Below are 114243 nucleotides of genomic sequence, written 5' to 3'. Positions count from 1 at the left end.
CCCGCGGAGCGGGTACCTGAGCGCTGCGCGCTCAGGAGAGATCGGCCTCGCTGCGCTCGGCCGAAGGCGCCTTTGGCGCCTGCCTCCTCCGCTTCGCTCCGGAGCAATGAACCGCCTCGCTGCGCTCGGCGGGGCTCGGCTTCGCCGAGCCATGGCCGGCCCTTCGGGCCGGAGTCCTGCGCTGCGCTCCGGACTGTTCATGGTTCCGCTGCGCTCCACCATGAACTGCCTGCTTCGCAGGCTTGGGGTGACCCCGTTTCACGGGGTCCGGGGCTCCGCCCCGTTGGGGTGTCCGCTTCGCTCCCACCCGGCCTTCCGGCTTCGCCTCCAGCCATGGACCCGCTTCGCAGGCCTGGCTGGCCGCGGATCAGGTCCGGTAGTGGCCAATCATCCATTCACTCGGATGCATGGAGTCCCACATATCCCCGGTCCACTCCTTCGCGAGGAAGATCGGACGGGTCAGGAGGATGTCGCCCGCCCTCTGCACGCGAACGAACACCCCAAGCTCAGCTGACACCAAGCCCCCATCAGGGGAGAACCTGTCCTCGTAGCCATGTTCCCCGTTGTAGTCCCCCAGCCACTGCTCAACCACGGAAGGAACCCGGCCCACGAGCGGCATACCGGCCACCTTCACCTGCGGACCCCTCAACGCGTCCACCGCGACCGCCGCAAGGCTACCCGTATCCGTGCCGTAGAGCGTCACACCCAGCTCGGGGAACGACTCCTCGGTATCCACAATCCAGTCGCCGACCCTGGGCGGCGACTGGGGACGGCCGTTCAGCAGTGAAACCGCTTCAGGCAACGGCATGCCAAACTCCAGCAGACCGACACCGACCAGCGGCTCATACAGCCACTCTCCGCGGTCCTCATCCCTCTTGACTTCCCAGGTCACCGTTCCTGCCCTATCAGCGAAGCAGTGCTTCCTGCACTGTTTCAATCCACCAGCCCACCACACCACTGCACGGCCGCCGACTCGCCACACTATCCGACCACGATCCGGATGACTCAATCTGGAACCCGGATGAACTCGGGAATCAGGACCGGGCACCGCGCGGCAGACCGACGCCGTTTTTTGCGGTATCGCAAGCGCGAGCAGCACCTGGAGTTCGGACTGTCTGGGGCGCTGCGCTCGTGGTCGCCGGCTTATGGTCACGCGGGCGGGCAAGGCGAAAGCTGAACCGTTTCCGGGTTCGGTAGAGATCTCAGATGTTGGTTGTGAACTGGGCTTTCGTGGTGCTCAGGTAGTGGTTGGCTTCGTATTCGGCGGGCGGGATGTGCCCTATCTCACCGTGGAGCCGGGTGTGGTCTTACCAGTCGGTCCATTCGGCGGTGGCCAGCTCGACCTGGGCGAGGGATCGCCAGGGCCGCTGCGGCTTGATCACGTCTGTCTTGAAGAGGCCGATCGTGGACTCCATCAGCGCGTTGTCGTATGCGTCGCCGACCGATCCGATCGAGGCGGCGACGCCGGCCTTCTCCAGGTGCTCGGCCAGCGTGAAGGACGTATATTGCGATCCCGTGTCCGAGTGATGCACCAACTCACCTGGAAGAGGCGGATGTTGGTCACCGTCGCGTTGCCAAAGTCCCATGTCCAGGGCGTCCGGGATGAGCCTGGTCTGTTTCGTGGTCGAGGCGGACCAGCCGACGATCCGGCGGGAGAAGGTGTCCACGACGAAGGCGACGTAGACGACGCCAGCGAACGTGGTGACATGGGTGAAGTCGGCGACCCAGCAGCAGTTCGGCGCGCTGGCGACGAAGTCGCGGTCGACCAGGTCCGGCGCCCTTGGCGCAGAGGGGTGCGGGATCGTGGTGATCACTCTCTTGCCGCGGACGGCGCCGGTGATGCCGAGCTCGCGCATGAGGCGTTCGACGGTGCAGCGGGCCACGGTCCGGCCCCGGCGATTCAGTGCCGCCAGATCTTCCTCGCGCCGTAGACACGGTAGTTGGCGTCGTATGCCTCCTGGATCAGGATCTTCAGTCAGCCGCGGCGCCGCAGCCACGGTGAGCTGCTTGATGTCGAGTTCGTCGGCAAGAGTGAGCAGCCGTGTGGAGCGCAAGACCCGCGGGAGGAGGCCGACCGGTGCGAGGCTGTCTCGGATGTGGGCCGCGTCGGCGGGGCGGGTAGTAACTCTGGTGAGCCGGGTGACCAGCACGTGCGGGTTGTCGGTGCGCAGGGCGCGGCGGTGGCTGAGGCAGGCTTCCAGGGCTCGCCATGTGGCATCATCGAGAGCGAGGTCGACGCTGCGCCCGGGGAAGCCCGGCGTGCAGGGCATCCTGCGGGCCCAGCCTGCCGCGCGAGTTCTGACCGTATGCGGCGAGTACTCGTAGCAGCGCTTGCACATGCCCCGCGCCCACTGGGACGCCACGCCGCATCCCGTGCAGGCCACAGACGGCTTAGCCCTCGCCGGATCGGAGCACGGACGGCACCACTGGGTCGCCGCGTCCAGAATCCGCCGGCGCCCGCACCGCCGACATAGGCCGAGCGCCGGCCTTCCCGCGGCCCGGCGCCGACAGGCCGCGCACATCTCCTCCGCAGGGCGTCTGCCACCCCGCCGCGCAGGCGGCCCCACCCCTCACGACGCCCTCCCTCTCCTCGGCTCCCTCCTCGCCCGAGCAGAGACCGACGCGCTCCACCGTGCCCCCACCGACCAGGACCCGCCCGCCTCCCTCACACGCCTCCTGGCCGGATACCAGGCCAGCACCAACCCCACCCCAGGCCACCTGCCCCTCCTGGCCCACCGGCTGACCCACACCGCCCTCGAGACCAGCCTCGAAAACCCCGCCACCCCCCTCACCCAAGCCGCCCAGCACGCAGCACAGGCAGCGGCCCACCTACTCCAAGCCCACTACCACCTCAGCGACCCCGACCCCCTCGCCTCCCGCACCCATCTCCACCAAGCCCGCCACCACCTGACACAGGCACAGAAAACCCTCAGCCGCCCCCACCGATAGCCATCAACCCACACCCCGTGTATGACCGGCAAACGGCAAAACACCAGCAACCTCAACTACACACAGACCGCACCCACTGACACCACCAAGACCGCACCCACGCCACAACCACGACCGCACAAACATCAGCCTGGCTGCGTAGGTGAAAACGAAGAACGAATGTCGGCCAGTGCTGGCAACGCTTCTGGCTTGAAGTGCCTGGAGATGTCGGTCAGAACAAGGAACGGTTGGAGGTTCAGACACCTATTCGACGCATCCACCAGGGGAGGTCTTGGGGTGCGAAGGGGTTGTTGAGCGTGCGGTCAAGCACGCGTTCGTCTGCGGGACCGATCACTGCGCTCAGCTCGCGTCGCGCCTTGGACCTCAGAGCATGGAGGGTGAGCTCCAGCAGCGTGCGGACGTGATACTCGCCGTTGCAGAGGTCGGTGTCATCGCGTTCGTAGAACAGCTCGTGGTCTCCGCGTGACCGGCGGATAGACGTGTTCCAGCGGCGGAACGAGTGTGCGACTTCGCCCGCGGGGAGGCCGTGGCCTCGTTCGAAGTCGGCGATCTGCCTGTTCGCCGAGGCAGACAATCCGCGGATCACGGGTGCCCGCCGATGTTGCGTTCGGCGTTGCGTGAGCTGCGTCCTGATCTCGCCCGGTGACCGGCGAGGCATGAACACTTCCAGTGGGAAGACGTTGGGTGGACCGACCCTAGAACTCGTTCGCGACAGAGATCAAGTCCTCAGAGGCGGTTCAGCTGACCGGCTGTTCAGCGCGAGCACGGGTGGTCGCCAGCCGGTAGGTCGGTGCCGGTCTCGATGATGTTGCCCCCGAAGGTGAGGCGGTCGACGATGGCCGCGCAGAGGCGAGGGTCGGTGAACGTCTTCGTCCAGCCAGAGAAGGACTCGTTCGAAGCGATCGCCACGCTGTTCTTCTCCTCTCGCTCGGTCAAAACCTGGAAGAGGAGTTCGGCGCCGCGTCGGTCGAGTTCCATGTAGCCGAGTTCGTCGATGCAGAGGAGATCGACGCGGCCGTAGCGGGCGATGGTCTTGGTCAGTTGCTTCTCGTCGGCGGCTTCGACGAGCTCGTTGACCAGCTTGGTCGCCAGGACGTACTTGACCCGGTAGCCGGCCATTGCGGCCTCTGTGCCGAGCCCGATCAGCAGGTGGGACTTGCCGGTGCCCGAGTCGCCGATCAGGCAGGGCGGCAGGCCCTTCTTGATCCATTCGCACTTGGCGAGGGTGTGGATCATGGCCGGGTCGAGGTTGGGGTTGGCGTCGAAGTCGAACTTGCGGAGCGATTTGTCGCGGGGGAACCCGGCGGCCTTGATGCGGCGCTCGGAGCGGCGGCGGGCCCGGTCGTCGCACTCGGCGAGGAGGAGTTCGGCGAGGAATCCGAGGTAGGACATCTGCTCGCGTTCGGCCTGGTCGGCGAGCTCGGGGAATTGGGACCGGATAGTAGGCAGCCGTAGCATCCGGCAGGCTTGGTCGACGGCGGTGGTGGCGGCCTGTTCGGTGAGTCCTCGCTGGCGGGGAAGGGACACGGCGTTCTCCTCTTCAGGGGGTGGTGCGGTCGGGTCGGCGGAGTCGCAGGAGCTCGTCGTAGTGGGCGACGGAGGACAGTGGGCGTCTGTCAGGTGGCAGATGGGCCCGGATGGCGGCCGGCAGCGGAGCGAAACCGGGCTGGCCCCCGGAGACGACCGGCTGTGGCAGATCCTCGGGCTGGGCGTCGGCGTCAGCTGCCTTGCGCGCCTCCAGGGCGACGGCGTCCGCGGTCAACGCGCCGGTCTTCAGCGCGGAGGCAAGGCCGGTGATCAGGTGCTCGTGGGGCAGGTGGCGGCTCAGGAGGAGGACTTCGATGAGGGCCCGAGTGCCCTCGCGCTCTCCGTGAGCCTTCACGGCGGCTTGCCACCACGCGTCATGGATGGGAGTGAACCGGCCGGCGGCGCGAGCCTGATCGAGGGCGGTAGCGCCGGGCAGAGCACCCGGTTTCCGGACCAGAGCCTCAAGGTAGTGGTCGAGTTCGAGGCGGGTGGCGCCGCGGGCGATGAGCCGTTCGTGCCGGGCGACTTCCTCGCGGCCGTCGTAGACCACCAGATCGGAGGCATGCAGCATGACCCGAACGGTCCGCCCGATCAGGCGGACCGGCACCGAGTAGCGGTTCATCCGGACACAGATCTGGCTGTAGCGGTCGACCCGCGGGGTGGAGAGCCTGCCTGTCTCGAACGGCTCCTCCGGCAGGGGCACCAGCAGCGGCTGCTCGGCCGCGAAGTACTCGCCGATGGTGCGGGGACGGGACCGGATGCGGCGGGTGTCGTCCTCCTGGTCCCACCGGTCGATCATCACGTTGAGCTCGGCGAGCGTGTCGACTTCAGGGACGGGGACGAGGTGATTGCGGCGGAACCAGCCGATCTGGCCCTCGACTCCGCCCTTCTCATGGGCGCCGCGGCTCCGGGCTGGCAGTAGAAGGCTTCGAGGCCGTAGTGCGACTGGAAGGCAGTCCAGCGTTCGGCTTCCACCCGGCGGCGTGAAAGGCCCAGGACCTGGGCGACGGCGGCCCTAAGGTTGTCGTAGCGGACATTCCCCGTCGGCACTCCGCCCAGCACGTTGAGAGCGTGGACGTGGCCTTCGAAGAACGCCTCCTAACCCGCCGAGGCGAAGATGCGGTGGACGGCCTTGCCCGAGTAGGACAGCCGGAACGCGAACAAATAGCAGGTCACCAGCTCACCGGCCAGCTTCACCGTGACGTCGCCGAAGTCGACTTCGGCCTCGACGCCGGGCTTGTGGGTCTGCGGGACGAAGGCGTCCACGACGCCCTTGCCGGCCTGCAGTCGGATCTCGTCACGGCGGGCAGCGACGTATCCGCGGACCATCTGGTAGGAGATGTCGACGGCGTCGTGCTCGTCCAGCAGCCGGTCGTAGATCCGCTTGACGGTGTGCCGCTGCTTCCGCGGCGCGGTCAGATCCGCCGTGAGGATGGCATCGATCACCGGCTTGTAGGGGTCCAGCCGCGTCTCCCGCGGCCTCATCTTCTTCCGCGGTTCCGGCAACGAGGAGGCCAAAGCCCTCTGCACGGTCTCGTAGCCGACGCCGTACTTCCGCTTGAGCGCACGCACCGACATGCCGGTCCTGGCGTCACGGCGGATCGCCGCGTACAGATCGACCTTGGACTTCGGCAGCACCCCGGCCCCCTCGTCGTGCAGAGCACAACCATGGTCCCGAAGCAAGCACCGAGGTGTTCCCAGAACTCGGCGACATCACTCTCCCGTGGAACCGCGCGTTCCCGCCGCTGAGCATCAGACGTTCCTGAAACTCACCTACAAAGCCAATCAGCCCCAACACCCCAACAACCAGGCAAAACAACAACTGACACCCACGCAGCCCCCACTGACACACCCCCACTACGCATCAACGTGTGGATCCACCCGCCCGGGGAGATGAGCAGGGCCCCTGTTATCGTGCGCCGATGTCAACGATCAAGCAGTTCCAAGTGACCTTCGACTGCGCGGAACCTGCGCGCCTCGCCGCCTTCTGGTGCGAGGTGCTGGGGTACGTCGTACCGACAGTCCCGGAGGGCTTTGCCACGTGGGAGGAGTACCACCACTCGCTGCCGCCTGAGGACGAGGTCTACTTCGCGTGCGCTGATCCCTCGGGTGTGGGCCCGCGCGTGCTCTTCCAGCGAGTTCCCGAAGGCAAGGTCGTCAAGAACCGGGTGCATCTTGATGTGCGGGTCGGCACAGGGCTCGTGGGTGACGAGCGCCTGGCCACACTCGAGGCCGAATGCGCACGGCTGATGGCGCTCGGCGCGAAACACGTGCTGACGCAGCGCGCCGATGGCGTCAACGAGTCGTGCATCACGATGCAGGACATCGAGGGCAACGAGTTCTGCCTCGCCTGATTCCCCTCCGAGACGGCGAGGGGGAGCCGTCTCCCGGGGACCTCTCAGAGGGCGGTTCGCGAGCTGATGTCCATTCCCGGCTGAGGCCGGGAATGGCTGCTGTCGCTGAGCGCTTTGCTTGGCCAGTCGAGCGCCGGCAACGGCGGCTCCAGCGCTTCCCGGCCGACAGCGTGATCACTTGGCGCTACACGATGAGATCGCCTTGTCGGTGGGGCTGCATGGGGTGCACCCGAGGATCAATGGCTACAGGTGAGAGGCGAAGGCATGCGCGACGGGATTCGGTGGCTTGTCGATCTGGAGTACTGGATGTCCAGCGTGGTGTTCGCACGCGGGATATCCGCGCAGGAACTGGCGGTGCGCATGGGAGGTGACCGGGACGGCGCTACCGAGCCGATCACCGACGCCGAAGCGTGGGATCTCGGCCAGTGGTACCGACCCGGCGAGGAAGGCGATGGTGTCGTACGGGTCGGAGAGCATGAAGACTGGTCCTTCGCTCTGGAGTACGGGGACTCGACCGGCGGGGACCGTCTGGCAGAAATCTCCAGAGACGGGGTCGAAGCCGTCCACTACGTGCCGATGCAAGAGCGCCCGCCGGCCACAGTCTTCTACGCTCGGGACGGCGTGGAGCTGTGTGGCTTTGGGCTGGGCGAGGAAGTGTGGCGCTGGGGCCAGGAGCCTGACCTGCTGCTTCCCGAGCTCGTTAGCGGGTACGTGCTGCAGCCCGACGGGAGAACGCTCATCGCCCCCGAAGGCGAGCACTACACGGATACCTACCGGCGCACCCTCGGCGTCATCGAGCAGCGGTTCGGCCTCTCGCTCTCCCCGGCCTATCTGAAGGAAGCCCGTCTGCCCGCGTATGCAGTTCGCGGCACCCCGGACATGCATATCTGAGCGATCGCGGCGGTCACCAACCCATGTGTTCACTCGTCAGCTGAAGCGTCAGTCACAACTGCTGGTCGCGGTGCTCGGTGGGTGAGGACACCGAGCTTGTCCTCCAATCGGCGGGCCCGTTCACGGACCTGGCAGCGCAGGAGTTCGTGGATGACCTGGTCGGTCCCGAACGCCGATCGCCCTGGGTGACCTCGTAACGGACCATCAGACCTCATGTGGAAAACTGAGCCATCCCGGTGTACGCATGCGCTTGTCCGGCGACAGAGAGGTCCCCATGCCCACGATCACGACCGACCACGGCCAGCAGGTGCAGTACACGGATCACGGGAGTGACGGGCGGCCTGCCGTCCTCCTCCTGCACAGCTTCTTCATGGACGGCGGGATGTTTGCCGCCCAAGTTGCCGACTTCGGCGACGAGTTCAGGCTGATAACGATGGACGAACGGGCCCACGGCGGCACCCCGGCCGACGCACCCTTCGACTACTGGGACGTCGCCCGTGATGCACTCACCCTCCTCGACCACCTCGGCATCGCCCGCGCGGCGGTCATCGGTACCAGCCAGGGCGGATTCATCGGCATGCGGATGGCGCTCCTCGCCCCGGAGCGCGTCGCCGCGCTCGCGCTGCTCGGCACCTCGGCCGCGGCGGAGGCACCCGAGGTAGCCGCCGCCTACCGGCAGTCCGCCGCCGTCTGGGCCGAGCAGGGCCCCGTCGACGCGCTCATCGAGCAGACAGCCGCGATCTGCCTGGGCGGGGCCCGCCACCCGGAGTGGGAGCGGAAGTGGCGCGCCTACCCCACCGAGCAGGTCCTGCTGGCCATCGAGGCGCTGGCCGGCCGGGACGACATCGTGGCCCGCCTGCCCGAGATCACCTGCCCGGCGCTCGTCCTTCACGGCACGGACGACGCCGCGTACCCGGTGGCGGCCGCCGAGCAGATCACGGCAGGCATCCCGAAGTCGGAACCCCTCATCACCGTCGAGGGCGGCAAGCACTTCCTCAGCTTCACCGACGCCGAGGCGGTCAATCCCCACCTGAGGACGTTCCTCCACTCCCAGCTGTGAGTGGCCCGCCCGCCCACTTCAAGGACGATCACCCGTGGCGAGGCATCCGGCACGTCAGCTTCAGCGCGAGCTCGCGCAGCGATGCGTTCGGCGGTAGCCGTCAGATGTCACTCCTCGCTGCCCGAACCGGGCCGGGTATCGGCACTGCCGGCGGCCCGGAGCAGCCCGCGGTCGTGGTGGCGGTGTAGTGGGTACGGCGCAGCTTCTCGGCCGCCTTCACATCCGCCTTCAGCGCTCGGGCCCTGCTCTCCACGGACCCCGGACAAGGCCCGGCGCTGACCGACGCGGCGGCATCGGCGTGATGGGCACTGCCCGGTGCCGGCCCCAGCCCTCAGTGTGGAGAACACCTCAGCTTGCCGTTTAACCTTCGGTCTCCGCCGGAGCAGGTTCGGCTCCGGCGGCGAGGGTGACTTGAGCGGTCCATGACCAGGGCTCCTGAGGGGGATCCCAGCTCACCTCGACGTCGGTGTCGTGGAAGTCGCGCGCGAGTTCCGTCACCATCTGGGCCGCCGCGGCTCGCGCGTCTTGTGGGTCGGTGTTGACCGGCACGTCCAGACGCCCGCAGAGCATGCCGCCTTCCATGGTGAGGACGCTGTGGCGCCAGCCCTCTGGCGTGGCCAACAGCACGATCCCCTTCGGGATGCCCCAGTCGGGCCGCTTCTTCTTCTCCTTCTTGCGTCTCACCATGCGGCTATCCAACACCGTCGGGGTCGTGGCGATGAGGTTGGCTGACAGCTCAGCTTGCCGGTTGCCCGGTTCTCCGGGGTTTGGTACCGATCTTGTGGTGTGCCGGTCGGGTGTAGGACTCGCCGGTGGCGAGGACGCGTCCGACGTCCATACCCTTTTGGGCAGTCCGGCTTTCGAACCGAGGAGTCGATTGCTCTGTCAGCGCCGGGCGGACCTCCGGACTCCTGGGCCGTCGCTGGTACTAACGAAAGCTCAGAGACAATCACCGTGAGAACTGAAGCAGTCTGCGTCAACGGTACCCAGTAAGCCCCTGTACGACGTCTCAGGACAGGAGCGTGAACGCCCCGACGCATGCGGGTGGCCCGGGTTCGGGTCCCCGCAGTCGGCGGTGGCATGCGCGGCACGGGCGGCCTCTAGCCTGCGTGCTAGGTGGCCCGCCTAGTTGCCCGCCGCCGATCGGCCTCAAAGACGTACGCAGCCACCCCACACACCCAACGACAACAGCCTTCGCCGGCACAACGACATCCCAGTACCGCCGCACCCCAGTGACGCACACCCAGTGCGCACCACACGACGCCCATCACCCAGGGCCACGCTGTCAGGGAGTCCTGGGCGCCTCCGCCGCCGCCCGGCCGTGCGTGCGCCGGGCGAGGAGCAACAGGACCACCGGGACCAAGCCGAGGGGGAAGCCGGACGGTGCGAGGATCCAGCCGCAGACGAGCACCCATGCCCCCAGGGTCCAGCCCACGTAGCCGGGTATCTCCTGCCCTGTGCGGGTCATGCGGACCACGAGCAGGCCGAGCAGAACCAGCGGCACGGCGAAACTCCCCGGCATCGCCCAGAACAGGCTCAGCGACTCGGCGTTGGCCGGGTCCTCGATGGCGCTCGGGCCGTGGAGCGTGCCGCCGAGCCAGTCCCCCCACCGTGGCCAGGTCGGGGCAACGAAGTACGCGAGGTGCAGCAGGCCGATGGCCACGGTGCTGCGCCCGGCCCAGAGGGTCAGGGTACGCGCGCGGGGCGCAGTGCCGTCGCCGTCGGCGGGAGGAGTTACGAGACTTTCAGTTCCGATACTCATAGTTCCGTATGATGGCCTGGTGCAGCCGTCGAAGCAACCCCCCGGACGCCCGCGGGACAGCCGCGTGGACGACGCGATCCGCGAAGCCGTACGCGCGCTGGTGCCGGACGTCGGGTACGCCGCCCTGACCATGGACGCCGTGGCCGCCAAGGCGCGCGTGGGCAAGGCAGCCATCTACCGCCGCTACGCCTCCCGCGGCGAACTCGTCTTCTCCGCGCTCGTCCACGGCCGGGAACCGCGGCCCCTTCCCGACACGGGCACCCTGCTCGGAGACCTCACCGAGCTCGTGAACGTGATACTCGCCGTCTTCCGCGACCCGGTCGTCGCCACCGCCACCCCCGGTCTCCTCGCGGACCTGAAACAGCAGCCGGACATCGCCGCACGCTTCCAGGAGACGTTCATCGCCCAGGAGCGCCGGCAGGTGACGGAACTGCTGAACCGGGCCGTCGCCCGCGGCGAGCTCACCGGGCCGACGGACCCCGCCCTGGTCCACGCCGCAGTGCTCGGCACCGTCTTCGCCCGGGTGTTCCTCCTGTCCGAACCCCCGGACCCGGACCTCGCCCCGCGCATCGCAGCCATGGCCACCGCAGCGGCGACCGTCCAGCCCCCGCCCGAGACCCGCCGTCATACGTGAATCCGGGAGGGGCAGGCATTCAGCTTTCATGATCAGCATGCGGTCCGTAGCCTGAACCGACACCGGACGTGAATCGAACAACGAGGGGGACCAGGTGGGACGCATGGGCGACCAGCAGGCAACGGAGTACTACAACTTGGCGTACAGGCACCGCAAGAGCGCCGACGAAGCCTTCCAGACCTGGACGCTCCGCAAGGAGCAGGAACATCACGACGCAGCGATGCTCCACGCCCAGATGGCCACCATGTACGCGGGCATGACGGCCGCAGCCAAAGCCCTCTACACCTCCTAGCGGAGGTGCGCACCGCCGGCATCCTGGCAGCCGCCGCCGGACGCGACGTCGCTGTCACCCGGGCGCGGCCGCCGGCCTCCCGCCGAACAACGAAGCGTCCCCGGCAACGGCAGCATCGCGCTCTTCGACGCCGGAGAACCGTGATTCGAAACGTCATGGAGGAAAACTCTCCGAGGCGCCTGTCACTGTCAGTCCAACGGTGTGGCCCTGTTATTGGATGCTCCATCGGTGGGGGTGTGCGGGCTCGGTGGGGCAGGCGAAGATGTTCAGCAGGCCGTCTCGGCCGATCGTGAGTTCCGTGGGGCGCCTGTTCCGGAGGTGTTCGGCGACGGCCCACTCTTCGGTGGGCATCCAGCTGCCGTGGGCGCCGTCCCACTCGTCGCTGTCGAGCGTCAGCAGGAGGGCCATCGGTGCGGCACAGGTTTCGCAGTTCATCGGGGAGGGGTCGGTCGTGTGCCAGGAGGGGAATCCGCCCACCCGGCAGCCCTGGGGGATCGACAGGTCGTGGTGGTAGGTGACCGGCTCGTCCTCCAGGCCGCGCTTCTCCGCCTTGCGTTCCTCCGCGTCCTCCCAGGCGTCGATCCTCCTCCACAGCCGGACGGGGAGTGATCCGGCGTACGGGTAGGTGACGACCTGCTCGGGGTGCAGTACGCACGGCTCGGCGACCGCGCCCTCGAAACCGACCAGCGTCGGCTGCGGTGGGGCGTCCAGCGGGACGGCGACCTGGTCGGAACGGCGCCAGCGTACGTGCGGGGCCAGGCCGTGGCGGCTCGGGCCGTGGGCCTCGAACGGGCACCACAGGAGCTGGAGCAGGTCGCAGCCGTCCGGGCCGGGCGGGAGGCCGGGTACGTCACGGCGGTACAGCTGGGCCAGGCCGACCAGGGGGGTCGGATCGGTGGCGGCGACGTCCCGGTCGCGGTGCCTGCGGCCGAGTTCCTTGAGCAGGACCCGTTCCTCGTCGCTGGGCCGGTCACGGGCCCAGGCGTCCGCGAGCACCTGGCGCCGGCGGTGGATGTCCGCGACGCGGTACCCGCTGCCGCGCTTGTGCGGCTCGGTGCAGACCGGCCACGGTTCGTCGGCCGGCCACAGCAGCGGACCGCCGATCGAGCTGACCGACGCGTCCGGATGCCCCGGCCTCGGGTGCAGGCGCGTCGTCACACCTCGAAACGCCCGCAGCTTCGGGAAGAGTTCCTCGACGTGCACGGGGCGGGGTGGTGTGGTTCTGGTCATGCGGAAACCCTATGCCACCGGGTCGGGCCCGTCGTGATCGGCCGTGCAATGCGGGAATGCGGACCGGTGGATATTCCGTATGGCCGGGCGTTGTTGACGGGGCATGGGGTGGTGGGCAAGTCAAGGCTTATCTTCCGGGGAACTCGACCGTATGGTGTCGTGCGAATCGAAGGAGCAATTGGTTGTCCAGGAATGAAGATGCCGCTGTGCGTGCCGTTGCGCTGGAGCGGGATTGTGTGTCCTCTTTATATGAACTGCTCTCCGAGCGGATTTCCGAGGCGCGTGCACAGCGGGCGAGGGTGCTGAAGGCCCCGGCGGGCAGTGCCGGTGAGGCGTACGAGAGGGACGTGGCCGCCGAGCGGCTGGCCCGGGAGATCGGGCGGCTGGAAGGGGCCGAGAAGGGGCTGGTGTTCGGGCGCATCGACCTGGCGGACGGCACCGCCCTGCGCATCGGGCGGATCGGGCTGCACAGGGAGGAGAACGAGCTGCCGCTCCTCGTGGACTGGCGCGCGAACGCGGCGCGGCCCTTCTACGAGGCGACACCGGTCCATCCCATGGGCCTGCGGCGGCGCCGGCACCTGCGCCTTGAGGGGCGCAGCGTCGTATCGGTGAGCGACGAGCTGCTGGACGGGACGGCCGCCACCGACGAGGACGTGGTGGGGGACGGCCCGTTGGCCGAGGCCCTGTCGGCACGGCGTACGGGCAGGATGCAGACGGCCGTCGCGACGCTGCGGGCCGAGCAGGACGAGATCGTCCGGTCCGCGCACCGCGGGGTGACCGTGGTGCAGGGCGGGCCCGGGACCGGCAAGACGGTGGTCGCCCTGCACCGGGCGGCCTATGTGCTGTACGCGTTCCCGCGCGCCGCGGGTGAGGGTGTGCTGGTGGTGGGCCCGAACACCCGGTTCCTCGACTACATCTCCCAGGTCCTTCCCTCGCTCGGGGAGAGTGACGTCGTTCTGGCGACCTGCGGGGAACTGGCCGGAGTGTCCGCGGACAGGGTGGAGCCGTTCGACGCGGCGCGCCTCAAGGGCGGTGCCGGTCTCGCCGACGCCCTGGCCGGGCTGCTGCGCGCCCATCAGGCCCCCGCCGGGGACTTCGCCGTGCGGGTCGGGCAGGAGGTGGTGCGTCTGTCCGGCGGGGAAGTCGCCGCGGCACGCGATGCCGCCGTGGCGGCCGCACCGGGGCACAACCCCGCGCGTGAGGTGTTCAAGGAGCTCTTGGCCGACGCCGTCACCGACGCGGTGCGACGGGACCTGGGCGACCTCATGGAGCAGATCGACGCCGATGCCGCCCGGATGACGGGCCTGGACCTCGACCGGTTCACCGGAGCGGCGGGGCGTCGTGAGGAGGGCGCGGGCGACCCGGGTCCGGCGCACGAGCTGGACCTGGACGCCATCCGGGCCGGTCTCCTCGACGACGCCGGCGTCGAGCGGGCGGTCGAGGTGTTGTGGCCGCGGCTGGTGCCCGGTGACCTCGTGAACGCGCTCCTGACGGATCCCGGCGCCCTCGCCGAGCACCTGCCCCGGCTGACCGCGCGGGAGCGGTCCGTGCTGCTGCGCGGCCGGGACGACCCGTGGACCGACGCCGACGCCCCGTTGCTGGACGAGGCGGCGAGCCTGGTCGATGGGCCGCCCGAGCGGACGTACGGGCACGTCGTCGTCGACGAGGCGCAGGAACTGACCGCCATGCAGTGGCGGATGATCGTCCGCCGCTGCCCGGCGAAGGCGATGACGCTGGTGGGTGACTTCGCCCAGGCGGGCCCGGTCGCGGCGGCACGCGACTGGAAGGAGGCGCTGGGCCCGCACGTCGGACCGCGGTTCAGGCTGCACGACCTGACGGTCAGCTACCGCACCACGCAGGAGATCCTGGAGAGCGTCCGGGACCTGCTGGCGCGGATCGCTCCGGAGCAGCGTCCGGCGCGGTCGCTGAGGAGCGGGGAGAGTCCGCGTACCGTGACCGCGTGTCCGGACGGGCTGGCCGCCGCCGTCGTCCGGGAACTCCGCGGCCAGAGCGCGGCGCACCCGGGCGAGCTCCTGGGGGTGATCTGCGCGGACGCCAGGGTGGGCGAGCTGACGGCCGGGGGCGTCGGCGGCCACGCGCGCGTCGTGCCGGCGTCCGAGGCACGCGGGCTGGAGTTCGACGGGGTCGTCGTCGTGAACCCCGAGGAGATCGTCACGGCCCGCCCCGGTGGGGAGAGGGACTTGTACGTGGCCCTGACGCGGGCGACGAAGCGGCTGTGCACGGTCGACGCCGCCCGGTCCGGCGTACGGCCATGACGCCGGCCGGGCCGGTTCCGGTACCGCCGGGCGGGTGGCGGCTCAGCGGTGGTGCGGGTGTGACGGGGCGTTGAATTCCACGCCGACCCGGCAGGGCACCCGGGTCTGTGGTGGGAGGGTGCGGGTGGTGTGGCCGAGGAGGGTGCGGGCGTGTTCGGGGTCGAGGGTGAGCTCGATGCGGTCGCATTCGCAGGGCCGGTCGGGCGGGCCGACCAGCAGGTGGAAGGCGAGGGCTCCGTCCGCGTCACGGGACGTGCTGACCACCGCGTCCACGATTCCGGATATGGGCCGGGGGGTGTGCGTCGGCACGGTCGGCGCTCCTTCCTGTTCGGTTCAGGCGCTCAGTGCGGCCGGGTCGTCCTCGGCCGCCGACGCCAGTTCGTCGGCGAGCTGGGTCCACAGGTGGGCGTAGCCCTGGGCGAGCTGGGCCACCGGCTGCTTGCAGTGGGCCGGCAGGGTGGCGGTGATCCGCCGGCGGTCCTGGGCCATCACGGTGCAGGCGCTGAGGAGGCGCAGGACGTTGCGGCCGGATTCGCTGAGCCTGAGGGTGGGGTCCCGGCGCAGCGCGTCGAAGATGCGCAGCAGCCGGTCGGGGGAGGGGGTACGGGCGGCCGCGGTGGTGGCCGGGCGGCACGGGGCGAGCGGGGTCGGGGCGAGGGCGGGTGCGGGTGCGGGGGTCGGGGCGGTGCCGGGGGCGGTGACGGGGGCCGGTTCTGCGGGAGGGGGTGGGAGGGGGTCGCGGCCGGGGACGGGGTGTTCGCCGCGCCGCAGCCGGTCGCGTACGTCGGCCACGGTGGCCGGCGCCAGCCCGGCCTCGGCGGCGATCTGGCGCAGCGAGGCGCCGGGGTTGGCCCGTAGCAGGGCACTGGCGTGTTCCCGGCTCGCGGAGGCGTCCACGGGCCGGATCCGGCCGTCGCGGCCGATCCTGCGGTCGGCGCGGGCGCCGCTTCCCTTGCGCAGCCGGGCGACCCGGCGGGCGGAGAGCCCGGTGAGGGTGGCCACCGCGCGGTCCGACCAGAGGGGGTGGGCGGCGAGGACGCGGGCGGCCGCGGCGTCGCGGTCGGCCGGTGTGAGGGGGCGGCCGTGCGCCGTGTTGGTGGCGACGGCCAGCAGCCGGGCCTCGGTCTGGGGTCCGTCGAAGAACCGGACCCGGATGTCGGTGCGGCCCTGGGCGGCGGCGGCGCGCAGCCGGTGGACGCCGTCGACCACGGTCATGGTGGGACGGTGGACGAGGATGGGCGGGAGTTCGGCCTCGGTCTCGGCGAGGGTGCGGATCCAGTCGGCGTCCTCGCCGTCGACGCGGGGGGTGAAGCCGACGGATATCTCGTGGAGCGGGATCCGTTCGACGGGGAGGTCGCGGAGCCCTCGGTCCCTGAGTTCGATCAGCCGGTCCGCCAGGTCGAGGGGCCGCCGGTCCACGGGGGTCACTGCCAGCCGAGGTCGTCGTGGCTCGTGCCCGGTGCCGGGGTGGTGTCCCCGGCGGCGGCGGGCGGGGGTGTCGCGGTGTCGGCGTGGGCGGTGCCGGCCGTGAGAGTGGCGAGGACCAGGGACGCGGCCACGACTGCACTGCGGATCAGGCTGCGGGAGATCTCCGACGACATGTGCTTCCTGCCCTTCGTGGGGAGGGGTTGGTGATGCACATGAGTCTGCTCACTGCACCGAGCCGCGCAGAAGGGGGTGCGGGCTGGGCAAACCGGCCTTGGCATACTCAGTCCAGCTCCGCTCGCGTACCGGCGGATCCGCGGCAAAGTCTTCGTCAAGTCGTGCACTCGGGGGGCCAGTTCGTGCGAGGGGGTGGCGGTTCCGGGGGCGGCGGCAGCAGCGGTACCTCGGCCCGGACCAGGTCCCAGCCGGCCAGCGACGGCACCGTGGTCCGTGTCAGCCGCCACAGTCGTACGGCCGCCGCTTCCGCCTCCGCCAGTGACGCGGCCCGGAGGTAGACCCCGATGACCGGCCGGTCCTCGGGGTCGGGGTGCACGCTCACGTGCTGCAGGCCCTCGCGGCCCTCCGCGCACGCGGAGATCTCCGCCGCGGCGCTGCCGGGAAGCCTGCGGACGGTCAGCAGGGCCCGGAGATGCATGTGGACGAGGTACATCGGGTGCAGCAAACCCTTTGCTTCCGGATGCCGGCGACCGGTTGACTTATTCCGGACGCATTTGCGAACGCTGTATTGAGCGGAGCCAGACCCACCGGTATGTTCGATGGAATCACGCATCTTGTTTCCTGTCTGGAGCGGCCCTCGATGCTTGACTTGCTCGGACTCGACACGGTGACCGAAGCCGTGTACCGCGGAATCCTGGACGGGCCGCAGGAGGTGTCCGGGCTGTGCGAGCAGCTCGGGCTGTCCGAGGAGCAGGTACGGGACGCCCTCGACCGGCTCAGCGCGATGGCGCTGGTCCGCCCGTCGACCGGGGACTCCGGCCAGCTGCACGCGGTCAGCCCGCACGTCGGCATGGAGATCCTGCTGGCCCGTCAGAAAGCCGAGCTCGCCCGGCAGCAGCAGCGTCTGGAGGCCGGCCGGGCCGCGGCCGCGCAGCTGATCCTGGAGTACGACGGGCGGCGCGACGGCCGCGGCGCGCCGGACGCGGGGGTGCGCTACCTCGACGGGATCGACTCCATCCGCGACCATCTGACCGTCCTGCGGGGCGAGGTGGCCCATGAACTGCTCACCTTCGCCCCGGGTGGTCCGCAGACCCGGGCCAACATGGAGGCCTCCCGGCCGCTGAACCGGCAGCTGCTCGAACGCGGGGTGCAGATGCGCACCGTCTACCTGGACTCCATCCGCAGCTGTCCGGACACCATGGAGTACGCGCGCTGGCTGTCGGAGCAGGGGTGCCAGGTTCGTACCGCGCCCTCGTTGCCCAACCGGCTGATCATCTACGACCGCCGGGCGGCGGTGATCGCCGAGGACACCGGCAACACGGCGGCCGGGGCGGTGCAGGTCACGTCGCAGGGCATGGTGGCCACGCTGCACGCGCTGTTCGAGAGCGTGTGGCAGGCGGCCGAGCCACTGGAGTCGGCCGGCCCGGCGGTGCCCGGTACCCTCAACCGGCAGCAGGCCGAGGCCCTGCGGCTGCTCGCCCAGGGCCACACCGACGAAGCGATCGCGAGCCGGCTCGGCGTCTCGCCCCGTACCGCCCGGCGGATCGCCTCCGGTCTGATGGACGTGCTCGGTGCGGCCAGCCGGTTCCAGGCCGGGGTGCACGCCGTGCAGCTCGGCCACCTGCCCGCGACCCCCGGCTGACCGGCCCGGTCCGGCCGCCGGGCCCCGCGCCGGATCCGGTTCCGTACGGGGCTCCGTGCGCCCGGGGCCGGTTCTCACGCCGGGGCCGGTTCTCACGCCGGGGCCGGTTCTCACGCCGGGGCCGGTTCTCACGCGGGGGTCAGTACGGCCGCGCCCGGTGCGGCCAGCAGGTCCAGGGCTTCGTCGGCGGTCTCAGCGCTGTGCACGAGGCGGCGTTCCCCCGCGCTCAGGAAGCCCTCGGCCACCAGGTGGTCGAGCATGCCCAGCACCGGGTCGTAGAAGCCGCGGTGGTTGACCACCACGACCGGCTTCTCCATCAGGGAGAGCTGGTTCCAGGTGGCCACCTCCATCAGCTCGTCCATGGTGCCGATCCCGCCGGGCAGTACCGCGAAGCCGGCGGAGAGCCGGTACATCAGCGCCTTCCGGTGATGCATCGAGCGGACCACGAAGATCTCGCCGCGTGCCCGGTCGCCGCGCTCGCGCTCGTACAGGCTGCGCGGCAGCACCCCGGTGACGGAGCCGCCGCCCGCCAGCACGCCGTCGGCGACCGCGCCCATCACGCCCACTCCCCCGGCCCCGTACACCAGGTCCCGGCCGCGGCGGGCGAGTTCGTACCCGAAGGAGCGGGCGAACGCGAGGTGGTCCGGGTGGACTCCCGGGCGGGCGCCGCAGAACACCGCGATCCGCTCGTTCGTGGTGACCAGTGTCCGCATGGCTGCCCGCTCCCCGGTGTCCCCGGCGCGCGCGGTGGTCTCGTTCCCCCGGTTCACAGCACGGCCCCCCGGGCGACGCGCACGGCCGTGCGCAGCAGCACCCGGGCTCCGGCCACCAGGTCCTCGGGGCGGCTGTCCTCCTCGGGCACGTGGCTGATCCCGCCCAGGCTGGGCACGAAGATCATCCCGATGGGGGCGAGGTCGGCGACGACCTGGGCGTCGTGGCCCGCGCCGCTGGGCAGGACCTCGTGTGCCAGGCCCAGGCCGTCCGCGCTGCGCTCGATCTCCGCGCGCAGCCGCAGGTCCGCGGAGACCGGGTCCGAGCGGGTCTCGGCCACCACCTGGATGTCGGTGCCCGTGGAGCGTTCGATGTGCCGGAGCATCCGGCGCAGCACTTGTTCGGCGCCGGCCATCCGCCACGTGTCGGTGTCACGCAGGTCCACGGTCAGCCGGACGGTCCCGGCGATGGTGTTGGGCGTGTTGGGGTGCGGGTCGAGCCGGCCCACCGTGGCCACCCGGCACAGCCGCCGCTCGGCGGCCAGGTGCTCGGCCGCGAGCACCACGCGGGCCGCGGCCGCCATCGCGTCGCTTCGTCCTGCCATCGGGCTCGTCCCGCAGTGCCCGGCGGTGCCGCGCACCTCCAGGGTGAGCACGGTGCGGCCGGTGATGGCCTCGACCACCCCGATGCGGCTGCCGCTGCGTTCCAGTACCGGCCCCTGCTCCACGTGGAGTTCCAGGTAGGCGGCGATCGAGCCGGCCGGCCAGCAGGCGCTGCCCAGCGCGTCCAGGTCGCCGCCGGCCAGCCGGAGCGCCTCGCGCAGCGGCCGGCCGTGGTGGTCGGCGGGTTCCCGGGGAAGGGAGGCCAGCCGGCCGGCGACGGCCATCGAACCCCAGAACGGCTGCGGGAACAGGGCTCCCTCCTCGTTCGCGAAGGCCACCGCGACCGGCTCGCAGACGGTGTCCAGGCCGGCGTCGGCGAGGGTCTGGAGCACCTCCAGGGCGGCCAGCACCCCGTACGCGCCGTCCAGCCGGCCGCCGTTGACCACGGTGTCCAGGTGTGAGCCCATCATCAGCACCTGCCGCTCGTCGGCCTCCCCGTCCGGGTCCTCCCCGGCGGGACCGCCCGCGGCGGCGCGCATCACGATGTTCCCGGCCGCGTCCACCGAGGGGGTCAGCCCGGCCGCCCGGGCCTGGGCCATGAGGTAGTCCCGGGCCTCGCGGTCGGCGGCGCTGAAGCCCTCGCGGGTGATGCCGCCCGTCGCCGGGTCGGTGCCGATCCGCGCCAGCTCGGCGACCCGCCGCAGCAGCCGGTCCGGGTCGATGTCCAGCGTGAGCTGTCCGCCCCGCTCCAGTACCTGGTCGCTCATCTCACTCGCTCCTCGGCGCCATCAGCGTGAACCGGTCCGCCGGCCGGATGTACATGCCGTCGCCCTCGCGGACCCCGAACGCCTCGTAGAAGGCGGGGACGTGGCCGAGGACGCCGTTGCAGCGGAACCGGGGTGGTGCGTGCGTGTCGTTCTCCAGGCGCTCGCGCATCCGCTCCGGGGTGCGCTTGCCGCGCCACATCGACGCCCACAGCACGAAGAACCGGCGCAGTTCTCGGCGGCGGGAGGCGCCGGTCACGCCGAGGGCGGCGAGGTGGCCGTCGAAGGCGGCCTGGGCCACGGTCAGGCCGGCGATGTCGGCGACGTTCTCGGCGAGCGTGCGGGTGCCGCTGACGTGGTGGCCGCGGGGGCCGTGGGGCGCGTAGCGGTCGTACTGGGCGACCAGCGGGGCGGTGGCCCGCTCGAACGCGGCCCGGTCGGGGCCGGTGTGCCAGGCGCGGACGAAGGCGTGTGCCATCTCGTGGCAGACGATCGCGCCGAGCACCGCGAGGTCGCGGGCCGGGTCCGCGCCGGAGGTGAACACCGGTGGCCGCAGCAGCCCGGCCGGGACCACCACGTGGTTGAGCCCGTGCCGGTAGTAGGCGGTGACGGCCTGCGGCAGTACCCGCCATTCGTCCGGGTCCAGGGGGGTGCCGAGCCGGTCCAGCTGGTGGGCGAGCAGCCGTGCCCGGCTGCGCTTGACGTTGCCGGCCAGGTCGGCGGGGTCGGTGACCAGCGGGCCGGGCGGTGTGGTGGGCGCGGGCCGGCCGGCGGGGTGCGCGGTGCGCGGGCCGCCGAGTTCGAAGCGCATGGTGTCCAGCAGCGTCAGGTCCGCGGCCCGGCCCGCCGGGCTCTGCCAGCCGGCCCCGGCGAGCCGGTCCCGGAAGACGGCCGTCAGCTGCTCCACCAGGGCGGTCGCGGTCTGGAGTGCCTGCGGGTCCAGGTGGGTGCGTACGTAGCGGGCGCCGACGAGGTCGCCTGCGGCGGTCTGTACGAAGGCGGTGGCCCGCAGCCGGCGCGGCCAGGGGCGGCGGACGCCGGTCAGGTGCCGCCAGTAGAAGCTGAAGTGCTCGGCGAACACCCGGCGGGGGCCGAAGGGGGCCATCTCGTGGACGTGGCGCCAGGCCAGCCAGAGCCGCAGTGACTCCAGCGGGGTGGTGGCCCACCAGTGTTCGAGGGCGGTGAGGAAGCCCGCGGGCCGGATCCGGACCCGGGCGGTGCCGGGAACGGGGCCGAGTTCCTTCAGCCACGCCGACCAGGGGAACCCGCGGTCGCGGCCCGCCAGTCCGGCGGCCGTGGCGGGCGGCGGGGAGGCGTCCGGGGTGGCACCCGTGCTGTCCGGCGGGACGTGCCCGCCGGACAGCAGGGTCTCCGCGTGCAGGACGCGGGCCGCGGCCGAATCGGCGTCGGGCAGCCCGGCGAGGGAGAGCATCGCCGCCACGTGGACGGCGTACCGCTCGCGCAGGCGCTCGCTGCGCGCCTCGCGGTACAGCGAGGCGGCGGGCAGGCCGAGGCCGGAGGGGGTGAGGTCGAGTACGTACTCCCGCGCGCCGGCGGTGACGGCGGGGGCGGCGGCGCCGGTGACGCCCTGTGCCTGGAGCCGTCCCAGGACCTGGGCGAGGGCCCGCCGGTCGGGGGCGGCGTGGATCTCGGCGAGGTCGGCGGCGAGGGCGCCGGCACCGAGTTCCTCGATCTTCGCCTCGTCCATGAAGCTCGTGTACAGGTCTGCGATGCGGCGGCCGTCCGGGTCGGTGCCGGGGGTGCGGACCAGGGTGGCTACCTCCTCCTGCACCTGTTCGGCGAGGAGGGACAGCATGGTGGCCTCGGCCCGGTGCTCGGGCAGCACGAACCCGTCGGACCAGCGGCCCGCCGCGTACCGGTGGAAGTCGTCCTGCGGGCGGACCGACAGGTCGAGCAGCTCTGCCTCGGTGCCGTGGTCGTGGGCTTCGGCGGCGGCACGTACGGGGGTGGTGGTGCGGACGGCGGCGGTGGTCATCGGGCCGCGCTCCCCGGGCCGGCGGTGGCCGGCTCCAGCACGCCGAGCCGGGTCAGGGACTCGGCGGCCCGGACCGAGCGCGGGGCGGGGGCGCCCTGGAGCAGCTCGCCGGCCGGGACCGTGCCGCCCTGTTCGAGCAGGCGCAGGACGGCGGCCACCGAGTCCGGGACGGCGAGGGTGTGGCCGTTGACGGTCAGCCGGGTGCGGCTGCCGTCGCTGGGGCCGATCCGTACCGGGACGGGGCTGCGCCGGAGCGGGTCCTGCGGGCCGAGCCCGGAGAGGGAGGCCAGCCGTTCGAACTCCCGGGCCGGGCCGGCGCCGGTCCGTTCCCGGCTCGCCGCGGTGAGCCGGGACGTCTCTGCGGCGGGGGACAGCCGGGCCAGCCGTTCGGCGAGCAGGCCGAGCTTCGCGGCGAGCGCCGCGGGGGCCGGGCCGCCGTCCGCGCCGGTGCCGCCCGGGGGCGGGACGGCGGCGAACTCCTCGCCCTCGGTCAGGGCGTGCACCGTCTCGCGCAGCAGGTCGCGCCAGCGGCGCGGGGTGACGGTGACCGACACGTGCAGGGACACCCGGTCACCGGCGGCGGCGGCGTGCGGTGTGCCGTACGGCAGGTAGAGCACGTCGCCGGGGTGCAGGGTGGTCTCCAGGGCGGGCTCGCCGAGCGTGCCGTCGGGGTAGGTGACGGGTTCGGTGCGGCCTTCGGCCGCGGGCTCCCAGACCCGCCAGTGTTTGGTGCCCTCGGTCTGGACGACGAACACGTCCACCGGGTCGTGGTGCGGGGCGTATCCGTCGTGGCCGGCCGGGGTGAGGAAGGCGACCGCCTCGGCCGGGGCGTCGAAGGCGCGGGTGAACGCCTGGACCAGGCGACGGGCGGAGGGCAGGAAGTGGTGGAGGTAGTTCCAGGTGACCGTGCCGCCGGAGCGGAACAGTTCGTAGACCTGCTCGGGCACGACGGCCTCGGTGAGCGCGGCGCCGTGCTCGGCGGCCACCCTGGTGTAGGCCTTGGCGGCGACGCCCTGGCCGCCGCGGGCGACGCGGAGGTAGGCGGGGTGCACGGTTTCCATGGCGACGAGGTCGTCGAGCCGGTTCACCGACACCAGCTCCCGGGCGCGGGCCGTCTCCAGCGCCCCGCGGCGCAGCAGCGGCCGTTCGCCGAAGTGCCGGGAGAAGAACTCCCCGGTGTCCCCGACCAGTTCCTCGAAGGTCCAGTCCGTCACGATCCCGCCTCCCACTCGCGTCACTGCGTCCTTGCGGCCGTGCGGGCCAAAGGGGCGGCCGGAGCCGCCCCTTATGCCGCTGCCGGCAATTACTGGATGTTCACGTGGTACGCGGTGGCGAGCAGCTCGGCGGAGGTCTCGATGAACTCGATGTCGTCGTAGGTGTTCTCCATGACAATCAACTCCTTTTTCTTGTGGCCGGTCGTTTCCGGCGTTGATGAAATGATGTCCCGGCGCGGGTATTCGGGTCAACGGAGGTCTGTGGTGTTCAACCTGTTCAACCGGGGTCGTGTGCGCACTTGAACGGCTCGCGCGGGAAAGGGGGGCGGACATGCGGAAAGGGCTGTGCCCGGCTTCCGGTAAGGGGAGCCGGGCACAGCCCTGAGGTGTTTCCTGGGGTGTTTCCGGGGTGTTTCCTGGTTTCCGGGAATTCAGACCCCGGTGGTGCCGTCGATTCCCTCGCGGAGGAAATCTGCGTGCCCGTTGTGGCGGGCGTATTCGTGGATCATGTGGAGCATCACCCAGCGGAGCGAGACGTCGAGGCCGCGCCGGCGTTCGTGGACCACCAGGTCCAGGGACGCGGCCTCCTTCTCGATGCGCCGGGCATGCTCCGTCTCGTCCCGCCAGGCGGCGAAGGCCGTGGGCGCGTCCGCGTCGGCGGCCTCGTAGGCGGTCTGGAAGTCGAAGTCCTGCGACCACACCAGGGGGATGTCCTCGCCGCCGACCACGCGCCGGAACCAGGAGCGTTCCACCTCGGCCATGTGCCGGACGAGGCCCAGCAGGCTGAGGGTGGAGGGCGGCATGGAGCGGGTGCGGAGCTGGTCGTCGGTCAGGCCGGCGCACTTCAGTTCCAGGGTCTGCCGGTGGAACTCCAGGTGGGCGCGGAGCATTTCGCGTTCGTCGGCGATGGTGGGCGGTGAGGTGCGTTCGATGGTCACGGCCGGATCCTCTCATCCGGGCGGCGGGGCCGCCTCAGGCCGCGATCTCCAGCAGGCCGATCCTGGCCAGTCCCCGTGCGGTGCGGGTGGCGCGCTCGGCGGGGACCCCGGGGAAGACGTCGGCGGCGGCCACCCGCTCGCCCGCCGCCAGGCCGGCGATGGTGAGGGCCACGGGCTCCGGGACGGCGATCCGGTGTCCGTTGACGGTGAGTTCGACCCGCCCTCCGTCGGGGCTGGCGAACTCGACGGCGGCGGTGGTGCGGCGCATGGGGGCGTCCGGTTCGAGGGCGTCGAGACGGGCGGTGGTGCGGAAGGTGTTCCCGGCGGAGTTGCCGGGCATCCGGCGGCCGAGCTCGGCCAGCCGGTCCAGTTCCGGTCCGGGGTCGAGGGCGGTCAGGCGTTCGGCGACGGCCCGCAGCTTCTCGGTGAACAGCGCCTCGGTGCCGGCCGTGCGGTCGGCACCGATGAACGGGAACTCGTTGAACTCCGGGGCTCCGACCAGTTCCTCGAAGGTCTGCTTGAGCAGGTCCTTCCACATCCGCGGGCGGATCATGATGGAGAGGTGGACGGAGGCCAGCTCCTCGGCGGCGGCCGCGTGCGGGGTGTCGTACGGGAGGTAGAGCACGTCGCCGGGCTCCAGCAGGACGTCGATGACCGGCTCGCCCAGCTGCTCGGCCGTGTACGAGGCGGCTTCGCCGCGGCGTACCTCCGCCGGGTTCCACAGCCGCCACCGCTTGGTGCCCTCGGTCTGCACGATGAACAGGTCGACCGGGTCGTGGTGCGGGGAGAAGCCCTGCTTGCCGGCGGGGGTCAGGAAGGCCACGCAGTCGGTCTTGGCGCCGAAGCGGTCGCTGATGACGCGGGTGAAGTCGCGCAGCGAGGTGTCGAGGTGGTTCAGGGAGCTCCACACGATGGTGGCGCCGGCCCGGAACAGCTCGTAGACCTTCTCGGGGACGATGGCGTCGGTGAGGTCGGTGCCCTGGACGGTGATGGTCCGGGTGAACCCCTGGTCGGGGACGCCGGCGCCCTTGAGGTTGGCGCGCAGGTAGGGCGGCCGGATGATCTCCAGCTGGACCAGCTCGTCGAGCCGGCGCAGCGAGAGGACGTCCTGGGGGTCCTTCAGCGCGCCCTTGCGCAGCAGCGGCTTCTTGTTGAAGTACTCGGCGAAGAATTCCTTCTCGTCGCCGACCAGGTCGGCGAAGGTGTAGTGCGTCATGCCGGTAGTCCGTTCCGAGTGTCCCGGATGCCTCCGGGGGTGGGTGTCAGTGGCGGAGGGCGGGGGCGTCCCCGAAGGCCGTGCCGGGGCCGTGGTCGCGGCGGAACTGTTCGAGGTTCCGTGCGAAGTCGGGGTCCTTCGAGGCGATCCGTTCGGCGAGGAGCCGGACCCGGTTGGGGGTCCAGGTGTCCGGGTCGGCGAGGAGCTGCGGGGTGCCGGTGAGCAGCAGCAGGCCCGCCTCGGTGTGGCCGCGGTCGAGCCAGGACTGCCAGATCGCGTCGCGGTCGGCTTCCTGTCCGGCGAAGAAGGCGGTGGCCCGGGGGTGTGGTCCGGCCGGCGGGACGGCGTCGGCGGTGCCGGGTTCGCGCAGCAGCACGCGGCGGCCGGCGAGGTAGACGATCCGGATGTGCTTGCGGACTGCGAAGTTCAGCGCCTGGGCGGCGGTGTCGACGATGGGCTCTCCCTTGTCGTTGAGGGAGGTGTTGCAGACGATCGGCACTCCGGTGGCGTCGTGGAACGCCTCGATCGCCCGGTGCAGCAGCGGGTTGTCGGCGGCGGTGAGGGTCTGGTGGCGGGCGGTGCCGTCCAGGTGGAGGACCGCCGGTACGCGCTCGCGGACTTCGGGGCGGACCCGGGCGGCCTCCAGCATGTACGGGGAGGGGCGGTCCTGCTCGAACCAGTCGCCGGCGTGCTCGGCGAGGACGATCGGGGCGACCGGGCGCCACCACTGGCGCTGCTTGCACTCGTTGAGGAGGTCCTTGACCTTCTCCGAGCGGGGGTCGCCGAGCAGGCTGCGGTGGCCGAGGGCGCGCGGTCCCATCTCGGCGGCGCCGTCCGCCCAGACGACGACCGAGTCGGTGAGGTCCTCGGCGAACCGCCGCGGGTCGAAGTCGGTGACGTCCTCGACGAACGGGGCGAACGCGGCCAGAGCCTCGTCGGTCTCTTCGGTGCGCAGGTCGTTGCCCTGGTAGGCGGTGGGGATCTCCAGGTCGGCGGTGTCGAGGGCGCCGCTGGTCCACAGCCCGAGCAGGCCGAGGCCCAGGGCGACGCCGGAGTCGTTGGCGCAGGGCGGGGTGAGCAGGCCGCGGAACCGGTAGCGGTCCAGCATCCGGGTGTTGGTCTGCACGTTGAGGGCGAAGCCGCCGCTGATGGAGAGGTAGCAGTCCTCGGGGCGTACGCCGCCCAGTGCGGCGAGTTTCTCCACGGTGCGGGCGGTGATCAGCTCGCAGCATTCCTGCACCACCTTCATGACGGCGCTGTGCAGGTTCTCCTCGGCGGTGAAGCGGGGGTCGGGGCGGGTGCCGTCCAGTTGGCGTGCGGCCTTGGCGAGGACGCTCTTGACCAGGCCGAAGGCCGCGGACCAGGGCTGTACGTGGCCGCCGGGGAAGGTGAGGTCGCCCAGTTCCGCGGCGGCGTCGAGGCCGACCGCGGTGTCGCAGGCGGAGGCGAGCGCCATGAGGGTGCCCGGTTCCTTGCCCAGGACCCGGTCGGCGGCGTGGTAGAGCGGGGCGGGGGACTCGACGGGGGCGAAGGTGATGTCGCCGCGGACCGAGACGCAGCCCGCGTAGTAGGCGGGCGGCAGCTCCCGTTCGAGGACCAGGTCGGGGGCGGCGTCCACGGCCAGCCCTATGATCACCGACTCCTTGAACAGCCGGGTGTCCAGCAGCAGTCCGCTGAACAGGTGGCCCAGGCTGTGCAGCGGCAGTCCCTCGGCGCCCGCGGGCAGCGGCAGGGGCTGGTATCCGGGCAGGCCGGGGGTGCCCCAGCTGACGGTGACGTCGGCCGGGGACAGGCCCTCGCCGGCGAGCAGGTGGGCCAGGAAGGCGTCGGTCCGTTCGGTGGTGTAGAGCGGCCAGGAGTGGTGCTTCTGGCCGCTGATCCGCTCCAGCTCCCAGTGCCGGACCAGTTCGACGCGGTCGGAGGTCCGCCGCCACAGGGAGAGGTTGTGGTCGTGGCGCGGGGAGATGACGGCCCGTTCGCCGGGCGGGGTGAGGTAGGCGGAGAGGATGTACTCGGCGGGCTGGTCAGCGTGCGGGGGCACGGTCGTCCTCCTCGGGCATCTGGCGGGACCACCAGTCGAGGATCGCCTCGTAGCGGGCGACCCGGTGGCTGGGCAGACCGGTGCGGGACATGTCGTGCCCCTCGCCGGGGAACAGCAGCAGTTCGACCGGCACCCCCCGCGTCTTGAGCGCGACGAACATCCGCTGCGCCTGCTCCATGGGGGTGTGGCGGTCCTCTTCGGACTGGATGAACATCATCGGGATGTCGATCCGGTCGGCGTGGCTGATCGGGCTGAGCTCCGCCCAGCGTTCGGTGTCGGCGCCGTACAGGGCGATGGAGTTGTTGACGCCGTCGTCGGCGGAGCCGAAGTGGCTGTCGATGGCGTAGCAGCCGCGCTCGCCCATCGCCGCCCGGAACCGCTTGCCGTGGTGGGCGGCGAGCCAGGCGGACATGTAGCCGCCGAAGGAGCCGCCCTGGACGCCGACCCGGCCGGCGTCGAGGGTTTCGTCGCGCAGTGCGTGGTCCAGGAGGGCCAGCAGGTCGGGGGCGGTGCGGCGGGCCAGGTCGTCGGCGGCCCAGCGGCCGTGCGCCTGTCCGTATCCGGAGGTGCCGCGGGGGTTGCCGAGTACCACCGCGTAGCCGGCGCGGGCGTAGACCTGGGCCTCCTCGAAGGAGGCGGGTCCGTTGAGGGTGTAGCCCCACTGGGTGTAGGGACCGCCCTTGATCTGGAGCAGGACCGGATGCGGGCCGGGGCCCTGCGGGCGGACCAGCCAGCCCTGGAGGGGGTAGCCGTCGTCGGCGTGGGCGGTGAACTCCTCGGCCGGGCGCAGCCGGGCGCGGGCGCGCAGTGCGGCGCCGAACGAGGTCAGTTCGCGTTCGGTGCCGTCGCGCAGGACGGTGAGGTCGCCGGCGCTGCCGACGCCGGAGAGGACGGCGGCCACGGTGGTGGTGCCGTCGGGGGGTTCGGCCACCGCGAAGCCGTTGACCTGGCGGCGGCCGGTGATGACGGGGCGGGGTTCGCCGCCGTCGTAGGGCACCAGGAGCAGGTGGACCTCGCCGTGCCAGTCGTTGGGGAAGTACACCCCGTCCCGGCCGGGCTGGATCATCAGGGAGGAGAAGCTCAGGTGGTAGGGCTCGGGGTCGGTGAGGCGGACCGGTTCGGCGGAGCCGTCGGTGAGGACCGACCAGAGGCCGTAGCTGCTGGCTCCGCGGGCCCGGTTGTCCTCGGTGAGGGTTTCGGCGGCGAAGCAGACCCGGGTGCCGTCCGGGGAGAACTTCGGGCAGCTCATCTCCAGTCCGCCCCGGGTGAGGGGGCGCTGGCCGCTGCCGTCGGGGGCGCACAGCCACACGTCGCGGCGCAGGTCGTCGGCGTGGCCGGGGTGCCGGCCGGAGACGAAGGTGAGCAGCGAGCCGTCGGGGCTCCAGGAGACCTCGTCGTGGTCGAAGGGGCCCGAGGTGAGCTGGGCGGCGGCCGGGGCCGCGGCGAAGGCGCCCGTGGCGAACGGGTCGGTGACGAACACGTGGCGCGGCCGGTCGAAGGTGAACCCGAGCCCGTCCGCCATGAAGCGCAGGGCGGTGATCCGGCGCGGCCGTTCCTTGCCGGGCGGTACGCCGGGCAGGTAGCGGCCCGGTTCGGGCACCCGGGCGGTGAAGGCGAGGCGGGTTCCGTCCGGGTTCCACACGGGCTGGCCGGCGCCGAGCGGCAGGTCCGTCACGGGGAACGGGTCACCGCCGTCGAGCGGGAGCAGGTGGATCTGGGCGGGGCCGCCGCCGGGCAGCGGGCGCAGGAAGGCGAGCCAGCGTCCGTCCGGGGAGAAGGCCGGGGCGCCGTCGGACGGGCCCCGGGTGAGCCGGCGGGCCGGCGCGGACCCGTCGGTCGCGGCCACCCACAGCTCGGTCGCGTTGGCATCGGCGGCCAGGTCGGGTCCCGTCACGCTGACGGCGGCCAGACGTCCGTCGCCGGACAGGGTGGGCCGTCCCAGAATTCGCAGCAGATCGATATCCGTAGGGAGCATGGACGGAAAGGTAGGAGCGGCGTCCGGATGCCCTCAACCTCGTTCAACCGGGACGTTCAACTGCGACCGTCCGCCGGGGTGCCGGGGGTCCGCGGGGTGTCCAACCGCGGCGGTGCGGGGGTTGGACGGGGTGGTTGAGGAGATCGCGGGGGCTGCGGCATCATCGTGCGCTCCTGGCCGCCGACCGCAGAGTTGAGGTTTCCGCATGGCCCGAGCGAAGGGTCTCCCGAAGGGGCCGTTGAAGGGTCCGCTGGCGCATCCGGGTTTCCGGCGGCTGTGGACCGCGGGGTTCGTCTCGGAGACCGGCGACTGGATGTTCATGATCGCCATGCCGGTCTTCGTGTACCGGCTCACCGGTTCGGTGTCGGCGACCGCGACGAACTTCATCCTGGAACTGCTTCCCGGTCTGCTGCTGTCGCCGCTGGCCGGGGTGCTCGCGGACCGGTGGGACCGGCGCCGGCTGATGATCGGGGTGAGTCTGCTCCAGGTGCTGGCGCTGCTGCCGCTGCTGGCCGTCGACGGGCCCGGTGAGCTGTACCTGGTCAACATCGTCACCTGTGCGCAGGCCACGCTGGCCACCGTCTTCCAGCCCGCCAAGTACGCGCTGCTGCCGTCTCTGGTCTCCTCCGCCGACGTGCCCGCCGCCAACGCGCTGGCCAGCCTGGGCGGCAACCTGGCGCGGCTGCTGGGTGCCTCCAGCGGGGGTTTCCTGCTGGCCGGGGCGGGGCTGCCGGGCGTCCTGGTGATCGACGCGGCTTCGTTCCTGCTGGCGGTGGGCCTGCTGGCCCGCCCGTTCGGTGTGCCGCGGCCGGAGACGGTCCGTGAGCCGGTGTGGCGGGCCTGGGTGGCCGGGCTTCGGGAGATCCGGGAGCGGCGCGGGCTGCGGCTGATGGTGCTGCCGGTGGGCCTGATCGGCCTGGCCCAGGGCCTGTTCGCGGTGCTGTTCGTGGTCTTCGTGACCGAGCGGCTGGGCGGCGGCGAGGGGGAGACCGGGCTGTTGCGCGGGGTCCAGGCGATCGGCGGCATGGCGGGCGGGGCGCTGATCGGCACGCTGGCCCGTCGTACGGAGCCGGGCCGGCTGCTGGGGTGGGCGCTGCTGGTGTTCTCCGCGATGACCGCCGTGACCTGGAACAGCGCTTACGTGACGACCGCGATCTGGTTCCAGGCGTCGCTGTTCGCGGTGCTGGGGGCTCCCGGCATCGGGGTGTTCGCGGGCCGGATGGCGATCGTCCAGCTGCACACCTCGGACGCCACCCGGGGGCGGGTGCTGGCCTCCTTCCAGAGCGTGTTCGACGGTTTCACCGCCCTGGGCATGGCGCTGGCGGGCGCGCTGGCCGGGCTGCTCGGGCTGCCGCTCGCGCTCGACGTGCAGGCCGCTCTGCTGGGTGTGGCGGGGCTGCTGGCGCTGTGGCACTTCCGGCCGGGGGTGCGGTCGGGCGGGGCCGGAGCCGGAGCGGTGGGGGCCGGGCAGGGCCCGGGGGAGGACGCGGCCGCCGCGGAGCCGACGGCTGACGCCGGCGGGTCGGGCGCCGGCCCCGCCGGCCGGACACCCGCGCCGACGTCCTCGTAACGGCGGGCGGGCGGGTGGGCGGGAGGCCGGCGGAAACGGTTCCCGCCCACCCGTTCGCGCGGGGGGCGGGAACCGTCCGGGCATCCGCCTCAGGAGGAGACGGCGGTGACCTGCCAGGCGATCATTCCTGTGGCTCCGGATGCCGGGGTGATGTCGATCGGCAGTGCTTCCGGGGAGTCCTGGATGCGCTGGTCCGCCGGTACTCCGTCGCACGGGACGGGCTGCGGGGCCCTGTCGCCGAGGGTCATCCGCACGGTGCCGGTGCCGACGCAGGCCACGGAGACCTTGTACGTCCCGCCCTTCGTGAGGGAGGAGCGGGCGTGTACGCCGTCCGAGACCTTCTCGACCCCGGACTCCACGAACTCCGGGGCGTCGGGCGGGATCTTCTCCAGCAGGCCCTTGGCGCGTACGCCCTGGGCCTCCTCGTCCGCCGGTGCGGTCCCGCCGCCGCAGCCGGCCGCCAGGAGGGATGCGAGAGCGAGCGCCACGGCCGTGGTCAGCGGCCCGCGGCGTCCTCTCACGAGGCGGTCTCCCAGTACTTCCAGCCGACCTCCGAGGTGGGCAGCTTCGCGGTGCCGCTCTTGAGGAGCTTCTTGCCGCAGCCGTCCGCGCTGGTCTCGTACTTGGCCCACTTCACGGAGTAGCCCCAGGAGCCGTACTGGAGGTGGCCGTACTTGCCGCTGGTCACGTTCCTGCGGTACTCGTGGCCCACGGTGATCCCGACCTCGGTGCCGATCTTCGCGGTGATCGAGACCTTGGCCTTGGCGACGATGCCGCTGACCTCGACCTCACCGCCCGCGCTGACTTCCCGGAGGACCTTCCCCGACCGCTCCACCCGGACCACCATGGTGCCGCCCGGACCGTCCTTGAACGACGTGCCGCTGAACTTGGCCGGCATGTGGACCGCGGTCTTCGACGGGATCTCGAACCACGTACGGCGAGGGTTGTCGCACCTCTGGGCGCCGGCCTCCGAGTTGACGGAGGTCTCCGGCAGCTGCGCCAGCGACTCGTCCTCGGGTGCGGCCGCCTCGACGGCCTCGACCGCGGGAACCGCGGACGGCGCTTCGTCACCTGCCGCCTGTGCCGGGGACGCCAGTCCGCCGAGCAGAGCGAGAGCGAAGACCGGGCCAACGGTCCCACGCACGGTAAAACGCATAATTCCCCCATTTTCAAATGTTTATGAGCCATCGTCAGGTCAACGACGTGGCCCCTCGGCGAAGACCGTAGCCGCGCCCGGGAGGGAACGGGGAGGGCCGGAGCGAGGTTCTGAGCAAGAATTGAGGATCATGAGCACGGGACGCCCGGCGGCCGGTGGGGCGTACCCGGACGCTTAGGATCCCGGGATGGAAATTGAACTGTCGGACGCCCTGTCGGACGCCCTGGACGAACTGGCCGAGATGCGGGAAGCGGCCGACGAGGCGCAGGCCGAGCTGGCTCGCCTGCGGGAGGAACTCGGCGACACGGCTCCGTGGACGGACGAGCAGCACGCGATCTGGCGGGACGCGTGGGAGGAGGCGCGCGAGCCCTGGTGGCTCCTGGACACGGCCCTGGAGCAGTACGCGGAGGAGCTCGGTGTGGAGCGCGAGGAGCTGGAGGCCATGCTGCGGAAGGCCGCGGGCCAGGAGCCGCCGCTTCCGGAAGAGGGCTGAGGACCCGGCTGCCGCCGCGCCCTCCGCGGCGGCGCGTCAGCTCAGCCGGCGGGGTTCCGGTTCAGGTCGGTGTGCAGCACGTGGTGGTCCGAGTACGGGCTGGGGCCGACGTGGTGGGTGCGGGGGGTGACGCCGCGCAGGAAGACGTAGTCGAACTTGAGGTTCCAGTCGGTGGTCGCCGCGCAGGCGTCGGCGCCGGCGGGCGGCGAGGGGCGGCAGGCGGGGTCCGTCTCCCGGGCCAGGGCCCACATGGGGCCGAGTTCGGGGGCGCGGGGTACGGCGTTGAAGTCGCCGAGGACGATCGCGCGGTCGTGGCGGGCGACCGCCGCGGCGAGCACCTCGACCTGGCCCGCCCGTACCTCTGCCTGCCGGCGTTCGGCGAGGTGGGTGTTGAAGACGCGGACGGGCCGGCCGCCCACCAGGGTGGTGACGGCCAGGTAGCCGCGGTCCTCGGAGCCGCCGTCGGGGTACTCGGAGTTCACCGGGTCCGTCATCGGTGCCGCCGAGAGGATGGCCTGGCCGAAGCCGCCCGGCCGCCAGGGCAGTCCCCCGCAGCGGTTCCAGTTCCGCAGGACGCTCCCGTACTCGACCCGGTAGACCAGGCCGTAGACCTCTTCCAGGTGGGCGCGGATCTGCTCGACGTCCCGTACGCAGGCCTCCTGGAGGCCGATGACCTGCGGGGCGCGGGCGGCGATCTCCTTGGCCCGGCCGAAGTTGAGCCCGCTGCCGCACGGGTTGCAGATGTTCCACGTGGCGACCCGGTCGGGTACCACCTGCGGCGGCTGGGCGAGGGGAGCGCCGGTGCCGGGTGCGCTGGGGCCCAGGAGCAGCGCCGTGCAGACCGCGGTCATCGCGCACGCGGCCCGGCGCGCGCCCCTTCTCAGCACGATCGCCTCCCCGGAGTGGACGCACATCATCACACGGCGGCCTCGACGGATGATCGAGTCAGAGGTGGTTGCGTGCGGCCGCCACGATCCTCTCCAGTGCCGAGGCGTGCCGCTGGAAGGCCTGGCGGCCGTGGGGGGTGAGGCGGAGGTGGGTGTGCCGGCCGGTGCGGCTGCGCGTCTTGCGGACCTCGACGTACCCGGCGTCCGTCAGCGCGGTGATCTGCTTGGACAGGGCCGAGTCGCTGGTGCCCACGGTGTCCCGGACGAAGCCGAACTCCACCCAGTCGGCCGGAGCCAGCAGTGCGACGACCGAGAGCCGGGCCGGAACGTGCAGGAACTCGTCGAAGTCGGGGTCCATCAGCCCTGGCCGTTCCTGCGGATCAGGTTCTCGACGGCGGGGCGGAGCGCGTACGAGGCGGCCACGGCGGCCGGCGCGGTGACGGCGGCGGCGAACGTGTGCCGGGCCGGCAGGCCGGTGAAGTACGCGGCGATCGCCACCGCCCAGAAGAACACGAGGAGCATGACGCCGAAGACCGCGTAGAAGAGGACTTCCGGGCCGCCGGGCTTGCGGCGGACGGGAGCCCGGCGCTGGTGCACGAACAGTCCGCCGAGGGTCAGGGCGTTGCCCGCCAGGACGGCGGCGGTGTTCCACGGGTTCGGCAGGTCGAAGGACGCGCACACGGCGAACAGGCCCGTCGCCGAGACGATCAGGTGGGGACGGGAGTACGCGTGGCGCAGGTACTCGTCGAACGTCTGCTGCCGGCGGCGGTGTATGGCGTCGAGGGCGGTCTGGGCGTCGTAGGCAGTCATGTGCGGCATCCGTGATCGTTCGTGGCGCGAGTGTTTTCCCTTCAGGAAAGTACCACCTGCTTTCCTGAAAGGAAAAAAGGCGCGCTACGGCCGCGGGCCGGCCTGGGCCGCGTGGGTGAGGATCGCGTCGGCCAGTCGCGGGAGGAGCGCCTGCGGGAGGGCGTGACCCATGCCGGGCATGTCGACGATCCGGGAGTTGGCGATCGCCCGGCCGAGGTGGCGGGCGTGCGCCGGGGGGAACACGGGTTCGGCGTCGGCGGAGGTGATCAGCGTGGGCACCTGGTTGCGGGCCAGCTGCTCGGTGCGGTCCATGCCGGCGTGGTCGGCGCGCCCGTGGGTCATGGGGGCGTCGTAGCGGCCCGCGTGCTCGGTGATCCGGCGCTCCAGCGCGCGGAACTCCTCGGGGTCGAAGGGGATGCCGGTGCCGTTGAGCGCCCGCCAGTGCCCGACCCTGCGGTCGAGTTCCGCTTCCAGGCCCCGGTCCTCCCAGGGGGTCGCCCACAGGGCGAGGATCTCCGCGTCGATGTCCGGGAGTTCTTCGTCGGGCGTGCGGCCGCTCAGGGCGCAGGTCCCGATCAGGGTGGCGCTGATGACCCGCTCGGGGTGGTCGGCCATGAGCAGCTGGGTCAGCATGCCGCCCATGGACATGCCCACCACGTGGGCGCGGTCCACCCCGTACGCGTCGAGGACGGCGACGGCGTCCTCGGCCAGGTCGACGACGCGGTAGGGGTGCTCGTCGAAGGACCAGCTGGAGCGGCCGGTGTCGCGGTGGTCGTAGCGGATGACGTGGTACCGCCGCGCGAGGGCCGCGACCAGCTCGTCGGGCCAGGCGAGGCCCGAGGCGCCGGCCCCCATGACCAGGAGCATGGCCGGGTCGCGGGGATCGCCGTGCTCCTGTGCCCAGAGCTGCGCGCCGGCGCTGACGGGGATCATTCGCTGCTTCACTGCCATCACTCCATTGAGACGAGACGTTGCGTCTTGCTGTGTGCTCGATCAGTATGCGGGGTCCGCCGGGAGGCGTCAAGACGTTACGTCTCGTCTCGCATTCTGCGTACCGGGGCCCTGGTTGCGAGTCCCGGGTTGCGATCGGCACGTCCGCACCCGCCCACCGGGCCTGAGGTGCAGGACCGGGGCGTCCGGCGGACGCGTGGAACCATTCGCAACTGCTCATCGTCACTTGATCCGGGTCTGGCACCGCACCCAACACCGTTGTTCGGCACGGCGGTTCGCCCAGTGCCAGAACAGTCCCCTCGTCCGCGCACCCGTTCCCTCCCGGAGGTCGCCCTCATGCATCCGAGACCACGCCGACGACGCGCGCCCGCCGCCGTTGCCGTGCTCATATCCACCGCGCTCCTGTCGCCCGCGGCGGCCGCGAGCGCCTCCCCCGCGGCGCCCGGGGCTCCCGAGCCCGCCCGCATCGACCTGGTCCTCGACCTGTCCGGGTCGATGAACGACAACGACGCCGGCGGCCAGACCCGCCTCGCCGCCGCCAAGCAGGCGGTCAGCCGGATCATCGACACCGCCCCCGAGCAGGCCCCGCTGGGGCTGCGCGTCTACGGCGCCGCCTACGCCGGGAAGGACCCGAAGCAGGGCTGCGCCGACACCCAGCAGGTGCTGCCGGTCACCGCGATGGACCGGGCGGCTCGCGAGGACGCCAAGAAACGGGTCGCGGGCTTCGAGGCGGTCGGGTTCACGCCGATCGGCGTCTCGCTCCGCGAGGCCGCCAAGGACCTCGGGGGGAGCGGCAAGCGCCGTATCGTCCTGGTCTCGGACGGCGACGACACCTGCGCGCCGCCGCCCCCGTGCGAGGTGGCCCGCGAGCTGAAGGCCCAGGGCATCGGCCTCGCCGTGGACGTGGTCGGGTTCCGGACGCCCTCCTCGGCGCGGGCGCAGCTGAAGTGCATCGCCGACGTGACCGACGGCTCGTACGCGGACGCCGACGACGCCGGCTCGCTGACCGACACCCTGGGCGCCCTGTTCCGCAAGGGATGGCGGACCTACCACGCGACCGGGAAGCCGGTCGAGGGCTCCCAAAACGGCTGCCAGGACGCTCCGCTGCTCGCGCCCGGCCAGTACCTGGACAGGTTCACCGGCGGGCGCGACCTCTACTACAAGGTCAGGAAGCGGCCGGACCAGCGGCTCCAGGTGAGCGCCACCGCCATCGCCGAGGAGGGGTACTAGCGCGGTGCGATCATCGCCGTCGCCGCCGGCCCCGCGGGGGACGGCAAGCCCCGCGCCTGGCTGCGGGAGTTCGAGCAGTCGATGGGGTGGGCGAACATCATCTCCGCCGGCGGCCGCAGCCAGCCCGGAGCGGGCAACGAGACGCCCGCCCCGGACGACACCGGCTGCATCGTGGTCGAGAACCAGGTGACCCGGGCGGGTGACAAGCCGATGCCCGTCGAGCTCCTCGTCGGCATCGCCGACAAGACGACGCAGGAGACCGGGGCGCGGACTCCGGCACCCCGCACCGGGGCCGACGCCGAGGGCGGCTTCTCCTTCAACAGCGCCACCCCGATCGGACCCGGCACCCACCGCCAGTCCATCGCCGTCGGGGAGGCTCCCTTCTGGCGGGTGGAGCTGAAGGCGGGCCAGAAGCTGACGGTCAAGGGCGCGGTGGACATCCCGGAGGGCTTCCCGGGCTCCAGCACCAGCGGGTGGGGCGTCGCCGTCTACAACGCCCAGCGCGAGGCGGCGCTGTGCCACAAGGGCCTCGGCTCGACCGAGCTCTTCACGGGCAGGACCGGGCGCTTCGAGCGGGTCTGCGGCCCGTGGGAGATCACCGGGGAGGACGCCGCGAAGAGCCGCGACCCGAACGGGTACGACGTGCCCGGCACGTACTACATCCAGGCGCAGGTCGCCGAGCCGCACGACGACGCCAGGGGGATCGTCGTACCCATCTCGCTGACCGTGGAGGTCTCCGGGACCCCGCGCTCCGCGGCCGGGCCGGTGTTCTTCTTCGGTGACGAAGCCGCCCAGGGGCCGTCCCCGTCCGGTGCGCACGGGAACGGCGACGGGGGCGGGGACGGCCAGCGGGGCGGCGGAAGCGGTACGGCCGCCGCCCAGGACGGCGGTTCCGGCCCGGGCGGGCTCGTGCTCACGGCCGGGATCGGCGCCGGGGTCCTGCTGCTCGGCGGCATCGGCTTCCACGCCGTCCGGCGCCGCGGGGCGGCCTGAGGGGCGTGCTCCGGCGGAGGGGGGCCCGCCCGGCTCCGGGCGGGCCCCCGGCTCAGAGGCGTACGACGGTCCAGGCCGAGGACAGCACCTTCTCGCCCCGGCAGTGGGCCTCCAGCGCCACCTTGACCCGGCGGTCCGGGAGCTTCGCCGTCACGGTGGCCCGGACGTCGAGCACGGCGCCCGCGTCGTCGTCGGGCACGGGGACCGGTTTCGTGAAGCGGGCGAAGGATTCGAGGGGGGCGCCCGGGTCCCCGGCCCAGTCGGCGACCAGGCCGACCGCCTTCGCCATGTTCAGCATGCCGTGGGCGATCACCATGGGGAATCCCGCCGCCCGGGCCGCCTCGTCGTCGAGGTGGATCGGGTTGGGGTCCCCGGAGGCGGCCGCGTACCGGCGCAGGTCGGCGCGGGTGATCGTGCAGCGGCGCGACGGCAGCTCGGTGCCCTCCTCGACGCCGTCGTAGTCCGGCGCGGCGCCGGCCGGCGGTGCGGTGGCCGTCACGAGTCCTCCTCCGTGGCGACGACGGTCATGTGGGCCCGGGCGACCGGCTCGCCCGCCTCGTCGTGCACGTCGGCGCGCATGCGCAGGACGTCCCGGCCTGCGAGGCGGCTCACGGCGTCGAGGTGCGTGGTGACGGCCAGCCGGTCGCCGGCCCGTACGGGCCGGGTGTGGCTGATCCGCTGGTCGACGTGGACCAACCGGGCCGCCGCCAGGCCCAGTTCGGGGCCCTCCAGGAGGAGGCGGCAGCTCTCGTGCACGGCGCGGAAGACGAAGGTCGGCGGCGCGATGACGTCCGGGTGCCCCAGCGCCCGCGCCGCCCGGGGGTCGGTGTGCGCGGGGCTGTGCGCGCCGACGGCTTCGGCGAACGCGCGGATCGCGGCGCGGTCGACCTCGTGGAGGGCGGCCGGGGGGTACGTCGTGCCCGCGAGGGAGGTGTCGGCCGGCATCAGCGGCTCCCCGGGGCGTCGGCGTACGAGGGCACGGGGATCGGGGTCGCGGCCCGTTCCCAGGCGTCGCGCCAGGCGCCGGCCCGCTCGGACGGGCCGGTGGCCGTGGCGGCGGGGGCGTCGTCCCCGGCCCATCCGGTGACGGGGCGGATGCCGTGCAGGGCGTTGACGCACCACACCTCGCGGCCGGCCAGTTCCGCCGGCCGGACGCGGCGCCGGCGGACGGGGACGCCGAGCTCCGCCGCCCGGGCCAGCGCCCAGTCGCGGGTGACGCCCGGGAGGACGGGCAGCTCGGGGTCCACGGTGCACAGCGTGTCGCCCTCCCACCACAGCAGGCTGGAGGCGGCTCCTTCCAGGACGAGGCCGTCGGCCCCGGTGAGCAGGGCCTCGCCGGCTCCGGCCTCGGCCGCCTCGGCCCGTAACCGGGCCAGTTCGTCCAGGTCGGGCCCCTTGCGGCGGGGGGTGCGGCGGGGGTCGGGCCGGCCGGGCACCCAGACCCGTACCTCGGCGGTGCGCGCGGGCGCGGGGCGGACACGGATGCGCAGCCGCAGGTCCCCGGCGGAGTCGACCAGTTCGACGCGGGGGAACCACTCCCCCGTGGCGGGGATCCGGGTCATGGCCTCCTCCCAGAAGAAGCCGACGTCGGGGCCGCCCGCTTCGGCGACGGCGGCCGCGAAGCGTTCCCGGTGGCGGCGGAGTTCGCGCGCGCGGCCGTCGCGCACCAGCCAGGAGTCGGCGGCGATCGGGGTCGCGCCGCGCCCGGGCAGGAGTTCCAGTACGCGGCCGCCCGCGCCCAGGCCGAAGAGCCGCTCGGTCATCGGGCGGACCCCGCGGGGGAGACGCGCTCGGGGAAGGCCGCGCCCAGCAGGCGCAGCAGCGGGGTGGCCTTCACGGCCGTCTCCTCGTACTCCTCGGCGGGGTCGGACAGGGCGGTGATGGCGCCGCCCACGCCGTAGCGGATCCGGTCGGCGGTGACGACGGCGGTGCGGATGGCGATGCTGAGGTCGGTGGCGCCGGAGAGGGAGAAGTAGCCGATGGCGCCGGAGTAGACGCCGCGCGGCCCTTCTTCCAGCTGGTCCATGATCTGCATGGTCCGGACCTTGGGGGCGCCGGTCATGGAGCCGCCGGGGAAGGCGGAGCGCACGCAGTCGACGGCGCTCTTCTCCGGGCGGAGCCTGGCGCGCACGGTGCTGACCAGCTGGTGGACGGTGGCGTAGGTCTCGACGTCGAAGATCTTGTGGACCTGGACCGAGCCCGGTTCGGCGCAGCGGGCGAGGTCGTTGCGCACCAGGTCGACGATCATCAGGTTCTCGGCGCGGTCCTTCTCGCTGTTCAGGAGGTCCTCCACGAGCGTGCGGTCCTCGGCCGGTGTGGCGCCGCGCGGGCGGGTGCCCTTGATGGGCTTGGATTCGGCCAGGCCGGAGCGGTCGACGCGCAGGAAGCGCTCGGGTGAGGTGCTGAGGACGGAGAGGCCGTCGAAGCGGAGCAGCGCGCCGAAGGGGGCGGGGCTGATCCGCCGGAGGTAGCGGTAGCTCGCCCAGGGGTCCACGGCGCCCCGTGCCTCGATCATGTTGGTGAGGCAGACCTCGTAGGTCTCGCCGACGTGGATGGCTTCCTGGCAGGCCCTGACGAGGTCCAGGTAGCGGTCGTGGCCGTGGCGCAGTGCGACGGGGAGTTCGGTGCCGGGTGCGAGCGGCTCCTGGGCGCGGGCGTCGGCGTCGGCGCCTTCCTCTGCGGCCAGTTCGGCGAGGCGGGCGGTGGTCGCGTCGAGCCAGGCCCGGGCAGCGGCGGGGTCGTCGTCGGGGGCGAGGGCCAGGAGGTGGGTGGTGCCGGTGGCGTGGTCGAGGACCAGGGCGCGGTCCGCGAAGACCATGGCCGCGTCGGGGTCGGCGGAGACGTGGGCCGCCTCGCCGCCGCATTCGGCCTTGAGTTCGTACCCGAGGTAGCCGACCCAGCCGAGGGCGAAGTCGAACGGCAGGTCGGGGATGTGCGTGCGGGTGGCGCGCAGGTCCTGGTCGAGCCAGTCGAGGAACGGCGAGTGGTGCACCTCGGTCGGGCCGTCGGCGTGCTCCACGGTGACGGTGCACTGCTGGACGTCGGCCAGCGCGACCCGGGCGAGCGGGCCGGCGGCGTCGCCGAGTACGGAGAACCGGCCGAGGTCGCCGTCGGCGCGGCTGCTGTCGAGCCAGAAGGCGTACGGGGTGCCGCGGAACAGGGTGTCGAAGGCGTTCTCGGGGTCCCAGCGGGTGGGGAGCTGCTCGTGGTGGACGCGCAGCTCCCGGACCGGGGCCGCTTCGGGACGGGCGGCGGGGGCCGGGCCGGGGCGGACGGCGGGGCGGGCGGGCGTCCCGTTGTGCGCCCCGGCGAGCCGGAAGAAGTTGGCGAGGAGTTCGTGTCCGTGTTCCGTGCAGATCGACTCGGGGTGGAACTGCACGCCCCAGTAAGGCCGGTGACGGTGTTTCAGGCCCATGAGGACGCCGTCGGAGGTCCAGGCCGTCGCTTCGAAGTCCTCGCTGAGCGCGGAGACGGCCAGGGAGTGGTAGCGGACCACTTCGAAGGGCGAGGGCAGGCCGGCGAAGAGGCCGGTGTTCATGTGGTGGACCGGGGAGGGCCGGCCGTGGCGCTCCTCGGGGGCGAGGCCGACGTGGCCGCCGTGGAGGTGGGCGAGGGCCTCGTGGCCGAGGCACACGCCGAGCAGCGGGACGGTTCCGTGGCGCATGATTTCGGCGCCTATACCGAGGTCGGATTCCCGTTCGGGGGTGCCGGGGCCGGGGGAGATGATGACGTTGTCGAAGTCACCGAGATGTTTCAGACGCCATACCGGGTCGTCATTGTAGATGACGGTGGGTTCGTCACCGGTGACCTCTGCGACGTAATGCGCCAAGTTATAGGTGAAGGAGTCGTAGTTGTCCACGATCAGCGTGCGCATGGGATGAGCCTGCTCTCCAAGGGGGGCGTGGCCGCAGCACCTCGTTTCTGCACGTAGGGCGCTACGAACGGCCGTTCAGGCGAGGTTTCCGTCAACGGTCGGAAGCGTCCGGGCCACGACGGTGCCGGCGACGATGCCAGATTGGCCGGAAATCACGCGTCGCGGAATTTCGGGCATCACCGACCTCGGACAGGACCGACGCTAAGAGCCGGAACAGATGAATGGCCATGCCACCTTGGTGACATCCGATTCTGTTTTGCGCCTCCCTGGCCGGTGCGTAACGTGATCTACGTCGAAGGATTCGAACCATTCGTGGAGTGGTCATGTTCAGGGGGAACGAATGGGCCGCCGCCGGCGCCCAATGGGTCGACGAGACGCTCTTGCGCGGGGATCCCGCCGGCGTCTGTCTCGTGCTCGACCGGGAAGTCGACCGGCAGTCGCTGCGGCGGGCCGTGGCCGAGCGGCAGGAGCGGCTCGCCGAGGCCGGCCTGCGTCCCGGCGGCACCGCGGCCGTGCGGCTGCCGCCCTCCTTCGAGTACGTGGCGCAGCTCCTCGCCGTGTGGCGGCTGGGCGCGCAGCTGATCGTCCTGGACCACCGGCTGACGGAGTCCGAGACGGAGCGTGCCCTGGCCCTCACCAGCCCCCAGCTCCTGGTGTCGACGCGTCAGCCGGCGCCGCCGATGCGCGGCTTCCACTCCGTGGTCCCCGAGCTGACGGTCCGCGCGGGCGGTGCGCCGGCCCGCGGCGGGCACGTGCTGGTCCAGCTGAGTTCCGGCTCCACCGGGCCGGCGAAGCTGATCGGCCGCACGGCCGCCGGGCTGGGGGCCGAGCTGCGCCGCTACGCGCGGATCGAGGGGATGCCCAGGGCCGGTGAGCAGGTGGTGGTGCTCGGGTCGCTCTCCCACACCTGGGGGCTGGTCGGCGGGCTGCTGCACGCCCTGCACGTCGGCGCCCGTACGCTCCTGCCCGCGAAGACCTCGGTGCGGAGCATCCTGGACGCCGTCCGGTCGGCCCCGGTGCCGACCGCGCTGCTCGGCGTGCCCGCGCAGGTGGCGCTGCTGGCCTCGGTGGCGGAGCCGCCGCCGCTGCCCCGGCTCGTGCGGATGATGACGGCGGGCGGACGCACCCCGGAGGCGGTGGCGCGGTCGTTCACCGAGCGGTACGCGGTTCCGCTGAGCCAGGTCTACGGGATGACCGAGACCGGTGTCATCGCGGTGGACATGACCGGGGAGCACCACCCGTCGGTGGGTGTGCCCGCCCCGGGGGTCCGGGTCCGGGTGGCGGACGGTGAGCTCCAGGTCGCCCTGGAGGAGTCCCCGTACCTGGCCGGGGCCGTGCCGGACCGCTGGGCCGACGGCTGGCTCCGCACGCACGACGCCGGCGAGGTCGACCCCCGGTCGGGCCGGGTGACCGTACGGGGCCGGCTCGACTCGCAGGTCTCCGTCCGCGGCCTGAAGGTGGACCTCACCGAGGTGGAGGAGTTCCTGAACGGCCTGCCGTCGGTGGCGGACGCCGTGGTGCTGTTCAGCGACGGGATCGACGCGTACGTGACGCCGGCGCCCGGGGCGGGCCTGGAGGAGATCTCCGGCCGGCTCGCCGCCGAGCTGGCCTCGTTCAAGCATCCCCGCCGCTGGTACCTGCTGGCGGAGTTCCCCCGGACCGCGACGGGCAAGCCGCGCCGCGACCCGGAGGTGCTGCGGGCCGCGGCGGTTCCGGCGGCTACGCCGGCGTGAGCACCTCGACGCGCACCCCGGTGGCGCGGGGGCCGGCCGCGACCGCCAGCACGAACCCGTCGGGCGGGTCGGGCAGCGCGGTGCGCATCCCCTGTCCGGAGGGGACCGGCAGCAGTTCGGTGCCCGGCGCGGCGCCGAGGCGGACCGGCCGGCGCGTTCCGCCCCGGGACAACCCCGTGGCCAGCGCCTTGCCGATGGCTTCCTTCTGGGTCCACAGACCGAGGAAGGCGGCCGGCTGTTCCTCCTGCGGGCGGGCCGCCACCCAGTGGCTCTCCGGTCCGGTGAACCAGCGCCGGGCCAGGGCCGCCGCGGGCAGCGGCCGCAGCCGTTCCACGTCCACGCCGACCGCGCCGACCCGGCTGACCGCCACCGCGGACAGACCCGGTACGTGACTCACGCTGGCGTGCAGCCCCCGGGCCGCACCGCCGAGCGCGGGCCGCCCGGACGGTTCCCGCCGTACGAGGACCTCGTCGGCGGCGACGCCGAGCAGTTCGGCGGCCGCCGCCCGAAGGAGCGGGGCGCTGGCCGGATGGCGTTCGGCCGTCCGCACCAGCCGGACCAGTACTCCGCCCGTGCCCGTCATCCGCACCCCACCGACCTCCCCGATGTTCCCCGGCCGCTCCCCCACGGCCGGTCCGACCGATGTCCCCGACGTTTCCCTGGAGTCGATCACATGAGCAGCAACACCACAGGAGAGTTCCTTCTGTCCACCCTGCGCGACCTGAACTACGAAGTCGACGGGGTCGGCGACGACACCCCGCTCGGCGACGGCGGTCTGGAGCTGGAGTCCCTGACGCTCGCGGAGCTCGCGATGCAGGTCGAGCAGGAGTACGGCGTACAGATCGAGGACGAGGAGCTGGAGGAGCTGCGCCGGCTGGACTTCGGCAGGCTCGTCGCCCTGGTCTCCGGCCGCGCCGAGGCGGCCGCCGTCGGCGGGCGGGCCCAGTGACCGCGCGGCGGAGTCCCGCGCGGCCGGGTGCCGTGCTGACCCGGCCCGAGCTGGTCGGGATCCTGGCCGCGTACGGGGACCGGCAGCCCGGCGAGGTCGCCGAGCGGGTCGACTCCCTGGAACTGGCCTGGGTCGTCCACAGCGTCGAGGAGCGGTACGGCACGGAACTCGACCTGGACGAGGACGAGCTGGCCCGGATGGTGACGGTGGACGCCGTCCTGGACGTGCTGGGCAGTGCCCTCGCGGGCCGGGGAGGTGGTTCCGGTGCGGTCACCCGTGACGCCGGCTGACCGGCAGGACGTGGTCGTCACCGGCATGTCCGTGACGACCGCCTTCGGGCGGGGATCCGAGGTCCTGCGCGAGGCCCTGGTGGCCGGGCGCCCGGCCTTCGCGGAGGTCTCCCGCTTCGACGCCGGGCGGCGGCGTGCCCGGCACGCCGCGCAGCTGCCCGGCTCCCCGGTCCTGATGGACGAGCTGGTCTCCGCGGTGCGCGGGGCCGTGGGGCAGGCGGGCCTGTCCGAGGAGGACGCCGCGGGTACGCCGCTGCTCTTCGCCCGGCACGCGGACGGCGAGTGGGCGCGGGCGCCGCTGGCCGAGCAGGGCCGGCACCCCCACCATGCCGCGAGCGGCCGGGCGCTGGCCGCGGCGACGGGCCTGCGCGAGTCCGCCCGTACGTACACCAACGCCTGCGTGGCGGCGAGCACGGCGGTCGCCGACGCGGCCGCGCTGGTCGCGGCGGGCCGCGAGGAGCGGGTCGTGGTGGCGGGCGGGTATCTCGTGGACCCGGACGTCCACGCGCTCTTCGACGCGGGCCGCGCCCTGGCGACCGACGGGCAGCTGCGTCCGTTCAGCGCCGGCCGCAAGGGCCTGCTGCTGGGCGACGGGGTGGCCGCCGTGGTCGTGGAGTCGGCCGCGGCGGCCGGGCGGCGCGGGGCGCGCCCGCTGGCCCGGCTGCTCGGCTGGGGCCGCGCCGGCGACGCGTACCACGCGTGCCGGCCCCATCCGGAGGGGCTCGGCATGGCCCGGGCGATCACGGCCGCGCTGGGGCGGGCCGGGCGTACGCCCGGGCAGGTCGACTACGTCAACGCGCACGGCACGGGCACCCCGTACAACGACTCGGCGGAGACGGCGGCGCTGCGTCTGGCCTTCGGCGAGCACGCTCCGAAGGTGCCGGTCAGCTCCACGAAGTCGCTGACCGGACACACGCTGGAGGCCGCCGGGGTCGTCGAGCTCGCCGTCTCGGTGATCGTCCTGGAGGACGGCCGGCTCCCGGTGAACGCGGGCTACCTCGGGGAGGACCCGGCGTGCCGGCTCGACCTCGTGGTCGGCGCGCCCCGGCCGGTGCGCCCGCGCACGGTCGTCTCGCTCAACGCCGCGTTCGGCGGCGCCAACACGGCCCTGGTCCTGGAGGCGGTATGAGCGCGCACGCGACGCGTACGACGGGCACGGACGGCACGGACGGCACGGTCGACGTGCTGGCGCGGGGCGCCTGGCCGGAGGCCGGGGACGACGTCCAGGCCGGGCCGCCGAAGCTGGCCGGGTTCGTGGTGTCGTCCTTCAGCCCGCTGGCCGCCGAGGCGGCGGACCGCTGCCTGCGGCGCCACCACGGCGAGGCGCCCGTCCCGCCGGAGCGCGGGGACCGCACCGCGGTGGTGCTGGTCAGCCGGCTCGGCGACTTCGCCACCGACCGCGCGGTGGGCGCCGCCGTGGAGGCGGGCCGTCCGGTGCAGCCGCTGCTGTTCTTCCAGTCGGTGCCCAACGCCGTCGTCGGCCATGTCGCCACCGCCTGGGGGCTGCGCGGGCCGGTGGTCTGCTTCAGTCCGGAGGGCGATCAGGAGGAGGCGGCGCTGGACTACGCCCGCCTGCTCTTCGAGGACGGGGAGGCGGACGAGGCCCTGCTGATCCTGGTGGAGCTCTCGGTCGGCGAGGGCGCCCCGCCCGGGGCGGCGGCCGCGCTGCTGGTCTCGGCCGGCGGGGCCGTTCCCGTACCGGAGGGGCGAGGGTGAGCGCGCGGCACTCCGGGCCCGTCGGGCAGGCCGGGGGCACCGCGGCGGCCGGACAGGCCGAGCAGCCCCGGGGCACCCGGGCGGCCGGACAGGCCGAGCAGGCCCGGGGCACCGGGGCGGCCGGGCAGGCCGGGGCCCGCGGGGCCGCCGAGGGGGCCGGGGCACCCGGGCAGCGCCCGCTGGGCGAGCTGGACAACGAACTCACCGACGCGCTGCGCGAGTTCTGGTGGCTGCACGACGCCCGCTGGTACCAGGGCGTCAAGAAGCGCTTCGGGCAGGAGGTCGCCAACGAGATCAACGCCGAGGCGATCTCCTTCGTCAGCCGCCGCGTCGGCGCCTGGTACCAGCAGCGCGAGGGCACGCCCGACTCTGGCTCTCCGCAGGAGCTGGCCGCCGCGGTGGAGGGCCTGACCAGGGTGATGACCAACGAGCGGATGATGCAGTCGCACGCGGAGGCCGACCCCGGGGGCGGGCCCTCGGTGGAGACGGTCATCACCCGGCACTTCGCGCTCAGGATGCTCAAGGCCGCCCGCTCCCTGGAGGGCTACGACTGCCCGTGCCTGCAGATGCGGGACGGATGGTTCCGGGGCCTGGGCGTCGAGGTCACCGACGCCACCCGAGAGTGCATGCGGACCGGGGGATCCGTATGCCGCTTCCACACCGAAACCGCGAGGAGTTAGCAGCGGATGACAGAGATGTCCGAATCGGGCCGGCCGCCGGTCCTGGCCACGGAGCCCGGCGGTCCCGGCGGTCCGGCCGCCGGGACCGCCGAACCGGCGGCCCCCGCCTCCCCCCACACCCGCCCCGGGCTGACCCTGCTGGCCTCGTGCGGCGCGACGTTCATCGCGTTCCTCGGCGTCTCTGTCGTCTACATAGCCTTCCCCGAACTGCCGGAGAGCTTCCCCGGCACCTCGCTCTCCCTGCTGTCGTGGGTGGTCAGCGGTTACACCGTCGTGTTCGCCGCCACGCTCGCCCCGGCCGGGCGGCTCGCCGACGTCATCGGTCTGCGCAAGCTGTTCACGCTGTCCGTGGCAGGGTTCACGGTGGCCTCGCTGCTGTGCGCCCTCGCGCCGACCGTGGGTCTGCTCGTCGCCGCCAGCGCCCTCCAGGGCCTCTTCGCGGCCGGCATGGTGCCCTCGTCGCTCGCGCTGCTGCTCTCGTCCCGTCCGCCGGGCGAACGGGCCAAGGCGATCGGGCTGTGGGGGGCGTCGTCCTCCGCCGCGGCCGCCGCGGGCACGCCGCTCGGCGGGTTCCTGGTGAACGGCTTCGGCTGGCCGTCGGTGTTCCTGGTCAACGTGCCGCTGGGTGCCGCGCTGCTCTTCCTGGCCTGGCGGGTACTGCCCCGGGTACGGGTACGGGCCTCGGCCGTGCCCGACCTGGCCGGCACCGCGGCCCTGCTGCTGGGCGTCGGCGGGCTGGTCGCCGCGCTCACCCAGGGCAGCGCGTGGGGCTGGGGCAGTGCCCCGTTCCTCGGGGTGCTGGCGGGCGGCGCGGCGCTGCTGGCGGTGGCGCTGGTGCGCTCGGGGCGCCACCGGAACCCCGCGCTGGAGCTCTCGCTGCTGCGGGTGCGCAAGTTCGCCGTCGCCAACGGCTCCTTCATGCTGTTCGGCGCGGCGATGTACTGCTGGCTGCTGGCCTCCCCGCTGTTCACCGCCCAGATCTGGCACTACACGCCGCTCCAGGCCGGGCTGTCCCTGACGCCCGGGGCGCTGGTGTCGGTGGTCGCCTCGGTGCTGGCGGGGCGGATGCCCCGGCGGCACCAGCGGACGGTGGTGGTGGCCGGGACCCTGCTGTTCGCCGTCCAGTGCGGGATCTGGGCGCTGGCGCTGCGCGCCGAGCCCGACTTCGCGCTGGTGTGGCTGCCCGCCAACGTGATCGGCGGCATCGGGGTCGGTGCCGTGATGACGACGCTGTCCGCCACGGCGGCGGGGGCTCTGCCCCCGCAGCGGTTCGCGGCCGGCTCCGGGCTGGTGGTGACCTCCCGGCAGGTCGGCGCCGCCCTGGGCACGGGGGCGTTCGCCGCCCTGATCGCCGCGCTGGGCGGCCCCGGGGTGGGTGCCTTCCGGACGGTGTTCGCGGTGTGCACGGCGCTGGCCGTGCTCGCCGGGGTGACCGCCTTGTGGCTGAGGGACCCCGCGCCGGCGGCCCCGGCCCTGGACGACCGACGAGGAGAAGAAGGATGAGTACGGACGACCGGCAGAACGCCTTCCCCGGCACGGGGGCCTCCGACGGAGTGGTCCCGCCGGAACTTCCCGCGCACGATCCGGACGACGTCACGGAGAACGCGGTGATCGCCCGGCTCGCGGGCAACTGGCACCGCAGGGCCGCCGTGAAGCGGGAGGAGCCCGACCTCGACACCCTGTACGACGTCGGCCTCGACGACTACCCGGAGCGGATCCTGCCGTTCCGGGACCATCCGACGTTCCTGGCGCTGTCGCCCGAGGACCGGGCCCTGCTGCTGAGCTGGGCCTGGGTCGCGTACAACCGGACCACGGTGCTGCTGGAGGGGCAGGTCGTCAACCCGGCCTTCCAGCTGGGGCTGGACGGGTTCTTCCCGCAGCTGGACGGCGAGCTGATGCGGCGCAGCCTGGCCCAGGCGATGGTCGACGAGCAGTACCACACCCTCATGCACCTCAACGCGAGCGCCGTGACCCGGCGCAGGCGGCGCCTGGCGCTGCCGGACGCGGCGCTGCCCAAGCCGCTGATCGTGCGCCGGCACGAGGAGCTGCGGGCGGGTTGCTCCGGGGAGCGGGAGCGGTCGCTGACCACGCTCGCCTTCGCGACGGTCGCCGAGATCTCCATCAACGCCTATCTGAACCTGATAGCCGAGGACAAGGAGATCCAGCCCGTCAACAGCGCGACGGTCCGCATCCACAACCGGGACGAGTACTGCCACGCCTCGATCGCGGCGGTGCTCGCGGAGCGGGTGCACGCCGATCTGGACGCGGACGGGCAGGCGTTCTTCCTGGGGTCGCTGGTCTCCGGTCTGGAGGCCTTCGTCGGGAACGACTTCACGACCTGGCACCGGATCATGGACGAGACGGGGATCCCCGGCGGCCACGCCATGCTCGACGACATCCAGGCGGCGGGCCGCAAGCGCCTGGTCCAGGACTTCACCGGGCTGCACGGCCTCGTGGAGCGGCTGGGCGCCCTCGACCGGGTCGACTTCGACTGGTCCCGCAGCATCACCGACTCCGACGCCGCGTCCCCCGCGGCCTGACCGAACGGAACCCCGCAGACCATGGACCAGGCAGCAGGACAGACCCGGCCGGCCCGTACGGTGCTCGTGACCGGGGGGAACCGCGGGATCGGCGCCGCCGTCGCCGAGGCCTTCGTGGCGCTCGGCGACCGCGTGGCCGTCACCCACCGCGGCTCCGGGGTGCCGGAGGGCACCCTCGGGGTGGAGTGCGACGTCACCAGCGGGGCTTCCGTGGACGCCGCCTTCACGGCGGTGGAGCGGGAACTCGGCCCGGTCCAGGTGCTGGTCGCCAACGCGGGCATGACGGCGGACAGCCTGCTCATGCGCATGCGCGAGGAGCAGTTCCTGCGCGTCCTGGACACCAATCTGGCCGGTGCCTGGCGGTGCGCGCGGCGCGCGATCGGGCCCATGCTGCGGGCGCACCACGGCCGGATCGTCCTCGTCTCGTCCGTGGCGGGCCTGTACGGCAGTGCCGGGCAGACCAACTACGCGGCGAGCAAGTCCGGTCTGGTGGGGCTCGCCCGCTCGATCACCCGTGAGTACGGCGCGCGTGACGTCGTCGCCAACGTCGTCGCCCCCGGGCTGATCGACACGGACATGACCGCCGCCCTGACGGAGGAGGTCCGCAAGGAGAAGCTGCGCGGCATTCCGATGGGGCGCAGTGCCTCGGCGAAGGAGGTGGCGGACGTGGTGGCCTGGCTCGCCGGTGAGCAGGCCGCGTACGTGGCGGGCGCGGTCATACCCGTCGACGGAGGCCTGGGCATGGGCCACTGACCCGCCCCCGTCCGCCGCGCCGGACCCTGCTCGGGCCGCGCGGTCCGCACAGCCGGCACGACCGGCACGACCCGCACCGCCGGCACGACCCGCACCGCCCGCACGACCCGCACCGCCCGAAGGGAACCCCTGTCGTGTACGTCCACCCCCAGCTCCGGCCGGTCCTCGACGCCCTGCCCGCCCGTGACGTGTTCGCCGACATCCCCGCCTCCCGCGCGGGGATGAGCCGGGCCATGTCGACCCGCGAGCCGTACGGTGACCCGCGGCTGACCATCGAGGACGCCACGGCCGTGGACGGCGGGGGCGCGGCGGTCCCGGTCCGGCTGTACCGCCCGGCCGGGGCGGAGGGTCCGCTGCCCGCCGTCCTGTTCTTCCACGGCGGCGGCTTCGCCCTCGGGGACCTGGATTCCGGCGACCGCACCTGTGCCCGGATCTGCGTGGACACCGGTGCCCTGGTGATCGCCGTGGACTACCGGCTGGCCCCCGAGCACCCCTTCCCGGCCGCGCCCGCCGATGCCTGGACGGCGCTGTGCTGGGTCGCGGGTGCCCATGCCGCGATCGGTGCCGACCCCGCGCGGGTGGCGGTCTGCGGCCACTCGGCCGGTGCCTGTCTCGCCGCCGGGCTGGCGCTGCGCTCCCGTGCCGAGGGCGGTCCGGCGATCCGCTTCCAGCAGCTGCTGCTGCCCGTCCTGGACGACCGGGAGACGGGCACCTCCCGCAGGGAAGCCGACGACCCCCGGGTGATCAACGGGGCGGCGGTGGAGGCGATCTGGCGGCTCTACCTGGCCGGCGCGGACGCCGCGCGGCTGCCGTCGTACGCGGTCCCGGGGCGCGCCGGGGACCTGTCGGGGCTGCCTCCCGCCTACGTCCAGGTGGCCGGGTCGGACCCGCTGCGCGACGAGGGGCTGGCGTACGCCCGGCGCCTCGCGGAGCACGGTGTCGGTCTCGAACTGCGGTTCGTGCCCGGGGCCTTCCACCTCTTCGAGGACTTCGGGGCGGCCACGCCGCTGGCCCGGGAGACGGTCGCGCACTGGATCCGCGCGCTGCGGGAGGCCCTGCGGGCCGGGTGACCCGTGGCCGAAGACCGGTGGCCGGTTGGGTGTGTGAGGGCCGCGACACCGCGCTACATGACAAATGGCAGTCAAGCCGCTGAGACGGCGGTGAAGGGAGTGGTCTGGTGTTGTCCAGGAGGGGCCGCGTGCTACTTCGGCCGGTCCTGGACAGAGGGGATTCCATGGTCGACCACCGCAGCCGGACGATCCGCATCGTCATCGCCGACGACCACGCTCTGGTACGGGAAGCGGTCTCCCTCCTGCTCTCGCGCGAACCGGACCTGGAGGTCGTCGCGCAGGCCCCCGACGGGCCCGCGGCGGTCCGGGCGGCGGCGCGCGGGGCCGACGTGGTCCTCCTCGCCTCCGCCCTGCCCGGTCCGGGGACGGAGGGGCTCCTCGGTGAGCTGCGGGCCCGGGCGCCGCAGGCACGGGTCATCCTCCTCTTAGGCCACGAGGAGGACCGCTTACCCGGTGCGCCGCCGGCCGGAGGGGAGGCCCTCGCGTACGTGCCCAAGAGCGCCCCGAGCAAGGCCCTGCTGCGCGCGGTGCGCGCGGCGGTGCGCGAGAACCCGGCCGACGCGCAGGCGGCCGCCCCGCCCGGCTTGCAGTCGGGCAAGGACCTGCTGACGGAGCGCGAGCGCGAGGTGCTGTGCTACGTCAGCCAGGCGCTGAGCAACCGGCAGATCGGTACGAAGCTCACCATCACCGAGGGCACGGTCAAGCGGCACCTGCAGAACATCTTCGCCAAGCTGGACGCCAGGTCCCGGATCGACGCGGTCAACAAGTCGCGGGCCTTCCTGAACTCCGCGCAGGCGGCCCGCCCTCCCGCCCCGAAGGACGAGGCCCGCTCCCCCGCCGCCGAGCGCGCGCCGGAGCGCACCTGCGCGCGCTAGGGCCTGTCGTCAAACTTCCGTCTGCCCCGGGCGACGACGGCAGTTTGACGACAGGCCCTAGGAAGCCGGTTCCGCCGGACCGTGGTCCGGGGTGAGGGCCCAGCGGGTGACTTCGCCGCTCTCCTGGGCCACGTACAGGGTGCCGTCGGGGCCGAAGGCGAGGCCGTGGGGTTCGCGGGCGCCGGCGGGGAGGCAGAACTCGGCGGTGGCGCCGTCGGGGGTGATCCGGCCGATGCGGCCGGTGGCCCACGCGGTGTACCAGCAGGCGCCGTCGGGGGCCACGGCCACGGCGTGCGGGCGGCACCGCTCGTCGGGCAGGGCGTACTCGGTGACGCCCGTGCCGTCGCGCCGGCCGATGCGGCCGGTGCCGATCTCGGCGAACCAGAGGGCTCCGTCGGGTGCCGCCGCAAGGCCGACGGGGGCGGCGCCTGCCGTGGGCAGCGGGTGGAGGGTGGTCTCGCCGGTCACGGTGATCCGTGCCAGGGCGTCGGCCTGGTTGAGGGTGCACCACAGGGCGCCGTCGGCGGCGGTGGTGAGGAAGGACGGGAACGAGCCTTCGGGCAGGGGGTGGTGGGTGAGCTCCCCGGCGGGGGTGAGGCGGCTGACCGCCGGGGTGTTGAGGGTGGTGAACCAGATCGCGCCGTCCGGGCCGGCGGTGATGCCGTAGGGGCCGGGACCGGTGGCGGTGGCGGTGCCGGGCAGGGGGTAGGAGCGGGATGCGCCGTCGGTGGTGATGCGGCCGATGCGGTGGTCGCGGTTGCGGGTGAACCACAGGGCGCCGTCGGGCCCGGCGGTGATCAGCGTCGGGCCGCAGTCGGGCGAGTCGAGGGGGAACTCGTCGATCCGCCCTTCGGGGGTAAGGCGGGCGATGCGTCCGGCGTGGACCAGGGTGCACCACAGGGCGCCGTCGGGGCCGGCGGCCAGGGCGTAGGGGCCGGCACCGGGGGTGGGGAGGGTGTAGGTGTGGATCAGACGGGCGGTCAAGTGGGGGCCTTCCGGGAGGGGTCACGCCGCTGCGGCGGCGGGGGCGGGGGTGCGCAGGACGAGGCGGTCGCCCTGCCAGCGGGTGCAGAGCCGGCGGTCGTGGCTGACGATGACCACGGCGCCCGGGAAGGAGGCGAGGGCCTCTTCGAGTTCCTCGGCCAGCGCGGGTGAGAGGTGGTTGGTCGGTTCGTCGAGGAGGAGCACGTCGGCCGGTTCGGTGACCAGCCGGGCCAGGGCGAGCCGGCGGCGCTGGCCGGCGGAGAGGCCGCCGACGGCGGTCGTGAGGCGTTCGGGGGCGAACAGGCCGAGGGACAGCAGGTGTTCGGCGTGTTCCCCGGGGGTGCCGGGGCGGCCCTCGGCGAAGGCGGCCAGGAGGGTCTGGCCGGGCTTTCCGGCGTCGGAGTGCTGGGCCAGCAGTCCGGTGCGGGCGCGGCGGGTGACGCGGCCGTGGTCGGCGGTGACGGTGCCGGCGAGGACGCCGAGCAGGGTGCTCTTGCCGGCGCCGTTCGGGCCGGTGATCAGGAGCCTGCCGCCGGCCGGGACGGTGAGGTCCACGGGTGCCAGCCGGCCGGTGACGGCCACGCCGTCCGCGGTGAGGGCGGTGGTGTGGGCGGCGCCGCCGGGGGTGGTGCGGGGCACGGTGGTGAAGCGCAGCGCCTCGGCCGGGGCGGGGACGGGGCGGGCGAGCAGCCGGGCGAGGCGTTCCTCGGCGTTGCGGACGCGGCTCGCCAGGGACTGCTGGACGCGGCCGGCCGCGCGGTCGTACGCCATCTTGTTGCCGTCCTTCATGGCCCGGCCGGGCGCGACCTCGCGTGCGGTGACGGCGGCGGACTCCCGCAGCCGGTCCGTTTCGGCGGTCCACTCGGCGTGGGCCTGGGCGCGGCGCCGGTTCTCGGCGGCGCGTCCGGCGAGGTAGCCGGCGTAGCCGTTGCCGTAGCGGACGGCGCGGTGGAGGTCGCCGTCGACCTCCAGGAGGGCGGTGGCGACGCGTTCGAGGAACTCGCGGTCGTGGGAGACCGTGACGGTGATGCCGCGGCGGGCGCGGAGGTGGTCCTCCAGCCAGGTCAGGGCGGCGTGGTCGAGGTGGTTGGTGGGTTCGTCGAGGAGGAGGACCTCGGGTGCGGAGGCGAGCAGCGCGGCCAGCCGGAGCCGGACCTGTTCGCCGCCGGAGAGTTCGCCGGCGGTGCGGTCGCGGGGCAGTCCGAGGAGTCCGAGGCCGTGCAGGGCGCGTTCGGTGCGGGCGTCGGCGTCGTAGCCGCCGCGCAGTTCGAAGGCGGTGAGGAGGTCGGCGTAGCCGGTGAGGACCTCGTCGGTGGTGTCGCCGTCCGCCATGCGGGCCTCCAGCTCGCGCATGCGGTCCTCCATGGCCCGGAGGCCGGCGAGGGAACGGTCGATGACCTGCTGGACGGTCAGGTGGGCGGGGAGGTGCTCCTCCTGGGCGAGGTGGCCGACGCCGCCTTCGGCGCGGACGGTGACGGTGCCGCGGTCGGGGCGTTCGGTTCCGGCGAGCAGCCGGAGGAGGGTGGACTTGCCGGATCCGTTCTCGCCGACGATGCCGAGGCGGGTGCCGTCGGTGACGGAGCAGTCGACGGAGTCGAGGACGGGGCGGCCGTCGTAGGACTTGCAGAGGTCAGTCGCGGTGAGCTGTGCGGTCATGGAGCGGCTCCAGGGGTTCGGGGGCGGGCGGGAGGGGGGCGGCGGGTCGGCGGGTGGAGGTGGTCGTGATCATCGGAGACTCCTTAAAGCGACTGATGTTGCGTTAAGATCGTTCCATGGATGCCAGTGCGCACGCAAGCGAAGATTCCGGCCACTCAGATGAATCGATTCCGGACACCGTCCGGCGGCGGACGGGCGGCCGCAGCGCCCGGGTACGCGCCCAGGTCCTGGCGGCGGCGGGCGAACTGCTGGTGGCCGGCGGGTACGACGGGCTGACGGTGGACACGGTCGCCGAACGGGCGGGCGTGCACCGCACCACCGTCTACCGGCGCTGGCGCGACGTCGGCGGCCTGCTGGCCGACGTGCTCGACGCCGCGTCCGACGACACGTGGAGCCCGCCCGACACCGGGTCGCTGGAGGGGGACCTCACCGCGCTCAACCAGGAGGTCTACGAGGCCCTCGCGGGCGGCGGACCCAGCCTGACCACCGCGCTGATCACCGCGGGTTTCCGCTCGCCCGAGGCGGCCGGGGCCCTGGCCCGCTTCTGGGAGGACCGGTACGCGCGCTGCGCTGTGGTCGTCGCCCGCGCCGCCGGGCGGGGCGAACTGCCGGGCCCGGCCGACGCCCGCGCGCTGCTGGTCGCGGCGACCGCCCCGCTGTACCACGAGCTGCTGCTCCTGCGGGCCGCCCCCGACCCGGCCCTGCCCCGCCGGGCGGCCGCGGCCGCGGCGGCGGCGGGCCGGGCGGGTGCCTTCGGCGCCCCGGGCCCGGGGTGAGACGGCCCGGGGTCAGCTCCAGTCGCCGACGGAGTCCGCGAAGGCCCTGGCCAGGGGGGTGAGGGCGTCCCAGCGGCGGACCGCCCAGCCGACCGGCAGGGGCGGCAGGGCGGGTACGGGGACCAGCCGCAGGGGCCCTCCGGGCGCGGCGGACAGGCCCGGGACGGCCGGTACGACCGTGTGGCCCAGGCCGAGTTCGGCGAGCAGGAGGGCGGTGTCCCAGTCCGCGACGCTGGTGTCGGAGCCCACGCGGACGCCCAGGCCGGTGAAGGCCGCGTCCAGGTGGGCGCCCGAGAGGGAGTTCGGGGGCAGCCGGACCAGGCGGACGTCCGACAGGTCGGCGGGGTCGATGGCGGCGCGTCCCGCGAGGGGGTCGTCCGCGCGGGCCGCGAGGACCCAGGGCAGCTCGGCCACCGGGCGCTGCTCGATGCCGGGGACCGGCGGGCCGATGGTGACCCAGGCCAGGTCCAGGGTGCCGGCGAGGAGGGCCTCGAAGCAGCGGCGGCTGGAGGTCTCGGTGCGGAACTCCAGGCTGGTCCCGGGGTGGTGGCGGCGGAACTCGACGATGGCCTCGGCCATGAAGTGGCGTACGGTCCCGCCGCCGGTGCCGACGCGTACGGATCCGCCCTCGCCGTTCGCCAGGCCGGCGAGGCGGCGCAGCGCCTGGTCCAGGCCGGTGATCCCGTCGGCGGCGGCCTCGTAGAGGATCCGGCCGGCCTCGGTGGGGGCGACGCCGCGGGGCCGGCGCTCCAGCAGGGCGGTCGCCGTCTCGCGTTCGAGGCGCTTGACGTGCTGGCTCACCGCGGACTGGGTGCGGCCCAGCTCCCGGGCCACGGCGCTGAGGCTTCCGACGCGGCACACCGCGATGAAGACGCGCAGGTCGTCGAGGGTCATGAGACCCAAGCTATGGCTTGGGTGAGGCCAAGAAAACCCCAGGATTGACTGGAGGTTGGGGAAGGCGCAGCATTTTCCGTGGGCCCAGGCGGCAACCTGTCCGGCGGCCGCGTCCGGGTCCGGAACCGGGCGCGGGCGCCGGACGGGTGCCGACCGGCGGGCCGGCCGGGCGGCCCCGGGGGGGCGGGGCCGCCGGGGTGCCGGGCCGGAGTGCCGGCCGGGTTGTCAGGCGGGTGGTGTCAGGCGGGGGCGGTGGCTCCCGGGTGTGCGGCGAGGCGGGCGAGGGGTTCGGCCTCCTGCGGGTGGCGGGCCTTGACGTAGGCGATCTGACGGCGCGGCACGCAGCCGCGCAGCAGTTTCGCCCGGTCCGAGCCAGTGGAGTAGTGGATGTGCGAGAGCCCCTCGGCCATCGCCGTCCGCAGCAGCTCGTAGTAGACGAGCCCGAAGTAGAGCGGCAGCCTGCCCTGTGCCTCGTAGTCGAACCCGGCCTGGCGGGCGTACATCTCGCCCCGGTGGGTGAAGGTGAGGGCGAACCCGGCCAGGTTCCCGTCGAGGTGGGCGGTGGTGACCCGGGCGGCCTCGCCGGCGTGGCGGGCGACGCTGTGCAGGACGGCGGTGAAGGCGTCCGCGTTCGCGGGGGTGCCGTACTTGGCGTAGAGGGCGAGCTCCAGGGGGGCGAGCTGCTCGATGAGGGCCGGGGTGAGCGGCTGCGTCCGGTAGGTGACCCCGGCCTCCTCCAGGGCGCGGAGTTCGCGCCTGATCTTCGTACGGCGTGACCGGTCGAAGCGGGCCAGGTAGCTGTCGAAGGAGCCGTCCTCGGGGACCGGCAGGGAGTACGCGGTCTGGCCGGGCAGTGCCGTGTACCCGCGGTCGTCGAGCACGCCGCGCAGCAGGTGGTCGTCCTCGTCGACGTACAGGAAGGACACCGACCGCAGACCGGCCTCCCGGGCCTCCTCCTCGGCCCGGTGCACCAGGGCCGTGAGGGTGGCGCGTCCGCCGTCGGGGGCGGGGGCGGTACCGGCCTTGGTGTGGGAGGGGTTGCGGCCCCCGCACGCCAGGGCGGGCAGCAGCCCGGCGGTCCAGGGCGCCTCCTCGCCGGTCAGGGTGCGGTGGACGGTGTCCACGACCCTGGCCGGGCTGCAGAAGACGTACGGGGTGTCGTGGTCGAGCGGGTACGCGGGCAGCACACCGGTGGCGGGGCCGTCGTCCTCGTGGGCCGTGAGGTAGTACGGGGCGCCGCCCGCCGTGGCCTCGGCGTGCCGCAGCCACGGGGAGGCGGCGTAGAACCCGCGGGGGCCGAGCAGGGCGTCCCAGTGCCGCGGGTCGGTGTCGCGCAGGGCCCGGTGGACGCGTACGCGGGGTCCGGGTGCGGCGGTCACCGGCCGTCGCCCGTCGCGGGGGCGATGACGGGGGTGAGCTGGCCCAGGGCCGCCTCGGCGCGGCGGACCGCGTCGCCGGTGGTGTCGCCGGTGGCCACGACGTAGCCGAGCAGGTCGAGGTTGCTCTCGGCGGGCCGTACCGGGTCGCCGGGGCGGACCTCCAGGTCGACGTCGACCACGCCCGGGACCCGGCGGGCCAGGTCGGCGCCGCCGATCGCGGTGAGGGTGCCGGCCTGGCGGGCGGAGAGGTAGCGGGAGGCGGCCGCGCGGTCGTGGGTGGTGGTCAGGTCGGCGGCCAGGCCGGCGTGCAGCCGGACGACCTCGCGCTGGAGGTAGAGGCCGGTCGCCTCGCGGATGAGCTGGGTGATCTCCGCGCCGGGCATGCGGCCGTTGACCTCGACGACGTACGGGCCCTTCTCCGTCATCTTCACCTCGACGTGCGCGGCGCCGAAGTCGTGGCCGACGGCCTCCAGCGCCCGGCGGGCCAGTTCGGTGCACTCGGCGCGGACGGGTTCGGAGAGCATCGAGGGGAAGGTGTCGCCCATCTCCACGAAGTGCGGGTGGGCGCCGAGGGCCTTGTCGGTGACGCCGAGGAACCGGCGCTCGCCGCCGTCCAGGACGGACTCGACGCTCACCTCGAAGCCGAGGAGGTACTCCTCCACGAGCGCTCCGGGGCGGCGGGGCTGGCCGCGGAAGTCGGTCGGGGAGGAGCTGATGTCCCGGTAGGCGGCCACGACCTCCTCCGGCGTCCGGCACAGGGTGACGCCGATGCTGGCGGATTCGGTCATGGGCTTGACCACGACCGGGTAGCCGAACCGTTCGGCGGCGTCCAGCGCGTCCTCTTCGGCGGTGGCCTGGTGGAAGCCGGGCACGGCGACGCCGGCCCGTTCGCAGGCCTGTCGCATCAGCAGCTTGTCCCGGCAGTTGCGGGCGGCCTGCGGGGAGAGGCCGGGCAGGCCGAAGTGTGCGGCGACCTCGGCGACGATCGGGATGTTGTAGTCGGTGACGGTCATCACGCCGCGCAGCAGGCCCTGTTCGTGGAAGGGCTGGAGGGCGGCGGCCACGGCGTCGGCCGAGTTGGTGTCGGTGCGCACGATCTCGTCGACGTGCCGGGAGAAGATCTCCTCGGCGATGCCGACCACCCGGTAGCGGTCCGGGTCGTTGCTCACCAGGACGGTGTGGAAGCCGAGCTCGTGGGCGGCGCGCAGCGGGGTGAGGCCGAAGTTGGACAGCTGGCTCTCGACGACGGCGATCACGCCGGGTGCGGTGTTCATGTCTGGTTTCCTCCAGGGTCGGGGGCCGGGGCCGGGGTGGGGTCCGCCGCGGCGGCGGGCGTGGGGGACGGGGCCGGGGACACGGCCCGGGTGATGGCCCGGCGGGCCGCCAGGCTCAGCAGGAGGGCGGCCAGGGTGAAGGCGGCGGGCATGCACAGCGCCGCGCCGGGGCCGGCCCGGTCGGCGACCAGGCCCGTGAGGGCGGAGCCCGCCGCGCCGCCGAGGGCGATGAAGCTGCCGACGCCCGCGAAGGCCTGGGTGGCCCGGCCCTGCGCGGTCATCTCCCCGATGAGCTGGAACTCCTCGGCGCCGGCCGGGGCCATGGGGAGCCCGCTGAGCACGAGCAGGACGCCGAGCAGCACCAGCGCCCAGCCGGCCGGGAGGCCGGGCGCGAGGGCGCGTACGGCGGGCAGGGCGGCCAGTGCCAGGGTCAGCACGATCAGCAGGCGGAGGTAGCGCCGGTACGTGGTGCCGCCGAAGGTGCGCGCGCCGTAGAGGAGTCCGCCGACCACGCTGCCCGCCGACTGGAGGGCGACGAGGGTGCCCGCGAGTTCGGGGGCCGAGCCCTGGTCCCGGAGGGAGGCGGTGACCGCGACCACGAGCCCGCTGGACAGTGCCGCCGTCAGGGCGATCGCCACGAGGACGGCGGTGGCGGCGGCCCGGACCGGTGCCGGTTCCGCCTCGGCCGGTTCCGCGGCGGGCGCGCCGCCGGGGGCGGCCGGGGGCCGGCCGGCCCGTGCCCGTACGGCGGGTGCCTGCCCGTACGCGAGGGCTCCGGCGCCGAGCAGGACGGCGGTCACCAGCAGGGCGCCGCGGGCGCCGGTGAGGGTGGCGAGGACGGTGACGGCGGTCGGGCCGAGGATGAACAGCAGTTCGCTGAGGGTGGCTTCGAAGGAGTAGGCCCGCTGCCGCAGGGCCGCGTCCTCGGTGAGGGAGGGCCACAGGGCACGCATCGACGCCCCGACGGGGGCGGTGGCCAGCCCGGCCGCGCAGGCGGCGGCGGGCACCAGGGCGGCGGGGGCGGTGGCCGTGCTCAGGGCGGCCGCCGCCAGGGTGAGGCCCGCGAGGGGTCCGGAGACCCGCAGGACGCGGCTCGGGCCGGCCCGGTCCATCAGCCGTCCGGTGAAGGGTCCCCCGGCCGCGCTGCCGACGGCGTAGGCCGCGCCGGCGGCGGCCCCGGCGGCGAGGGAGCGTCCGGACTGGACGCAGGCGAGCAGCAGGGCGATGGGGACCATCGTCCCGGCCAGGCGCGCGAGCGCGGCGGGTACCGCCGCCGCGCTCGCGCCCGGAAGCCTCAGGAGCTCCAGGTAGGCCCTGACCATTACGGGGTCCCGGGCGCCGGGTCCGGGCCGGCCGGGTCGGCCAGGGCGAAGACGTCCGCGCCGGTCTCGGCCCGCCAGACCAGCTGTTCGGCGTCCCCGTCGACCGCGACGACGGCGGCCCTGGTGCGGATGAAGTTGTTGCTGCGGCCGAGCGAGTAGGCGCCCGTGTCGTGCAGGCACAGGAGGTCCCCGGCCCGTACGTCGTCGGGCAGCTCCGTGGCGGCGGCGTGTACGTCGTTCTCGTAGCACAGCGGGCCGGCCACCGACCAGGTGCTGTTCACGTCCGAGTACCGCCTGCCGATCGGGGTGAGCCGGTGGACCTCGCCGGTGCCGCTCCACGGGGTGACGTGGTTGCCGGCGTCGAGGATCAGCCAGCGGGCTCCGGGGATCTCCTTGCGCGACATCACCCGCGTGACCATGGCCATGACGTCCGAGACCAGCCAGCGGCCGGGCTCGCAGGCGAGCGCCACGCCGTCGAGGCCGCGCCGCCGCATCCGCTCGTCCAGTTCCGGCAGCAGCCGGGCGATGTCGAGGAAGGGCTCCTCGTCCGGGAAGGGGTCCCCCCCGCGCAGGGCGGCCAGCGCGCCCTGCGGGCCGGTGCGGGGGCGCCGGATGCCGGGTACGCCGAACCCGCCGCCGATGTTGACCTCGGTGAGGCCGAACCGGGCGTGCAGCCCGGCGGCTTCGTCCAGGACCCGGTCCAGTGCGGTCAGCATCAGGTCCTCGTGGACGATCTGGCTGCTGAGGTGGGCGTGGACGGCCCGCAGGGCCAGGTGCGGGGACGCGTCGATCCGGTCCACCAGCCCGGCGAGCTGCGGTGATCCGGCGGGCCAGCCGAAGCGGGTGCGGGCGGCGGCCCGTTCGGCCTGGGCGCGGTAGCTGGGGTCGGCGGAGGTGGAGACCGGCAGGCCCGGGGAGATCCGGATGCCGACCTCGACGGGCTGTCCGGTGCGGGCGGCGACGGCCTCCAGCGCCTCGATCTCCTGCTCGCCGTCGATGTTGACGCGTACGCCGTGCCGGACGGCGGCGGCCAGTTCCGCGTCCGTCTTCACGGGGCCGTTGAACACCATGGCGGCGGGGTCGAAGCCGGCGGCCAGCGCGGCCTCCATCTCGTACCCGGAGACGACGTCCGCGCCGAGGCCGTGGGCGGAGAGCCGCCTCATGAGGTAGGGCAGGTAGTTGGTCTTCACCGAGTAGTAGGCGCGGGCGGGCCTGCCGAGCCCGCCGAGCACCTCCAGCAGGTGGGCGGTGGCGCGGTCCAGGCGTCCGGCGTCGAGGACGTGCACGGGGGTGCCGTGGCGCTGCGCGACGTCGGCCAGCCGTGCGGGGTCCCACCCGGGCCCCGTGCCGGTGTCCGGCCAGGGACGGCTCATGCGGACGCCTCCGTCCGCGCGGCGTGGACGGACTCTCCGGTGAGCAGGCGGAAGCCGGCGTCGATGTGGTCGCGGGTGGCGAGGCCGGCGTGGCGGCGGTGCCATTCGCCCGAGGCGAGGTCGTCGCGCAGGCGGCTGACACCGCGCTCGACGGCCTGCTCGTCGGTGAGGGCGAAGGCGGAACAGGCGCGGCGCGTGGCGGGGTCGAGATAGGCCTCGGGGCGGCGCCAGAAGGCGGTCATGAACCCGTCGGTGAAGTCGTGCCAGACGGGGAGTTCCGTCACCTCGCAGGGGCCGAGGAGCTTGGTGAGGCGTTCGATGGAGGGCACGCGGGAGCACTCCGCCTCGGCGATCTCCGGGACGTAGTCGCGGGTGAACCAGAAGTTCCGCTGTACGTCCATGTCGTAGGTGACGATGGAGAAGCGGCGGGCGACGCGCTGGAGTTCGGCGATCCCGGCTTCCAGGTCCGTCCAGTGGTGGACGGTGAGGACGGCCATGACGGCGTCGAAGCTCTGGTCGTCGAAGGGCAGCCGCTCCGCGCTCGCGACGACGCACGGCGCCGCGAGCGGGCCGCGCTGGGCCCGCATCCGCAGGGACGGTTCGACCGCGACGAGCGTGCGGCCCGCGGGCTCGTAGGCGCCTGTTCCGGCGCCGAGGTTGAGCACCGTGCGGGCGTCGCCGAGCGAGGCCTCGATCTGGGCGGCCCAGCGGTGGTCGGGGCGGCGTACGGAGGAGTAGCCGACGCCGATCCGGTCGTAGACGGGGGCGTGGCCCGCGGGGGCGGCGGTACCGGCGGGCGTGGCCGGCGGGGTGGGGGGCAGGGTTTCGGACATCGTGCTCAGACCTCGTTGCTCGCGCGGACCTCGGCCTCGTACTCCTCGCCGTAGCGCCGGTTGTCCCAGCTGTTCACGGCGACGAGCCACACGTCCCGGTGGCCGCCCTCGTCGGTGAGGTGCTCGATGTCGGTGACGTGGTGGAACATCAGGCGGTCGTCGAAGGCGATGGCCTGGCCGTCCTGGAGGGTGGTGCGGAAGAAGGGCTCGCCGCCGCCGAGGGGCATGAGCTGGGTCTCGCCGCCGGAGATGTTGTGGCGGCGGGTGACGGCGACGATGCCGTACTGGTGGCCGTCCCGGTGCGGTCCCTCGGGTGCGGCGATGCCCTCGACCTCGGGGGTGGAGACGACGCGGCACTGGTGGACGTTCAGCTGCCAGGCGGTGTTCTTGTCGAGGCCGAGCGCTTCGGCGCCGGCCGCGATGAGCGGGGTGGGATCGGTGGTCAGCGGCTCCAGCGTGCGCATCTGTCCGCCGACGAGGTCGTTGTACTGGCGCGGCTGCGCGAAGTGACGGTGCGGCAGCAGTTCCAGCTTCCACCGGTCTTCGTGGACCAGGCGGAACTGGGAGAAGCGCCGGTACCTCTGCGTGGAGCCGGTGTACGGGTCGAGCGGCAGCTTCTCGAACTCGGCCAGGCTGTGCTCGTCCAGCGGCGGAGTGTCTATGACCGCGTAGCCCTGGTCGCCCAGACTCATGTGAACCCCCAACGTCAGCAGCCCGGATGTGTGTCATCCGGGCTTCGAAGCAACGTTGCGCAGGCTAGGCGGGTGTACGGCACACCAACAAGATCATGATCTTGGGGTGAACGCCGGTGGAACTCGACAACTTGTCGAATGGACAACCGGCGTACCGCGCGGTATGGGAGGGGCGCGCGCCCCCGCCCGTCCGGTCGTGGTCACGGAACGGGCATGGCCTGAATGATACCAGCCGTCATGGCCGGAATGCGACGGACCTTCAGGTGCCGGGGCAGCGCAGGGTGTCGCCGGTGACGGGGGCGCCGTCCAGCTTGTTGCGGTCGTAGGTGACCGTCCTGACGCGGACGGGGTCGGTGCCGACGGCGACGTCGAAGGTCTCGCCGTGGTCCGGGGCGGACCGCAGGAGGGCGCCGGGGAGGGCCGCCGCGAGGGTGGCCGCGTCCGCTTCGCGGGCCGGGTCGTACGTGATGACGGGCGGCCCCGCCGGGCGGGCGGCGGGCGCGGGCCGGGAGGTGGCCTGGAAGCCGTCCCGGGCCAGGGCCGTCGCCACGGCGGGGTCGTCGACGCGGGCCCTGATGCCTGCCGGGTTGGTGTCGGCGGGGGTTTCGGGGACGGGCTGGATGCGGGGGTCGCCGGTGATGGGGCGGTCCTCGGCGAGGGCGTCCCAGAGGGCGGCGGCGCGGGACTCGTGCCAGACGAGGGTGGAGCCGACGCCGGGGACCCGGTGGTCGAAGAGCCGGATGGGGACGGTGGCGAACTCGATGTGCCCGGCGCGGAGCCGGCCGAGGGCCCAGCCGATGCGGACGAGGTCGTGCAGGCCGGTCTTCTCGTCGGTGCGCACCGTCTTGAGGAGGGTGCGCGCGGTGCGGGCCGTGCTGACGGGACCGGACAGGGCGCCTCCGGCGGTGAGGCGGGCCAGCAGGTCGTTCACGGCGCGCTGCTGGCGGCGGACGCGGCCGAGGTCGCCGGGCCGGTTGGTGACGTGCCGGGCCCGGACGTAGCGCAGGGTCTGGTTGCCGTCGGTGTGGTGGACGCCGGCGGCGATGTCGAGGCCGGAGCCCTCGTCCTTGAGGGGCCGGTCGGCGCAGACGGTCGCGCCGCCGAGGTTGTCGACGGTCTGCTCGAAGCCGGTGAACCCGGTCTCCAGGTAGTGGTCGACGCGCAGGCCGGTGACCTGTTCGACGGTGCGGACCGTGAGGGGGCCGCCGCCGATCGCGTACGCCCCGTTGATCTTCCCGAAGCGGGGCGCGCCGGGGAGCGGGTACTGGACGTAGGAGTCGCGGGGGATGGAGACGACGCGGGCGCGGCGTCCGTCCGCGGAGAGGTGGACGAGCATCATGACGTCGGTGCAGTCGCAGCCCTTGCCGCCGACGTGCAGACGGCGCTTCTCGGCGGCGGAGAGGCCGGCGCGGCTGTCGACGCCGACGACGAGGATGTTCGTGCCCCGGCCGCCGGCGGCGGTGCCGCCCTCCGCGGACAGGGCGCGGGCGCCGGCGGGGGCGCCCGCCGCGAGGGTGGCCAGCAGCGTGAGGGCAACGGTGAGTCGACGCAACGCGCATCCCCTGACGTGGTGGGGTGAGGTGGTGGCGGTAGCCGCGGGAGGACCGTACTGCTGATGCCTGCGGCGGGCGGGGTTACGCGCCGTAGGGGCGGCCGGAATGTCCCGGGCGGGTCTGGCGGGGCCGCCGGGTCGGGCGGGTCGTCTGCGGCGGTCCGCGCCGGGCGGGGCGCGGAGGCGGGCGCGGGCGGGGCGCGGGCGGGGCGGGCGGGACGCGGGCGGGGCGGGCGGGACGCGGGCGGCATCCGGTTGCATGGGGCACTGATCGGCTGGTTTCGGCCTTCTGGTACTTCTTCAGGCCATGAAGAAGATCACTCGCCGCCAGGCTCTGGGGATCGGCGCCGGGACGACTGCCGCCCTGGGGCTGGCGGCCTGCTCGTCCAAGCCGGCTCCCGCCGGTCCGGCGGCCGGGCCGTCGGGGACCTCCGGGGCCTCGGGGGCGCCGCTGTCCATACCCACCGGCGGCATCGACGAGGTGTACGAGGGGCGCCGCATCCAGATCACACTGGGGGCACCGGGGCACCACGGGGTACCGGTCCCGGACATCAGGATCGACGGCAAAGAGCTGCACCTGATGGGCAACGCGGACGGCAGCTGGGTCACCGTGGTCAACCACTACGAGAGCTTCCCGGACCCCATCTCGGCCGCCCGCGCCGCGATCCGCGGCCTCCAGGGCGCCGAGCTCGCCCCGTTCGTCCTCCCGAAGGAGCCCCCGCAGCTGTGACCGTACGCAAGAACCAGGCCGTGCTGACGCCCGACGAGAAGCGCGCCTTCGTCAACGCGGTGCTGGAGCTGAAGCGGACCGGTGTCTACGACCGGTACGTCAACGCCCACAACTACTACCTGATGGCCGACTCGGACTTCGGGAACCGGATCGGGCACCGCACGCCGTCGTTCCTGCCCTGGCACCGGCGCTTCCTGCTGGACTTCGAGGCGGCGCTGCAACGCGTCGACCGCAACGTGGCCCTGCCGTACTGGGACTGGACCGCCGACCGGGCCCCCAACTCCTCCTTGTGGGCCTCCGACTTCATGGGCGGCACCCGGCGCGGCCGGGACGGGCAGGTGCTCGACGGACCGTTCGCCCACGCGGGCGGCAAGTGGGCCGTGACCGTGGGCGTGGAGCGGCGGGACTACCTGCGGCGCGTGCTGGGTTCGGGCGTGCCGCAGCTGCCGACGCGGGCCGAGGTGGACTCGGTGCTCGCCATGCCGGTGTACGACAGCGCCCCGTGGAACAGCGCGTCGAGCGGGTTCCGCAACCACCTGGAGGGCTGGCGCGGGGTCAACCTGCACAACCGGGTCCACGTGTGGGTGGGGGGCCACATGGCCGGCGCGGCCTCCCCCAACGACCCGGTGTTCTGGCTGCACCACGCCTTCATCGACAAGCTGTGGGCCGACTGGCAGGCGCGCAACCCGAACTCCGGCTACCTGCCCGCGTCCCGGACGCAGAACGTGATCGACCTGCGGTCCCCGCTGCCGCCGTGGAACAACGTGACGCCGGCCGACATGCTGGACCACCGGCGGTTCTACACCTTCGACAAGCCGTAGGAGCAGCGGCCGGCACCGGGGCCGACGGTCCGTCAGGCGGATCCCGGGTGCCCGGTGGGCCCGGTGGGCCCGGTGGGCTCCGTGTGTTCGAGGGCTTCGGCCGGCAGGCGCCGGATCCCGGCGGCCAGGCCGTGGCCGGCCGGTGCCGCGCAAAGGGCCCGCGCCCCCTGTGGGTGGGCGCGGGCCCTTTCGTGCGCGAACCCGGCGGGTCAGGCGACGAGTTCGGAGCCGGTGGTCTCGGGTGCGGCGGGTGCGGCCGGCTTGCGGCCCCGCATCACCAGGGTGGCGAGGACGGCGGCGGCCAGGATGGCGGCGGCGCTGATGGCGAAGGTGGTCGACATCGAGGTGGTGAAGGCCTCGCGGGCCGTGCGGACCATGCCCTGGTCGCCGCCGGCGACCGCCAGGGCCCCGGCGATGGAGTGCCTGGCCTGCTCGGGCGATCCGGCCGGCATCTCCGCGGCGAACCCGGAGGCGAGGAGCGAGCCGAGGATCGCGATGCCGAGGGCGCTGCCGGCCTGTCCGATGGTGTCGTTGAGGGCGGAGCCGACGCCGGCCTTCTCCTCGGGGATGGTGGCCATCAGGGCGCCGACGGCGGCCGGCATGGCCGCTCCCGCACCGAGGCCGAGCAGGCCCAGGGCGACGGCCGGGACGGTGAAGCCGCTGGTGGGGGTGACGGTGGTCAGCAGGGCGAAGGAGCCGGCCATCACGAGCATGCCGGCCACGATGAGCGGGCGGTTGCCCACCTTGGAGGCGAGGGCGGCGCCCGCGCCGTTGCCGATCAGGGCGGCCACGGCGAGCGGGACGAAGGCCAGGCCGGCCTTGAGGGGCGAGTAGCCGAGGACGAACTGCAAGTACTGGGTCAGGACCAGCAGCAGGCCGCCGTTGCCGATCTGGACGAGGGTCAGGGAGAGCGAGCCGCCGCTGAAGTCGCGGTTCTTGAAGAGGACCAGCGGGACCATCGGGGAGGAGGTGACGTTCTCCCAGACCACGAAGCCGACGAGGGCGATCAGGGCGACGGCCAGGGTGAGTGCGGAGCGGCCCTCGAAGGCGCCGTGCTTCGGGATCTCGATGATCCACCAGACCAGGGCGGTCATGCCGACGGCGGAGAGGACGGCGCCCAGCGGGTCGGGCTTCTGCCAGGGGCCCTTGGACTCAGGCATCAGGGTGAGGGCGGCGACGAGGGCGAGGACGACGACCGGGACGTTGATGAAGAAGATCGACTGCCAGGAGAAGTGGTCGATCAGGACGCCGCCGAGGACCGGGCTGCCGACGAGGCCGAGCATCGAGACCGAGCCCCAGGCCGCCATCGCCTTGGGCCGCTCGTCCTCCTCGAAGACGGTGATGAGGATGGAGAGGGTGGACGGCATGATCAGCGCGCCGCCGACGCCCATCGCGACGCGTACGGCGATCACCTCACCGGGGCTGGTGCAGAAGGTCGCGGCCAGGGACGCCGCCCCGAAGAGCACGAGGCCGATGAGCATGATCAGGCGCCGGCCGAAGCGGTCGCCGAGGCTGCCCGAGGTGAGCAGGAGCCCGGCGAAGACCAGGATGTAGGAGTCGAGGATCCACTGGATGTCCTGCGCGCTCGCGCCGAGGTCCGTGGTCATGGACGGCACCGCGACGGTCAGGGCCATGGAGTCGACGACCAGGACCAGCGAGCTCAGGCACAACACGATCAGGATCCACCAGCGGCGCGGGTTCCTGGTTTCCATGGGAATGGCTCCCCTTCGTCTTCATCTCGGCGCGTACGTCGTTTCGTTCTGCGCACACTGTACGCACGACGGAACGGTGTACGCAAGAGTGGGAAGGATGGACAGCCCGAGACTGGATGATCTAGGTTTCTGCCTAGAGGGTCTAGGTTGGGGGAGGTGCCCGATGGTGCGCGCGGGTCTGAGCGCGGAACGGCTCACGCAGGCGGCCGCCGAGATGGCGGACGAGGCCGGGCTGGACAAGGTGACGCTGTCCGCGCTCGCACGGCGCTTCGGCGTGAAGGACGCGAGCCTGTACTCGCACGTCAGGAACCTGCGGGAGTTGCGGGTCCGGGTGGCCCTCGCGGCCTCCGAGGAGATGACCGGGCGGATCGCGGAGGCCGTGGCGGGGCGGGCCGGGAAGGAGGCGCTGGTCGCCTTCGCCGACGCCTACCGGGCGTACGCCCTGGAGCGCCCGGGCCGTTACGCGGCCACGCAGATGCGGTTCGACCCGCAGGAGGTGGAGGGCTCGGCCGGGCTGCTGCGGAGCGTGGAGCTGACCTACGGGATGCTGCGCGCGTACCGGCTGGCCGAGCCGGACGTGACGGACGCGGCCCGGCTGCTGCGGGCGGCCTTCCACGGCTACGTCCACCTGGAGCTGAGCGGCGGCTTCGGGCACTCCCGGGCCGTGGACGAGTCCTGGTCGCGCGGGCTGGACGCGCTGCACGCGGCGCTGGAGAACTGGCCGCGGCGGGACGCGCCCCATGCCCGGAACACCGAGGAGGACGCACGCTGATGGGTACGGACACCCTCACCACCGGCACGCTGGAGGTGCCCGGCGCCACCCTGTACTACGAGAAGCGCGGCAGCGGGCCGGTGCTGCTGCTGATCCCGGGCGGCGGGGCCGACGCCGGGCTGTACGCGGGGATGGCCGGCGGGCTCGCCGCCGCCGGGTACACGGTGGTCGCGTACGACCCGCGCGGCCAGTCGCGCAGCCTGCTCGACGGGCCGGCCGCCGACCAGCGGGTGGAGGTCTGGGCCGACGACGCGTACCGGGTGCTGGAACGGGTCTCCCCGCACGAGGCCGCGTACGTACTGGGGTGCAGCGCGGGTGCCGTCGTCGCGCTGGAACTGCTGGCCCGTCACCCCGCCCGGGTGCGCAGGGTGGTGGCGCACGAGCCGCCCCTGGCGGAGGTGCTGGACGACCCCGCCCCGCACCGGGCGCTCTTCACCGAGGTACGGGACCTGCTGCGCGCCGAGGGGCCGCAGGCGGCGATGGCCCGCTTCGCCGAAGGGCTGGGCGGGGACGCCCCCGAAGCCCGGGAGCAGGCCGAACTGCCGCCCGAGGTACGGGAGATGGCGCCGCGCATGTACGGCAACCTGCCGTTCTTCCTGGAGCACGTGCTGTGCCCGTTCACCGGGAGCCTGCCGGACGTGGCCGGGCTGCGCAGGGAGGCGGGCCGGCTCGTGCTGGCGGCGGGGACGGACTCGCGCGGGACCGACGCGCTGTACGGCCCGGCGAGCCGGCTGGCGGAGCTGACCGGGGCCGCCTTCGCGGAGTTCCCGGGCGGGCACGTGGGGTGCACAGAGCATCCGGCGGAGTTCGCCGCGCGGCTCCTGGAGGCGCTCGGCGGAGAATGATCCCGGCGGGCCGTCACATCCGTGCGGGGCGGCGGGTCATAGGGGTGTCGAGCGCGAGAGAGCGCGAGCGAGCCGCCCCTGAGGAGCCGATATGTCCACCACCGCCACCGTCGTCACCGTCGTCGCCGCCCTCATGGCCGGCTTCTCCGGCGCCTCGGTCTTCGCCGGCGCCAGGTTCACCGTCGAGCCGCTCGCCGAGTACGGCGTCCCGCGCGGCTGGTGGAACCGGCTCGGGGCCGCCAAGGTCGCGGGCGCCGCCGGCCTGCTCGCCGGGTTCTTCGTCCCCGCGATCGGCATCGCCGCCGCGATCGGTCTGGTGCTGTACTTCACCGGCGCCGTGATCACCGTGCTGAAGGCCCGCGCCTTCGGGCACGCGGTGTTCCCGGTGGTCTACGCCGCGCCCGCCGTCGCGGTCCTCGCCCTGGTCTGAGACCGGGAGGGTGTGCACCACGGCGGCGGAGGCTGCTTGCGCGGGAACGCTTCCGTGCCCTCCGTCGGCCGGTGGTACCTCCACACCCCGGGCAGGGGCCCGGGTCTCGGCCGGGACGTTCGGCAGCGTCGACAGGTCGTTCCCGAAGGACGCCGTCTCCCAGCTGAAACGGTCACCCGTCAGCTGCATACCGTCACCCGAGTCACCCGCGAAGCGGGTGATCACCCGGTCGGCACGGCGGATCCCGGTCCTCGTCACCATGTCAGGCAGCGTTCCGTTCTCCGCAGCGCAGCTCCGGCTCGTGCTTGTAGCCCCTGATCAGCACGTCCCGGACGGCGGCCTTCGTCGGGTCCACGGGGTGGATCGGGCGGACCGCGTGCAGGATCCGGCCGTCGGCCCAGAACATGGTGTCCATCTGTTCGGTCAGGCAGAACTCGGCGACGAGTTCCTAACTGGCGTGCGGTCCACGCGGACGGGCCGGGGAGGCGGATCGCGCTGCCCGGCTACGCCTTCGACCGGCGCGGCTAACGGCTCCCGGCCCGCCCGGCGGGGCGCGGGGCCACGGGCGGGCATCCGCTGCTCGGGCGGGAGACGCAACGGCCGGAGGGGCCGCGGCCGGACGGACAACCGGCGGACGGGCAACCGGCTTACGGGCTGCGGGAGTTCACCGCGCGGGTCAGCGCCGCGCCTGGGCGCCCCCTCCTGGACGGCCCCGCCTCGTCCCTCCCGCCGGCCCCGGTCGACCACATCGGCGTACACCGCCAGCGGGACGGCCTCTCGTACGTCGGCGCGGCCCCCGTCGCCGGTCGCCTCTCGGGCACCAGACTCGCAGCCCTGGCCGACCTGGCCGCAGCCCACGGCAGCGGCCGCGTCCGCCTGACCCCGTACCAGGAGCTCCTGGTCCTGGACGTGGCCGACCCGGAACCGCTCATCTCCGGCCTGGCGGAGATCGGCCTCCAGGCCCGCCACCTCGCCCTGGCGGCGGAACACGATGGCGTGCACGGGGATCGAGTACTGCAAGCTGGCGATCGTGGAAACCAAGGAACGCGCGGCAACCCTGGTCTCGGAACTCGAGAAACGCCTGCCAGGCGAGGACGTCGGCGCGGGCCTCACCATCAACGTGAACGGCTGCCCCAACTCCTGCGCCCGCACCCAGGTGGCGGACATCGGCCTCAAGGGCCAGCTGGTCCCGGACGAGACCGGCGGCCCCCTGTCCAGGTGGGTGGGCCGGCGCCGAGTCGATGTGCCCGGAGGCGGGCGCGACGGATCATTGACGTCATCCGCGACGCTGCCGTGGAGGATGACGCCGCCCGTCACCCTCGTTGGAGCCTGCCCCGGGCAAGGACCGCCTCGTGCAGCCGGGCTGCCATCCCGGCCGACTGGTCGGGCGACGGTGCCAGGACACCGTTCTCCGTCATCAGCGCGTAGAACTGCTGCTCGTGGTAGGGAACACCGGGAGGCAGAGCAGCGACGTGCCAGTGGAGGTGCGCGTTTCCCTGCTGGCTGCCGAGCGAATAGAGGTAGGTGCGCTCCGGCCCGCACACGGCCTCGACGGCGAGGGCCACCTCCCGGACGAACAGCATCAGCCGGCTGTAGGACGTCTCGTCCAGATCGCGCACGACGTGCTCGATGTGCGCCTTCGGTGCGACGAGGACCTTTCCCGGCACCGTGGGCCACCTGTCCAGGAATGCGATGTGGTCCTCGTCCTCGAAGACCGTCTCGTGCGGGTAGTCCGGATCTCCGGCGAGGAACGCGCAGACGAAGCATGGGCCGCTCCGCACCCGATCCACATACGCCTCGAGGTCCATCGGCTGTCGTTCCATCGGCACTCTCCCGCCCTCCCACCGCGGCGGCCCTCGCAGCCGGCGGCGTGCTCGACCGGACAGCAGTCTGGTGGGTGGTGAACGATCCCGCACTGGGACGCTGAAGGTCTATGCCGTCTGCGCCAGGGTGGTCAGCGTCCCGGCCCTCACCGCCCCCGTCAGCTCCTGACCCGTTCGCCCACTCTCGTGGGGCGGTGAGAGACCGTCTGCGACGCTCGGCTGGGGTGTCCCGGCCGGGCGTCTTGCGCGAAGGACGGTGGTCCGGTTCGCGGCCGTGCTCGCCTTCGACGCCGAGGACCGGCCCGTCGGGTACGCGTACGGCAACACCGTGCAGGCCGGGGACCTCTGGTGGAGGCGGATCGGCGACCTGGACGCGGAGTACGCCGCCTCGCCAACCCTGGCGCTCAGGGAGATCGGCGTGACCATGCCCCACCGGGGGACGGGGCTGGCCCGGCGGGTCCATGACGAGCTGCTGGCCGGCCGCACGGACCCCGGCCGCCGGAGAGGGAAAGGTCCAGCAGGTCTACCAGTCGTGGGGCTACGAGGCGATCGGCCCCGTCCAGCCCGCCCCTGACTCCCCCGTGCTCACTGCCATGATCCGACCGCTGAACGCGTAACGTGAGGCCGAGCTCGCCGTATGGCATTCGAAATGCCATAATCATGTCATGGCTGACGACGACACCGACTTCCCGCCAGGCGACGGCCCCAGCAGCGGCATCTCCGTTTCCCTCACCGCAGGCACCCTGCAGGCGATCCGGGAACGCGTCGGCAAGCGGGGCGTGTCCGCCTACCTGGAGAAGGCCGCCCAGCGGCAGATCGAGCGTGACAATCTGGACGAACTGATCGCCGAATTCGACGAGGCAAACGGCGCCGCCGATCCCGAGGCCGTCGCCGCCAAGCGGGCCAAGCTCACCGGCGGCACCTCCGCCGGAGCCGGGGCGGCGGCGTGAGCGGTGCACTGATCCTGGACAGCGAGGGCCTGGCCAAGGCCGTGCAGCGCGACCGGGAGATCCACGAGTGGCTCACGGCCGCACGCGACGCCGACCTGCCGGTGATCACATCGGCCGCAGTGCTCGTCGAGGTGACCCATCCGCGGATCAACGACGCGGCGCTCAGATGGACCCTGTCCCGCCTGCGGGTCGAGCCGCTCACCCACGCCCTCGCCCAGTCCGCCGCCGCCCTGCTGCGCGTAGCCGGCCTGCACGGCCACAAGTACGCCATCGACGCCATGCTCTGCGCCACGGCCCTTGCCCAGCCGGGCCGGGTCACGATCCTGACGTCCGACGTCGAGGACATCTCCACGCTCACAGCCGAACACCCCCGCGTGACCGCGGAGAAGGTCTGACCTCCCCAGGCGGAATGCGGTGAGGGCGAACGCCGTTTGCCTGTGTCACGCGGGCTGGACGTTTCCTACGGCGGCGGTGAACTCGCGCGCGGACGGGCCCCGGATGTACGCGAGCTCCGCCCAGCGCTCGATGCCGGTGTCGGAGACGTTCTCGTTGATCACGGACGCGATGTCGCGCACGCGCTTGCGCTCACTCATCGGGCCCCTCCCCGAAGGAGGCGAGGAAGCACTCCCACCCGACGCGTGCCCGGTCGAGCAGCTCCGCACTGCACCAGGACAGCGGGGCGGTATCAGTACCCGGGCCGTCAGGCAGGTCCAGGCTCAGTACGCCGCGCACAGGTGGACTGGTCGACAACGGCGTGGTCGCGAAGCATCGTCGCCTCGCGTGGCTGTATCCAGTCAACGGGTGACAACCGTGAGGGAACCGGAAAGGCACCCTGTGGCGCCGGGCTCGGCTACCGGAAAACTTTGCGCATGCTTTCAGCAGTCGGCGGCGCGGTCTGAGCGGGCGAATCCGCAGCACCTGGAGGCGAATCACATGACGACCCGACTACGTCGGTTCACCCACGTGGAGCAGGCCCGCAGCCCACTCATCGAGGTGTATGCCGAAGTCCGTGAACCGTTGCTGCACCTGCGGAACTACGCCGTACCGACCTTGGCCGAGCGTCTGGAGCGCTACGGCCGTACTCCAGGCTTCGCCGCCGTACTCGCCTTCGACGCCGCTGACCGGCCGGTCGGATACGCGTACGGCAACACCGTGGAGGCCGGGGACCTCTGGTGGAAGCGGATCGGCGACGACCTGGACACGGCGTACACCCGCTCGCCGACCTTGGCGCTCAGAGAGATCGGCGTGACTGTCCCCCACCAGGGGACGGGACTGGCCCGGCGGATCCACGACGAGCTGCTGGCCGGCCGCGCGGACCGGTACGCCTCGCTCATGGTCAACCCGGCCGCCGGAGACGGAAAGGTCCAGCGGGTCTACGAGTCGTGGGGCTACGAGGCGATCGGCCCCGTCCAGCCCGCCCCGGACTCCCCCGTGCTCACTGCCATGATCCGGCCGTTGACCCCATGACGGCGGCCGGACGCCGAGATCAGAGAAGCGCGTAGCGATCCGTCGCGCCCGGGTGCTCCGCAGGTCGCTCTGATCGACCTCGCGTGCGGGTAGCCGCGCCCCTGGCCCTGGCAGCAGGGATCTGGGAGCCCGGATGCCCGGCGGGCCGACCCCCGGCCCCTCGCCTCATCGCTGAGAGACCCGTCCCTCCCACTCCTGCCCCGTGACCGTTCCTTTGGGGGTTTCCCGGCACTCTTTCGGCTTTCCGGGGCGGGACGGCCTGTCAAGGGTCGCCGAAGGCGATCACGCAGTGACGCGACCGAAGGGAGCGCCCTTGACAGGCCGGCACGACACGGAACGACGATGGGACTGACGGGAAACCCCCAGCCCCTCCCCGACCCCGCCCCAGGGGCCACCGCCCCACCCCACCCACCCGCTGCCCGGGCCCGTTCGGGCCGCGAGGGCGGCGGGGGTGAGGGCCCGGGTCTCGGCGCGGCCCGCCAGGCCGAGGGCGGCCAGGCGGGCGGCGGCGCGTTCGGCGGTGCGGTCCCACAGGGCCACGCGGCGGGCGCGTTCGCAGACGAGGGAGAGGCCGGAGCGGCCGGTGGACAGGCCGGTGGACAGGCCGGTGCCTATCCAGTGGACGGTGCCGGACGCCGGCGCGGCCGGCCGGTCAGTGGTCAAGGGGGGCCTCCTGGGCTTGTACGGCTGCCTCGAAGGTGTGCAGGGCGCGGGCCCAGACGCCGTCCCACTCGGCCAGCCGCAGCAGGTGCGGGGCGAGTTCGGCGGAGAAGGCGGTGCTGGCCTCGACGGGAAGGAGGGAGGGGAGGTTGTCGATGGCGATCAGGTCGAGGGGGCGCTCGCCCTCGCGGAGGGTGCGGACGGGTTCGGTCCAGGTGGTGGTCTCGTCGTAGACCGGCAGGACGTTGCAGTCGGAGGTGACGTCGCAGGTGACGTCGCTGACGAGGGAGAGCCGGCGGTCGGGGTCGTCGAGGTCGGCCTTGGTCAGGAACGGCGGGACGGGGGTGGTGGTCAGGACGGTGTTGACCAGCAGGTCGTGGCCGAGGAGGGCGGGGCGGTCGATGTTGCGGGTCTCGGCGAGGTCCCAGCGGACGGGCTCCAGCCCGGCCTGGACGAGGGCGTCGCAGGCGCCGCGGCCGCAGCGGCCGAGGGCGCCGATGACGAGGGCGGTGGTGGGGTCGGAGGGGGTGGCTCCGGCGGCGAGGAGGGCGTCGAGGGCCGGGCGGTCGGTGGGCCGCAGCGGGGCGGCGAGGGCGCCGCGGTGGTGGAGGACGGCGAGGGCGGCGCCGATGTAGCCGGCCCAGTAGCCGAACGCGGCGACGCGGCGGCCGGCTTCGTCGGTGAGGTACTCCATGTCGAGCAGGGCGCCGCCGCCCGTGGTGAAGCGGGAGAGCAGTTCGCGGGCTCCGGACTGGCCCTTGTAGGCGTGGCCGAAGTAGATGTGCCGGTGGCGCAGGGCGGGGGCGCCGGGGCCGGCGGGGAGTTCCTTGAGGCCGAGGACGTACGCGTCGTCGGGGGCCTGCTCGTGCCAGGAGGCGGTGGGGGCGGTGGCGCAGCCGGCGTCGGTGTAGCGGGCGAGGGGGAAGGCGCGCTGGTCCGACTCCTCGACGGTGATCCGCACGCCGGCCGCGGTGAGGCGGGCGGCGTCCTGCGGGGTGAGGGGGGCCCGGCGCTCGGTGGGGCGGGCCTCGTGACGCATCCAGAGGTGAAGGTTGTCAGACATCGTGCAGTTCGTCCTGTCTGAAGGCATGGGAGTGGCTGACCCCCGGCCTGATCGCGGTTGCGGGGGCTGCGCCGGCTTCCGTCGGGGACGGCCCGCGCGCTACAGGAGCGGGATCCGTGCGTTCGCCGGCGGGCGGTAGGCGGGGGTCGCGGTGGTGCCCAAGCCTGCCGCGCGCAGCTCGGTCACGACGGCGCCGGCGATGGCCGTGGCGAGCTCCGCACCCGGGCAGCGGTGGGCCGCCGCGCCGAAGGTGAAGACGGCCGGATTCACCCGCCCGGGGGTCAGCGCGTGCGGGTCCGGGTTGACGGCGGGGTCGCGGTTGGCGGCGGCGAGGCGTTCGCCCCAGGCACGGGCGGCGTCCTGTCCGGCGGTGGTGGGGACGAGGCCGGCGCCGGCGGGCTCGCCGTCGGCGACGGACCGCGCCCAGGCGGTGAGGACGGCGGCTTCGCGTTCGTCGAAGATGCCGGACATGGGGCCGCCGAACTTGATGGACTTCAGGAAGCGGCAGGGGCCGCCGTCGTGTGCGGGACGGATCTGCCGGGCGGTGCGGAACTCGCGGACGAAGGCTGCGGCGTCGAGCTGCCCGTCGTCCAGCCAGTCGGTGAGCTTGCGGGTGCCCAGGCGGACCGCGCGGTGCTGCCGTCCGGCGTGCGGGGCGTGCCGTTCGACGATCCGGGCGACCTTGGCGTCGAGGGACAGGCCGTCGTGCCAGGCGGCGAGTTCGACGAGGGCGGCGGCGTGCTCGCGTTCCAGGCGCACGAGGAGGCGTACGGCGTCCAGCGCGCGGCGGCGGTCCGCGGCCCCGGTCGGGGGGCCTGCGGTGTAGCCCGGATCAGCGAGCGCTCCCTCCAGGCGCACATCGCGGCCATCGAACAGGACCTCGGCGCCCTGAACCGGCTCCAGCTCGGCTACTTGCTCGGCCGCAACGAGGCGACGTACGTCCTGTGACGACCGGCGTCCCGTCGCTCCCGCTCCGGCTCCCGCTCCGGCTCCCGCTCCGGCTCCGGCTCCGGCTCCCGCTGCCGCTGCCGCTCCCGCTGCCGCGCCCGTCCCGTCAGCTCCGGCTCTCCTCCGCCACCCATTGGAGGTAGCCGGCCGATCCGCCGGCGACGGGCAGGACGATCCACTCCGGGACCTCGTAGGAGTGGGTCCGCGCGACCCACTCGGCGAGGTCCGGGAGCCGGTCCCGGGTGGTCTTGTAGGAGATCCGCCACTCGGTGGCCGTCTCGACGCTCCCCTTCCACCGGTAGACGGCGGTGAGGGGGGCGTCGATGTGCGCACAGGCGGCCAGCCGCTCCTCCACCGCCCCGTGCGCCAGCCGCCGGGCGCGCTCCTCGTCGTCGACGGTGGTCTGAGCGATCACGATGTCGGTCGCCACGGCTCTCCTTCTCCTCCGGTCCGGCCGACCCTAGCCAGCCGGACCCGCCCCCGGCCAGCGTGCGGCCTCAGGCGGTGAGGGCGGTGATGTCGCCGTAGGAGGTGGTGGCGTGGATGCTGAGCACCTCTCCTTCGCCGGTGTTGCGCAGGGCGTTGCCGACGCGGCCGTAGGAGGTGCCGGCGTCGAGGGAGGCGGCGGTGCCGCGGGCGGCGGTGACGCGGATGTCGCCGTGCTCGGTGGCCAGGGTGAGGGTGCCGCCGGTGGCCTCGGCGACGGTCAGGTCGCCCTTCTGGACACGGATGTCGGCCGGGCCGGCCAGCCGGCCGATGGCGACGTCACCGGCGGCCAGGGTCAGCTGCACCCCGGCGGCCTCGTCGAGCTTGACGGTGCCGTGGGCGCTGTCGAGGGTGACCTCCCCCAGACGGCCGACGCCGCGGAACTCGGAGCTGGCGGTCTTCGCCCGGACGTGCGAGCCGGCCGGGAGCTGAACGGTGACCTCGATGGAGCCGGAGGCACCGAACAGCTGGTTCCGGTGCGGGGAGCCGATGCGCAGGACGCCGTCTCGGTACTCGACGGTGGTCTCCTCGGCGGCCTTCACGTCGCGGCTCTTGCCGGCGTCGGCGGGGAGGACCTCGACCGTGGTGTCCGCGCGGTCGGCGGCGATGAAGCGGATGTTGCCCGCCGGGACGTCGAGGACGGCGGTGATCGCGGCGGGGGTGACGAAGTTCGGCATCGTTTCGTTCCTTCGGGCTCGTTGCTGCTGCGTGTTTCCGACGAGAGAAACACTACGTAGCCTTCAGGGGGCAGGCAACAACTTCGTTGCACACAAAGCATGTTTACGCAGCTCAGAGCCCTGGAATCGTTGCATCGCTTCTGAATTCAACGCAACAGCCGCCGTCCTGACGTTGCAACAGATACGGATCGAACGCTACGCCGGGGCCATGTCCCCGACGAACACGAGCCCGTCGCTGTCCGCCAGGCGGGCCGGGTCGAACGGGGCGTAGCCGAACCAGGGCGAGGTGCGGGGCACGGGCGGGGCGTCACCGAGCACCGCCGCCAGGCGGCGGGCGTCGACGAGGCAGCGCTCCTCCGGGAGCGCGTACAGGAGCCCTTCGAGGGTGTCCGGCGGTGGCGCGTCCACCCCGTGGTGCCGGATCGTGCCGAGGGCCGTCGGCAGGAAGGCGTACTCCTCTCCCAGGCTGGCGTTCACCAGCGCTCCGGCGCTCCACCACTCCAGCGGTGTCCCGCCCATCCGCATCGAGCTCATCTCCCGCTGGAGATGGGCGTTGTGGGCGTGGACGAACACCGGCCCCCGCTCGGCGGCGGCCAGCAGGTTACGGGCCATCATCCGGTCCCGCACGGCCACCAGCCGGGCCATCCGGGCCGGGGAGGCGTCCGCCATCCAGTGGTGGTAGCGCAGCAGGCCGGTGGCCGTGCGCCCGTACAGGCGGGCCCGGTCCCATTCCTCCCGCGAGGTCTCGGCGATCAGACGGGGGGTCTGCTCGCCGAGCAGCGCCGCCAGGTCGTCGGCGATCAGCCGCAGCCGGCCGGCCGCGGGCGACTGGCCGACGGACCGCGAGGGGTCCGTCATGACGGCCGGATCGGTCCACCGCTCGTCGCCGCCGAGCAGCCGGTCGAGGGTCTCCGCCGTACAGGGCAGGAGGTCCGGGGCCACCCGGGGGGCGAGGTAGCCGTGGAGTGCGGTGAGGGCCCGGCGGGGGCTCGCGGCGCCGGTGATCTCCAGGGGGCCGTCGAAGCCGACGAAGCGGACCTGCTCGGACGCGGGGCGGCCTTCGTTGCGGGAGCGCATCCAGCGGACCAGTTCGCGGTTGGCGGCGGAGGCCCCCCAGCCGTGGCTGATGCCGCGCTCCACGACCTCGTCGAGGGTGCCCCGGCCGGAGGTGACGTGGTCGTCGACGGCCAGGCCCATCAGGCAGTCGCTCTCGATCGCGATGGTCCGGTAGCCCTCCTCCACGAGCTGCCGGAAGAGGTCGTTGCGCAGGTGGAGCAGCAGGTCCTCCCCGTGGGTGGGCTCGCCCAGGGCGAGGATCCGGGGCCGCTTCGGAAGCATCCGCAGCACGGCGGAGGCGTCGACGGCATGGACGGTGTCTTTGATGCCGGTTTCCATGGCTTCAACGCTATCGTTGAACCTCCGGTTGAGACTTTTGCCGTTAATCTCGGCTCCCATGGGCCAGAACCTTAAAACCACCGGACAGCTGCGGCCGATCGATCTGGCCCGCCGGCACGGTCTGTCGACCCAGGCCGTCCGGAACTACGAGGAGGCCGGCATCCTCCCGGCCGCCGACCGCACCCCGCACGGCTACCGCACCTACACGCCGCTGCACGCGGGCGCCCTGCGCGCGTTCCTCGCCCTGCTGCCGGGCCACGGCCACCAAACGGCGGCGTCGGTCATGCGGGCGGTGAACGGGGGCGCGGTCGAGGAGGCCTTCCGCCTGATCGACGAGAGCCACGCCCAGCTCCTGGAGGACCGCCGGACCCTCCGGGCCGTGGAGGGCGCCCTCCGCGACCTGGCCCCCGCCCCCGCGCCCGAGCCGGGCGGCACGTTCATCGGCCCGCTCGCGGCACGGCTCGGCATCCGGCCCGCGACCCTGCGCAAGTGGGAGGGCGCCGGGCTGGTGCACCCGCGCCGCGACCCGAAGACCGGGTACCGCGTCTACGACGAGGCCGCCGTGCGGGACGCCCGGCTGGTCCACCAACTCCGCCGGGGCGGCTACCTGCTGGAGCAGATCGCCCCGCTGATCACCCAGGTCCGCGCGGCGGGCGGCCTGGAGCCCCTGGAGGCCGCCCTGCACGGCTGGCACGCCCGCCTGTCCGCCCGTGCCCGCGCCCTCCTGGCCGGGGCCGCCGCCCTGGACGCCCACCTCCGCGAACGGGAATGAGCCCGCCTCCGCCGGGCCTGTGACGAGGGTCACGTGCAACGGGGTGCGGCCTGCGGACACTACCCGGTGTGGACCAGCAACTGTTCGCGGAAATCTATGACGCCCACGCCCGAGCGGTGTACGCGCATGCCGTCCGCATGACCGCCGACCGATCGGGGGCCGACGACATCGTCTCCCTCACCTTTCTGGAGGCTTGGCGGCTCCGTGACTCGTTCGACCAGGTGGCCGGCCAACGGGCGTGGCTCTTCGGCATCGCGACGAACGTCATGCGCAACACCCGGCGGGCGGCACGCAGGCACAGGGAGGCCATGGCCCGCCTGCCCCCTCCCGGCACGGTGCCCGACGTGGCGGAAGCGGTCGTGTCCCGCATCGCCGACGCGGAGCGGGCCGCGGCCGCCCTGGCCGTTCTGAACCGACTGCGCAAGGCGGACCGCGAAGTTCTCCTCCTGCACGTGTGGTCGGGCCTCAGCCCCACGGAGGTCGCACAGGCATGCGGAACGTCGGTGGGCACCGTGCGTTCCCGGCTCTCCCGTGCCCGCGCCCGCCTCCGCAAGCTCACGGACGGCCACCTCGCCGAGCCGCCGGCCTCCCGGCACGTCCCCGCCTCCCACGCCGTACGGGAAGGAAGCCTGTGAACGCCCCCGACGACGCGCGACTTGACCCGACCGGTCGCGCCGACACCACCCGGCGTCTGCCCGGTCTCACCGATGCCGACCTGCCGTTCCACGGACACCACCGGATCAGGGAACACCTGATGCGCGAGATGACGAGCGGCCCCCGGCCCGCCCCGGTCCGGGCAAGGCCCCGGCACCGGGTGGCCTGGTTCCTGGCGGCGGGGGCCGCGACCTGTGCCGTCGCCCTCGCCGTGACCCTCGGCTCGGCCGGCGCCGGCCGGAGCCCCGAAGCGGCGCGTCCCGAACCGGCGGCCGTGCGGCTGCTGGACCGGGTGGCCCTCGCGGCGCAGAGCGCGCCCGCCCCCGGTGTGCGTGACGGACAGTTCCTGTACACGCGGACGCAGGGGCACTCCACCGACCTGTCCGAGACCGAGGACGGAGGCATGACGGCCTCCCGCACGGACCAGTCCGCCGAGCGCTGGGTCTCCGTCGACGGGTCGGCCGGCACGCTCACGCGCCGCGGCGGGGCCGAGAGGACGGACCCCGTGCCGAACGCGGGCGGGGGCACCCTCAACGGCCCCACGTACCGCTTCCTGGAGTCCCTGCCGACCGACCCCGAACGGCTGCTGGACGTGATCTACGCCGACGCGCGGCTCAACCACGGCCCGGGCTCCGGGTCGACGACCGGTCCCGATCAGCAGGCGTTCGTGGCCATCGGCGATCTGCTCCGGACGGTGGAGGCGCCGCCCGGAGTGAGCGCGGCCCTCTACCGGGCCGCGGCCCGCATCCCCGGCGTGGTCCTGGTCCCGGAGGCCTCGGACGCCGCCGGGCGTGCGGGTGTCGCCGTCGCGCGGGTCCACGACGGCGAGCGCACCGAGTGGATCTTCGACAAGGACAGCCTGCGTCTGCTCGGCGAGCGCACCGTGCTGCTCAAGGACAGTGCGTGGGGGAAGGCCGGCACCCCGGTGACGTCCGTCGCGATCATCAGCCGGGGCGTCACGGACAAGGCGGGCCAGGTACCCGGGCGTTAGCGGACCGCTCCGGGCCCCGCCCGCCACTTCGCCGCCGCCGTCGCCGCCGCCGGCCGGGCGGCGGGGGCGGGGCCGAAGTGTTCGGCGGAGGCGCGGATGGAGACGAACGCGGAGGCCCACATCACGACGGTGACGGTGGCGGCCGCGAGGGCACGTCGATCGATACGGGTTCGGGATGCCCCGGCCGTTTCCCTACGGGCCGACGTACCGACGGGAAAAGGCACTGCCCAGGCGGTCCCGGGGGTTCCGGCCCGGCGGCAAGGGGGAGTTCAGGAGGCCTTCAGTGCCTGGTCGGAGCGGTGTCAGCGGGCGGTCAGCGGGGGGCCGTGGGGACGGTTCGCAGCCGCTCGGCGCAGGCGCCGTACCGCGCGCGGCGGCGGACGGACCGGCGTACGGACCGGCGTACGGCCGGGCCGGGTCAGGAGCCCGCGAACCCCGCCAGGTCCTCCGCGACCGCCCGCACCACGTCCTCGTGCCGCTCGGCCAGGTAGAAGTGCCCGCCGGGGAAGCTCCGGAAGCCGAACCCCGCCCCGGCCACCGCCCGCCAGGCCATCGCCTCGGGCACGCTCGCGCGCGGGTCGGACTCCCCGCACAGCACGCTGACCGGGGTCCGCAGCGGCGGCCCCGGCTCGTGCCGCCAGGTCTCGACGGCCTTGTAGTCACCGCGCAGCGCCGGGAGGACCAGCGCCCTGAACTCCGGGTCCGCCAGCAGCGCCGGGTCCGTCCCCGACAGGGACCGCACCCGGGCGAGCAAGGTGTCGTCGTCCTGCGCGTGGAGGTCCTCCTCCCGGGCGATCAGCGGGGACCGGCGCCCGGAGACGATCAGCCCGCGCGGCGTCTCCCCGGCCGCCTCCAGGCGGCGCGCCAGCTCGTAGGCGAGCACCGCGCCCATGCTGTGCCCGAACAGGACGAGGGGCCGGCCGCGCCACGGCGCCAGCGCCCGCTCCACCCCGTCGGCGAGCGCGGCGATGCTGTCCGGGACCGGCTCGCCCAGCCGTTCCTGGCGGCCCGGGTACTGGACGGTGAGCACCTCGGCGTGCGCGGCGAGGTCGCGGGAGAGCGGGAAGTAGAAGGAGGCGCTGCCGCCCGCGTGCGGGAGGACGACGAGGACCGGTACGGGCCCCGACGCCACCGCCGGCGGGTGGAAGCGGCGGATCCAGGGGTTCCGCCGGTCGGCGGCGCTCACCGTGCTTCCCCCGGCTCGCCGGCCAGCAGGAGCTTCTTCTGCGGCTTCCCCATGGCGTTGCGGGGGATCGCGGCCACGAAGCGGACCTCGCGGGGGCGCTTGTGCACCGACAGGTGCGCGGCGACGAAGTCGGTGAGTTCGGGGCCGGTGACGCCTTCGGCGACGACGAACGCGACGATCCGCTGGCCGAGGTCCGCGTCCGGGACGCCGACGACGGCCGCCTCGGCCACCTTGGGGTGGTCCAGCAGGGCGTTCTCGATCTCGCCCGCGCCGACGCGGTACCCGCCGGACTTGATCATGTCGATGGAGGCGCGGCCGACGATGCGGTGCACTCCGTCCTTCGGGTCGACGGCGGCGATGTCCCCCGTACGGAACCACCCGTCCTCGGTGTACGCGGCCGCGGTCGCCTCGGGGCGGCCCAGGTAGCCGGAGAACAGGGTGGGCCCGGTCAGCTGGAGTTCGCCGATCTCGGCGCCCGGCTCGGCCGCGACGCGGGTGCGGATGCCGGGGAGCGGGGTGCCGACGGTGCCGGGGCGGACCTCGCCGCCGGCGCGGCCGCTGACGGTGATCAGGGTCTCGGTCATCCCGTAGCGCTCGACGGGGCGGTGGCCGGTGAGGCGCTCCAGGTCCCGGAAGACGGGCGCGGGCAGGGCCGCGCTGCCGGAGACGAGGAGGCGGGCGCCGGACAGGGCGGCGGCCTGCTCCGGTTCGGCGGCGATGCGGGACCACACGGTCGGCACCCCGAAGTACAGGCTGCCCCGCGCGGCGGCGTACGCCTGCGGGGTCGGGCGGCCGGTGTGCACGAGGCGGCTCCCCGTGCGCAGGGCGCCGAGGACGCCGAGCACGAGGCCGTGCACGTGGAACAGCGGGAGCCCGTGCACCAGGGTGTCCTCGGCGCTCCACTGCCAGGCTCCGGCGAGGGCGTCGAGGTCGGCGGCGATGGCGTCGGCGGTCAGGACCACGCCCTTGGGCGGGCCGGTGGTGCCGGAGGTGTACAGGATCAGCGCGGGGTCCTGCGGTCCGGCGCCGCCCCGGGTCGGGGTGGCGGCGGAGCGGCGGGCGAAGTCGACGGGGACCTCGACGGCGCCGGAGTCCCGCAGGATGTGCTCCCGTTCGGCGGGGCCGGCGTCGGGGGGCAGCGGTACGAACGGCACGCCGGCCAGGAGCCCGCCGACGGCCGCGGCGACGGTCTCCAGGGAGGCGGTCGCGGTCACGGCGAAGGCGGGGGCCCCGGCGACGTCGGCGGCCACGGCGCCCGCCGCGCCGAGCAGTTCCTCGTAGGAGGCGGTACGGCCGGCGACGCCGACGGCGTCCTCTCGGTCTCCGTACGTCCCGTCAAGCGCGGTCAGCACGCGGCAACTCCCTGTCGGTGTCGGACCCCCAGGCTACGCCGCCGCCCCGGAAGCCCGCCGGAGCGGCCCTCACCGCACCCCGCCCCCCGGGGCCCGCGCGCCGTCACCACAGGCGCGGGCCCCGGCTGTCCCTAGGGGAAGGTTTGCCGGGTCGCGGTGTCCGGTGCGGTGCATCGCAAGGCGGGGCGCCGCGACCCGGTGAGCCCTTCCGGTCACAGCACTAGATCACGCCCTGGGCCAGCATCGCGTCCGCCACGCGTTCGAAGCCGGCGATGTTGGCGCCCGTGACGTAGTCGCCGGGGGCGTCGTAGCGGGCGGCCGTTTCGTACGCGACGCCGTGGATCGCGCTCATGATGCCGGCCAGCTCCGACTCGACGCGGTCGCGGGTCCAGGCGGTGCGGCCCGCGTTCTGGGCCATCTCCAGGGCGGAGACGGCGACGCCGCCCGCGTTGGCGGCCTTGCCCGGGCCGAAGGCGACGCCCGCGGCCTGGAAGAGGTGGACGGCCTCCGGGGTGGTCGGCATGTTGGCGCCTTCCGAGACCGCCTTGACGCCGTTCCCGATGAGGGTGCGGGCGTCCTCGGCGCCCAGTTCGTTCTGGGTCGCGGACGGGAAGGCCACGTCGGCCGGGACCTCCCAGACGCGCCCGCCCGGCACGAAGCGGGCCGAGGGGCCGCGCCGGGCGGCGTACTCGCTGACGCGGCCCCGCTCGACCTCCTTGACCTGGCGCAGGAGGCCGAGGTCGATGCCCTTGTCGTCGACCACGTAGCCCTGCGAGTCGGAGCAGGTCAGCGGGTTGGCGCCGAGCTGCTGGAGCTTCTCGACGGTGTACAGGGCGACGTTGCCGGAGCCGGAGACCACGGCGGTCAGGCCGTCCAGGGACTCGCCGCGGACCTTCAGCATCTCGGCGGCGAACAGGACGCTGCCGTAGCCGGTGGCCTCGGGCCGGATCAGGGAGCCGCCCCAGCCCTGGCCCTTGCCGGTCAGGACGCCGGCCTCCCAGCGGTTGGTGATGCGCCGGTACTGGCCGAACAGGTAGCCGATCTCGCGGCCGCCGACGCCGATGTCCCCGGCCGGGACGTCGGTGTGCTCGCCGATGTGGCGGTGGAGCTCGGTCATGAACGACTGGCAGAAGCGCATCACCTCGGCGTCGGAACGGCCGCGCGGGTCGAAGTCGCTGCCGCCCTTGCCGCCGCCGATGCCCAGCCCGGTCAGCGCGTTCTTGAAGATCTGTTCGAAGCCGAGGAACTTCACCACGCCGATGTCCACGGACGGGTGGAAGCGCAGCCCGCCCTTGTACGGGCCGAGCGCGCTGTTGAACTCCACCCGGTAGCCACGGTTGACGTGGACGTGCCCGTGGTCGTCCGTCCACGGCACCCGGAAGATGATCTGCCGCTCCGGTTCCACGAGCCGCTCGACCAGCCCGGCCTCCGCGTACTCGGGACGCGCCGCGAACACGGGGGCCAGGGTTTCCAGGACCTCCCGGACGGCCTGGTGGAACTCGGGCTGGGCGGGGTTGCGGCGCTCGATGTCGGCCCGCAGTGCGTCCAGCCTGTGCTTCGGGTCGGTCGTCACGTCTGATTCCTCTCCGGCGTCCTGGCGGGCGTGCGGGCCCAGCGGGAGGGTACCGCGCGCCGGGGGTGCCCCCGGAATGGGTCATCAGGCCTGTGCGGCGGGGGCGTTGGGCCTGTGCGATGCGACGGGCGGTGGCGTGTGTACGACCGTAGGATCGGACGGGGACGGCGTGGAACAGGGGCGCGGCGGCCCGGGATGGGCGAGAATCCGGCCAGCGCGGTGCGGCAGCACATGCGGCACCCACACGGGCGGGGGGACCACGTGGAAACGGCACGGTTCGCTTCACTGATCGCTGCGACGATCACCATGGGCCTGGTCAGCGGCCTCTTCTACGGGTTCTCGGTGGCGGTGATGCCCGGGCTGCGCGCCTCGTCCGACCGGACGGTGGTCGAGACGATGCAGCGGATCAACGTGGCCATCCTCAACGGCTGGTTCCTGCTCGGCTACGTGGGCTCGCTGGTGTTCACCGCGCTGGCCCTGGGCCTGCACCTGCCGGCCGGGGGGCGGGACGCGCTGGTCCCGCTGGCCGGGGCGCTGGTCGCGTACCTGCTGGCGATGATCGTCACCGCACGGGTGAACATCCCGCTCAACAACGCCCTGGAGCAGGCCGGTCCGGTGGATCGGATCGCCGACCCGGGCGCGGTGCGCCGCGCGTTCGAGGGGCCGTGGGTCCGCGCGAACGTGTGGCGCACGGTTCTGTGCACCGTGTCGTTCGGGCTGCTGGCGTGGGCCCTGGTCCTGCACGGGCAGCACGCCTAGTGCTGTGACCGGAAAGGTTTGCCGGGTCGCGGTGTCCGGTGCGGTGCATCGCAAGGCGGAGGGCCACGGCTCGTACGGGACGTACCTGCGTGGTCCGACAACGCCGCGAGGTGCCGTGCCGGGCGCCGGGACCCGGTGAACCTTTCCGGTCACAGCATTAGTCAGCGGGCGGTGGCGCGGCCGTGGAGGAGGAGGGCCCGGGTGAGGGCGGTGAGGGCGGCGGTGCAGAGCAGGGTGCGGAGGACGTTCGTGGTGACCCAGGTGCTCTTGAACTCGTCCACCACCGCGAAGCCGGTGAGCGCCGCCGCGTCGCCCGCGTCCGCGAGCTCTTCGTTCAGCGGGATGTTCACCGTGAAGGTGACGACCAGGACGACGAGGTAGGCGACGGCCGCGGCGGCCGCCCACCCGGCCACGCCGCGGCGGCCCGCGCGGTGGGCGACGGCCGCGGCGGCGGCGGTGGCGAGCAGGGCGAGGACGAAGGCGCTGCCGAAGAGGCCGTTGCCGTCGATGGCGGCGTTGAAGTTCCGCATGGCGGTGACGTAGGTGCGGTCGTCGCCGGCGGCCAGGCCCGGCATCACGGAGACGTCGAAGGCGAAGAACAGACCGGCCATCAGGCCGATGAGGACGGTGGAGAGTCCGAGGAGGAGACCGCCCGCCCGGCCGGCGCCTCTGCCGCCGCCGCGGTTCGCGTCACCGCCTCTCGCCGTGCCGGGTGCCGGGTCGGTGCCGGGTGCCGGAGGTGTGCCGGGTGCCGGGTTGGTGCCGTGTTCCGGGTTCATGGATACGTCCTCGCCTGCTGGCCGGTTACCGGCGGGCCCCACGCCCGCACGCGCGGTGATCGTGGCATCCGGGCCGGTGGTGTACCAGTGGTTTCGCCGAAGACGCGGGAAGGGCCGGGGAGTTCTCCCCGGCCCTTCCGGCTGGCGGAATACCGACCGCGATGTCAGCCGTGGACGTGCAGCGGCTTGCCGGCGAGGGCCAGGTGGGCCTCGCCCAGGGCCTCCGTCTGCGTCGGGTGGGCGTGGATGAGGCTCGCCACCTCCGACGGCAGGGCCTGCCAGTTGAAGATGAGCTGGGCCTCGCCGATCTGCTCGCTGATCCGGGAGCCGATCATGTGGATGCCGATGACTGGGCCGTCGACGACCTGGACGAGCTTCACGTCGCCCGCCGTCTTCAGGATCTTGCTCTTGCCGGTGCTGCCGGCGTTGAACTTGCTGACGACGACCTTGTCCTCGCCGTAGACCTCCTTGGCCTTCGCCTCGCTGAGGCCGACGGAGGCGATCTCGGGCTCGCAGTAGGTGACGCGCGCGACGCCGTCGTAGTCGATCGGGGTCACGGGCAGGCCCGCGACGCGCTCGGCGACGAGGATGCCCTCGGCGAAGCCGACGTGGGCCAGCTGGAGGGTGGGGACGAGGTCGCCGACGGCGGAGACGGTCGGGAGGCTGGTGCGCAGCAGTTCGTCGACGACGACGTGGCCGCGGTCGAGGGCGACGCCCGCCTCCTCGTAGCCGAGCCCGGCGGAGACGGGGCCGCGGCCGACGGCGACGAGCAGCAGCTCGGCCTCGATCTGCTTGCCGTTCTCCAGGGAGACCCGGACGCCGTTCTCGGTGTACTCGACGCCCGAGAAGCGGGAGCCCAGCTCGAACTTGATCTTCCGCTTGCGGAAGGCGCGCTCCAGGGACTTGGAGATGTCGACGTCCTCGGCGGGCACCAGGTGCGGCAGGCCCTCGACGACGGTGACGTCCACGCCGAAGGACTTCCAGGCGGAGGCGAACTCGACGCCGATGACACCGCCGCCGAGGACGACGGCCGACTCGGGGATCCGGTCGAGGAACAGCGCGTGGTCGGAGGAGATGACCCGGTTGCCGTCGATGGCCAGGCCGGGCAGCGAGCGCGGCTGGGAGCCGGTGGCGAGGACGATGTGGCGGCCCTTGTAGCGGACGCCGCCGGCCTCGACCTCGGTCGGGGAGACGAGGCGGCCCTCGCCCTCCACCAGGGTGAGGTTCTTGCGCGCCTTCAGGGTGCCCTGGAGCCCCTTGTAGAGGCCCGCGATCACGCCGTCCTTGTACGCGTGCACCCCGGCTATATCCACGCCCTCGAAGGTGGACTTCACACCGTAGGACTCGCTGTGGCGCAGTTCGTCGGCGACCTCGCCGGCGTGCAGCAGCGCCTTGGTGGGGATGCAGCCGTTGTGCAGGCAGGTGCCGCCCAGCTTGCCCTTCTCGATGAGGACGACGTCCAGGCCGAGCTGGGTCGCACGCAGGGCACAGGAGTAGCCCCCGCTGCCGCCACCGAGGATGACCACGTCGTACACGCCGTCGGCGGAATTCTCCATTGCAGATGACCTTTCGTCTTCCGTGGCATTACCAGCCCTACCGGCATGCTCTCATCTTCCGTTCGCGGGGCCGGTTTTGGGGGGTGCGCCGTCCCCTCCTCATCGAGTGCCTCTCAAGGCTTCGTGTAGGTGCCGTCACCTCTGCTTAGCGGACGTGTCTCGGCCCGCTCCCGGACCGGTATCGGTCCGCTCCGGACGGGCCGGAGAACCCCCGTGACCTGCCCGGTTCCCCTGTTACGTTCCCCCACGGTGTGTCAGGGTTCCATGGTTCGAGGCGGGGTTGGCGTGCACGGTCGGTTCTCTCAAGCGTGGTCGGCCTGCCTGCGGGGAGGAGCCTTCCGGGAAGAGCTGCAGGCCTTCCTGGAAGAGGTGTTTTCGGCCGCGGTCTTCTCCACCGCGCCCGCCGTCGGCGGACCCGGCGAAACCCTGGAGGCCGACGGGCCCGGGCGTACCGCGCTGACCTACGCCCGGCTGCGGCACGTCAACGACAGCGTGCGCGGCGGCGTGCCCCTGGTCCGCGACCGCGAGCGGCTCTTCCCGCTGCTCGCCTGGTCGGCGGTCGCCGACCCCGCCCTCTTCTACGCGATGTTCCTGCACCACTCGATGACGACCGGCGCCGTCCTGGAGTTCGGGGCCGGCCGGGAGGACCTGGCGGACGTCCTGGAGGAGCTGGCGGCCACCGAGCGGGTCGGCGCCCTGCTGATGACCGAGCTGGGGCACGGCAACAGCAACGCGTCCGTCCGTACGGTCGCCGAGTACGACGCCGCCCGCGAGGAGTTCGTCCTGCGCACCCCGGATCCGGCTGCCGTGAAGTTCCCGCCGGCCGTCGCCGCCGCCGGGGTGCCCCGGCTCGGGGTGGTCCTGGCACAGCTGGTCGTCGACGGCGCCGAGTGCGGGGAGTTCTGCTTCCTCGTACCGCTGCGCGACGCGGACGGGCCCCGGCCCGGCGTGGACGTCCGGCCGCTGCGGCCGGCCCCGCTGCTGCCCCTCGACAGCGCGGTCGTCTCCTTCGACGGGGTGCGGATCCCGTACCGGTACTGGCTGCGCGACAACGCCACGCTCACCCCGGACGGCGTCTTCACCGACCCCTTCGGCAGCCCGGCGGTCCGGGCCCGGCGCACCCTGAGCCTGATCCGGTTCGCGTGGGAGGCCGCCACCGTCGGCCTCGCGGCGACCGCCGGGGCGAGCGCGGCCGTCGCCGTGCGCCACGCCCACCGGCGCCGTACCGGCGGCCGGTTCGCCGCCGGCCTGCCGGTGATCCGCTACCGCAACCAGCAGCGGGCCCTGTTCGGCGCGCTCGCCGGGGCGTACGTCGCCCGGCTCGTGGCCACCGCGACCGCCACCCCCGAGGCCCCGGCACTGACCCCGCAGTCGGTGCGCACCACCTTCCTGATGAAGGTGGTCACCGACCGGATCGCCGAGAAGACCGCCGCCCGTGCCCGGACGGCGAGCGGTGCCCTCGGCTTCCTCGCCGCGAACCGCTTCCTCGACTACCAGGGCTTCGCGCACTCCCTCAACGCGGCCGCCGCCGACAACCAGATGCTGCTCCTCGACGGGGCTCAGGCGCTGCTGGCCGGCACCGCCTACACCCCGCCCGCCGACGAGCCGCCCGCCGCCGGCGGCCGCGACCTCCTCGACCCGGCCACCTGGACGGCGCTGGCCGCCGTACGCGAGCGCCGGCTCCACGACGGGCTGGCGGAGGGGCTGGCGAAGGCCTCCGCGGACGGGCTGGAGCCCTTCGACGCCTGGAACGGCCTGTACGACCGGGCGGAGCGGTTCGCCGAGACGCACGCGGCCCGGCTGGTGCTGGGCACCGTGCGCGAGGCCGTCGCCTCGGTGTCCGCGCGGGACGCGGAGGCCGGCGCGGTCCTGCGGGACCTGTGCGCCCTGCACGCGCTGGAGCAGCTCGCCGAGCACGACGGCTGGTACCTGGCCGAGGGGCTGCTGGACGCGGACGAGGTACGGAGCCTGCCCGGGCTCCTCGACCGGCTCTGCGAACGGCTGGAACCGCACGCCCTGGAGCTGGCGGAGGCGCTCGAAGTCCCGTACCGGCTGGCCGGCGCGCCCATCGCCGGCGAGGACTACGTGGGGGAGCTGACCGGAACGGCTGGATTCAGCCGCTCTTGAGTCCGCCTCCACTCGCGGTGCGCAGCATCTCCCCCGCATGACCTCGTGGCAATACGGATGGGTGAAAAGAAGACGATGGCTGAAGACACGCGTGGTTCCCTCCCGGTCGGTTCCGAGCCCGCCGACGACCGGATCGCGGTCGTCGGCCTGTCCTGCCGCCTCCCCCAGGCGCCGGACCCGGAAGCGCTGTGGCGGCTGCTGAGCGACGGTGTCGACGCCATCACCCCCGTGCCCGGGGACCGCTGGGACGCCTCCGCGTTCTACGACCCGGACCCGTCCGTGCCGGGCCGTACGAACAGCCGCTGGGGCGGCTACCTGGACCGGGTCGACACCTTCGACCCGGCCTTCTTCGGCATCTCGCCGCGCGAGGCCGCCTCGATGGACCCGCAGCAGCGGCTCGTGCTGGAGCTGGCCTGGGAGGCCCTCGAACACGCGGGGATCGTGCCCGGGTCGCTGCGCGGTGAACGCGCGGGGGTGTTCGTCGGCGCCATGTGGGACGACTACGCCACCCTGTCGTACCAGCGGGACCCGGAGACGATCGGCCGCCACACGATCACCGGTCTGCACCGCAGCGTCCTCGCCAACCGGCTCTCGTACCTGCTGGGCCTGCGCGGCCCGAGCATCACCGTGGACACCGGCCAGTCCTCCTCTCTGGTCGCCGTGCACATGGCCTGCGAGAGCCTGCGCGGCGGCGAGTCCACCGTGGCGGTCGTCGGCGGGGTCAACCTGGCGCTCGCGCCCGAGAGCACCGTCACGGCGGCCAAGTTCGGCGGGCTGTCCCCCGACGGCCGCTGCTTCACCTTCGACGCCCGCGCCAACGGCTTCGTCCGGGGGGAGGGCGGCGGCGTGGTGGTCCTCAAGCCCCTCGCACGGGCCCTGGCCGACGGGAACCGGGTGCTCGGCGTCATCGCGGGCAGCGCCGTCAACAACGACGGCGGCGGGGCGGGCCTGACGGCGCCCAGCCGCGAGGGCCAGGAGGACGTGCTGCGCCGGGCCTACGAGCGGGCCGGCATCGACCCGCGCGAGGTCCAGTACGTGGAGCTGCACGGCACGGGCACCGCGGTCGGCGACCCCGTGGAGGCCGCCGCGCTCGGCGCGGTGCTCGGGGCGGGCCGGGCGGCGGACCGGCCGCTGCTCGTCGGCTCGGTGAAGACGAACATCGGGCACCTGGAGGGCGCGGCGGGCATCGCCGGCCTGATCAAGACGCTGCTGAGCCTGGGCCGCCGCGAGCTGGCGCCGAGCCTGCACTTCGAGACGCCCAACCCGGACATCCCGCTGGACGAGCTGCGCCTCGACGTGGTCACCGGGTCCCGTCCGTGGCCCGTGGAGCCGGGCCGGCCGCTCGTCGCGGGCGTCAGCTCCTTCGGCATGGGCGGTACGAACTGCCACCTCGTGCTGGAGGAGGCCCCGCGGACGGCCTCGGGCGCCGAGGCCCGGAACTCCGGTGCCGCCGAGGGCGCCGAGGGCGCCGAGGCCGGGCGGCCGCTGCCGTACACGGTCTCCGGCACCACCCCGGAGGCCCTGCGCGCCCAGGCCGGGCGGCTGCGGAGCTGGCTCGACGAGCACGCCGACGCACGGCCGCAGGCCCTGGCCGAGGCGCTGGCCGGCACCCGTACGGCCTTCGGGCACCGGGCGGTGGTCGTCGCCGCCGACCGGGAAGAGCTGGGCCGGGGGCTGGACGCCCTCGCCCGGGACCAGCGGGCGGCGGGGCTGGTGCGGGGGACCGCGACGGGGGAACGCGACCTGGCCGTCCTCTTCACCGGCCAGGGCAGCCAGCGCCCGGGCATGGGCCGTGGACTGTACGAAGCCTTCCCGGTGTTCGCCGAGGCCTTCGACGCGGTGTGCGCGGAACTGGGCGACGGCATCAAGGACACCGTGTTCGGCGAGGACTCCGGCGCCCTGGACCGGACGGGCACCACCCAGCCCGCACTGTTCGCCGTCGAGGTCGCGCTCTACCGGCTCGTCGAGTCGTGGGGCGTGGTGCCGCGCTTCGTCGGCGGGCACTCGGTGGGCGAGATCGCCGCCGCGCACATCGCCGGCGTGCTCTCCCTCAAGGACGCCGCCACCCTCGTCACCGCACGCGGACGCCTCATGGAAGCCCTGCCGGAGGGCGGCGTCATGGTCTCCGTCCAGGCGAGCGAGGACGACGTCACCCCGCTGCTCGTGCCCGGCGCGGCCATCGCCGCGATCAACGGCCCCCAGGCCGTCGTCATCTCCGGCGCGCGGGAGGCCGTGCACGGCGTCGTCGTGCGGCTGGCCGAACTGGACGTGAAGTCGAAGGCCCTGCGCGTCAGCCACGCCTTCCACTCCCCCCTCATGGACCCCATGCTGGAAGACTTCCGCGCCGCCATCGCCGGGCTGGACTTCCACCGGCCGGAGATCGCCTTCGTCTCCGCGCTCACCGGCGGCCTCGTCACCGACGAGATCGCACAGCCCGACTACTGGGTCACCCACGTCCGCGAAACCGTCCGCTTCCACGACACCATCCGCACCCTGGAAACCGAAGGCGCGACCGCCGTACTGGAGCTGGGCCCCGACGCGGTCCTCACCGCCATGGCCCGCCCCTGCCTCACCGACGAGGGCTCCGCCGTCCTGGTGCCCTCGCTGCGCCGGCAGGGCGACGAGGCCCGGGCTCTGCTGACGGCGACGGCGACGCTGTACGCCCACGGCGTCCTCGGCCGGCTGCCGCTCGGACGGCCCGCCGGGGCGCCGCTGTTCGGCCTGCCCACTTACGCCTTCCAGCGCGAGCGCCACTGGCTGGGCGACGGCCCCGCCGCCGCCAGGACACCCGCCCCCGCCCCCGTGCCGGCCCCCGCCCCGGCGGGCACCGGCACCGGCAGCGGCGCGCTGCGCGAGCGGCTCGCCGGGCTGGGCGGCGCCGAGCGGGTCCGGGAACTCACCGAGCTGGTCCGTACGCACGCCGCCGCGCTGCTGGAGTACGCGGGCCCGCACCTGATCGATCCCGCGCACAGCTTCAAGTCGCTGGGCCTGGACTCCCTGACCGCCGTCGAGCTGCGCGGCACGCTCGCGTCCGAGACCGGGCTGGGCCTGCCGGCGACGCTGCTCTTCGACTACCCCACCCCGGCGTCCGTCGGCCGCCACCTGGAGGCCGAGCTGTTCGGCGCGGACGACCCCGCCGGACCGGCCCCGGCCGAACGGGCGGCCGGTGAGGGCGGCGGGGACGACGAGCCGATCGCGATCGTCGGCATGGCCTGCCGCCTGCCCGGCGGGGTCAACTCCCCCGAGGACCTGTGGAACCTGGTCGCCGAGGGCACGGACGCCATCTCCGGTTTCCCCTCCGACCGCGGCTGGGACCTGGAAGGCCTCTATGACGCGGACCCCTCGCGCCCCGGTACGACGTACACCCGCTCCGGCGGCTTCCTCTACGACGCCACCCGCTTCGACGCCGGCGCGTTCGGCATCTCCCCGCGCGAGGCGGCCGCGATGGAGCCGCAGCAGCGGCTGCTGCTGGAGGTGTCCTGGGAGGCCCTGGAGCGCGCCGGGATCGACGTCGCCACGCTGCGCGGCAGCGACACGGGCGTGTTCGTCGGCGCGACGGCGCAGGAGTACGGCTCCCGGCTGCACGAGGTGTCGGACGGCTCCGAGGGCTACGCGCTGACCGGCGCTACGCCCAGCGTGGCATCGGGCCGCATCTCCTACACGTACGGCTTCGAGGGCACGGCCCTCACGGTGGACACGGCCTGCTCGTCCTCGCTCGTCGCGCTGCACCTGGCCGCGCAGGCGGTGCGGCGCGGGGAGGTGTCGCTGGCGCTGGCGGGCGGTGCGACGGTGCTGTCGACGCCGGGCATGTTCGTCGAGTTCAGCCGGCAGCGCGGGCTGTCCGAGGACGGCCGCTGCAAGGCCTTCGCGGCGGCCGCCGACGGGACCGGCTGGGCCGAGGGCGTCGGGCTGGTGGTGCTGGAGCGGCTGTCGGACGCGGAGCGCAACGGGCACGACGTGCTCGCCGTCATCCGCGGTTCGGCGGTGAACCAGGACGGCGCCAGCAACGGCCTGACCGCCCCCAACGGCCCCTCGCAGCAGCGGGTCATCCGCCGGGCCCTGGCCGACGCGGGCCTGACCACCGCCGACGTGGACGCCGTCGAGGCGCACGGCACCGGCACGAAGCTCGGGGACCCGATCGAGGCGCAGGCGCTGCTGGCCACGTACGGCCGGGGCCGCGCGGGCGGCGAGCCGCTGCGGCTGGGCTCCCTCAAGTCGAACATCGGGCACGCGCAGGCGGCGGCCGGCGTGGCCGGCGTGATCAAGATGGTGGAGGCGCTGCGCCACGGAGTGCTCCCCAAGACCCTGCACGTGGACGAACCCACCCCGCACGTGGACTGGTCGGCGGGCGGGGTGGAGCTGCTGACCGAGGCCACGCCGTGGCCGGCGGGTTCCGGTGTGCGCCGGGCCGCCGTGTCCTCGTTCGGCATCAGCGGCACCAACGCGCACCTGATTCTGGAGCAGGCCCCCGAGCCGGCCGTCTCCCCCCGGGAGGGCGGCGCGGGCACGGCGCCGGCGGCGGTGGCGTGGGCCGTGTCCGCGCACGGCGCCGAGGCGCTGCGCGCGCAGGCGGCCCGGCTGCGCGCGCACGCGGAGGCCTCGCCGGAGGCGGATCCGGCCGGCATCGGGGCCTCGCTGGTCTCCTCGCGCAGTGCCCTGGAGCACCGGGCCGTGGTGGTGGGCGCCGACCGGGCCGAGCTGCTGGCCGGACTGGACGCGCTGGCCCGGGACGAGGCCGACGCGCGGGTGGTGCGCGGCCGGGCGGCCGCCGGCCGCAAGACGGTGTTCGTGTTCCCGGGGCAGGGCTCGCAGTGGGTGGGCATGGCGGCCCGGCTGATGGACGAGTCGCCGGTGTTCGCGGCGCGGATCGAGGAGTGCGGGGCGGCGCTCGCGCCGTTCACCGACTGGTCGCTGACGGAGGTGCTGCGGGACGCGGAGGGCGCGCCGTCGCTGGAGCGGGTGGACGTGGTCCAGCCCGCGCTGTTCGCGGTGATGGTGTCCCTCGCCGCGCTGTGGCGTTCGTACGGGGTGCGGCCGGACGCGGTGGTCGGCCACTCGCAGGGCGAGATCGCCGCGGCCGTCGTCGCCGGGGCCCTGTCGCTGGAGGACGGCGCCCTGGTCGTGGCGCTGCGCAGCCGGGCCCTCGGGGCGATCGCCGGACGCGGCGGCATGGTGTTCCTGCCGCTGCCCGTGGACGGGGCCCGCTCGCTGATCGGGGCCTGGGACGGGCGGATCGGGGTGGCCGCGGTCAACGGGCCGCTGTCGACGGTGGTTTCGGGTGACTCGGCCGCGCTCGACGAGCTGATGGCCGCCGCCGAGCGGGACGGGATCCGGGCCCGCCGGGTGCCCGTCGACTACGCCTCGCACTCGCACCACGTCGAGGAGATCCGGGAGGAGCTGGCCCGTCTGCTCGCGCCGGTCACCCCGCGCGCCTCGGAGGTCCCCTTCTGCTCCACCGTCACCGGGGAGCCCGTCGACACCACGCGCCTCACCGGGGAGTACTGGTACGAGAACCTGCGCGGCACCGTGCGGTTCGAGGACGCCACCCGGCTGCTGCTGGGCACCGGGCACGACGTGTTCGTCGAGGTCAGCCCGCACCCGGTGATCACCACCGGGATCCAGGAGACCGTCGAGTCGGCCCTGTCCGCCGAGGACGCCGCCGGCTCCGAGGCCGTGGTGCTGGGGACGCTCCGCCGGGGCGAGGGCGGCACCGGCCGGTTCCTGCTGTCGCTGGCGGAGGCACACGTCAACGGGGTTCCCGTGGACTGGTCCCCGCTGTTCGGCGGGGCGCGCCGGGTGGACCTGCCCACGTACGCGTTCCAGCGCGAGCGGTTCTGGCCGGAGGCGGCCCCCGCCCCGGCCGCCGGGGGCGGCGACGCCCGGGAGGCGGAGCTGTGGGGGGCCGTGGAGCGCGGCGACCGGGAGGCGCTGGGCAGCGCCCTGGGCGTGGCGGACCCGGCCCGGGTGGACGAGCTGCTGCCGCTGCTGGCGGCCTGGCGGGACCGGGGGCGGGAGCAGTCCGACGCGGACGGCCGCCGCTACCGGGTGGCGTGGCGTCCGGTGCGGGACACGGCCCGGCCGGCCCTCCAGGGGACCTGGCTGCTGGCGGTGCCCGGGGGTGCGGGCGATGACCCGGTCGTCGGCGCGGTACGGGACGAACTGCTGGCCCGGGGCGCCGAGGTGGCGCTGCTGCCGGTCGGGCCGGACGCCGGCCCGGCGGCGCTCGTGGAGGCCCTGGGGGCGCTCCCGCGGCCCGGGGGCGTGCTGTCGCTGCTGGGCCGGGCGGCGGGTACGCATCCGGAGCACCCGGAGGTGCCGGCCGCGCTGGCGGGCACCCTCGCGCTGGTGCGGGCGCTCGGGGAGGCCGGGGTCGGGGCTCCGCTGTGGTGCGTGACGCAGTCGGCGGTGGCCACGGGTGCGGCGGACGCCGCTCCGGTGCCGGAGCAGGCGCAGTTGTGGGGGTTCGGGGCGGTCGCCGCGCTGGAACTCCCGGGCCGCTGGGGCGGGCTGGTGGACCTGCCGGAGTCCGTGGACGGTGCGGTGCTGCGCCGGCTGAGCGGCGTACTGGCCGCCGGCGAGGGCGAGGACCAGGTGGCCGTACGGGCCTCCGGGGTCTTCGGACGCCGCTTGGTACGGGCCGCCGCCGTCCAGCCCGATGCCCCCGCGTGGACCCCGCGCGGCACCGTCCTGGTCACCGGCGGAACCGGCGCCCTCGGCGCCCGCTTCGCCCGCTGGCTCGCCGCCAACGGAGCCACCCGACTCCTCCTCACCAGCCGACGCGGACCCCACGCCCCCGGCGCCGGCCAACTCCACACCGACCTCACCCGACTCGGCGTACCCACCACCATCACCGCCTGCGACACGGCAGACCCCCACGCCCTGCGCGCCCTACTCGACACCATCCCCGCCGACGAACCCCTCACCGCCGTCCTCCACACCGCCGGCACCCTCGACGACGCGGTCATCGACTCGCTGACGCCGGCCTCCCTGGCGGGCGTACTGCGCCCGAAGGCGACGGCGGCGCTGCACCTGCACGAGCTGACGAAGGACCTGGAGCTGGACGCCTTCGTCCTGTTCTCCTCGGTGATGGGTGTCCTCGGCAACGGCGGGCAGGCCGCGTACGCGGCGGCCAACGCCTCCCTCGACGCCCTCGCCGCGCTGCGCCGGTCCCAGGGCCTGCCCGCCACCTCGGTGGCGTGGGGCGTCTGGGACGGCGGCGGCATGGCCGGTTCCGTCGAGGAGCACACGCGGCGCGCCGGCTTCCCCGGCATGCCCGCCGAGCAGGCGGTGCGCGCGCTGGCTCCGGCGGTCGCCGGGGCGGAGTGCGCGCCGGTGGTCTCGGACATCGACTGGGAGGTGTTCACCCCCCGGTTCGCCGCGGCCCGGCCGGGCCCGCTGCTCGCCGAGATCGCGGAGGCCCGTACGGCGCTGGCCGCGGCCCGGAGCGCGGCCGCCGGCGACCGGCCCTCGCCGGTGGCGGGTCTGGCCGGGCTGTCGCCCGCCGAGCAGCACCGCGCGGTGCTGGACCTGGTGCGCGCCGAGGCCGCCGTCGTGCTGGGGCACGCCTCCGCCGACGCGATCGGCGCGACCCGCGCGTTCAAGGAGAGCGGCTTCGATTCGCTGACGGTCGTGCAGATGCGCAACCGGCTGGCGGCGGCCACCGGGCTGCGGCTGCCGACGACCCTGCTGTTCGACAATCCGACGCCGAACGCGCTCGCCGCGTTCCTGCGCACGCGGCTGGTGGGCGAGCCGTCCGGGCCGGGCGCGGAGGCCGCCGCACCGGCGGTGCGGGCGGCGGCGCGGCACGACGACGATCCGATCGCGATCGTCGGCATCGGCTGCCGTTTCCCGGGCGGGGTGACCACGCCCGAGGAGTTCTGGGAGCTGATGGTCAACGAGCGGGACGCGGTGTCGGGGCTGCCCGACAACCGCGGCTGGGACCTGGAGGACCTGTACGACCCGGACCCGGACGCCGCCGGCAAGAGCTACTCCCGTGAGGGCGGCTTCCTCTACGACGCCGCCGACTTCGACCCGGCCTTCTTCGGGATCTCGCCGCGCGAGGCGCAGGCCATGGACCCGCAGCAGCGGGTGCTGCTGGAGGTGTCGTACGAGGCCCTGGAGCGCGGCGGCATCGATCCGTCGACGCTGCGCGGCAGTGCGACGGGCGTCTTCGCCGGCATGTGCTACCAGGACTACGGTTCCCGGCTGCACGAGGCGCCGGAGGGCTTCGAGGGCTACCTGGTGACGGGCAAGCACTCCAGTGTGGTGTCGGGCCGGATCAGCTACGTGCTGGGCCTGGAGGGGCCCTCGTACACGGTGGACACGGCCTGCTCGTCCTCGCTGGTCACCGTGCACATGGCGGCGCAGGCGCTGCGGGACGGCGAGTGCCGGCTGGCGCTGGCGGGCGGGGTCACGGTCATGGCGGCCCCGGGGATGTTCATCGAGTTCAGCCGGCAGCGCGGGCTGGCTCCGGACAGCCGCTGCAAGCCGTTCTCGGACGCGGCCGACGGCATCGGCTGGGGTGAGGGCGCGGGCATGGTCGTGCTGGAGCGGCTCTCCGACGCGGAGGCCAACGGGCACCGGGTGCTGGCCGTCCTGCGCGGTTCGGCGGTGAACCAGGACGGCGCGAGCAACGGCCTCGCCGCCCCGAGCGGGCCCTCGCAGCAGCGGGTGATCCGCCAGGCGCTGGCGAACGCGGGCCTGACGGCCGCCGACGTGGACATGGTCGAGGCGCACGGTACGGGCACCCGGCTGGGCGACCCGATCGAGGCGCAGGCGCTGCTGGCCACGTACGGACAGGGCCGTGACGCGGACCGGCCGCTGTGGGTCGGCTCGCTGAAGTCGAACATCGCGCACCCGCAGGCCGCGGCCGGCGTGGCCGGGGTGATCAAGACGGTGCTGGCGCTGGAGCACGGGCGGCTGCCCGCGATCCTGCACCACGACGCGCCCTCCTCCCACGTGGACTGGGCCTCCGGGGCGGTGCGCCCGCTGGCGCGGACCATCGACTGGCCGCAGGGCACGGGCCCGCGCCGGGCCGGTGTCTCGGCCTTCGGCATCAGCGGCACGAACGCGCACGCCGTCATCGAGCAGTACGTCCCGAAGGACGGCGCAGCGCGGGACGCGGCGCCGGAGGGCCCGTCGGGCGGCGCGCGCTCCGGCGGCGACGGGGTGCCGTGGCTGCTGTACGGGCGGACCGAGCGGGCCCTGCGCGAGCAGGCGGCCCGGCTGTCGGCCCACCTCGACGCGCACCCGGAGCAGCCGGTCGCCGAGGTCGCGCACGCGCTGGCGACGACGCGGACCGCGTTCGAGCACCGGGCGGCGGTCACCGCCGACGGGCGCGAGGGCGTCCGTACGGCGCTGGAGGCGCTGGCCTCGGCCGGCGCGGACGCCGACGCACCCGGGCTGCTGCACGGTCAGGCCGCGGACGGCGGAACCGTGTTCGTCTTCCCCGGGCAGGGCTCGCAGTGGGTGGGCATGGCGGCCCGGCTGATGGACGAGTCTCCGGTGTTCGCGGCGCGGATCGCCGAGTGCGAGGAGGCCCTGGGCCGCTTCACCGACTGGTCGCTGACCGAGGTGCTGCGCGACGCGGAGGGCGCACCGTCGCTGGAGCGCGTGGACGTGGTCCAGCCGGTCCTGTTCGCCGTGATGGTGTCCCTCGCCGCGCTGTGGCGTTCGTACGGCGTCCACCCGGACGCGGTGGTCGGCCACTCCCAGGGCGAGATCGCCGCGGCCGTCGTCGCCGGGGCCCTGTCGCTGGAGGACGGCGCCCTGGTCGTGGCGCTGCGCAGCCAGGCCCTCGGGGCGATCGCCGGACGCGGCGGCATGGTGTCGGTGGCCAGGCCGGCCGCCGAGGTGGCCGCGCTGATCGCGGACCGGGCGGACGTCCTGGCCGTGGCGACCGTCAACGGTCCGTCCTCGACCGTCGTCGCGGGCGAGACCACGGCCCTGGAAGAGCTGCTGGAACGCTGCGAACGCGACGGCGTCCGCGCCCGCCGCATCCCCGTCGACTACGCCTCCCACTCCCCCTACGTGGAGGAGATCCGCGAGGAGCTGGCCCGTCTGCTGGCGCCGGTCTCCCCCCGGGCGGCGGAGGTCCCGTTCTACTCCACGGTCACCGGGGCGCCCGTCGACACCACCCGCCTGACGGGCGCGTACTGGTACGAGAACCTGCGCGGCACCGTGCGGTTCGAGCAGGCCACGCGGCTGCTGCTGGAGCACGACCACCGCTTCTTCGTCGAGGTCAGCCCGCACCCGGTACTGGTCTCCGGGGTGCAGGACACGGCCGCGGACTCCGGCTCGCCCGTGGTGGCCGTCGGCTCGCTGCGCCGGGGTGAGGGCGGCCGGGCGAGGCTGCTGGCCTCCCTCGCCGAACTCCACGTCCAGGGCGCCGGGTTCGACCGCGAGTCCCTGTTCCCGGCCGGCACCCCCGGCGGGGCCCGCGCGGGCCTGCCGACGTACCCGTTCCAGCGGCAGCGGCTGTGGCTGGACACCTCCCGCGGCGGTTCCCCCGCCGAGGCGGCCGCCGCGCTCGGGCTGGCCCCGGCCGCGCACCCGCTGCTCGGTGCGCGGAGCCCCCTGCCGGACTCGGGCGGGCTCGTCCTGACCGGCCGGCTGTCCACCCGGACCCACGGCTGGCTCGCCGACCACGGGGTCTCCGGCACGCTGCTGCTGCCGGGCACGGCCTTCGCGGAGCTGGCCCTGCACGCCGGGGAGCAGGCCGGGTGCGCGGCCGTGGAGGAACTCACCCTGGAGAACCCGCTGCTGCTGCCCGAGCAGGGCTCCGTGGAACTCCACCTGGCGGTCGGCGCCGCCGACGGCGACGGCCGGCGGACGCTGGGGGTGTACTCGCGGATCGGCGCGGACGCGGACACCGACGCGCCCTGGCTGCGGCACGCCACCGGCGTCCTCGCCCCCGGCACGGACGCGTACCGGGAGGCCTCCGGCGCGGCCGGCTCCGATGCGGCCGGCTCCGGCGCCGACTGGCTGCCCGACGACGCCGAACCCGTCGACCTCGACGCGCTGTACGCGGCCTTCGACGGGGCCCGCTACGAGTACGGCCCGGCCTTCCGCGGGCTGAGCGCCGCCTGGCGCAGCGGCGAGGAGGTCTTCGCGGAGGTGGCGCTGCCCGCCGGCCTGCACGGCGAGGCCGCCGCGTACGGACTGCACCCGGCGCTGTTCGACGCGGCCCTGCACGGCACGTTCCTCCAGGGCGGCGGCCGCCGCCGGCTCCCCTTCGCCTGGACGGGCGTGCGCCTGGCCCGTTCCGGCGCGGCCGCCGTGCGGGCCCGCCTCACCCCGGCCGGACAGGACGCGGTCAAGGTGACCGTGACCGACCCGGAGGGCGGGCTCGTCGCCTCGGTGGACTCCCTGGTCCTCCGCGAGGTCAGCGACGCGCAGCTGCGCGACGACCGCACCGCCGACCCGCTGTACCGGCTCGACTGGACGGCGCTCACCGCCGCCGCCCCCGCGTCCGGCACCACCGCCTGGGCACTGCTCGCCGGGGAGGACGCCGCCGCCGGGACGGTGGCGGAGGCCGCCGGGGCCCTGACGGAGGCGGTCACCGCCACCGGTGCCGGCGAGCCGGTCCGGTACTCCGGTCCCGGGGCGCTGCTGGCGGCCGTCGGCGGGGGCGGGCCCGTCCCGGACGCGGTGGTGCTGCCGCTGCCGCACGGGGACGGGCCGGTCTCGGCCGACGCCGTGCGCGCGGCGGTCCGCGACGCCCTCGCCCTGGTGCAGGGGTGGCTGGCCGAGGAGCGCCTGAGCGGGACCCGGCTGGTGCTCGTCACCGGCGGGGCGGTCGCGGCCGGCGCGGGCGAGTCCGTACGGGACCTCGTGCACGCCCCGCTGTGGGGGCTGCTGCGCTCCGCGCAGACGGAGCACCCGGGCCGGTTCGTGCTCCTCGACACCGACGGCGCCTCCCCCGAGGCCCTGTCCGCCGCGCTGGCCGTCGCCGCGGCCGGTGACGAACCGCAGCTCGCGGTCCGCGGCGGCACGGTACGCGCCGCCCGGCTGGCCCGCCTCGACGGCACCCCCGCCGAGCGGACCGGTACCGGGCGGACCGGAGCCGGGCCGACGGGCGCCGGGCCGGCGGGCGCCGGGTACGACCCCGAGGGGACGGTCCTGGTCACCGGCGGCACCGGCACCCTGGGCCGGCTCGTCGCCCGCCACCTGGTCACCGCGCACGGGGTCCGGCACCTGCTGCTGACCACCCGGTCCGGGCCCGCCGCGCCGGGCGCGCCCGAACTCGTCGCCGAACTCGCCGCGCTGGGCGCCACCGCCCGCGTCGAGGCCTGCGACGCCGCCGACCGGGACGCGCTGGCCGCCGTACTGGACTCCGTACCGGCCGGGCACCCGCTGACGGCGGTGATCCACGCCGCCGGGGTCCTCGACGACGGGGTGCTGACCGCGCTCGGCGCCGACCGGGTGGACCGCGTCCTGCGCCCCAAGGTGGACGCGGCCCTGCACCTGCACGAACTGACCCGCGACCTGGACCTGTCGGAGTTCGTCCTGTTCTCCGGCGCCGCCGGCACCTTCGGCACCTCCGGCCAGGCGCACTACGCGGCGGCGAACGTCTTCCTCGACGCCCTCGCCGCGCACCGCCGGGCGGCCGGCCTGCCCGGCACGGCGATGGCCTGGGGGTTCTGGGCGGAGCGCAGCGCCATGACCGAGCACCTGGACGAGACGGCCGTGCGCCGGCTCGGCCGGGCGGGCATCGCCGAGATGTCCTCGGAGCAGGGCCTGGCGTTCTTCGACGCCGCCCACGGCACCGGTGAGAGCCTGGTGCTGGCGCTGCGGCTGGAGACGGCCGCACTGCGCGAGCGGGCCGCCGCCGGAACCCTCCCGGCGCTGCTGCGCGGACTCGTACGGGTCCCCGTGCGCAGGGCGGCGCAGGAGCCGGGCGCGGCCGGGACCGCGGCGGTACCGGAGGCGGCGCAGGCCGGCCCGGGTCTGGCCGACCGGCTGGCGGCCCTGCCGGAGGCGGAGCGGACCGAGCGGCTGGTGGAACTGGTCACCGGACAGGTCGCCGGGGTCCTCGGCCACTCCTCGGCCTCGCAGATCGAACCGGAGCAGGCCTTCAAGTCCCTCGGGTTCGACTCGCTGAGCGCGGTGGAGCTCCGCAACCGAATGAATCGCGCCACCGGGCTGCGGCTGTCGGCGACCCTCGCCTTCGACCACCCGACGCCGCTGGCCCTCGCCCGGCACGTCGGCGAGGAACTGGCCCGCAGCCGCCGGCCTTCGGCCGACCGGGTGCTGTCCGACCTCGGACTGGTCGACGACCTGCTGTCCTCCGTCCCGGGGACCGATCCGGAGCGGGCCCGCGTCGTGGAGCGGCTGCGGGAGCTGGCCGCGAAGTACGCCGGTTCCGCAGGGGACTTCGACCGGAACCTCCCGGCCGGTTCAAGTGAGAATCCAGACACCTCGGTGAGCATCGATTCCGCCAGCGACGACGAGCTGTTCGCCCTGATCGACAGCGACTTGTAGCAGGCCCGGACGACGGCTACTACAGGAACGGATCGACTCCCCGATGGCAGACAGTGAGGAGAAGCTCCGCAGTTACCTCCGCAAGGCGACCGCCGACCTCCAGGAGACGAGGCGACGCCTGCGCGAGGCGGAGGCCGCCGCGGGCGAACCGATCGCCATCGTCGGAATGAGCTGCCGGTACCCCGGCGGGGTCGAATCGCCGGAGGACCTGTGGGAGCTGGTCTCCTCGGGTACGGACGGGATGTCGGCCTTCCCCGCCGGCCGGGGCTGGAACGTCGGCGGGGCCTACGCCCCGTCCGGCCACGACCCGGTCGGCGGTTTCCTGTACGGGGCGGACCGCTTCGACGCGGACTTCTTCGGCATCTCGCCGCGCGAGGCGCAGGCGATGGACCCGCAGCAGCGGCTGCTGCTGGAGACCTCGTGGGAGGCCTTCGAGCGGGCCGGGATCGATCCGCTGTCGGTGAAGGGCGAGCGGGTCGGCGTGTTCGCCGGGCTGATGTACCACGACTACGGGACGAGCGTCGCCGAGGTCCCCGAGGAGCTCCAGGGCCATCTGGTCAACGGCAGCGCCGGCAGTGTCGCCTCGGGGCGCGTCTCGTACGTCCTGGGCCTGGAGGGCCCGGCGGTGACGGTCGACACGGCCTGCTCCTCTTCGCTGGTGGCACTGCACCTGGCGGTGCAGTCGCTGCGGCGCGGGGAGTGCACGATGGCCCTCGCGGGCGGTGCGACGGTGATGTCCACCCCGGTGATGTTCCTCGACTTCATGAAGCAGGGCGGCCTGGCCGCCGACGGCCGCTGCAAGTCCTTCGCGGAGGGCGCGGACGGCACGGGCTTCGCGGAGGGCGTCGGCATGCTGCTCGTCGAGCGGCTGTCGGACGCCGTGCGCAACGGGCACCGGGTGCTGGCGGTCGTACGCGGCTCCGCCGTCAACCAGGACGGCGCCAGCAACGGACTCACCGCCCCCAACGGCCCCTCCCAGCAGCGCGTCATCCGCCAGGCCCTCGACAGCGCGGGCCTCACCCCCGCCGACGTCGACGCCGTGGAGGCGCACGGGACGGGTACCAAGCTCGGTGACCCCATCGAGGCACAGGCGCTGCTCGCCACCTACGGCCAGGGCCGCGAGCCGGGCCGGCCGCTGTGGCTGGGCTCGCTCAAGTCGAACGTCGGGCATACGCAGGCCGCCGCCGGCGTCGGCGGAGTGATCAAAATGGTGCAGGCCATGCGGCACGGCGTGCTGCCCCGGACCCTGCACGTCGACGTACCGTCCTCCGGCATCGACTGGGCGGCCGGGGCGGTGGAACTGCTGACCGAGCAGCGGTCCTGGCCCGGGACCGGGCGGGCGCGCAGGGCGGGCGTCTCCTCGTTCGGCGCGAGCGGGACGAACGCGCACGTGATCCTGGAGGCGGCTCCCGAGGCGGAACCCGTCGCCCCCGTCGGGGATTCGGTGGCCGGGCCGGTGCCGGTGCCGGTGCCGGTCGTCGTGTCGGGCCGTTCGGCCGAGGCGCTGCGGGCACAGGCGGAACGCCTGCTGGCCTTCGTGGAGGAGCGGCCGGACCTGCGCGTGGACGAGGTGGCGTACGCGCTGACCCGCCGCGCCGAGCTGGAACACCGCGCGGTGGTCGTGAGCCGGGACACCGAGAGCCTGACCCGGGGGCTGGAGGCCATCGCCTCCGGTGAGCCGAACGCCGCCGTGGTGACGGGCCACGCCACGGGGCGCGGCCGCCTGGCCGTGCTGTTCACGGGTCAGGGCAGCCAGCGGCCGGGCATGGGCCGCGGGCTCTACGAAGCCTTCCCGGTGTTCGCCGAGGCCTTCGACGCGGTGTGCGCGGAACTGGGCGGCGGGGTCAAGGAGACCGTGTTCGGCGAGGACGCCGAGGCACTCGACCGGACGGGTATGACGCAGCCGGCGCTGTTCGCCGTCGAGGTCGCCCTCTACCGGCTCGTCGAGTCGTGGGGCGTGGTGCCGCGCTTCGTGGGCGGGCACTCGGTGGGCGAGATCGCCGCCGCGCACATCGCCGGGGTGCTCTCCCTGGCTGACGCCGCCACGCTGGTCACCGCACGCGGACGCCTGATGGAAGCCCTGCCGGAGGGCGGGGTCATGGTCTCCGTCCAGGCCGGCGAGGACCAGGTCACTCCGCTGCTCGTGCCCGGCGCTGCCATCGCCGCCGTCAACGGGCCCCAGGCCGTGGTGATCTCCGGCGCGCGGGAGGCCGTCGAGAATGTCGTCGCCCAGCTGAACGCGACCGGGGTCAAGTCGAAGGCCCTGCGCGTCAGCCACGCCTTCCACTCCCCCCTCATGGACCCCATGCTGGAGGAGTTCCGCACCACCATCGCCGGGCTGGACTTCCACCGGCCGGAGATCGCCTTCGTCTCCGCGCTCACCGGCGGCCTGGTGTCCGACGAGATCGCGCACCCCGACTACTGGGTCACCCACGTCCGCGAAACCGTCCGCTTCCACGACACCATCCGCACCCTCGAAGCCGAAGGCGCCACCACCCTGCTGGAGCTGGGCCCCGACGGGGTCCTGACGGCCATGGCCCGCGACTGCCTCGGCAGCGAGAGCACCGCTCTCGTCCCCACCCTCCGCCGTGACCGTGACGAGGCCGAGAGCGCGGTCGCCGCCCTGGCGCAGCTGTTCACCGCCAACGGCCTCGCCGATCGCACCGCCTTCTTCGCCGGCGTCGGCGCCGACGCCGGAGCGCCGTTCGTCGACCTCCCCACCTACGCCTTCCAGCGCGCCTCCTACTGGCTCGACACCACCACCCCTTCGGGCACCGCTCAGGGCGGCCCGGCCGACGCCCGCTTCTGGGAGGCCGTCGAGGCGTCCGACCCCGACGGGCTCGCCTCGGCCCTCGACCTCGGGGAGGCCGGGGAGGACCCGGCGGCACTGGAGGCGCTGCGCTCCGCGCTCCCGCTGCTCGCCGCCTGGCGGGCCCGGGAGCGGGAGCGCTCGGCTTCGGCGGACTGGACGTACGAGGTCACCTGGGCGCGGCTCGCCGAGGAGCGGGCGCGTCCGGTGCTGTCGGGGACCTGGCTGGTGGCGGTGCCCGCCGGTCAGGAGGCCGACGCCTGGACGGAGTCGGTGGCCGGGGCACTGACGCGGCACGGTGCCGAGGTGCTGGTGCGGGCCGTGCCGGGGGACCCGGCGGCGGGCCGTGCGGAGTACCGGGCTTGGCTGACCGGGCCGCGGACCCCCGAGCTGTCGGGCGTGCTGTCGCTGCTCGCGCCGGACACCCGGCCGCGTACGGACGGCTCCGCCGTGTCGGGCGGGCTCGCCGGGAACCTGCTGCTGCTCCAGGCCCTCGGGGACGTGGCGTCCACGGCCCCGCTGTGGGTGGCCACCCGGGGGGCCGTCGCGGCCGAGCCGGGTGAGCGTCCCGCCGACGCGGCGCAGGCGGAGGTCTGGGGCTTCGGCCGGGTCGCCGCCCTGGAGTGCCCGCAGCTGTGGGGCGGTCTGGTGGACCTCCCCGGGGACCTGTCGGAGCGGCGGGTCCAGGACCGGCTGGCGGCGCTGCTGGCGTCGGCGGACGGTGAGGACCAGGTGGCCGTACGGGCCTCCGGCGTCTTCGGACGCCGCCTGACCCGCACCGCTCCGCGGACGGATGCCCCCGTGTGGACCCCGCGCGGCACCGTCCTGGTCACCGGCGGAACCGGCGCCCTCGGCGCCCGCTTCGCCCGCTGGCTCGCCGCCAACGGAGCCACCCGGCTCCTCCTCACCAGCCGACGCGGACCCCACGCCCCCGGCGCCGGCCAACTCCTCACCGACCTCACCCGACTCGGCGTACCCACCACCATCACCGCCTGCGACACAGCAGACCCCCACGCCCTGCGCGCCCTACTCGACACCATCCCCGCCGACGAACCCCTCACCGCCGTCCTCCACACCGCCGGCACCCTCGACGACGGTCTGGTGGAGGGCCTGACGCCGGAGCGGTTCGAGGCCGTGCTGCGGGCGAAGACGGCCGCGGCGGGGCACCTCGACGTGCTCACCCGGGACCTGGAGCTGGACGCCTTCGTCCTGTTCTCCTCGGTCGCGGGCACGCTGGGCTCCCCCGGACAGGCCAACTACGCCGCCGCCAACGCCGGTCTGGACGCGCTCGCCGAGCAGCGGCGGGGGCTCGGGCTGCCGGCCACCTCGATCGCGTTCGGCGCCTGGGCGGGCGGGGGCATGGCCACCGACGGGACGGCCGAGGTCGACGACCGGCTCGCGCGGGGCGGGGTGGTGCCGATGCGCCCCGAGAGCGTGATCCCGGCGGTCGCCCGGGCCGTCGCGGCGGGCGCGGCGACGGCGGTGATCAGCGACCTGGACTGGGCCCGGTTCGCCCCGGACTTCACGTCCGGACGTCCGAGCGCGCTCATCTCGGGCGTGCCCGAGGCCGCGAAGGTGCTGGGCGCCGGGGACGCGGTGACCGGCTCCGGCGGTGGCACGGCCACGGCCGGAGCGGGGCTCCGGGAACAGATCGCCGCTCTCGCTCCCGAGAAGCGGACGGCGGCCCTGGTGGACCTGGTGTGCGTGCACGCCGCCGTCGTCCTCGGTCACGCCGACAAGCGGATGCTCCAGCCCCACCGGACCTTCCGCGAGCTGGGCTTCGCCTCGCTGACGGCCGTCGAGTTCCGCAACCGGCTGGGCGCGGTCGCCGGGATGCGGCTCAGCCCCACCATGGTGTTCGACTACCCGACGCCCCTCGCGCTCGCCCAGCACCTCCTGACGGAGCTGAAGCTCGACGCGGACCCGGCCGGCGCCCTCATCGAGGACGTGGAACGGCTGGAACGGGCGGCGCTCGCCCTCGACGAGGACGGCGAGGCACGCGCCGAACTGGCCGACCGGCTGCGCGTGCTGCTGGCGAAGCTCGCCCCGGCCGGGGAGGACGAACTCTTCGGCACGGAACTCGACGACGCCGACGCCGGGGACGTCTTCGCCTACATCGACCAGAAGTACGGGGCCCTCTGAGCCCGGGGGCGGGCCCGGCCCGCCCCCCGCCGTACGTACGCACCCCCCTCGCCCCCGCCATGCCCCGCGCCACGCCATGCCCCGCCACGCCGCCACACCACACGAACCGGGTGACCTTTCAGCATGTCCAACGAAGCGAAGCTCCTCCAGTACCTGAAGCGCATCACGTCCGACCTGGACAAGGCGAACGACCGCCTGCGCGAGGTGGAGGCCGCCGCGGGCGAGCCGATCGCCATCGTCGGTATGAGCTGCCGCTTCCCCGGCGGGGTGGATTCCCCGGAGGACTTCTGGGAGCTGCTGTCGGCGGGCGCGGACGGCATCACCCCGTTCCCGGCCGACCGGGGCTGGGACCTCGACGGCCTGGTGGACGAGGACCCCGGGCGGACCGGCACCTCGTACGTCCGTGAGGGCGGCTTCCTGCGCGGCGCGGCGGAGTTCGACGCCGGTTTCTTCGGGATCTCGCCGCGCGAGGCCCTCGCCATGGACCCGCAGCAGCGGCTGCTGCTGGAGACGGCCTGGGAGGCGGTGGAGCGGGCCGGTCTGGACGCGGCCCCGCTGCGCGGGTCGGCGACCGGCGTGTTCATCGGCACCAACGGCCAGGACTACGGGAGCCTCGCCGCCGCCTCCCCCGACGACCTCGGCGGGTACGTGGGCACGGGGAGCGCGGCCAGCGTGGTGTCGGGCCGCATCTCGTACGTCCTGGGCCTGGAGGGCCCGGCGGTGACGGTCGACACGGCCTGCTCGGCGTCCCTGGTGGCCCTGCACCTGGCCGCGCAGGCACTGCGGCGCGGCGAGTGCACGATGGCCCTCGCCGGCGGTGTGACGGTGATGTCCACCCCCTCGACGTTCGTGGAGTTCAGCCGGCAGCGCGGTCTCGCCCCCGACGGCCGCTGCAAGTCCTTCGCGGACGGCGCCGACGGCACGGGCTTCGCGGAGGGCGTCGGCATGCTGCTCGTCGAGCGCCTGTCGGACGCCGTCCGCAACGGGCACCGGGTGCTGGCGGTCGTACGCGGCTCCGCCGTCAACCAGGACGGCGCCAGCAACGGCCTGACCGCCCCCAACGGCCCCTCCCAGCAGCGCGTCATCCGCCAGGCACTGGAGAACGCGGGCCTGACCAGCGCCGACGTCGACGCCGTGGAGGCACACGGGACGGGCACGAAGCTGGGCGACCCCATCGAGGCGCAGGCACTGCTGGCCACGTACGGGCAGGACCGCGAGGCGGACCGGCCGCTGTGGCTGGGCTCCGTGAAGTCGAACATCGGGCACACCCAGGCCGCCGCCGGCGTCGCGAGCATCATCAAGATGGTGCAGGCGATCCGCCACGGGGTCCTCCCCCGGACCCTGCACGTGGACGCCCCGTCGGCGGAGATCGACTGGTCGGCGGGCGCGGTGGAACTGCTGACCGAGGGCCGGCCGTGGCCCGAGACCGGGCGGGCCCGCCGCGCCGGCGTCTCCTCGTTCGGCATCAGCGGTACGAACGCCCACGTGATCCTGGAGCAGGCCCCGGAGCCCGAGCCCGCCGACGCGGGGACCGCCGGGAAGCCCCTTTCCGGCCCGGTCCCGCTGCTGCTGTCGGGTCACTCGGCGGAGGCCCTGCGGGCGCAGGCCGCCCGGCTGGCCGAGCACCTGGAGCGGCACCCCAAGCTGGACATCGCCGACGTCGCCCACTCCCTGACGGGGCGTACGGAGCTGGAGCACCGTGCGGCCGTGGTGGGACGGGACCGTGAGGAGGTCCTGACGGGGCTGCGGGCCCTGGAACGCGACGGCGGAGCCGTGGCGGGCCCGGGCGACGGTCCGGCGGTGCTGTTCACGGGTCAGGGCAGCCAGCGCCTGGGCATGGGACGTGGGCTGTACGAAGCCTTCCCGGTGTTCGCCGAGGCCTTCGACGCGGTGTGCGCGGAACTGGGCGGCGGGGTCAAGGAGACCGTGTTCGGCGAGGACGCCGAGGCACTCGACCGGACGGGTATGACGCAGCCCGCGCTGTTCGCCGTCGAGGTCGCCCTCTACCGGCTCGTCGAATCCTGGGGCGTGGTACCGCGCTTCGTCGGCGGGCACTCCGTCGGCGAGATCGCCGCCGCGCACATCGCCGGCGTGCTCTCCCTCAAGGACGCCGCCACCCTCGTCACCGCACGCGGACGCCTCATGGAAGCCCTCCCCGAGGGCGGCATCATGGTCTCCGTCCAGGCGAGCGAGGACCAGGTCACCCCGCTGCTCGTGCCCGGCGCGGCCATCGCCGCCGTCAACGGCCCCCAGGCCGTGGTGATCTCCGGCGCGCGGGAGGCCGTCGAAGGCGTGGTGGCACGGCTCGCGGAGCAGGGCGTCAAGTCCAAGGCCCTGCGCGTCAGCCACGCCTTCCACTCCCCCCTCATGGACCCCATGCTGGAAGACTTCCGCACCACCATCGCCGGGCTGGACTTCCGCCCGCCGGAGATCGCCTTCGTCTCCGCGCTCACCGGCGGCCTCGTCACCGACGAGATCGCGCACCCCGACTACTGGGTCACCCACGTCCGCGAAACCGTCCGCTTCCACGACACCATCCGCACCCTCGAAACCGAAGGCGCCACCACCCTGCTGGAGCTGGGCCCCGACGGGGTCCTGACGGCCATGGCCCGCGACTGCCTCGGCAGCGAGAGCACCGCTCTCGTCCCCACCCTCCGCCGTGACCGTGACGAGGCCGTCGCCGCCGTCACCGGTCTGGGGCGGCTCCTCGCCGCCGGAGCCGTGGCCGACCGCACCGCCTTCTTCGCCGGTTCGGCCGTCTCCCGCGTCGACCTCCCCACCTACGCCTTCCAGCACCGCACCTACTGGGTGTCCACCTCCGTGGGCTCGGTCGGCGATGTGGCCTCGGCCGGCGTCACCGCCGCCGATCACCCGCTGCTGGGTGCGGCGGTCGCCCTGCCGGGCGGGCCCGGGATGCTCTTCACCGGCCGGCTGTCGTTGCGTTCGCAGCCGTGGCTGGTCGACCACCAGGTGCACGGCCAGGTCGTCTTCCCCGGCGCCGCCATGGTGGAGCTGGCCGTACGGGCCGGTGACGAAGTCGGCTGCGGGCTGCTGGACGACCTGACGATCGAGGCGCCGCTCGTCCTCCCGCGCGACGGTGGCGGTGTCCAGCTGCGGCTGATGCTGGCCGAGCCGGACGGCCGGGGGCGGCGGGCGCTGAGCCTGTTCTCCCGCCCGGAGGACGTGGACGCCGACGAGCCGTGGGTCCGGCACGCCAGTGGCGCCGTCGCGGCCGCGCCCGGTACGACGGACGTCCCGGTCGGCGCCTGGCCGCCCCCGGAGGCCACCCGCCTCGACACGGATGGCATGTACGAGGAGCTGATCCGGCTCGGCTTCGGCTACGGGCCCGCCTTCCAGGGGCTGAAGGCCGCCTGGCGCCTCGGCGAGGACGTGTACGCCGAGGTGACGCTCCCGGAGGCGGCGGCCGGCGAGGCGGGCCGGTTCGGGCTGCATCCGGCCCTGCTGGACGCCGCCCTGCACGGCATCGGGCTCGGCTCCTTCGTCAACGCCGAGGGCGGGGGCGGGGCGCGGCTGCCGTTCGCCTGGACGGGGGTCGCACTGCACGCCTCCGGGGCTTCCGCCCTGCGGGTACGGATCGCCCCGGCCGGGACCGATGCGGTCTCGCTGACGCTCACCGACCAGGCCGGAGCACCCGTCGCCACGGTGGAATCGCTCGCACTGCGCGCCGTATCGGCCGAGCAGCTCGGTGACCCCGCTGCGGCGGGGCTGCGGGACGCGCTGTTCCGGGTGGAGTGGACCGAGGTCACGCCTGAGGCCGGGGCTGTCGGCTCATGGGCCCGGCTGGGCGAGGAGGGCCAGGACGCGCCCGAGTACGTAGTGACCCCGACCCCGGGCGGGGAGCTCCACGCGGCCGTCACCGAGGCACTGGGACTCGTACAGGCTTGGCTGGCTGAGGAGCGGCCCGCGCGCCTCGTCTTCACCGCCCGCCGGCAGGACCCCGTCACCGCCGCCGTCTGGGGACTCGTCCGGTCCGCACAGGCCGAGAACCCGGGCCGCTTCGCCCTCGTCGAAACCACCGACATCGAAGCCGACTGGTCCCAGGCCTCCGCCGCCCTCGCGGCCGGCGAGGACCAGATCGCCGTACGGGACGGGGCCGTACTCGTCCCCCGTCTGGCACGGGCTACCGTGTCCGAGCCGACCGAGGAGGCCGCCTTCGGCGACGGGACCGTCCTGGTCACCGGCGGCACCGGCGGCCTCGGCGCACTCTTCGCCCGCCACCTCGTCACCGAACACGGCGTCCGCGACCTCCTCCTCACCAGCCGACGCGGCCAACAAGCCCC

General features: G+C 73.8%; 94 protein-coding genes and 3 pseudogenes. 41 read left to right on the top strand and 56 right to left on the bottom strand.

Annotated features, from left to right (window positions below):
* Positions 1-367: 367 nt before the first annotated feature.
* The 4 genes and pseudogenes from AC069X_RS31620 to istA form a co-directional block, all read right to left on the bottom strand.
* Entirely contained in the window at positions 368-892 is a 525-nt protein-coding gene (locus AC069X_RS31620; RefSeq protein WP_478733981.1) for a hypothetical protein, read from the bottom strand.
* Between the two features lie 415 nt (positions 893-1307).
* Entirely contained in the window at positions 1308-2363 is a 1056-nt protein-coding gene (locus tag AC069X_RS31615) for an IS3 family transposase (protein WP_478733979.1), read from the bottom strand.
* Positions 2364-3686: 1323 nt separating this feature from the next.
* A pseudogene (gene istB / locus AC069X_RS31610) lies at positions 3687-4476 on the bottom strand (IS21-like element helper ATPase IstB).
* 13 nt (positions 4477-4489) lie between these two features.
* Positions 4490-6054: pseudogene (gene istA / locus AC069X_RS31605) on the bottom strand (IS21 family transposase).
* Positions 6055-6398: 344 nt separating this feature from the next.
* Here istA and AC069X_RS31600 point away from each other — a divergent pair.
* The 3 genes from AC069X_RS31600 (at position 6399) to AC069X_RS31590 (ending at position 8781) form a co-directional block, all read left to right on the top strand.
* The gene (locus AC069X_RS31600; RefSeq protein ID WP_171166537.1) at positions 6399-6830 is read left to right on the top strand and encodes a VOC family protein; all 432 of its coding nucleotides are present in this window, start codon (positions 6399-6401) and stop codon (positions 6828-6830) included.
* Positions 6831-7094: 264 nt separating this feature from the next.
* On the top strand, positions 7095-7721 hold the full coding sequence (locus tag AC069X_RS31595; protein ID WP_478733978.1) for a DUF6461 domain-containing protein: 627 nt from the start codon (positions 7095-7097) through the stop codon (positions 7719-7721).
* Between the two features lie 274 nt (positions 7722-7995).
* A complete protein-coding gene (locus AC069X_RS31590) occupies positions 7996-8781 on the top strand; it encodes an alpha/beta fold hydrolase (RefSeq protein ID WP_478733976.1) in 786 nt (261 codons plus the stop codon).
* 360 nt (positions 8782-9141) lie between these two features.
* On the opposite strand, the gene AC069X_RS31585 is transcribed toward AC069X_RS31590, so the two are convergent.
* The gene (locus AC069X_RS31585) at positions 9142-9468 is read right to left on the bottom strand and encodes a hypothetical protein (RefSeq protein WP_478733974.1); all 327 of its coding nucleotides are present in this window, start codon (positions 9466-9468) and stop codon (positions 9142-9144) included.
* 598 nt (positions 9469-10066) lie between these two features.
* Positions 10067-10543, bottom strand: a complete 477-nt coding sequence (locus tag AC069X_RS31580) for a DUF6463 family protein (protein ID WP_478733972.1) — start codon at positions 10541-10543, stop codon at positions 10067-10069.
* A gap of 64 nt (positions 10544-10607) precedes the next feature.
* On the opposite strand from AC069X_RS31580, the gene AC069X_RS31575 reads away from it, so the two are divergent.
* Both AC069X_RS31575 and AC069X_RS31570 read left to right on the top strand, forming a co-directional pair.
* Positions 10608-11177, top strand: a complete 570-nt coding sequence (locus AC069X_RS31575; protein WP_478733970.1) for a TetR/AcrR family transcriptional regulator — start codon at positions 10608-10610, stop codon at positions 11175-11177.
* A 136-nt stretch (positions 11178-11313) separates the two neighbouring features.
* On the top strand, positions 11314-11469 hold the full coding sequence (locus AC069X_RS31570; RefSeq protein WP_478733968.1) for a hypothetical protein: 156 nt from the start codon (positions 11314-11316) through the stop codon (positions 11467-11469).
* 210 nt (positions 11470-11679) lie between these two features.
* On the opposite strand, the gene AC069X_RS31565 is transcribed toward AC069X_RS31570, so the two are convergent.
* Positions 11680-12699, bottom strand: a complete 1020-nt coding sequence (locus AC069X_RS31565; protein ID WP_478733966.1) for a hypothetical protein — start codon at positions 12697-12699, stop codon at positions 11680-11682.
* Between the two features lie 236 nt (positions 12700-12935).
* Between AC069X_RS31565 and AC069X_RS31560 the strand changes: the two genes are divergently transcribed.
* Positions 12936-14975, top strand: coding sequence for a HelD family protein (locus tag AC069X_RS31560; protein ID WP_478733965.1), 2040 nt, complete (start codon positions 12936-12938; stop codon positions 14973-14975).
* A 42-nt stretch (positions 14976-15017) separates the two neighbouring features.
* Here the strand turns inward: AC069X_RS31560 and AC069X_RS31555 are convergent, their stop codons facing one another.
* The 4 genes from AC069X_RS31555 to AC069X_RS31540 all read right to left on the bottom strand — a co-directional run bounded on the left by AC069X_RS31555 (position 15018) and on the right by AC069X_RS31540 (position 17055).
* Positions 15018-15284, bottom strand: coding sequence for a hypothetical protein (locus AC069X_RS31555; RefSeq protein WP_478733963.1), 267 nt, complete (start codon positions 15282-15284; stop codon positions 15018-15020).
* Positions 15285-15308: 24 nt separating this feature from the next.
* Entirely contained in the window at positions 15309-16394 is a 1086-nt protein-coding gene (locus AC069X_RS31550) for a ParB/RepB/Spo0J family partition protein (RefSeq protein ID WP_478733961.1), read from the bottom strand.
* A 5-nt stretch (positions 16395-16399) separates the two neighbouring features.
* A complete protein-coding gene (locus AC069X_RS31545) occupies positions 16400-16576 on the bottom strand; it encodes a hypothetical protein (RefSeq protein WP_478733959.1) in 177 nt (58 codons plus the stop codon).
* Between the two features lie 155 nt (positions 16577-16731).
* Positions 16732-17055, bottom strand: coding sequence for a hypothetical protein (locus tag AC069X_RS31540; protein ID WP_478733957.1), 324 nt, complete (start codon positions 17053-17055; stop codon positions 16732-16734).
* Between the two features lie 162 nt (positions 17056-17217).
* Between AC069X_RS31540 and AC069X_RS31535 the strand changes: the two genes are divergently transcribed.
* Positions 17218-18219, top strand: a complete 1002-nt coding sequence (locus AC069X_RS31535) for a helix-turn-helix domain-containing protein (protein WP_478733955.1) — start codon at positions 17218-17220, stop codon at positions 18217-18219.
* A 128-nt stretch (positions 18220-18347) separates the two neighbouring features.
* Here AC069X_RS31535 and AC069X_RS31530 read toward each other — a convergent pair whose 3' ends face one another.
* The 8 genes from AC069X_RS31530 to AC069X_RS31495 form a co-directional block, all read right to left on the bottom strand.
* Positions 18348-18932 (bottom strand): LOG family protein, encoded by a 585-nt coding sequence (locus tag AC069X_RS31530; RefSeq protein ID WP_478733953.1) that lies wholly within the window; start codon positions 18930-18932, stop codon positions 18348-18350.
* 53 nt (positions 18933-18985) lie between these two features.
* Entirely contained in the window at positions 18986-20299 is a 1314-nt protein-coding gene (locus AC069X_RS31525; RefSeq protein WP_478733951.1) for a hydantoinase/carbamoylase family amidase, read from the bottom strand.
* Between the two features lies 1 nt (position 20300).
* Positions 20301-22292, bottom strand: coding sequence for a M13-type metalloendopeptidase (locus tag AC069X_RS31520; protein ID WP_478733949.1), 1992 nt, complete (start codon positions 22290-22292; stop codon positions 20301-20303).
* Positions 22289-23506 carry a cupin domain-containing protein gene (locus tag AC069X_RS31515; protein WP_478733947.1) on the bottom strand — a complete coding sequence of 406 codons (1218 nt, stop codon included), beginning with the start codon at positions 23504-23506 and terminating at the stop codon, positions 22289-22291. The genes AC069X_RS31520 and AC069X_RS31515 overlap by 4 nt, the downstream gene beginning before the upstream one ends.
* 431 nt (positions 23507-23937) lie before the next feature.
* Positions 23938-24444 carry a DinB family protein gene (locus tag AC069X_RS31510; RefSeq protein ID WP_478733945.1) on the bottom strand — a complete coding sequence of 169 codons (507 nt, stop codon included), beginning with the start codon at positions 24442-24444 and terminating at the stop codon, positions 23938-23940.
* Positions 24445-24478: 34 nt separating this feature from the next.
* Positions 24479-25660: a cupin domain-containing protein gene (locus tag AC069X_RS31505; RefSeq protein WP_478733943.1), complete on the bottom strand. Its 1182-nt coding sequence runs from the start codon at positions 25658-25660 to the stop codon at positions 24479-24481.
* Between the two features lie 46 nt (positions 25661-25706).
* Positions 25707-27701: a carbamoyltransferase C-terminal domain-containing protein gene (locus AC069X_RS31500; RefSeq protein WP_478733941.1), complete on the bottom strand. Its 1995-nt coding sequence runs from the start codon at positions 27699-27701 to the stop codon at positions 25707-25709.
* Positions 27685-29676, bottom strand: coding sequence for a S9 family peptidase (locus tag AC069X_RS31495; RefSeq protein ID WP_478733939.1), 1992 nt, complete (start codon positions 29674-29676; stop codon positions 27685-27687). The genes AC069X_RS31500 and AC069X_RS31495 overlap by 17 nt, the downstream gene beginning before the upstream one ends.
* Positions 29677-29881: 205 nt before the next feature.
* Between AC069X_RS31495 and AC069X_RS31490 the strand changes: the two genes are divergently transcribed.
* Positions 29882-31246, top strand: coding sequence for an MFS transporter (locus AC069X_RS31490; RefSeq protein ID WP_478733937.1), 1365 nt, complete (start codon positions 29882-29884; stop codon positions 31244-31246).
* A gap of 89 nt (positions 31247-31335) precedes the next feature.
* Here the strand turns inward: AC069X_RS31490 and AC069X_RS31485 are convergent, their stop codons facing one another.
* Both AC069X_RS31485 and AC069X_RS31480 read right to left on the bottom strand, forming a co-directional pair.
* The gene (locus tag AC069X_RS31485) at positions 31336-31767 is read right to left on the bottom strand and encodes a hypothetical protein (RefSeq protein WP_478733936.1); all 432 of its coding nucleotides are present in this window, start codon (positions 31765-31767) and stop codon (positions 31336-31338) included.
* Positions 31764-32390: a hypothetical protein gene (locus AC069X_RS31480; protein WP_478733934.1), complete on the bottom strand. Its 627-nt coding sequence runs from the start codon at positions 32388-32390 to the stop codon at positions 31764-31766. Before AC069X_RS31480 ends, AC069X_RS31485 begins: the two co-directional genes overlap by 4 nt.
* A gap of 199 nt (positions 32391-32589) precedes the next feature.
* Here AC069X_RS31480 and AC069X_RS31475 point away from each other — a divergent pair, with 199 nt between their 5' ends.
* Positions 32590-32895 (top strand): hypothetical protein, encoded by a 306-nt coding sequence (locus AC069X_RS31475; protein ID WP_478733933.1) that lies wholly within the window; start codon positions 32590-32592, stop codon positions 32893-32895.
* 41 nt (positions 32896-32936) lie between these two features.
* On the opposite strand, the gene AC069X_RS31470 is transcribed toward AC069X_RS31475, so the two are convergent.
* The 4 genes from AC069X_RS31470 to AC069X_RS31455 all read right to left on the bottom strand — a co-directional run bounded on the left by AC069X_RS31470 (position 32937) and on the right by AC069X_RS31455 (position 35543).
* Positions 32937-33809 carry an endonuclease/exonuclease/phosphatase family protein gene (locus AC069X_RS31470; protein WP_478733931.1) on the bottom strand — a complete coding sequence of 291 codons (873 nt, stop codon included), beginning with the start codon at positions 33807-33809 and terminating at the stop codon, positions 32937-32939.
* A 31-nt stretch (positions 33810-33840) separates the two neighbouring features.
* Complete coding sequence (locus AC069X_RS31465) at positions 33841-34140, bottom strand: winged helix-turn-helix domain-containing protein (RefSeq protein ID WP_478733929.1); 300 nt, start codon at positions 34138-34140, stop codon at positions 33841-33843.
* Complete coding sequence (locus AC069X_RS31460) at positions 34140-34592, bottom strand: hypothetical protein (RefSeq protein ID WP_478733927.1); 453 nt, start codon at positions 34590-34592, stop codon at positions 34140-34142. The genes AC069X_RS31465 and AC069X_RS31460 overlap by 1 nt, the downstream gene beginning before the upstream one ends.
* An 84-nt stretch (positions 34593-34676) precedes the next feature.
* A complete protein-coding gene (locus AC069X_RS31455) occupies positions 34677-35543 on the bottom strand; it encodes an alpha/beta fold hydrolase (protein WP_478733925.1) in 867 nt (288 codons plus the stop codon).
* Positions 35544-35924: 381 nt separating this feature from the next.
* Between AC069X_RS31455 and AC069X_RS31450 the strand changes: the two genes are divergently transcribed.
* Positions 35925-36773 (top strand): vWA domain-containing protein, encoded by an 849-nt coding sequence (locus tag AC069X_RS31450; protein WP_478733923.1) that lies wholly within the window; start codon positions 35925-35927, stop codon positions 36771-36773.
* A gap of 81 nt (positions 36774-36854) precedes the next feature.
* Positions 36855-37766: a hypothetical protein gene (locus AC069X_RS31445; protein WP_478733921.1), complete on the top strand. Its 912-nt coding sequence runs from the start codon at positions 36855-36857 to the stop codon at positions 37764-37766.
* 52 nt (positions 37767-37818) lie between these two features.
* Here the strand turns inward: AC069X_RS31445 and AC069X_RS31440 are convergent, their stop codons facing one another.
* From AC069X_RS31440 to pabB, 4 genes are read right to left on the bottom strand one after another with little or no spacing between them, the layout of a single operon-like run.
* A complete protein-coding gene (locus AC069X_RS31440) occupies positions 37819-38265 on the bottom strand; it encodes a MaoC/PaaZ C-terminal domain-containing protein (RefSeq protein ID WP_478733919.1) in 447 nt (148 codons plus the stop codon).
* Positions 38262-38711, bottom strand: coding sequence for an FAS1-like dehydratase domain-containing protein (locus tag AC069X_RS31435; RefSeq protein ID WP_478733917.1), 450 nt, complete (start codon positions 38709-38711; stop codon positions 38262-38264). Before AC069X_RS31435 ends, AC069X_RS31440 begins: the two co-directional genes overlap by 4 nt.
* Entirely contained in the window at positions 38711-39529 is an 819-nt protein-coding gene (locus tag AC069X_RS31430) for an aminotransferase class IV (protein WP_478733915.1), read from the bottom strand. Before AC069X_RS31430 ends, AC069X_RS31435 begins: the two co-directional genes overlap by 1 nt.
* Positions 39526-41640, bottom strand: a complete 2115-nt coding sequence (pabB, locus tag AC069X_RS31425; RefSeq protein WP_478733913.1) for an aminodeoxychorismate synthase component I — start codon at positions 41638-41640, stop codon at positions 39526-39528. The genes AC069X_RS31430 and pabB overlap by 4 nt, the downstream gene beginning before the upstream one ends.
* 323 nt (positions 41641-41963) lie before the next feature.
* Here pabB and AC069X_RS31420 point away from each other — a divergent pair, with 323 nt between their 5' ends.
* On the top strand, positions 41964-43373 hold the full coding sequence (locus tag AC069X_RS31420; protein ID WP_478733911.1) for a class I adenylate-forming enzyme family protein: 1410 nt from the start codon (positions 41964-41966) through the stop codon (positions 43371-43373).
* Here the strand turns inward: AC069X_RS31420 and AC069X_RS31415 are convergent.
* Positions 43360-43956 carry a 4'-phosphopantetheinyl transferase family protein gene (locus AC069X_RS31415; RefSeq protein ID WP_478733909.1) on the bottom strand — a complete coding sequence of 199 codons (597 nt, stop codon included), beginning with the start codon at positions 43954-43956 and terminating at the stop codon, positions 43360-43362. The two genes, AC069X_RS31420 and AC069X_RS31415, sit on opposite strands and share 14 nt — an antisense overlap.
* Positions 43957-44046: 90 nt before the next feature.
* Between AC069X_RS31415 and AC069X_RS31410 the strand changes: the two genes are divergently transcribed.
* From AC069X_RS31410 to AC069X_RS31365, 10 genes are all read left to right on the top strand, one after another.
* Positions 44047-44322, top strand: a complete 276-nt coding sequence (locus AC069X_RS31410) for an acyl carrier protein (RefSeq protein ID WP_478733907.1) — start codon at positions 44047-44049, stop codon at positions 44320-44322.
* 32 nt (positions 44323-44354) lie between these two features.
* Entirely contained in the window at positions 44355-44612 is a 258-nt protein-coding gene (locus tag AC069X_RS31405) for an acyl carrier protein (RefSeq protein WP_478733905.1), read from the top strand.
* Positions 44587-45741: a beta-ketoacyl synthase N-terminal-like domain-containing protein gene (locus AC069X_RS31400; protein WP_478733903.1), complete on the top strand. Its 1155-nt coding sequence runs from the start codon at positions 44587-44589 to the stop codon at positions 45739-45741. Before AC069X_RS31405 ends, AC069X_RS31400 begins: the two co-directional genes overlap by 26 nt.
* Positions 45738-46328 (top strand): beta-ketoacyl synthase chain length factor, encoded by a 591-nt coding sequence (locus tag AC069X_RS31395; RefSeq protein WP_478733901.1) that lies wholly within the window; start codon positions 45738-45740, stop codon positions 46326-46328. Before AC069X_RS31400 ends, AC069X_RS31395 begins: the two co-directional genes overlap by 4 nt.
* Positions 46325-47008, top strand: a complete 684-nt coding sequence (locus tag AC069X_RS31390; protein WP_478733899.1) for a hypothetical protein — start codon at positions 46325-46327, stop codon at positions 47006-47008. Before AC069X_RS31395 ends, AC069X_RS31390 begins: the two co-directional genes overlap by 4 nt.
* 6 nt (positions 47009-47014) lie before the next feature.
* Complete coding sequence (locus AC069X_RS31385) at positions 47015-48511, top strand: DHA2 family efflux MFS transporter permease subunit (RefSeq protein ID WP_478733897.1); 1497 nt, start codon at positions 47015-47017, stop codon at positions 48509-48511.
* A complete protein-coding gene (locus AC069X_RS31380) occupies positions 48508-49548 on the top strand; it encodes an AurF N-oxygenase family protein (RefSeq protein WP_478733895.1) in 1041 nt (346 codons plus the stop codon). Before AC069X_RS31385 ends, AC069X_RS31380 begins: the two co-directional genes overlap by 4 nt.
* 21 nt (positions 49549-49569) lie before the next feature.
* Entirely contained in the window at positions 49570-50301 is a 732-nt protein-coding gene (locus tag AC069X_RS31375) for an SDR family oxidoreductase (protein WP_478733893.1), read from the top strand.
* A gap of 134 nt (positions 50302-50435) precedes the next feature.
* Entirely contained in the window at positions 50436-51371 is a 936-nt protein-coding gene (locus AC069X_RS31370; RefSeq protein WP_478733891.1) for an alpha/beta hydrolase, read from the top strand.
* A 164-nt stretch (positions 51372-51535) separates the two neighbouring features.
* The gene (locus tag AC069X_RS31365) at positions 51536-52246 is read left to right on the top strand and encodes a response regulator transcription factor (RefSeq protein ID WP_478733889.1); all 711 of its coding nucleotides are present in this window, start codon (positions 51536-51538) and stop codon (positions 52244-52246) included.
* Between the two features lie 57 nt (positions 52247-52303).
* Here the strand turns inward: AC069X_RS31365 and AC069X_RS31360 are convergent, their stop codons facing one another.
* Both AC069X_RS31360 and abc-f read right to left on the bottom strand, forming a co-directional pair.
* Complete coding sequence (locus AC069X_RS31360) at positions 52304-53230, bottom strand: Vgb family protein (protein WP_478733887.1); 927 nt, start codon at positions 53228-53230, stop codon at positions 52304-52306.
* Positions 53231-53251: 21 nt separating this feature from the next.
* Positions 53252-54886: a ribosomal protection-like ABC-F family protein gene (abc-f, locus tag AC069X_RS31355; RefSeq protein WP_478733885.1), complete on the bottom strand. Its 1635-nt coding sequence runs from the start codon at positions 54884-54886 to the stop codon at positions 53252-53254.
* A 116-nt stretch (positions 54887-55002) separates the two neighbouring features.
* On the opposite strand from abc-f, the gene AC069X_RS31350 reads away from it, so the two are divergent.
* Complete coding sequence (locus tag AC069X_RS31350) at positions 55003-55662, top strand: TetR/AcrR family transcriptional regulator (protein ID WP_478733883.1); 660 nt, start codon at positions 55003-55005, stop codon at positions 55660-55662.
* Between the two features lie 12 nt (positions 55663-55674).
* Here AC069X_RS31350 and AC069X_RS31345 read toward each other — a convergent pair whose 3' ends face one another.
* From AC069X_RS31345 to AC069X_RS31310, 8 genes are all read right to left on the bottom strand, one after another.
* Entirely contained in the window at positions 55675-56556 is an 882-nt protein-coding gene (locus AC069X_RS31345; RefSeq protein WP_478733881.1) for a LysR family transcriptional regulator, read from the bottom strand.
* 239 nt (positions 56557-56795) lie between these two features.
* Positions 56796-57935: a GNAT family N-acetyltransferase gene (locus tag AC069X_RS31340; protein ID WP_478733879.1), complete on the bottom strand. Its 1140-nt coding sequence runs from the start codon at positions 57933-57935 to the stop codon at positions 56796-56798.
* Positions 57932-59209, bottom strand: a complete 1278-nt coding sequence (locus AC069X_RS31335; RefSeq protein WP_478733877.1) for an ATP-grasp domain-containing protein — start codon at positions 59207-59209, stop codon at positions 57932-57934. The genes AC069X_RS31340 and AC069X_RS31335 overlap by 4 nt, the downstream gene beginning before the upstream one ends.
* Entirely contained in the window at positions 59206-60531 is a 1326-nt protein-coding gene (locus tag AC069X_RS31330; protein WP_478733875.1) for an MFS transporter, read from the bottom strand. Before AC069X_RS31330 ends, AC069X_RS31335 begins: the two co-directional genes overlap by 4 nt.
* A complete protein-coding gene (locus tag AC069X_RS31325) occupies positions 60531-61904 on the bottom strand; it encodes a diaminopimelate decarboxylase family protein (RefSeq protein ID WP_478733873.1) in 1374 nt (457 codons plus the stop codon). Before AC069X_RS31325 ends, AC069X_RS31330 begins: the two co-directional genes overlap by 1 nt.
* Positions 61901-62737 carry a class I SAM-dependent methyltransferase gene (locus AC069X_RS31320; protein ID WP_478733871.1) on the bottom strand — a complete coding sequence of 279 codons (837 nt, stop codon included), beginning with the start codon at positions 62735-62737 and terminating at the stop codon, positions 61901-61903. The genes AC069X_RS31325 and AC069X_RS31320 overlap by 4 nt, the downstream gene beginning before the upstream one ends.
* 5 nt (positions 62738-62742) lie before the next feature.
* Positions 62743-63429 carry a 2OG-Fe dioxygenase family protein gene (locus AC069X_RS31315; protein ID WP_478733869.1) on the bottom strand — a complete coding sequence of 229 codons (687 nt, stop codon included), beginning with the start codon at positions 63427-63429 and terminating at the stop codon, positions 62743-62745.
* 259 nt (positions 63430-63688) lie between these two features.
* A complete protein-coding gene (locus AC069X_RS31310; protein WP_478733867.1) occupies positions 63689-64981 on the bottom strand; it encodes an LCP family protein in 1293 nt (430 codons plus the stop codon).
* 307 nt (positions 64982-65288) lie between these two features.
* On the opposite strand from AC069X_RS31310, the gene melC1 reads away from it, so the two are divergent.
* Together melC1 and melC2 are read left to right on the top strand one after the other, a co-directional pair.
* Positions 65289-65711, top strand: coding sequence for an apotyrosinase chaperone MelC1 (gene melC1 / locus AC069X_RS31305; protein WP_478733865.1), 423 nt, complete (start codon positions 65289-65291; stop codon positions 65709-65711).
* Entirely contained in the window at positions 65708-66532 is an 825-nt protein-coding gene (melC2, locus tag AC069X_RS31300; RefSeq protein WP_478733864.1) for a tyrosinase MelC2, read from the top strand. The genes melC1 and melC2 overlap by 4 nt, the downstream gene beginning before the upstream one ends.
* Before the next feature lie 209 nt (positions 66533-66741).
* On the opposite strand, the gene AC069X_RS31295 is transcribed toward melC2, so the two are convergent.
* Positions 66742-68244, bottom strand: coding sequence for an MFS transporter (locus AC069X_RS31295; protein ID WP_478733862.1), 1503 nt, complete (start codon positions 68242-68244; stop codon positions 66742-66744).
* A gap of 163 nt (positions 68245-68407) precedes the next feature.
* Between AC069X_RS31295 and AC069X_RS31290 the strand changes: the two genes are divergently transcribed.
* The 3 genes from AC069X_RS31290 to AC069X_RS31280 all read left to right on the top strand — a co-directional run bounded on the left by AC069X_RS31290 (position 68408) and on the right by AC069X_RS31280 (position 70291).
* A complete protein-coding gene (locus tag AC069X_RS31290) occupies positions 68408-69016 on the top strand; it encodes a TetR/AcrR family transcriptional regulator (RefSeq protein ID WP_478733860.1) in 609 nt (202 codons plus the stop codon).
* A complete protein-coding gene (locus tag AC069X_RS31285) occupies positions 69016-69861 on the top strand; it encodes an alpha/beta fold hydrolase (RefSeq protein ID WP_478733858.1) in 846 nt (281 codons plus the stop codon). Before AC069X_RS31290 ends, AC069X_RS31285 begins: the two co-directional genes overlap by 1 nt.
* A 91-nt stretch (positions 69862-69952) precedes the next feature.
* Complete coding sequence (locus AC069X_RS31280; RefSeq protein ID WP_478733856.1) at positions 69953-70291, top strand: DoxX family protein; 339 nt, start codon at positions 69953-69955, stop codon at positions 70289-70291.
* A 262-nt stretch (positions 70292-70553) separates the two neighbouring features.
* On the opposite strand, the gene AC069X_RS31275 is transcribed toward AC069X_RS31280, so the two are convergent.
* Positions 70554-70706, bottom strand: a complete 153-nt coding sequence (locus AC069X_RS31275) for a 2OG-Fe dioxygenase family protein (RefSeq protein WP_478733854.1) — start codon at positions 70704-70706, stop codon at positions 70554-70556.
* A gap of 278 nt (positions 70707-70984) precedes the next feature.
* Between AC069X_RS31275 and AC069X_RS31270 the strand changes: the two are divergent.
* Positions 70985-71495 (top strand): annotated as a pseudogene (locus AC069X_RS31270) (nitrite/sulfite reductase); the annotation flags it as partial.
* 109 nt (positions 71496-71604) lie between these two features.
* Here the strand turns inward: AC069X_RS31270 and AC069X_RS31265 are convergent.
* Positions 71605-72072, bottom strand: coding sequence for an HIT family protein (locus AC069X_RS31265; protein WP_478733852.1), 468 nt, complete (start codon positions 72070-72072; stop codon positions 71605-71607).
* Between the two features lie 707 nt (positions 72073-72779).
* Here AC069X_RS31265 and AC069X_RS31260 point away from each other — a divergent pair.
* Both AC069X_RS31260 and AC069X_RS31255 read left to right on the top strand, forming a co-directional pair.
* Positions 72780-73064 (top strand): hypothetical protein, encoded by a 285-nt coding sequence (locus AC069X_RS31260; protein ID WP_478733850.1) that lies wholly within the window; start codon positions 72780-72782, stop codon positions 73062-73064.
* Positions 73061-73459: a PIN domain-containing protein gene (locus AC069X_RS31255; RefSeq protein ID WP_478733848.1), complete on the top strand. Its 399-nt coding sequence runs from the start codon at positions 73061-73063 to the stop codon at positions 73457-73459. Before AC069X_RS31260 ends, AC069X_RS31255 begins: the two co-directional genes overlap by 4 nt.
* 45 nt (positions 73460-73504) lie before the next feature.
* Here the strand turns inward: AC069X_RS31255 and AC069X_RS31250 are convergent, their stop codons facing one another.
* Positions 73505-73657 carry a hypothetical protein gene (locus tag AC069X_RS31250; RefSeq protein ID WP_478733847.1) on the bottom strand — a complete coding sequence of 51 codons (153 nt, stop codon included), beginning with the start codon at positions 73655-73657 and terminating at the stop codon, positions 73505-73507.
* 340 nt (positions 73658-73997) lie between these two features.
* Between AC069X_RS31250 and AC069X_RS31245 the strand changes: the two genes are divergently transcribed.
* Positions 73998-74531 (top strand): GNAT family N-acetyltransferase, encoded by a 534-nt coding sequence (locus AC069X_RS31245; RefSeq protein WP_478733845.1) that lies wholly within the window; start codon positions 73998-74000, stop codon positions 74529-74531.
* A gap of 282 nt (positions 74532-74813) precedes the next feature.
* Here the strand turns inward: AC069X_RS31245 and AC069X_RS31240 are convergent, their stop codons facing one another.
* From AC069X_RS31240 to AC069X_RS31230, 3 genes are all read right to left on the bottom strand, one after another.
* Entirely contained in the window at positions 74814-75194 is a 381-nt protein-coding gene (locus AC069X_RS31240) for a hypothetical protein (protein ID WP_478733843.1), read from the bottom strand.
* Positions 75184-76254, bottom strand: coding sequence for a saccharopine dehydrogenase (locus AC069X_RS31235; protein ID WP_478733841.1), 1071 nt, complete (start codon positions 76252-76254; stop codon positions 75184-75186). The genes AC069X_RS31240 and AC069X_RS31235 overlap by 11 nt, the downstream gene beginning before the upstream one ends.
* Positions 76255-76353: 99 nt before the next feature.
* On the bottom strand, positions 76354-77013 hold the full coding sequence (locus tag AC069X_RS31230) for a hypothetical protein (RefSeq protein ID WP_478733839.1): 660 nt from the start codon (positions 77011-77013) through the stop codon (positions 76354-76356).
* Here AC069X_RS31230 and AC069X_RS31225 point away from each other — a divergent pair.
* On the top strand, positions 76993-77202 hold the full coding sequence (locus AC069X_RS31225) for a hypothetical protein (RefSeq protein WP_478733837.1): 210 nt from the start codon (positions 76993-76995) through the stop codon (positions 77200-77202). The genes AC069X_RS31230 and AC069X_RS31225 overlap by 21 nt on opposite strands.
* Before the next feature lie 106 nt (positions 77203-77308).
* Here the strand turns inward: AC069X_RS31225 and cutA are convergent, their stop codons facing one another.
* The 3 genes from cutA to AC069X_RS31210 form a co-directional block, all read right to left on the bottom strand.
* On the bottom strand, positions 77309-77632 hold the full coding sequence (gene cutA / locus AC069X_RS31220) for a divalent-cation tolerance protein CutA (protein ID WP_478733835.1): 324 nt from the start codon (positions 77630-77632) through the stop codon (positions 77309-77311).
* 67 nt (positions 77633-77699) lie between these two features.
* Positions 77700-78365 (bottom strand): DUF4097 family beta strand repeat-containing protein, encoded by a 666-nt coding sequence (locus tag AC069X_RS31215; protein WP_478733833.1) that lies wholly within the window; start codon positions 78363-78365, stop codon positions 77700-77702.
* Between the two features lie 195 nt (positions 78366-78560).
* Positions 78561-79760 (bottom strand): erythromycin esterase family protein, encoded by a 1200-nt coding sequence (locus tag AC069X_RS31210; protein WP_478733831.1) that lies wholly within the window; start codon positions 79758-79760, stop codon positions 78561-78563.
* A gap of 58 nt (positions 79761-79818) precedes the next feature.
* Between AC069X_RS31210 and AC069X_RS31205 the strand changes: the two genes are divergently transcribed.
* The 3 genes from AC069X_RS31205 to AC069X_RS31195 all read left to right on the top strand — a co-directional run bounded on the left by AC069X_RS31205 (position 79819) and on the right by AC069X_RS31195 (position 82177).
* Positions 79819-80532 (top strand): MerR family transcriptional regulator, encoded by a 714-nt coding sequence (locus AC069X_RS31205; RefSeq protein ID WP_478733829.1) that lies wholly within the window; start codon positions 79819-79821, stop codon positions 80530-80532.
* A 68-nt stretch (positions 80533-80600) separates the two neighbouring features.
* The gene (locus tag AC069X_RS31200; protein ID WP_478733827.1) at positions 80601-81167 is read left to right on the top strand and encodes an RNA polymerase sigma factor; all 567 of its coding nucleotides are present in this window, start codon (positions 80601-80603) and stop codon (positions 81165-81167) included.
* Entirely contained in the window at positions 81164-82177 is a 1014-nt protein-coding gene (locus AC069X_RS31195) for a CU044_5270 family protein (RefSeq protein WP_478733825.1), read from the top strand. Before AC069X_RS31200 ends, AC069X_RS31195 begins: the two co-directional genes overlap by 4 nt.
* Here AC069X_RS31195 and AC069X_RS31190 read toward each other — a convergent pair.
* From AC069X_RS31190 to gdhA, 4 genes are all read right to left on the bottom strand, one after another.
* Positions 82174-82302, bottom strand: coding sequence for a hypothetical protein (locus AC069X_RS31190; RefSeq protein ID WP_478733823.1), 129 nt, complete (start codon positions 82300-82302; stop codon positions 82174-82176). The genes AC069X_RS31195 and AC069X_RS31190 overlap by 4 nt on opposite strands.
* Positions 82303-82595: 293 nt before the next feature.
* Entirely contained in the window at positions 82596-83363 is a 768-nt protein-coding gene (locus tag AC069X_RS31185) for a thioesterase II family protein (RefSeq protein WP_478733821.1), read from the bottom strand.
* A complete protein-coding gene (locus tag AC069X_RS31180) occupies positions 83360-84715 on the bottom strand; it encodes an AMP-binding protein (RefSeq protein WP_478733819.1) in 1356 nt (451 codons plus the stop codon). The genes AC069X_RS31185 and AC069X_RS31180 overlap by 4 nt, the downstream gene beginning before the upstream one ends.
* A gap of 220 nt (positions 84716-84935) precedes the next feature.
* Positions 84936-86288, bottom strand: a complete 1353-nt coding sequence (gdhA, locus tag AC069X_RS31175; protein WP_478733818.1) for an NADP-specific glutamate dehydrogenase — start codon at positions 86286-86288, stop codon at positions 84936-84938.
* A gap of 261 nt (positions 86289-86549) precedes the next feature.
* Here gdhA and AC069X_RS31170 point away from each other — a divergent pair, with 261 nt between their 5' ends.
* Positions 86550-87047: an anthrone oxygenase family protein gene (locus tag AC069X_RS31170; RefSeq protein WP_478733816.1), complete on the top strand. Its 498-nt coding sequence runs from the start codon at positions 86550-86552 to the stop codon at positions 87045-87047.
* Positions 87048-87208: 161 nt separating this feature from the next.
* Here AC069X_RS31170 and AC069X_RS31165 read toward each other — a convergent pair whose 3' ends face one another.
* Both AC069X_RS31165 and lpdA read right to left on the bottom strand, forming a co-directional pair.
* Positions 87209-87826 (bottom strand): anthrone oxygenase family protein, encoded by a 618-nt coding sequence (locus tag AC069X_RS31165; protein WP_478733814.1) that lies wholly within the window; start codon positions 87824-87826, stop codon positions 87209-87211.
* Between the two features lie 164 nt (positions 87827-87990).
* A complete protein-coding gene (lpdA, locus tag AC069X_RS31160) occupies positions 87991-89382 on the bottom strand; it encodes a dihydrolipoyl dehydrogenase (RefSeq protein ID WP_478733812.1) in 1392 nt (463 codons plus the stop codon).
* Positions 89383-89751: 369 nt separating this feature from the next.
* Between lpdA and AC069X_RS31155 the strand changes: the two genes are divergently transcribed.
* The 4 genes from AC069X_RS31155 to AC069X_RS31140 form a co-directional block, all read left to right on the top strand.
* The gene (locus AC069X_RS31155; protein ID WP_478733810.1) at positions 89752-91509 is read left to right on the top strand and encodes an acyl-CoA dehydrogenase; all 1758 of its coding nucleotides are present in this window, start codon (positions 89752-89754) and stop codon (positions 91507-91509) included.
* A gap of 75 nt (positions 91510-91584) precedes the next feature.
* Positions 91585-104991: a type I polyketide synthase gene (locus AC069X_RS31150; RefSeq protein WP_478733808.1), complete on the top strand. Its 13407-nt coding sequence runs from the start codon at positions 91585-91587 to the stop codon at positions 104989-104991.
* A 43-nt stretch (positions 104992-105034) separates the two neighbouring features.
* Positions 105035-109942, top strand: a complete 4908-nt coding sequence (locus AC069X_RS31145) for a type I polyketide synthase (RefSeq protein ID WP_478733806.1) — start codon at positions 105035-105037, stop codon at positions 109940-109942.
* Positions 109943-110095: 153 nt separating this feature from the next.
* A partial coding sequence (locus AC069X_RS31140) for a type I polyketide synthase (protein WP_478733983.1) occupies positions 110096-114243 on the top strand: 4148 nt, incomplete at its 3' end.

The sequence above is a fragment of the Streptomyces sp. NPDC043896 genome (genome assembly GCF_056435605.1).
Note: the sequence above shows the minus strand (reverse complement) of the source record. Positions and strands in the feature narration are given on the sequence as shown.

Excerpts from the sequence above, each read along its gene's own strand:
- AC069X_RS31600 (WP_171166537.1), top strand. The coding sequence starts at position 6,399 with ATGTCAACGATCAAGCAGTTCCAAGTGACCTTCGACTGCGCGGAACCT.
- AC069X_RS31595 (WP_478733978.1), top strand. The coding sequence starts at position 7,095 with ATGCGCGACGGGATTCGGTGGCTTGTCGATCTGGAGTACTGGATGTCC.
- AC069X_RS31590 (WP_478733976.1), top strand. The coding sequence starts at position 7,996 with ATGCCCACGATCACGACCGACCACGGCCAGCAGGTGCAGTACACGGAT.
- AC069X_RS31585 (WP_478733974.1), bottom strand. The coding sequence starts at position 9,468 with ATGGTGAGACGCAAGAAGGAGAAGAAGAAGCGGCCCGACTGGGGCATC.
- AC069X_RS31580 (WP_478733972.1), bottom strand. The coding sequence starts at position 10,543 with ATGAGTATCGGAACTGAAAGTCTCGTAACTCCTCCCGCCGACGGCGAC.
- AC069X_RS31565 (WP_478733966.1), bottom strand. The coding sequence starts at position 12,699 with ATGACCAGAACCACACCACCCCGCCCCGTGCACGTCGAGGAACTCTTC.
- AC069X_RS31545 (WP_478733959.1), bottom strand. The coding sequence starts at position 16,576 with ATGTCGTCGGAGATCTCCCGCAGCCTGATCCGCAGTGCAGTCGTGGCC.
- AC069X_RS31540 (WP_478733957.1), bottom strand. The coding sequence starts at position 17,055 with ATGCATCTCCGGGCCCTGCTGACCGTCCGCAGGCTTCCCGGCAGCGCC.
- AC069X_RS31535 (WP_478733955.1), top strand. The coding sequence starts at position 17,218 with ATGCTTGACTTGCTCGGACTCGACACGGTGACCGAAGCCGTGTACCGC.
- AC069X_RS31530 (WP_478733953.1), bottom strand. The coding sequence starts at position 18,932 with ATGCGGACACTGGTCACCACGAACGAGCGGATCGCGGTGTTCTGCGGC.
- AC069X_RS31525 (WP_478733951.1), bottom strand. The coding sequence starts at position 20,299 with ATGAGCGACCAGGTACTGGAGCGGGGCGGACAGCTCACGCTGGACATC.
- AC069X_RS31520 (WP_478733949.1), bottom strand. The coding sequence starts at position 22,292 with ATGACCACCGCCGCCGTCCGCACCACCACCCCCGTACGTGCCGCCGCC.
- AC069X_RS31505 (WP_478733943.1), bottom strand. The coding sequence starts at position 25,660 with ATGACGCACTACACCTTCGCCGACCTGGTCGGCGACGAGAAGGAATTC.
- AC069X_RS31495 (WP_478733939.1), bottom strand. The coding sequence starts at position 29,676 with ATGCTCCCTACGGATATCGATCTGCTGCGAATTCTGGGACGGCCCACC.
- AC069X_RS31490 (WP_478733937.1), top strand. The coding sequence starts at position 29,882 with ATGGCCCGAGCGAAGGGTCTCCCGAAGGGGCCGTTGAAGGGTCCGCTG.
- AC069X_RS31475 (WP_478733933.1), top strand. The coding sequence starts at position 32,590 with ATGGAAATTGAACTGTCGGACGCCCTGTCGGACGCCCTGGACGAACTG.
- AC069X_RS31470 (WP_478733931.1), bottom strand. The coding sequence starts at position 33,809 with ATGTGCGTCCACTCCGGGGAGGCGATCGTGCTGAGAAGGGGCGCGCGC.
- AC069X_RS31465 (WP_478733929.1), bottom strand. The coding sequence starts at position 34,140 with ATGGACCCCGACTTCGACGAGTTCCTGCACGTTCCGGCCCGGCTCTCG.
- AC069X_RS31460 (WP_478733927.1), bottom strand. The coding sequence starts at position 34,592 with ATGACTGCCTACGACGCCCAGACCGCCCTCGACGCCATACACCGCCGC.
- AC069X_RS31455 (WP_478733925.1), bottom strand. The coding sequence starts at position 35,543 with ATGGCAGTGAAGCAGCGAATGATCCCCGTCAGCGCCGGCGCGCAGCTC.
- AC069X_RS31445 (WP_478733921.1), top strand. The coding sequence starts at position 36,855 with ATGGGGTGGGCGAACATCATCTCCGCCGGCGGCCGCAGCCAGCCCGGA.
- AC069X_RS31435 (WP_478733917.1), bottom strand. The coding sequence starts at position 38,711 with ATGCCGGCCGACACCTCCCTCGCGGGCACGACGTACCCCCCGGCCGCC.
- AC069X_RS31430 (WP_478733915.1), bottom strand. The coding sequence starts at position 39,529 with ATGACCGAGCGGCTCTTCGGCCTGGGCGCGGGCGGCCGCGTACTGGAA.
- pabB (WP_478733913.1), bottom strand. The coding sequence starts at position 41,640 with ATGCGCACGCTGATCGTGGACAACTACGACTCCTTCACCTATAACTTG.
- AC069X_RS31420 (WP_478733911.1), top strand. The coding sequence starts at position 41,964 with ATGTTCAGGGGGAACGAATGGGCCGCCGCCGGCGCCCAATGGGTCGAC.
- AC069X_RS31415 (WP_478733909.1), bottom strand. The coding sequence starts at position 43,956 with ATGACGGGCACGGGCGGAGTACTGGTCCGGCTGGTGCGGACGGCCGAA.
- AC069X_RS31410 (WP_478733907.1), top strand. The coding sequence starts at position 44,047 with ATGAGCAGCAACACCACAGGAGAGTTCCTTCTGTCCACCCTGCGCGAC.
- AC069X_RS31395 (WP_478733901.1), top strand. The coding sequence starts at position 45,738 with ATGAGCGCGCACGCGACGCGTACGACGGGCACGGACGGCACGGACGGC.
- AC069X_RS31385 (WP_478733897.1), top strand. The coding sequence starts at position 47,015 with ATGACAGAGATGTCCGAATCGGGCCGGCCGCCGGTCCTGGCCACGGAG.
- AC069X_RS31380 (WP_478733895.1), top strand. The coding sequence starts at position 48,508 with ATGAGTACGGACGACCGGCAGAACGCCTTCCCCGGCACGGGGGCCTCC.
- AC069X_RS31375 (WP_478733893.1), top strand. The coding sequence starts at position 49,570 with ATGGACCAGGCAGCAGGACAGACCCGGCCGGCCCGTACGGTGCTCGTG.
- AC069X_RS31365 (WP_478733889.1), top strand. The coding sequence starts at position 51,536 with ATGGTCGACCACCGCAGCCGGACGATCCGCATCGTCATCGCCGACGAC.
- abc-f (WP_478733885.1), bottom strand. The coding sequence starts at position 54,886 with ATGACCGCACAGCTCACCGCGACTGACCTCTGCAAGTCCTACGACGGC.
- AC069X_RS31350 (WP_478733883.1), top strand. The coding sequence starts at position 55,003 with ATGGATGCCAGTGCGCACGCAAGCGAAGATTCCGGCCACTCAGATGAA.
- AC069X_RS31345 (WP_478733881.1), bottom strand. The coding sequence starts at position 56,556 with ATGACCCTCGACGACCTGCGCGTCTTCATCGCGGTGTGCCGCGTCGGA.
- AC069X_RS31335 (WP_478733877.1), bottom strand. The coding sequence starts at position 59,209 with ATGAACACCGCACCCGGCGTGATCGCCGTCGTCGAGAGCCAGCTGTCC.
- AC069X_RS31330 (WP_478733875.1), bottom strand. The coding sequence starts at position 60,531 with ATGGTCAGGGCCTACCTGGAGCTCCTGAGGCTTCCGGGCGCGAGCGCG.
- AC069X_RS31325 (WP_478733873.1), bottom strand. The coding sequence starts at position 61,904 with ATGAGCCGTCCCTGGCCGGACACCGGCACGGGGCCCGGGTGGGACCCC.
- AC069X_RS31320 (WP_478733871.1), bottom strand. The coding sequence starts at position 62,737 with ATGTCCGAAACCCTGCCCCCCACCCCGCCGGCCACGCCCGCCGGTACC.
- AC069X_RS31315 (WP_478733869.1), bottom strand. The coding sequence starts at position 63,429 with ATGAGTCTGGGCGACCAGGGCTACGCGGTCATAGACACTCCGCCGCTG.
- melC1 (WP_478733865.1), top strand. The coding sequence starts at position 65,289 with ATGAAGAAGATCACTCGCCGCCAGGCTCTGGGGATCGGCGCCGGGACG.
- AC069X_RS31295 (WP_478733862.1), bottom strand. The coding sequence starts at position 68,244 with ATGGAAACCAGGAACCCGCGCCGCTGGTGGATCCTGATCGTGTTGTGC.
- AC069X_RS31290 (WP_478733860.1), top strand. The coding sequence starts at position 68,408 with ATGGTGCGCGCGGGTCTGAGCGCGGAACGGCTCACGCAGGCGGCCGCC.
- AC069X_RS31285 (WP_478733858.1), top strand. The coding sequence starts at position 69,016 with ATGGGTACGGACACCCTCACCACCGGCACGCTGGAGGTGCCCGGCGCC.
- AC069X_RS31280 (WP_478733856.1), top strand. The coding sequence starts at position 69,953 with ATGTCCACCACCGCCACCGTCGTCACCGTCGTCGCCGCCCTCATGGCC.
- AC069X_RS31275 (WP_478733854.1), bottom strand. The coding sequence starts at position 70,706 with ATGGACACCATGTTCTGGGCCGACGGCCGGATCCTGCACGCGGTCCGC.
- AC069X_RS31260 (WP_478733850.1), top strand. The coding sequence starts at position 72,780 with ATGGCTGACGACGACACCGACTTCCCGCCAGGCGACGGCCCCAGCAGC.
- AC069X_RS31250 (WP_478733847.1), bottom strand. The coding sequence starts at position 73,657 with ATGAGTGAGCGCAAGCGCGTGCGCGACATCGCGTCCGTGATCAACGAG.
- AC069X_RS31245 (WP_478733845.1), top strand. The coding sequence starts at position 73,998 with ATGACGACCCGACTACGTCGGTTCACCCACGTGGAGCAGGCCCGCAGC.
- AC069X_RS31235 (WP_478733841.1), bottom strand. The coding sequence starts at position 76,254 with ATGTCTGACAACCTTCACCTCTGGATGCGTCACGAGGCCCGCCCCACC.
- AC069X_RS31215 (WP_478733833.1), bottom strand. The coding sequence starts at position 78,365 with ATGCCGAACTTCGTCACCCCCGCCGCGATCACCGCCGTCCTCGACGTC.
- AC069X_RS31210 (WP_478733831.1), bottom strand. The coding sequence starts at position 79,760 with ATGGAAACCGGCATCAAAGACACCGTCCATGCCGTCGACGCCTCCGCC.
- AC069X_RS31205 (WP_478733829.1), top strand. The coding sequence starts at position 79,819 with ATGGGCCAGAACCTTAAAACCACCGGACAGCTGCGGCCGATCGATCTG.
- AC069X_RS31165 (WP_478733814.1), bottom strand. The coding sequence starts at position 87,826 with ATGAACCCGGAACACGGCACCAACCCGGCACCCGGCACACCTCCGGCA.
- lpdA (WP_478733812.1), bottom strand. The coding sequence starts at position 89,382 with ATGGAGAATTCCGCCGACGGCGTGTACGACGTGGTCATCCTCGGTGGC.
- AC069X_RS31150 (WP_478733808.1), top strand. The coding sequence starts at position 91,585 with ATGGCTGAAGACACGCGTGGTTCCCTCCCGGTCGGTTCCGAGCCCGCC.
- AC069X_RS31145 (WP_478733806.1), top strand. The coding sequence starts at position 105,035 with ATGGCAGACAGTGAGGAGAAGCTCCGCAGTTACCTCCGCAAGGCGACC.